Here is a 115,343-nt window from a genome sequence, read left to right on the forward strand (position 1 = left end):
CGCCCAGCCGTCCGCGTCGACCGCGCCCAGCGCCGCCCACAGCTCGGCGTCGTCGGCGCCGGTGCGGGCGAGCAGGAGGTTGTCGCGCAGTGAGCCCACGAAGACGTGATGCTCCTGGTTGACCAGGGCGACGTGCGAGCGGACGCCCTCCGCCGTCATCCGGGACAGCTCCGCGCCGCCCAGGGTGATCCGGCCGTCCCGGGGCGCGTAGATGCCCGCGAGCAGCCGGCCAAGCGTCGACTTGCCCGCACCGGACGGGCCGACCAGCGCCATCCGGGTACCGGGGGCGACCTCCAGGGACACCTTGCGGAGCACGTCCACGCCCTCCAGGTAGCCGAAGTGCACCCGGTCCGCGTGCACATGGCGACCGTCAGGGGCCACCGCGGCGTCACCGGCGTCCGGTTCGACCTCGCGGACGCCGACCAGGCGGGCCAGCGACACCTGGGCGACCTGCAACTCGTCGTACCAGCGCAGGATCAGCCCGACCGGGTCGACGAGCATCTGCGCGATCAGCGCACCGGTCGTCAGCTGGCCGACGTCGATCCAGCCGTGCAGGACGAACACGCCGCCGACCATCAGGACCGAGGCGAGGATCATCACGTGGGTGATGTTGATGAACGGGAACAGCACCGACCGCAGCCAGAGCGTGTACCGCTCCCACGCCGTCCACTCCTTGATCCGCTGCTCCGACAGCTCGACGCGACGCTCCCCGAGGCGGTGCGCCTCGACGGTGCGCCCGGCGTCGACGGTCTCGGCGAGCGCGGCGGCGACGGCGGCGTACCCGGCGGCCTCCGAACGGTAGGCGGACGGCGCCCGCCGGAAGTACCAGCGGCAGCCGATCACCAGCAGCGGCAGGGCGAGCAGTACGGCCGCGGCCAGCGGCGGCGCGGTGACGACGAGCCCGCCGAGCAGCAGCACCACCCACACCACGCCGATCGCGAGCTGCGGCACGGCCTCGCGCATGGCGTTGGCCAGCCGGTCGATGTCGGTGGTGATCCGGGACAGCAGGTCGCCGGTGCCGGCCCGTTCCAGGACGCCCGGCGGCAGACCGACCGAGCGCACGAGGAAGTCCTCGCGCAGGTCGGCCAGCATCCGCTCGCCGAGCATCGCGCCGCGCAGCCGCACCTGCCGTACGAACACGGCCTGGACGACGAGCGCGGCCACGAACAGCCCCGCGGTCAGCTCCAGATGAACCTCCCGGGCCCCTTCCGAGACCCGGTCCACGAGCCCGCCGAGCAGCCACGGCCCCACCATCGACGCCATCACCGACACCGTGTTGACGGTGACGAGGGCGAGAAAGGCACGGCGGTGCCGGCGGAACAGTTCGGCCACATAGGCGCGTACGGTGCCGGGGCCCCCGACGGGCAGGGTGTTCGCCGTCGTCGGGGCCGCCGGGTCGTACGCCGGTGGCGCCACGCCGATCATGCTGTCTCCTCGATCTCTTCCAGCTCTTCGAGCTCTTCCCGTTCGTGCTCGGTCTCGCGGGTGACGACCGCGCGGTACCGGGGTTCCTTGTGCACGAGTTCGCGGTGCACGCCCACGGCCACGACCTCGCCCTCGTGGACCAGGACGACCCGGTCCGCGCGGTCCAGCAGCAGGGGCGAGGACGTGAACACCACGGTGGTGCGGCCCGCCCGCAACTCCCTTACGCCCTCGGCGACACGGGCCTCGGTGTGCGAGTCGACGGCCGAGGTCGGCTCGTCCAGGACGAGCACCTCCGGATCGGTGAACAGCGACCGGGCCAGTGCGAGCCGCTGCCGCTGACCGCCCGACAGGGAACGCCCGCGTTCGGTGATCCGGGCGTCCAGCGGGTCCTCGACGCCGAGCGAGCCCTGCACCAGGGCGGCGAGGACGTCGTCGCACTGCGCGGCCGTCAGCGCCTCGCGGGCGTCGACGTCCCCCGACGCGGGCACGTCGAGCAGCTCGCGCAGCGTGCCGGAGAGCAGCACCGGGTCCTTGTCCTGGACGAGGACGGCGGTGCGCGCGGCGGAGAGCGGCAGCTCGTCCAGCGGCACGCCGCCCAACAGCACCGACGCGTCCTCTTCTGCCGAGGAAGGGTGGCCGCCCAGCCGGTCCGCCAGCAGCCCCGCCGCGTCCGGGTCGCCGCACACCACGGCGGTGAACCGGCCGGAGGGGGCGAGCAGACCGGTCGCCGGGTCGTACAGGTCCCCGGACGGCGACGTGCCGGCCAGCGAGCCCTCGGCGGAGGTGGCCCGCTCCAGCGACAGCACGCGCGCGGCCCGGCGGGCCGACGGGCGCGAGAAGGAGTACGCCATGGCGATCTCCTCGAAGTGCCGCAGCGGATAGCTCATGATCATGACCGAGCTGTAGACGGTGACGAGTTCGCCGACGGTGATCCGGCCCTCGCGGGCCAGGCCGACGCCGTGCCAGACGACGGCGATCAGCAGCAGGCCCGGCAGCAGCACCTGGATCGCGGAGATCAGGGACCACATCCGGGCGCTGCGCACGGCGGCGTGCCGCACCTCCTGGGAGGCGCTGCGGTAGCGGTCGAGGAAGAGCTCCTCGCCGCCGATGCCGCGCAGCACCCGCAGTCCGGCGACGGTGTCCGAGGCCAGCTCGGTGGCGCGGCCCGCCTTCTCGCGCTGGAAGTCGGCCCGCCGGGTCGCCCGGGGCAGCAGCGGCAGCACCGCGAGTGCCAGGACGGGCAGACCGACGGCGACGACCACGCCGAGCGCGGGCTGGTAGACCAGCAGGCCCACACAGACGAGCACGATGGTGAGCGCGGCGGCGGTGAACCGGGAGACGGCCTCCACGAACCAGCCGATCTTCTCCACGTCGCCGGTGGAGACGGCCACGACCTCACCGGCCGCGACCCGCCGCGTCAGCGCCGAACCCAGCGTCGCCGCCTTGCGGGCGAGCAACTGCTGGACGCGGGCGGCGGCCGTGATCCAGTTGGTGATGGCGGTGCGGTGCAGAAAGGTGTCGCCGAGCGCGATGGCGACACCGGCCAGCGCCAGCAGCCCGCCCGCGAGGGCGAGCCGTTCGCCGGAGCGGTCGACGACTGCCTGGACGGCGAGGCCCACGCAGAACGGCAGGGCGGACACGGAGACGAAGTGCAGCAGGCCCCAGGACAGGGATCTGAGCTGGCCGCCCAGTTGATTCCGGAAGAGCCACCACAGGAATCGGGGACCGGAGCGTGCGTCCGGCACACCCGGGTCGGGATAGGGAAGGTCTTGAATCTGCATGACGGATGACGTCCCAGTGGCTCGTGTCAGGGGGGTGGACGGGACCGCGGACGGCGGTAGCAAACCGTGAAAGGTTCGCGTCATTCCGTGGTCGAGGGCAACCGGTTTTCCGCGCGTCCGGGTGCGCCCCGGTGCGACCATGGCGGAGTGTCGATCGATGTACGGCGTGCGATGCTCTGTGGCGCCCTGGTACTGACCCTGGCCGCCTGTGCGGGTTCACCGGACGCCGACCCCCCGACAAAACCCCAGGCCAGGGTTACGACGGCGGCCCCGACCGGCATCCCCGACGTCGGCGACCGCCTCCAGCGCCGCATCCCCGCGGAGGCTCGCCAGGTCGTCGCGGTCTACGGCGACGGCGAGGACTCACCGGATTCCACGGTCGTGCTCTACGTGAAGCGGGGCTCCGCGTGGCACCGCGTCCGCGACTGGCCCGCGCACAACGGCAAGAAGGGCTGGACGACCGATCACCACGAGGGCGACAAGCGCAGCCCCGTGGGCGTGTTCACGCTCACCGACGCGGGCGGCGTCCTGAAGGACCCCGGTTCACGACTCCCGTACACGCGGTCCGCCGCCTTCGTGGCCCCGCGCTGGTGGGCGAAGTCGCACTGGCACGACTTCGACTACGTCATCGCCATCGACTACAACCGCGTCAAGGGCACCCCGCCAAACGACCCGACACGCCCCGAGGGCGAGCACAAGGGCGGCGGCATCTGGCTGCACATGGACCACGGTAGCGGTACGTCGGCCTGCGTCAGCCTGTCCAGGTCCGCGATGGAGTACCTCCTGCGCTCGCTCGACCCGGACCGGCACCCTGTGGTGGTGATGGGGGACAAGGCCGACCTGGCGGGCTAGTACCGGCGCCGGAGGCGTCATTGCGCGGGGTGCCCGACTCGCCGTAGAACACCGGCCATGAAGAGACGGCTCATCATGTCCATGCTCGCCGGAGCGACCCTCCTCGCGAGCACCCTCCTGGGAGCGGCGCCGGTCCAAGCCGCCGACGTGCCCGCCGAGTTCGGCAGCGACTGGCACGACCCGATCACCGCGGCGCCCCCGGTCACCAAGCCCGCCGGCAAGTCCTGCCAAGTCACCCTCGCGGAAGCCCAGTTCCGCGACTTCACCCCGTACAAGGGGAGTTACACACCGCCTGACGGCTGCGGCGACCGCTGGAGCAAGGTGGTCCTGCGGATGGACGGCAAGGTGAAGGGCCGTCAGTACGACCGGCTCGGCCATCTGAGCGTCGGCGGGGTCGAGATCTTCCGTACGTCGACTCCGGAGCCGTCGCCCGACGGGATCGAGTGGTCGGTGGAGAAGGATGTCACGCGCTACGGCGACACCTTCCGCTCCGCCCAGGACGTCGAGATGCTCATCGGCAACGTCGTCGACGACACCTACACCGGTGTCATCGACGTCAAGGTCACGCTGACGTTCTACGTCGGCAGGCCGGACCCGACGAAGACCCCCGACCGGGTCCTTCCCCTCACCGACGGCACCGTCACCACCCCGCGCAACAGCGAACGCATCGTCGCCGAGGTGTACGCCACCGGCTCCGGCGGCGGTTGTGAGGAGTACTGGTATCTGACGGTGCCCGACGAGGCGCCCTACTCCTGCAAGGCGACGGGCGGCCCCTACCGCGAGGTGCAGATCAGGGTCGACGGCCAACTCGCCGGAATCGCCGCCCCGTTCCCGCACGTGTGGACCGGCGGCTGGTCCAACCCCTTCCTCTGGTACGTGATTCCGGGACCGCGCGCCTTCGACGTCAAGCCGATCGAATACGACCTGACGCCGTTCGCCGGCCTTCTCAACGACGGCGAGCCGCACCGCGTGCAGGTGGACGTCGTCGGCGTTCCCGAAGGGCAGAGCGGCTGGAGCGCGCCCGTGAACATCGCCGTCTGGCAGGACGCGAAGAGCGCCCACGTCACCGGCGGGCTCACCACGCACACCGTCGGAGACCTCACCAACTCCTCGGTGTACACGCCGGGTTCGGAGCACCGACTGGACACCGAGGGCGCCCATCGGCTCACCGTCGCCGGATACGTCGACACCTCGCACGGCCGCGTGACCACCACCGTCCGCCGGTCGCTGGCGACCACCTCCACGCACCGCTGGACCGAGGGCGAGAACCTCGACGGACTCGACGCGACCTGGACGGACACCGAGTCGGTCACGGTCGACGGGCGCGGCCCCGCGCACACGACGCGCACGCAGCGGACGTACACCATGGACGGCACCACGACCACGACGATCGGCGCGGACGACCGGCTGCGGACCGTGCTGACGCTCGGGGACCGGGCCTCGGTCCTCACCGACGGACGTCTGCGGCACCGCCTCGACGACACCTACACCGGCGACGCCACCTGGACCCTCAACGTCCCGCGCGACCAGCGGCACGCGGTCGGCACGACGAGCGAGCGCTACCGGCTGTACGGGCCCGGCGGCTGCTACGACCGTTCCCTGACCGCCGTTCAGGGGGTGCTCACCGAGGACCGCGCGGGCTGCTGAGGGGAGTTGTGTGCGATGCGTCACTCACGGCGTGATTTACGCGGCTGAAACGCGGCGGTCTTGTGGGAGATCAACGGCGCGGTCACAGTGATCGACACGGAAGCCGCTTTCCGTATCGCAGAAGTTTCCCCCAGTGGCTTCTGCGTGCCAACGTCCCCAAAAGGAGTGCCCGTGCCGCCGTCCGTCCCGTCCCTGCCGCGACGCGTCGCACGCATACTGCGTAGCTCTCTCTTCGCACAGGTCCTCTGTGCGCTGATCCTTGGCATCGTTGTCGGAAAGCTCTGGCCCGACTTCGCCGCCGACCTCCAGCCGCTCGGTGACGGCTTCACCCGGCTCATCAAGACGATCATCTCCCCGCTCGTGTTCTGCGTGGTCGTCGTCGGGATCGCCAAGGCCGGTGACCTCAAGGCGTTCGGCCGGATCGGGCTCAAGGCCCTGATCTGGTTCGAGGTGGCGAGCACGCTCGCGCTGGTCATCGGCCTGCTCGCCGCCAACGTCGTCCAGCCGGGCTCCGGCATGCACGTCGACCCGTCGACGCTGGACGCCTCGGCGGTCGACGCGAAGACGGGCGGTGGCTCGCTGCCCTCGACGACCGAGTTCATCGTCAACGCGATCCCGACCAGTTTCATCGGCGCGTTCGCCGAGAACGAGCTCCTCCAGGTGCTCATCCTGGCCTGCCTGGTGGGCGCCGCGCTGCTCCACCTCGGCCACACCAAGGTGCCCAAGGTGCTGCCCGCCGTCGAGCAGGCCCAGGAGATCATCTTCGCGGTCGTCGGCTTCATCATGCGGCTCGCCCCGATCGCGGTGTTCGGCGCGATGGCCGTCCTCATCGGCCAGTACGGGCTCGGGGTCATCGAGACCTACGCCAAGCTGATCATCCTGTGCTACGTGGCCGCCGCGCTCTTCATCGCGCTCCTCGCCGTCGCCCTGCGCCTGGTCACCGGGCTCAGCCTCTGGAAGTTCCTGCGCTACATCCGCGCCGAGATGCTGCTCGCGCTCGGCACCGCGTCCACCGAGTCCGTCATGCCGCGTGTGATGCAGAAGCTGCGCAAGGCGGGCGCCCGCGACGACGCCGTGGGCCTGGTACTGCCGACCGGCTACTCCTTCAACCTCGACGGTGCTTCGCTCTACCTCTCCATCGGCACACTCTTCATCGCCCAGGCGGTCGGCGTCGACCTCAGCCTCGGCCAGCAGATCACCGTGGTCCTGGTGCTGATGCTCACCAGCAAGGGCATGGCCGGCATCCCCGGCTCGGCCTTCCTCGCCCTGTCCGCGACCGCGTCCTCGCTGGGCGCGATCCCGGCCGGTGCGGTGGCGCTGCTGCTCGGCGTGGACCGGATCATGGACTCGATGCGCGTCGTGACGAACCTGCTCGGCAACTGCGTCGCCGTCTTCGCGGTGTCCCGGTGGGAGGGGGCGCTGGATCTGGAGAAGGCGAAGAAGGTGCTGGACGGCGAGGTCGAGAAGGTCGACGACGCCGAGGGGATCGAGGGGGCAGACGTTCCCGCCCAGCAGACCAAGGAGACAGTGACCGAGGCCAGTTGACCTCAGTCCCAACTGTCGAAAGGGCCGCGGCGATCAGCCGCGGCCCTTTTCTCATGCCCTCAACAGCGCTTCCCCGCCTCGGGAACGTCCCCGTCGACCAGCGTGTCCAGCAATCCGCCGAGCGTCCGCCGCTGCTCCTTTGTCAGCGGCGCCAGGATCTCCGCCGCCGCCGACCGCCGTGCCCCCCGCAGCTCGCGCAGCGCCTTGCGTCCGTCGTCCGTGAGCTCGATCCGGATGGCCCGCCGGTTCGTCGGATCCGGCACCCGTCGCACCTTTCCGCTCGCCTCCAGCCCGTCGACCAGCGTCGTCACCGCGCGCGGGACGACCTCAAGGTGCTCGGCCAGATCGGCCATGCGCGGCGGCGAGCCGTAGTGCGCGAGAGTGCGCAGCAGCCGCGACTGGGCGGGCGTGACGCCCAGTCCGCTCTGTCCTATGTGCCGCTTCTGGATGCGGTGCACACGCCGCGTGAACCGGAGCAGCTGCTCGGCGAGCAGACTGTCGGGATCGGGGGTGGTCATGCGGGAACAATATCAGGACTATGTGCATTGTGAGTATAGGTAACAATGAGCTACGCTCCGTCAGTCAGTCTTCCCGTGCCTCCCTAGGAGCCCATTGCACCCCGACAACGCACCCAAATGGACGCCGCCCGCTGACTCCGACACCCCGGAGCAGCCCCGGCAGGTCCGCCGCATCCTGAAGCTCTTCCGCCCCTACCGCAGCCGTCTCGCCGTCGTCGGCCTGCTCGTCGGCGCCGCCTCGCTGGTCTCCGTCGCCACCCCCTTCATGCTGAAGGAGACGCTGGACGTCGCGATCCCCGAGGGCCGGACCGGCCTGCTCAGCCTCCTCGCCCTCGGCATGGTCCTCAGCGCCGTGCTGACCAGCGTCTTCGGCGTCCTCCAGACCCTGATCTCCACGACGGTCGGCCAGCGCGTCATGCACGACCTGCGCACCGCCGTCTACGACCGCCTCCAGCGCATGTCGCTGGCGTTCTTCACCCGCACGCGCACCGGCGAGGTCCAGTCCCGCATCGCCAACGACATCGGCGGCATGCAGGCCACCGTCACCTCCACCGCGACCTCCCTGGTCTCCAACGCCACCAGCGTCGTCGCCACGATCGTCGCGATGGTCGCCCTCGACTGGCGCCTCACCGTCGTCTCGCTGCTCCTGCTCCCCGTCTTCGTGTGGATCAGCCGCCGGGTCGGCAATGAACGCAAGAAGATCACCACCCAGCGCCAGAAGCAGATGGCCGCGATGGCCGCCACGGTCACCGAGTCGCTCTCCGTCAGCGGCATCCTCCTGGGTCGCACGATGGGCCGCTCCGACTCGCTCACGCAGTCCTTCGCGGAGGAGTCCGAGCGCCTGGTCGATCTTGAGGTGCGGTCGAACATGGCCGGGCGCTGGCGCATGGCCGTCATCACGATCGTCATGGCGGCCATGCCCGCCGTCATCTACTGGACCGCCGGCCTCGCCCTCCAGATGGGCGGCCCGGACGTCTCGATCGGCACGATCGTCGCCTTCGTCTCGCTCCAGCAGGGCCTGTTCCGCCCGGCGGTCAGCCTGCTCGGCACGGGTGTCCAGATACAGGCCTCGCTCGCCCTGTTCCAGCGCATCTTCGAGTACCTCGACCTGCCGATAGACATCACCGAGCGGGAGAACCCCGTCCACCTGGACACCGTCAAGGGCGAGGTCCGGTTCGAGAACGTCGAGTTCCGGTACGACGGGAAGGGCGCCGCCACGCTCGACGGCGTCGACATCACCGTCCCGGCGGGCAGCAGCCTCGCGGTCGTCGGCCCGACCGGCGCCGGCAAGTCCACGCTGGGCCACCTGGTGCCGCGCCTGTACGACGTGACCGGCGGCCGGGTCACCCTCGACGGCGTCGACGTCCGCGACCTCGACTTCGACACGCTCGCCCGCGCGGTCGGGGTCGTCTCCCAGGAGACGTACCTCTTCCACGCCTCGGTCGCCGACAACCTGCGCTTCGCCAAGCCCGACGCCACCGACGACGAGCTGCACGCGGCGGCGAAGGCGGCCCAGATCCACGACCACATCGCGCACCTGCCCGACGGCTACGACACCGTCGTCGGCGAGCGCGGTCACCGTTTCTCGGGCGGCGAGAAGCAGCGGCTGGCCATCGCCCGGACGATCCTGCGCGATCCGCCCGTCCTGATCCTCGACGAGGCGACCAGCGCGCTGGACAACCGCACCGAGCGGGCCGTCCAGGAAGCCATCGACGCGCTGTCCGCCAACCGCACCACGCTCACCATCGCGCACCGCCTGTCCACCGTCCGGGGCGCCGACCAGATCGTGGTCCTGGACTCCGGCCGCACCGCGGAACGCGGCACGCACGAGGAACTGCTGGAACTGGACGGACGGTACGCCGCCCTCCTACGCCGGGATGCTCAACTGGAACCGACAAGCTGAAGATATGCCGGGTTTGTGGCGATATGACCGCTACCGTGCCCGCATGTACCAGAACACTCCGCCACGGAGCACGATTCGACTGACGCGCCGGGGCCGACTCGCCCTCATCGCGACCGGGGCCGTCGTGGCCGGCACCGCCGTGGCGGTGCCGCTGCTGAGCCTCCAGAGCGACGAGGACGCCAAGCCCACCTCGCTGGTGATCCCGGAGGGCTGGCGCTCCAGCCAGGTGTACGACGCCGTCGACAAGGTCCTCGCCCGCCCGGCCGGCACCACCAGAAAGGCCCTCGCCAAGGCCAGTCTGAAACTTCCGACCGACGCCGAGGGCAACCCGGAGGGCTGGCTCTTCCCGGCGACGTATCCGCTGGACGAGAAGTCCACGCCGGAGTCGCTGCTGTCGTTCATGGTCGACACCGCGAACAAGAAGTTCAACGGCGCGCCCATCGCCGCCGGCGCCCAGCGCAACGCGATGAACGTGTACCAGGCGGTGACCATCGCGAGCATCGTCCAGGCCGAGGCCGCCACCAAGGCCGACATGGGGAAGGTGGCCCGGGTCGTCTTCAACCGGCTGGAGCGCGGGATGCCGCTCCAGATGGACTCCACCATCAACTACGCGCTGAACCGCGCCACGCTGAAGACGTCCGACGCCGACACCCGGATCGACAGCCCCTACAACTCGTACCAGCGCATGGGTCTGCCCCCGACCCCGATCGACAACCCGGGCGAGGACGCGATGCGTGCCGCGATCACGCCGGCTCCGGGCGACTGGCTGTACTTCGTGACGGTCAAGCCGGGGGACACCCGCTTCACGGCCAACTACGCGGAACACCTGCGCAACGTGGCCGAGTTCAATGCGAACCAGAAGAAGAGCGCGCAGCCCGAGAAGTGATGTCCCGGGGTGTCAGGCGGCGACCGGCTCCCCGGTCAGCAGCCGCCTGATGTCCCGCACGGCCGCCCGCCCCGCCCGGTTGGCGCCGATGGTGCTGGCCGAGGGGCCGTAGCCGACCAGGTGGACCCGAGGGTCGGCGACCGCGCGCGTCCCCTCGACCCGGATGCCGCCGCCGGGCTCACGCAGCTTCAGCGGCGCCAGATGGTCGATGGAGGCCCGGAACCCGGTCGCCCACAGGATGACGTCGGCGTCGACGTGCCGCCCGTCGTCCCAGGCCACCCCCTCCGGGGTGATCCGGTCGAACATCGGCTGCCGGTCCAGGACGCCGTCCGCGAGGGCTTGCCGGATCGCGTCGTTCAGCGGCAGTCCGGTCACCGACACCACGCTCTTCGGCGGCAGCCCCTGGCGCACCCGCTCCTCGACCATCGCCACGGCCTCCCGGCCGACGTCCTCGGTGAAGGGGCCCTCGCGGAACACGGGCGGCCGACGGGTCACCCAGGTGGTGCCGGCCGCGTACGGGGCGATCTCCATGAGGTGCTGGGTGCCGGAGGCGCCCCCGCCCACCACCACGACCCGCAGCCCCGCGAACTCCTCGGGCCCCGGGTACTGCGCGGTGTGCAACTGCCGTCCCCGGAAGGTCTCCTGGCCGGGATAGCGCGGCCAGAAGGGCCGGTCCCAGGTGCCGGTCGCGTTGATCAGCGCCCGCGTCGCCCAGGTCCCGGCCGAGGTCTCGACGAGCAGCCGCCCGCCCTCGCCCTCCCGGACCGCGTGCACATCGACAGGGCGGCGCACCCGCAGGTCGAAGGTGCGCTCGTAGCTGTCGAAGTACTCGGCGATCACCTCGGAGGACGGCCGCGCGGGGTCGGCGCCGGTGAGCTCCATCCCCGGCAGCGCGTGCATTCCGTGCACCTTGCCGTACGTCAGTGAGGGCCACCGGAACTGCCAGGCGCCGCCCGGGCCGGGGGAGTGGTCCAGCACGACGAAGTCGCGACCGGGCTCGAAACCGGTTCGGCGCAGGTGATAGGCGCTGGAGAGACCTGCCTGACCAGCGCCTATGACGACGACCTCAGTGTTGTTCACCTTTCTACCAACGGCCCTGGGGGCGTAGATCTTCCCTGGCTATCCCTCGCCGCGCGCCGCCGTGGTGGACGGCGGCAGATCGCCGTTGAAACGCGGGTCCACGAAGTCACCGAAGTCGACCTTGTTCGGGATCAGCTTCAGCTCGGTGAAGGTGTCCGCGATCTCCTGCTCCGAGGCGACCAGCGGCTTGTCGACCGCGACCGAGATGCGGGTGGCGTTCGTCCGCCGCACCGAGGCCAGGGCGACCTCGTAGGGCAGCCCGGTGTCCTTCGCCCAGACCTCGGCCCACTCCTCCTGATGGTCGTACACCCAGGCCGTGGCCCGTCGCAGCCGCTCCAGATAGTCCTTGACGGCGGCGGCCTTCTCCTTGTCCTGGAGCGCGGAGGGCGCCGCCACCTGGAAGGTCAGACCGTTGGTGATCCCGTCGCCGGTGGTCAGGATCCGCCCCTGCTTCGCCTGGAGCACCTGCGAGGTGTACGGGTCCCAGACCGCCCACGCGTCGACCTTGCCGGAGGTGAACGCGGCGAGCGCGTCGGCGGGCTGGAGATACTTCACGTGCACATCGCCGAGGCTCAGCCCGGCCTTCCTCAGCGAGGCGACCAGCTGGTAGTTGGCGGACGAACCCTGCGCCACGGCGATGGACCTGCCCTTCAGCTGCGCGGGCTTGGTCAGCTTCGAGTCGTTCGGTACGAGGATGGCGTCGCCCTTGGACGTGCCGTGGAAGGCGGACACCACCGTGATCTTCGAGCCGGCGCCCGCCGCGAACACCGGTGGGGTGTTGCCGACCCCGCCGATGTCGACGGCCTTGGCGTTGACGGCCTCCAACAGCGGTGGGCCCGAGGTGAAGGTGGACCACTTGATCTTGTAATCGAGGTTCTTGAGCTCTCCGGCGGCCCGCAGGATCGCCTCCGAACCGCCCTTCTGGTCACCGACGTCGAGGGTGAGCGAGCCCTGGCCGTCGGTGTCGGAGCCGGTGCCTGCGGTCGCGCTGCCGCCGCACGCGGTGAGCAGGAGGGCGAGGGGAAGGAGCAGGGCGGCGGGGGCGAGGCGTCGTCGCATGACGGTTCCGTTCATGAGGTGGGGACGGTGGTTCAGGCGGCTTCGGCGGCGGTGTCGACGCCGAGCCGTTCCAGCAGGCCGGCGCGGAGCTCGGCGAAGCGCGGGTCGGTGATGTCGCGGGGACGGGCGAGGTCGATGTGCTGCTCGTGGGCGATGACCCCGCCGTCCATCACCAGGACGCGGTCGGCGAGCAGGACCGCCTCCTCGACGTCGTGCGTCACGAGCAGGACCGCGCAGCCGCGCCGCTGCCACAACTCGCCGACCAGACGCTGGGCCTTGATCCGGGTGAGGGCGTCGAGGGCGCCGAACGGCTCGTCCAGCAGCAGGAGATCGGGCTCGCGCACCAACGCCCGTGCCAGGGAGGCGCGTTGGGCCTCACCGCCGGAGAGGGTCTTGGGCCAGGCGTCCGCCCGATGGCCGAGGCCCACCTCCTCCAGTGCCTGGTCGGCGACACCGCGTCCGGGCTTGCCGGGCAGGCCCAGGACGACGTTGCGCCACACCTTCTTCCACGGCATCAGCCGGGGCGCCTGGAACGCGACCGCCTTGCGGCGCGGCACCAGGACGGTGCCCTCGATGTCCCGGTCGAGACCGGCGAGGATGCGCAGCAGGGTGGACTTGCCGCAGCCGCTGAGGCCGAGCAGGGCCACGAACTCGCCCTGCCGGACGTCGAGTTGGAGGTCGTCGATGACGGCACGGCCGTCGAAGGAGCGGGTCAGCCCCTCGACGCGTACCGCCGACTGCGCGGTCACCGGCCGGTGAATGTCGGTCGCCATTGCAGCAGCAGCCTTTCGAGGGAGCGGACGACGAAGTCGGCCAGCAGGCCGAGGAAGGCGTAGACGATCAGGCAGACCACGATCACGTCGGTCCGCAGGAAGTCCCGTGCCTGCACCATGAGGAACCCGATCCCGGAGTCCGCGTTGACCTGCTCGGCGAAGACCAGCGCCAGCCAGGCGATGCCGAGGGAGTAGCGCAGGCCGGTCAGCGCGCCGGGGAGTGCGCCCGGCAGCACGACATGACGCACAAGGCCCCACCGGGACAGCCCCAACGAATCACCGGCCTCGATGAGTTGGGAGTCCACGCCACGGATGCCGGCGTAGACGTTGAGGTAGAGCGGGAAGGTCACGCCGAGCGTGATGATGGCGACCTTCGGTGCCTCGCCGATACCGAACCAGATGATGAACAGCGGGATCAGACCGACGAACGGCACGGTCCGCAGCATCTGGACGGGGGCGTCCACCAGATCCTCGCCGATCCTGAACAGGCCCGAGACCAGGGCGAGTCCGGTGCCGACGAGGGTGCCGAACAGCAGCCCCGCCGCGACGCGCTGGAGCGAGGTGCCCATGGCGGAGGCCAGCGAACCGTCGGCGATCAGATCGCTGCCGACCTCGGCGATACGGCCCGGCGAGGCCAGCACGTCGGAGGTCAACACGCCGGTGGCGCTGAGGACTTGCCACAGCAGGAGCAGCACCACCGGTCCGGTCGTGCGGCGCAGCCAGCGCGGGACACGGGTGCGGCGGGAGGAGGTGGGGACGAGGGGTTCGAGATCGAGCGGGGCCTTCTTGCCGGTTATACCGGAAATATCCGGCTCGGAAGCGCTGGGTGGGGCATGGCTGATGCTCATGGGTGCTCCACGGAGGGGGAGAGCGGGATGCGCCGGAACGCCGCCGCGTCAGGAACGCGTACGGGCAGGGGGCGGCGCGGGTGGGAGAAGAGGGGAGAAGGGCGTCAGCAGCCGCGGCGACACGCGGCGGAGGCCACCCGCAGCAGGTCGATGTGACCGCGCGTGGTGAGCAGGGCTGAACGCAACATGCGGCCGAACGTAGCCAGATGGCGTGGCCATGGTCAATGGCGTCTCGCGGAATGGACCCGCCGTATCGAAGGGCGGGCGGCAGCTCACCCGCGCGGCCCGTCGCATGGGCGAGGATGGACGCATGTCAGCTGCGTTCACCACCCGAGTTCTGAACATCTCCTCCGGATCGGCCGAGCGCGTCGTCGACCTCACCGGCGACTGCGAGGGCTTCCTGCGCGAGGCCGCCGACGGCCGCGACGGCCTCCTCAACATCTTCGTCCCGCACGCCACCGCGGGCATCGCGATCATCGAGACCGGCGCCGGCAGCGACGACGACCTCCTCGCCGCCCTGCACACGCTCCTGCCCGCCGACGACCGCTGGCAGCACCGCCACGGCAGCCCCGGCCACGGCCGCGACCACGTCCTCCCGGCCTTCGTACCGCCGCACGCGACGCTGCCGGTGATCGACGGACGGCTGGAACTGGGGACCTGGCAGTCGGTGTGCCTGGTCGACACGAACAAGGACAACCCGCAGCGCAAGGTGCGCCTCACCTTCCTCGCGGGAGCGTGACGCGCGTTCACGAAAAAGGCTTTGAGCACGGCGGCGGCACGCTGCTACGTTCACGGTGGACCGTGCAGACGTCATCTGGAGGTGAGCCCCGTGAACACAGTTACCCGTGGGTGCTCCCTCAACCCGTCACGGTCCGGCGGCTGACGTTCGGTGTCGCCAGGAGCGCCTGAGATCGAGGCACTCCTGGAGGGAGACTCCGATGAACACACAACCTTCCGTCCCTGGCCTGCATCAGAACGCGGTGACGGTCACCCGCGTCGCGTACGGCCAGTGGCACGCACTGGACGACGACCTGGTGGTCGGCCGCGGCCACGCCCGACACCGGCCCGACGGACGCCTGTTCGTCAGCATCGACGCCTGGCACGACGCCGCCTTCGACCGGCTCGCCGAGGTGCTCCTGGCGGACCTGCCCGCGCCGCTGCACACGGTCGTGGACGAAGCCGACGTCGAGCTGACGGCAGCCTGGCAGCGGGCCGGGTTCACCGTCCGGCGCCGCGAGTGGGAGTACGCCGTACCGACCGACCCACGGGTCACCGGGCTGGACGCCGTCCTGCCGCCGCCCGGTGTGACGATCGTGCCCGCCGGCCAGGCGGACGAGGGTCTGCTGCGGGCGGTGGACCGGGCGATCCGTGCCGAGGTCGAGGCGAGCGTCGGCTGGCAGTCGATGCCGGCGGAGGTGATCCCGTTCCCCGAAGGGGACACCGTCGTCGACCCTTCGAAGTACGCGGTGGCCGCGACGCCGGAGCGCTATCTGGGGCTGATCCGGGTCGTGGTGCCGATCCGGCCGCGCATCGGACTGCTCGCGGTCCGGGCCGGTGAGCGGCGCCGCGGCATCGCACGGGCGCTGCTGGCCCACGCGCTGGAGACACAGCACCTGGCCGGGCACACCACGGCCTTCACCGAGGTCCAGGAGTCCAACCGGGCGGCCTCGGCACTCTTCGAGGGCGTCGGCGCCCGGCGGCTGAGCAGCAACCTGGAGCTGGTGCGATGACGAAGCACAAGAACGTCATCGAGGTCGAGGGCCGGGTCGTGGAGTGTCTGCGCAGCGCCATGTTCACCGTGGAACTGGAGAACGGCCACCAGGTGCTCGCGCACATCAGCGGGAAGATCCGCAAGAACTACATCAAGATCATGCTGGAGGACCGGGTGCTGGTGGAACTCCCGCCGTACGACCTGACCCGCGGCCGGATCGTGTTCCGCTACCGGAACTAGCGGCACCCGGCACAGGCCGCGTCGGCTGATCCCGGGCCCCGGTCACGGCAGGTCCGTGGCCGGGGCACCCGGAGTGGCGGGTCCTGGCTCAGTAGACGGACAACCCGTAGGCGTTCAGGGCTTCCTGGATCGGCTGGTAGTAGGTGGTCCCGCCCGAGGTGCAATTGCCGGAGCCGCCGGAGAGGATGCCGATGACCTTGTCGCCGGCGTAGAGCGGGCCGCCGCTGTCTCCGGGCTCGGCGCAGATGTTGGTCTGGATCAGACCGTAGACGATCTCACCGCTCCCGTAGTTGACGGTCGCGTTGAGGCCCGTGACCCGGCCGCAGCGGACGCCGGTGGTCGCTCCCCGGCGGCAGACGCTCTGGCCGACGTACGCGGTCGCGGTGCCGGTGATGTCGACGGTACCGATGGTGCCGGGGTGCGGCACGCCCGTGTTGGAGTAGCGGACGGCACCGAAGTCGTCGCCGGGGAAGCTGGTGACGACGGTCGGGCCGACCGGCGTGGTCAGCGCGGAGCTGGTGTACCAGGTGGACGCGCCGTCGGTGCAGTGGCCGGCGGTGATGAAGTAGTACGTGGTGCCGCTCTGGACGTTGACGCCCGCCGAGCAGCGCCACGCGGAGGTGTAGATGCCGTCACCGCCGGACAGGAGCGTGCGCAGTCGGCCGTCGAGCCGTTCGAGGGTGGCGGCGCCGGTGAACCGGCCGGTGGCGGAGCGCAGTCTGGCCAGGTCCGCGTCCGAGACCGTGGAGTCGGCGAGTACCCGCAGCTTCCCGGTGCGCCCGTCCACGGACCAGGACGTCCCGGCGATGTCCAGGGACGCGACGGCCGAGGTCGCGCCGGTCACCGAAGTGGCGGACGGTACGGCGACCGCTGTGGTGGCGGTGCCGGACGCTCCCAGGGCAGCCAGGACCAGCAGGCCCAGCGCCGAGGCGGACAGGCGTGAGCGTCTGAGGGTGGTACGGCGAGCTCTGAACACCGAAGTCTCCCCGGGGACGATGGGGCAGGGTGGGAACAGGTGGGCCGAGGCCCCAGTCTGCCGGGGCTCGCCGGACGGGGGTAGGCCGGCTTCGGCCGAAGGTGAGGTCACGTGCGCCGTCGACCGGTCGACAGCGCCGGACCACAGCACCGCCGCGTCAGGGGACGGCGGGGCCGGTGATGAGCCGGCCCTCGGTGTCGTACGGCCAGACGTTGGGGACACAGCCGTGCATGCCCTTGATCTGCTGCATCATCGCCGGGGCCGGTTCGCCCTTGCCCGGGCAGGTGACATGGCCGTGGTGGAGGAAGTGGCCCACCTCGTGGTTGATGATCAGCGCGCGGTAGGCGGTGACGTCCTTGGCGTAGACGGGGGTTGCCAGGACCCAGCGGTCCAGGTTGACCATGACGACGTCGTTCGCGGAGCAGTTGTAGCGAGCGCCGGTGTCCAGGCCGCTTCGCCCACAGACCGCGTCGACGGTCGCGGGGGTGGCGAGGCGGACGACGAAGTCGGTGGGGCCGTCGGCGACCCGCTGGAACGCCGAGTGCCCGTCGGCCGTCCAGCCGCGGGGGTCGCCGAGGATGCGGTCCACCTCCCGGGCGGTCTCCTCGGCGGACAGGTCGATGTTCTTCTCGACCTCGACCCGGTAGCGAAACGCCGTACCCCTGCCCGACTTCGCGCTCCCGCCGGGTGCGGTGACATAGGTTCCGGGGCCCTGCCGGGGGAGGGTGGCGGACTTCGTGGGGCTCGGGGACGGCGTTCGGGGTGCGGGCGTCTCGCTGGGAGTCCTGGTCGGCGTGGGTGACGGACGTGAGGTCGGTTCCGCCACGGCGCCTTGGGCCGGCTTCCCCTTCTCGTCCGACGGCGGCCAGGCCACCACCGTGCAGCCGACGGCCCCGAGGATGGTCAACGCGGCGAGGCCGACGGTGAGTTTGCCCCTGTCGCGCCGGGGTTCTCGCTTGTGCTTGGTCACGGTCACACACGTTGTGATCGCCATGTGATCAGACCTGGCCCAGATGATAACGAAGGGGTAACTCCCGTGCTGGTGATGCCTCTGTGGATACTGAGCCCATGCCACGTGTGCTGTTGATCGAAGACGACCGTGCCGTCCGTGAGGGCGTCGCCCTGGCGCTGCGTCGCCAGAGCCATGACGTGTCCGCCGCCGCGACGGGGGAGGACGGGCTGGCGCAACTGCGGTCGTTCCGGCCGGACATCGTGGTCCTCGACCTGATGCTGCCCGGCATGCCCGGACTCGACGTCTGCCGTGGCATCCGGGCCGTCGACCAGGCGCTGCCGATCATCATGGCCACGGCCCGCGGCGACGAGGTCGACATCGTCATCGGCCTGGAGGCGGGAGCCGACGACTACGTCGTCAAACCCGTGACCGCCAGGGTCCTCGACGCCCGCATCCGTGCCGTCCTGCGCCGCGCCGGCGGCCCGCCCGCCGGTACGGGACTGCCGAAGATCGACACCTACGGTGAACTGACCGTCGACCGGGCCGGGTTGACCGTCAGCCTCGGTGGCGAATCGATCTCGCTCGCCCCCTCCGAACTGCGGCTGCTGCTCACCCTCTCCGCCTCACCGGGCCAGGTGTTCAGTCGGCAGCAACTGCTGGAGGCGGTCTGGGAGCACGACTTCCACGGTGACGCCCGCCTGGTCGACGCCTGCGTCAAGCGGCTGCGCACGAAGATGGCCGAACCACCCCGCGCCCCCCGGTACATCCACACCGTCCGCGGTTTCGGCTACCGTTTCGCGGCCCCGTGAAGCCCCGCAGGCTCCGCGGGCTGCGCGCCCGTCTCGTCGTCGCCTTCGGGCTCGTCGCCGGTGTCGCCGCCGCCACGACCGGCGCGCTGACCTTCCGGGAGGCCCGGATCGGAGTCCTCCAGCAGAGCCAGGACGCCGTGATCGGCCAGCTGCGGGCACGGTTGAGCGAGCGGGCCCCCGAACTCCCCTACCCTCCGGGCGAGTCGACGCTCCGGCGGTTCGCCACGGACGTCGCGGCGGCCGACACGTCCGGGAGCTGGCGGGTGCTCGTGACCTACCGGGAGCTGAGCGCCTCCTCCGTGCCCGGTGACACCTTCGCCGAGCTGACGCCCGCCGTCCGTACGGCCGTCGCCTCCAGCCGGGCCACCGTCTTCCAGCGGGTGAACGAAGGCGGCCGTACCTCCCTCGTCGTCGGCATGTCGGTCACCTTCGGCGAGCCGGACGGATCCCGGCTGGCCTCCGGCGTCCGGGTGTTCCTGGTCGTCCCGCAGACCACGGAACAGGCCTATGTCGACGCCCTGGTCAGCGCCGTCGAGCGGGCCATGGTGCCGGCCCTGGCCCTCGCCGTGGTGCTCGCGCTGTTCGCCGCCCGCGGCGTGCTCGTGCCGGTGCGGGCGCTGCGGCACGCCACCCGGCGGATGGCCGAGGGCCGCCTCGACACCCGGCTCGACGTCAACGGTTCCGACGAACTCGCCGAGCTCTCCCACGCGTTCAACGAGACGGCCGCCGCGCTGGAGACCTCGGTGGCCGAGCTGCGCGAGATGGAGGCGCGAGCCCGACGCTTCGCCGCGGACGTCTCGCACGAGCTGCGCACCCCGCTCGCCGCCATGTCCGCCGTCACCGACGTCCTGGACGAGGACGCCGCCCGGCTGGACCCGGACACGGCCACCGCCGTCCGGCTGATCAGCGAGGAGACCCTCAAACTCGCCCGGCTCGTCGACGACTTGATGGAGATGTCCCGGTTCGACGCCGGAGCCGCGGTGCTGCACCTGGACGAGATCGACCTCGCCGAGTCCATACGGCGCACGCTCGCCGCCCGCGGCTGGTCGGACACGGTGAACGCGGAGCTGCCGCCACCCGACGCGGCCCGCGGACGGGTGGACCCGCGCCGGCTCGACGTGGTCGTCGCCAACCTGGTCGGCAACGCTCTCCGACACGGCGCCGCACCGGTGGGCGTGCGCCTGGAGGTGCACGGCTCCGACGCGCGCGCGGCCGTCATCGGGGTGCGCGACAGCGGTCCCGGCATCCCGGACGACGTCCTGCCGCATGTCTTCGAGCGGTTCTACAAGTCCGACACCGCCAGAAGCCGCTCCGAGGGCAGCGGCCTCGGCCTGGCGATCACCGCCGAGAACGTCCGCCTCCACGGCGGCACCGTCCGCGCGGCGAACCATCCCGACGGCGGCGCCCTCTTCACCGTGGAACTCCCGTTGCGGCGGGACGAGTCGACCGAGGAGCACCCGTCATGAAGGCCCGACACCGCCTCACGCTGCTCGCGGTGCCGGCGCTGCTCGCGCTCGCCTCCTGCGACATTCCCACGACCGGAGTGGTGGAGGCCGGTGAACCCGCGAGCGGGATCACGCCGGTCACACCGCTCTACTTCGTCCACGACGGCACGCTCGTCGCCGTCCCGCGTACGACCGCGTGGCCCGGGAACCCCGGGGAGGCGGTGCGGCTGCTGCTGCGGGGGCCGACGCCCGGGGAAGCGGGAAAGCGGCTGACCACCGAGATCCGGGGGCGGCCGGCCGAGCCCACGCAGGCACCCTCCGCCGCCGAGCCCGAGAGGCGGACGCCGTCGCCCACCGACCCGCAACAGCAGACACCGACGGGCGCGCCCACCGACCTGCCATGGCAGACGCCGACGGACGTCCCCGGCGCCGATGTGCGCGGCGACCGCATCACCCTGCGACTGCCTCTCGGCACCGGCCCGTTGAACCGCGCCGCGACCAGGCAGGTGATCTGCACGGCCGCGGGCGCCCACCGGGTCACCGCCCCGTCCGCCGCCGCGGTCACCGTCGAGGTGACCGACGGCAGCGGATGGCACGCCGACGGGACCGACGAGGGGTGCCCGGCCCTCCCCGTCGACTGATCTCTCGCTTGGCCCGTCGCTTGGCCTACCGACCGTCGGCCGGGTGCGCGAGGTCGTACGGCCGCGGGTACGGCGCCGGGCGGTAGGTCACAAAGCGGGCCGGGGTCGTCGAATCGGCCGCTGTGGCACGGGAGTTGAGGGACGCGGCGTCCGTGGCGGGCCACTGGCCGGCGCCGATGCGGTCCTCCAGCGTGTGCAGGGCGCCGAGTTGCTCGGCCGGGCTGAACGTGCAGTGCCCGGCGTTGTCCACGTACGCCTGGCGCAGCAGGCGCGGCGCCCCGGCGGCGGTCACCGCGCGCTTGAGGGCGCTCTCGGTCTGGACCGGGACGAGGGCGTCGCCGGTGGTGTGCACCGAGAGCTGCGGCTTGGTGAGGCGGCCGGTGAAGGAACTGGTGGCGGCCATCCAGGCCACGGCGTTCGGGTCGGCGCTGACGCGCGGGGCCCGGTTGAGGGTGGCGAGGTCCGACTTCAGGGACAGCCCGGCCTTCTTGTAGAGCTCGGTGACCTCCTTGCGCACCGACGACCTGCCGAGCAGCCGCGCGTAGTCGACCCCCGTGTTCCAGGACATGTTGCCGCCCGCCCGGGTCTCCGCCTCCTGCCGCCAGTTGAAGGCGGCGGTCTTCAACAGGCCCTTGACCGCCGTGTATTGGTTGGCCTGGCGTGTGTCCCAGTCGCTTTCCGCCGGACGCGGCTGGGTCGGCTGGTTCCAGCCGGGGATGTTGTGCAGGGCCGCGGCGAGGGCGATGCGGGCCCGGCCCTGGGCCGTCGTCTGCGCCGCGTCCACGGCGCCGCTCAGGGCGTTGGCCGCGTTCGTGGCGGTCGCCTGGTCGGGGAGGCCGGCCAGGGGGATGTCGGCGTCCGGCGCGAGCAGGGCCTTGAGGGCGAACACCGGGTCGAGGGTGTTGTTCCAGTTGGCGACCCCGCCGTGGACGAGGCCGCACAGGGAGAGCGAGCCGTCGATGCGGCCGGGGTGCCGTTCCGCGATGGCGGTGGTGACGAGGCCGCCGTACGACTGGCCCCAGGCGATGGTGCGCCGGGCCGCGCCGAAGTGGTCGGTGAAGACGGAGAGCGTGGCCAGTTGGTCGGGCACCGCGTCCGTGACCGCCCAGCCGGTGGTGGCGTAGGAGGAGCCGATGAGGGCGTAGCCCTGGCCGAGCAGGAGGGCCTTGGTGGTGTCGTCGGTCGCGCTGCGGGCGGGGTTGGCGGGGCCAGGGGTGTAGCCGTGGCTGAAGAGCAGGACGGTGCCGTTCCAGGACGCGGGGACGTCCATCATGTACGCGGCGCCTGAGGGGAGTTGACCCTCCAGATGGCTGGTCTCCGGCGTGGCCGCCGCTGCCGTGGCGGGCAGGGCGGCGACGGCGAGCAGGAGTGCGAGCGCGGACGCCGTGCGGGTACGGGTCGTCATGCGGAGATCTCCTCCGTGTGGGGGGTGGTGGGCTGTGCGGTGGGCTCGGTGAGGGTCGTGCGGTGGGTCTCGCGGACGAAGCACACGGTGAGCGCGGTGATCGCGGCGCCGCCGCACAGCAGCAGGGCGACGGGCGTGCTGCTTTCGCTGCCGGCGACCAGGCTTCCGGCGATCATGGGGGAGAAGCCGGCGCCGATGAGGGTGGCGCCCTGGTAGCCGAGCGAGGCGCCGGTGTAGCGGACCTTGGTGCCGAACATCTCGGTGAGCAGGGCGCCGAGCGGGCCGTACATCGTGGACTGGGCGATGCCGTGGCCGAGGACCACGGCCAGGATCAGCAGCCCGGGCGACTTCGAGTCGACCAGCGCCATGACCGGGAAGGCGAGCGCCGCCGAGGTGACGGCGCCGGCGAGGACCACCGGGCGGCGGCCGATCCGGTCGGAGAGCGCGGAGGCGCACGGCAGTACCACGAGGGCGACACAGGCGGAGACCGTGAGGGCGTCCAGCACCTGCGGACGGGCGTACCCGATGCCGGTGGCGTACGCGATCATGTAGCTGGTCAGCAGCGACTGGGCGGTGAAGGCGCCGATGCCGACGCAGCAGGCCAGCAGCACGGGGCGCGGGTTGCGCAGCACGTCGAGGATCGGCAGCGGCGACGCGGCACTGTCCTTCTTCACCTCGGCGAACAGCGGGCTCTCCACCACCTTCAGCCGGACGAACATGCCGACGCCGAGCAGGACGACGCTCAGCAGGAACGGCAGCCGCCAGCCCCAGGCCGCGAACTCGTCCTTCGGCAACGTCACGACGTACGCCACGACGGCCGTCGACAGCAGGGAACCGAGCGGGGCTCCCATCTGCGTGAAGCTGGACCACAGTCCGCGGCGCCGCTCGCCCGCGTGCTCGACGACCATCAGGGTGGCGCCGCCCCACTCGCCGCCGATCGCGATGCCCTGGATCACGCGCAGGGCGATCAGCAGCACCGGTGCCCACACGCCGATGGTCTCGTACGTGGGCAGCAGGCCGATGAGGAAACTGGCGCCGCCCATCAGGCCCATCGTGAGCAGCAGCATGGACTTGCGGCCGAGCCGGTCGCCGAAGTGGCCGAAGAGGACGCCGCCGAGCGGTCGGGCGACATAACCGGCGGCGAAGGTGCCGAAGGCGGCGATCGTGCCTACGGCGGGATCGGCGCCCGGGAAGAACAGTTCGCCGAAGACGAGCGCGGCGACGGTTCCGTAGACGAGGAAGTCGTAGAACTCCACAGCGGTGCCGAGCAGCCCGGAGAGGGCCACTCGGCGCAGCTGGCGGGTCCGTTCGGAGGCCGTGGGCGGTGCGGCGACGGGGGACGAGGGCATCGCGGTCTCCCTTGGGGGCGTCTCTCACAGGAGCGGTCTCCCATGAGGGGGAAGGACACCGCGAAATTAGGCCCTCAGGTTACTGCCGTCAATAAAGTGCACAACATTGAGCCAACGCCCCTTGCCGAGCCCCCTGCCGACGCCCCCCGCCAATCCCTCCGCCGCCGCCTCCGGTGGCCGACGCCGTGGCGATCAGTTCGCCTGGCCCGTCGGCATGACCGTGACCTGCTGGACGTTCACCCGCGGCGGCAGCGAGGCGATGAACCCGACGGTCTCGGCGATGTCCTGCGGGACGAGCCACTCCATCGACTCCCGGGCACCGTCCAGCCAGGCGCGGGCGCCCTCGTCGGTGACATGGCCCTGGAGCTCGGTGCCGACGATGCCGGGCTCCAGCGCCGAGACACGGACGTTCTTCGCGCCCAGTTCCGTCCGCAGATGCCGGGAGAGATGGCTGACGTACGCCTTCGTCGCCGAGTAGACGGCGAAGGTGGGGAAGATGTTCTGGGCCGCGATCGACGAGGTGTTGATCAGGTCGGCCACGCCGCGCTCGGCGGCGGACGCCACCAACTGCGGGGTGAAGGCCGCGATGGCGTTCATCAGCCCGTTGACGTTGAGGTCGATCTGCTGCCGCCACTGGTCCGTGGCCAACTCCTCGACGGGTGCGGGGAGCATGACGCCGGCGTTGTTGAACAGCAGGTCGGCGCCCCCGAGTTCGGCCGCCACGCGGTCGGCCGCCGTCTGGACCGCCGCCGAGTCGGTGACGTCCACCGCGAGGGCGAGGGCCTGGCCGCCGTTCTTCTCGATCCGGGCGACCAGGTCGTCCAGCCGCTCGGATCGACGCGCCAGTACGGCGACCCGGGCGCCCAGCGACGCCAGATGCTCGGCGGAGGCCTCACCGATGCCGCTGGAGGCGCCGGTGACGACCGCGACACGGCCGGAGAGGGGGAGTGCGGAGATGGTCATGATGCATGCCTTCCGGAGCAAGTAGTGAGAAGTGAGGAGTGGTGAAGGGGGCCGGTGCGGCCCTCATCCAGACAACCGCCCGCCGAGCCCCCGCGGGGCGCCGGAAAGTGCCCTGACCGGGCAGGTATCCGCGAGGCAGGTACTGGCAGGACCACCCACGCCGGGACGGGCCCCGTCCGCCTTCGTCAGACTGGAGGGCATGGACGAACGTGGCAGAGAACTCGCCGACTTCCTGCGCTCCCGCAGGGCCCGCCTCACCCCCGACCGGGCCGGGCTGCCCGAGGACGGCCGGGCCCGCCGGGTCCCCGGACTGCGCCGCGACGAGGCGGCCCGCCTGGCCGGGGTGAGCACCGAGTACTACACCCGCCTCGAACAGGGCCGCGCCCAGAACCCCTCACCCGAGGTCGTCGAGGCCCTCGCCCGCGCCCTTCAGCTCGACCTCTCCGAGCGGGAGCACCTCACCGACCTGCTGGCCCGCCCGTCCGCGCCGCGCCGTGCGCCGGTCGCCCCGCAGCGGGTCAGGCCGGGCCTGCACCTGATGCTCCAGACCCTCGACCACGTGCCCGCGTTCGTCCTGGGCCGCCGCACCGACGTCCTGGCCGCCAACCGCCTCGCCCGCGAGGTCCTCACCGACTTCGAGGCGCTCCCCGCGACCCGCCGCAACCTGGCCCGCTACTACCTCCTGGACCCCGAGGCCCGATCGCGCGTCGGCGACTGGGAGCAGATCGCCACCGACACGGTCGCCGTGCTGCGCCTGGAGGCCGGACGGTACCCGCAGGACCGGCAGTTGGCCGACCTCGTCGGGGAACTCACCCTGAAGTGCCCCGAGTTCAGTGGCTGGTGGAACGACCACCGGGTGCTCCACCGCACCCACGGCACCAAGCACTACCACCACCCCCTCGTCGGCGAACTCCACTTCTCCTACGAGTCCTTCGAACCGCCCGGCGACACCGACCAGACCCTGTGCGTCTACAACGTCGAGCCGCATTCGCAGACGGCCTCCTCGCTCCAGCTGCTCAGCGCCATGAGCGTCCGCTGAACGGCCTCGGCGGCTCTCCCGTACCTCTGGACGTCGGATCCCCCCGCCCGGAACGGAGAGGCACGTGCCCCGGTCCCCCTCACCTCTGCTGCGCACGGCGGCAGCCGTCGGATGCCTGGCCCTTTTCCCCCTGACCGCGGGCTGCGGCGGGGGCGAGGAGGACGACGCGCGGAAGGCCGCCGCCGACACCGTCGTGACGGCGGCTCCGTCGGCCGGGGTCGTGGCCCCGGCGAAGGTCGAGGTCATCGCTGGCCTGATCGGCTGCGAGGTCAAGATCCGCACGGAGGCGGAGGAACTGCGCGAAGGGACCTGCCACAGCGCCAAGGGCGACTACCTCATCACGACCTTCCCCGAGGAGCGGCTCAAGCTGACCTGGCTGGACGCGGCCTCCGTGTACGGCGGCACCTACCTCGTCGGCACCCGCTGGGCCGTCAGCGCCAAGGAACCTCTCCTCAAGGAAGCCCGTCCCCGCATCGGCGGAACCGTCCGGCAGCTGCGGGGCACGAGCGGCTAGGCCGGTTCGTACGCCTCGACGACGTACCGGGCCTCGTCGTCCAGGGCGTCGCCGTCCCAGTCCAGGTAGATGCGCTCGGGGTGTCCGTCGGTCGCGTACTCGGCCTCGGCGGTGTCCGCGTCGTCGCGCCGGGCCTGTGCCAGCTCGTCCAACAGGGCGCCCAGAGTGGGCACTTGGTCCGGCGTGCGCGCGACGAACCGGCGCGCGCTGTCGTCGAGGCCGACCGCCTCGGTGACCTTGCCGTCCCGGACCGTGATCCGGAAGGTGCCGATGAGGGACCGTTCACCCTCGCTCGACGTCAGCGTGTAGGTGTAGGCGGCGGGTTCCTCCCAGACCGGCTGCGCCTCGGCGGAGTTCGCGGTGTCCTCCGTGCCGCAGGCGCCCGCCGTGCAGATCAGTCCGGCGGCCAGTGCGGCCGCGGCGAGCAGCCGCGCAGGCGTGCGTACGACAGTCATGCCGGTCCCTTCTTCCGCACACCCCCGCGGGGCATGTCACTCCTGGGACGCCGGCCGGCCCTCGGACGTTCGGGGTGCGAACGCGGGGGCGAGGTCGCCCTGGAGCGGGCGATGATGTTGACTCGTGCACCGGCCACCCTCGAAGGAGCTGCACGTGACGTACGACATCGCCGCCCTCCGCTCCCGGTTCCCCGCCCTCGCGGCTGGAACGGCCCACTTCGACGGCCCCGGCGGCACCCAGACGCCCCGGCCCGTCATCGACGCCATCGCCGACGCCCTGGCCCACCCCCTGTCGAACCGGGGGCACGGCGTGCCGGGGGAGCGGAACGCCGAGACGATCGTCACCGAGACCCGCGCGGCCCTCGCCGACCTGCTGGGCGCCGAGGCGTCCGGGATCGTCTTCGGCCGCAGCGCCACCCAGCTCACCTACGACATGTCCCGCACCCTCGCCAAGACCTGGTCACCCGGCGACGAGGTGGTCGTCACCCGCCTCGACCACGACGCCAACATCCGCCCGTGGACGCAGGCCGCCGAACGGGCCGGAGCGACCGTGCGCTGGGCCGACTTCGACCCCGCCACCGGCGAGCTGACCGTCGACGCCATCCGCGCGGTGCTGTCCGAACGGACCCGTCTGGTCGCCGTCACCGCCGCGTCCAACCTCATCGGCACCCGCCCCGACATCCCCGCGATCTCCCGACTGGCCCACGAGGCGGGTGCGTTGGCCTACGTCGACGGCGTCCATCACGCCGCGCACACGTTGCTCGACCTGGAACGGCTCGGCGCCGACTTCTACATCTGCTCCCCGTACAAGTTCCTCGGCCCGCACCACGGAGTCCTCGCCGCCCGCCCGGAGTTGCTTCGGACGCTGCACCCCGACAAGCTCCTGCCGTCCACCGACGCCGTCCCGGAACGCTTCGAACTGGGCACGCTGCCCTACGAGTTCCTCGCCGGGACCAGGGCGGCGATCGACTTCCTCGCAGGGATGGACGCGCAGGCGACCGGGACACGGCGACAGCGCCTGGCGGCGTCCTACGCGGGACTCGAAGCACACGAGCACGCGCTGCGCACCCAGTTGGACAAGGGCCTCGCCGCACTGGACGGGATCACGATCCACTCCCGCGCGGCGGACCGCACGCCCACCCTGCTGCTGACCTTCGCGGCCCACGGCACGGTGGACGCCTACCGATTCCTCGCCGAGCGCGGCGTCCACGCGCCGTCCGGCTCCTTCTACGCGATCGAGGCCTCCCGCCGACTCGGCCTCGGCGACACCGGCGGCCTGCGCATCGGGCTCGCGCCGTACAACGACGCCGAGGACGTCGACCGGCTCCTGGCAGGCCTGGCCGACTTCCTGGCGCGTTGACGCCGTGCACGCCACGCTCACCGAGCGCCGCCCGCCCTGGGTTGTCATCGTCGGCCGCGACGACCCATGGCCGACGGCCGAAACCGCCGCGCTACGGGCGCGGGGCGGTGAGGTGTTCCGGCTGGACGGGCGTCAACTGTCCGACCCCGCAGCCGTGTTCACCGCCTTCGCGCACGAGCTGTCCTTCCCCGGCTACTTCGGCCGCAACTGGGACGCCCTCGTGGACTGCCTCCACGACCGCCACGACCACGGAGGCGGCGCGCGGGCGACGGCCGTCCTGATCGAGCACGCCGACGCGATGCTGCACGCCGACTTCCTCGGGCTGTTCGTCTCCGTCCTGTGCCAGGCCGCCTGGCAGGCCAACCTGCGGCTCGACGCCGACGGCATGCCGCAGGACCTGCCCGCCTTCGCCCTGCACTTCGTCCTCCTCCTCGACGACACCCCGCCCGCCGCCTTCGCCCCGGCCGTCGCGAGCGGCATGGACGTGTGCGTGACCCTCGACGAGGAACGCCTGACGGCGACGCTCACCGGCGAGGACTGGCCCGTGCCCCCGGACCCGACCGACGCGACCCACTCCGCCCTGGACGCCCCATGCCCCTAGCCACACCGTTCCCCCTCGGCGCCGCCACCACCCTCGCCGAACTCGCCGACAACCCCCACCCCCGCCTCGCCCTGCTCCGCGCTCAGGAGCCCGTGTCCTGGCTGCCCGAACTGAACGGCTGGCTGGTGACCCGGCGGGATCTCGCCGTCGCCGTGATGCGGGACGCCGGGACCTTCACCGTCGACGACCCCCGCTTCTCCACCGCCCAGGTCGTCGGCCCGAGCATGCTGTCCCTCGACGGCCCCGAGCACGTCCGGCACCGCGAGCCCTTCGCCGCGCCCTTCCGGCCACGGCAGACGCACGACCGGTTCGCCGCGTTCATCGAGGAGGAGACCGACCGGCTCGTCACCGGCATCGAACCGGCCGGCGCCGCCGAACTGCGCCGCTCCTTCGCCGGGCCCCTCGCGGTCGCCGTCGTCACCGAGGCGCTCGGTCTCACCGGCGTCGGCACCGACACCGTCCTGGCCTGGTACGAGGCGATCGTGGCGTCGGTCTCCGACATCACCGCCGGGCACCGGCCCAGCCCGCACGGCGCCGCCGCCTACGTGGAGCTGCGGGCGGCCGTCGACGCCACCGTCGCCGCGCACGGCACCTCCTCCCTGCTCGGTGCCGCCGCCGACCGGCTGCCCCTGCCCGAGGTCGCCTCCAACGCCGCGGTCCTGATGTTCGGCGGCATCGAGACCACCGAGGCGATGATCACCAACGCGCTGCTGCATCTGCTCCGTCACCCCGATCAACTCGCCCTGGTCCAGGCCGAACCCGACCTCGTCGACGGCGCGATCGAGGAGTCCCTGCGCCTCGAACCCGGCGCCGCCGTCGTCGACCGCTACGCCACCCGCGACACCGACCTCGGTCCGGCCACGATCCGGCGCGGCGATCTGGTCACCGTCTCCCTCACCGGCGCCAACCGTGATCCGGCGGTCTTCCCCGACCCGGACCGCTTCGACGTCCGCCGCGCGAACGCCCGTCTGCAACTGGCCTTCGCCCACGGCCCCCACCACTGCATCGCCGCGCACCTCGCCCGCCTGGAGACCCGCATCGCCCTGCGGACCCTCCTCGCCCGGCTGCCGGGCCTGTGTCTCGACGAGGAGCGGCCGGCGGCGCCGTACGGTCTGGTCTTCCGGAAGCCGGCCACCCTCCACACCCGATGGGGGCGGAACGGGCAAACGGGTGAAATCTCCGTTTCCGAGTGACCTGCCTCTCATGGCACCCGGCGGCCATAGCCGCGACCATGGTGTCCGTCACCGGCAGGCCGAAGGGATCGGGAATGCTCCGCAAGGTACTGGTAGCCAACCGAGGCGAGATCGCGATTCGCGCCTTCCGCGCCGGTTATGAACTGGGCGCGAGGACCGTCGCCGTCTTCCCCCACGAGGACCGCAACTCACTGCACCGGCTCAAGGCCGACGAGGCGTACGAGATCGGCGAGCCGGGACATCCGGTGCGGGCCTATCTCTCCGTCGAGGAGATCATCCGGGCCGCTCGGCAGGCCGGCGCCGACGCCGTCTACCCGGGCTACGGGTTCCTCTCCGAGAACCCCGAGCTGGCCCGCGCCTGCGAGGAGGCCGGGATCACCTTCGTCGGGCCGAGCGCCGACATCCTCGAACTCACCGGCAACAAGGCGAGGGCGGTGGCCGCCGCCCGCGCGGCCGGAGTGCCTGTCCTCGGTTCCTCCGAGCCCTCCAGCGACGTGGACGAGCTGGTGCGGGCCGCCGAGGACATCGGCTTCCCGGTGTTCGTGAAGGCCGTCGCCGGTGGTGGCGGACGCGGTATGCGGCGCGTCGAGGACCCGGCCCAGCTGCGGGAGTCCATCGAGGCGGCGGCCCGTGAGGCGGCCTCCGCGTTCGGCGACCCGACCGTCTTCCTGGAGAAGGCCGTCGTCGAACCGCGCCACATCGAGGTGCAGATCCTCGCCGACGGCCAGGGCAACGTCATCCACCTCTTCGAGCGCGACTGTTCCGTCCAGCGCCGCCACCAGAAGGTCATCGAGCTGGCCCCGGCACCGAACCTCGACCCGGAGCTCCGCGACCGGATCTGCGCGGACGCCGTGCGCTTCGCCCGCGAGATCGGCTACCGCAACGCCGGTACCGTCGAGTTCCTCCTCGACCCGGCCGGCAACCACGTCTTCATCGAGATGAACCCGCGCATCCAGGTCGAGCACACGGTGACCGAGGAGGTCACCGACGTCGACCTCGTCCAGTCCCAACTGCGCATCGCCGCCGGTGAGTCGCTCGACGACCTGGGGCTGTCCCAGGAGACCGTCACCCTGCACGGCGCCGCCCTCCAGTGCCGGATCACCACCGAGGACCCCGCCAACGGCTTCCGCCCGGACACCGGCCGGATCAGCGCCTACCGCTCGCCCGGCGGCTCCGGCATCCGTCTCGACGGCGGAACCACCCACGCCGGTACGGAGATCAGCGCCCACTTCGACTCGATGCTGGTCAAACTCACCTGCCGGGGCCGGGACTTCGGTACCGCCGTCAGGCGCGCCCGGCGTGCCGTCGCCGAGTTCCGCATCCGCGGCGTGGCCACCAACATCCCCTTCCTTCAGGCCGTGCTGGACGACCCGGACTTCCAGGGGGGCCGCGTCACCACGTCCTTCATCGAGCAGCGCCCGCACCTGCTCACCTCCCGCACCTCCGCGGACCGCGGCACCAAGCTGCTCACCTACCTCGCCGACGTCACCGTCAACAAGCCGCACGGCGAGCGCCCCCAGCTGATCGACCCGGCGACCAAGCTGCCGAGGCCCACCGCCGAGGTGCCGCCCGCCGGTTCGAAGCAGAGGCTCACCGAGCTCGGCCCGGAGGGCTTCGCCCGTTGGCTGCGCGAGTCCCCGACCATCGGGGTCACCGACACCACGTTCCGTGACGCCCACCAGTCCCTGCTCGCGACCCGCGTGCGCACCAAGGACCTGCTCGCCGTCGCCCCGGTCGTCGCCCGCACCCTGCCCGAACTCCTCTCGCTGGAGTGCTGGGGCGGCGCCACCTACGACGTCGCCCTGCGCTTCCTCGCCGAGGACCCGTGGGAACGCCTTGCCGCCCTGCGCGAGGCCGTCCCCAACATCTGCCTCCAGATGCTGCTGCGCGGCCGCAACACCGTCGGCTACACGCCGTACCCGACCGAGGTGACCGACGCCTTCGTGCAGGAGGCCGCCGCCACCGGCATCGACATCTTCCGCGTCTTCGACGCGCTCAACGACGTCGGCCAGATGCGGCCCGCCATCGAGGCCGTACGCGAGACCGGCACCGCGATCGCCGAGGTCGCCCTCTGCTACACCTCCGATCTGTCGAACCCGAACGAGCGGCTCTACACCCTCGACTACTACCTGAGGCTCGCCGAGCAGATCGTCGAGGCGGGCGCGCACATCCTGGCCGTCAAGGACATGGCCGGTCTGCTGCGGGCGCCGGCCGCCGCCACCCTCGTATCGGCGCTGCGGCGGGAGTTCGACCTGCCGGTGCACATCCACACCCACGACACCGCGGGCGGCCAGCTCGGCACCTACCTGGCCGCGATCCAGGCCGGGGCGGACGCCGTGGACGGGGCGGTGGCCTCCATGGCCGGTACGACGTCCCAGCCGTCCCTGTCGGCGATCGTCGCCGCCACCGACCACTCCGCCCGGCCCACCGGCCTCGACCTGCTCGCGGTCGGCGACCTGGAGCCGTACTGGGAGAGCGTCCGCCGGATCTACGCCCCCTTCGAGGCGGGCCTCGCCTCGCCGACCGGGCGGGTCTACGACCACGAGATCCCGGGCGGCCAGCTCTCCAACCTGCGCACCCAGGCCGTCGCCCTCGGTCTCGGCGACCGCTTCGAGGACATCGAGGCGATGTACGCCGCCGCCGACAAGATCCTCGGCCATCTCGTGAAGGTCACCCCGTCGTCCAAGGTGGTCGGCGACCTCGCCCTGCACCTGGTCGGCGCGGGGGTGTCGCCGGAGGAGTTCGAGGCGACGCCGGAGCGGTTCGACATCCCCGACTCGGTCATCGGCTTCCTCCGCGGGGAGCTGGGCACCCCGCCCGGCGGCTGGCCGGAGCCGTTCCGCAGCCGGGCCCTGGAGGGCCGCGCCGCCGCCAAGCCCGCACCGCAGCTGACGGCCGAGGACCGCGACGGGCTGGACAAGGACCGGCGTGCCACGCTCAACCGGCTGCTGTTCCCCGGCCCGACGCGGGAGTTCGAGACGCACCGGCAGACCTACGGCGACACCAGTGTCCTCGACAGCAAGGACTTCTTCTACGGGCTGCGCCCGGGCCAGGAGTACGCCGTCGACCTGGAGCCCGGCGTCCGGCTGTTGATGGGTCTGGAGGCCGTCGGTGAGGCCGACGAGCGCGGGATGCGGACCGTGATGTCCACGCTCAACGGCCAGTTGCGGCCCATCCAGGTCCGGGACGAGGCCGCCGCCTCCGACATCCCCGTTACCGAGAAGGCCGACCGCTCCAACCCCGGCCATGTCGCGGCGCCGTTCGCCGGCGTGGTGACCCTCGCGGTCGCCGAGGGCGACGAGGTCGAGGCCGGCGGCACGGTCGCCACCATCGAGGCGATGAAGATGGAGGCCGCGATCACCGCCCCGAAGGCGGGGAAGGTGTCCCGGCTGGCCATCAACCGGATCCAGCAGGTGGAGGGCGGCGATCTGCTGTTCGTGATCGGCTGAGCCGGCCGCCGGATTTCCCTATCGAGTGGTGACGGGCGTCACACCGGCGTACGGTCGTCTAGTGGACGGCACCGTTCACTGACCCGTGGTGACGGTGCCACTCCCGAGAGTGCGACGCCCATGACCAGCTCCAGTTCCAGTTCCACCGCGAAGACGGCCACCCCCGGCACCGGGGGTGGCGGAAACGCCATGGCGCTGCTGGTCATCGCCTCATGTCAGCTGATGGTGGTCCTCGACATCACCATCGTGAACATCGCCCTGCCGGACATCCAGCGCTCGCTCGACTTCTCCACCACCAGCCTGTCCTGGGTGGTCAACGCCTACACCCTCACCTTCGGCGGTCTGCTGCTGCTCGGCGGGCGCACCGGCGACATCCTCGGGCGACGGCGGATGTTCATCGTGGGCGTGCTGCTCTTCGTGCTGGCGTCCCTGCTCGGCGGGCTCTCCCAGAACGAGGCCCAACTCCTCGCCGCGCGCGCCTTCCAGGGCGTCGGCGGCGCCATCGCCTCCCCGACCTCGCTCGCCCTGATCAGCACCACGTTCCGCGAAGGCCCGGAACGCAACCGGGCGTTCGGGGTGTTCGCCGCGGTCTCGGCGGGCGGCGGCGCGATCGGACTGCTGGCCGGCGGCATCCTCGTCGAGTACCTCAACTGGCGCTGGGTGCTGTTCGTCAACGTCCCCATCGGACTGCTCATCGCGCTCGCCGCGCCCCGCTGGATCAGGGAGTCCGAGCGTCATCCCGGCCACTTCGACATCGCCGGCGCGCTGGCCTCCACCGTCGGCATGGTGCTGCTGGTGTACGGGTTCATCAGGGCCGCCCAGGAGGGCTGGCGGGACCCGTACACCCTGGGCTCGTTCGGCGCGGCGGTCGTCGTCCTCACCGCCTTCGTCCTCATCGAGCGGCGCTCCCGGCAGCCGATCACGCCGCTGCACATGTTCGCCGACCGCAACCGGGCGGGGACCTACGGCATCATGCTCTGCCTCGCGGCGGCGATCTTCGGGATGTTCTTCTTCCTCACGCTCTTCGTGCAGAACGTCCTGGACTTCAGCCCGTTGCAGGCCGGGTTCGCGTTCCTGCCGGTCAGCGTGGTCATCGCGGTCGGTGCCGGGCTGGCCTCGCGGTTCCTGCCCGTCTACGGGCCCAAACCGTTCATGGTGGTGGGCGCGATCCTCGCCGCGGCCGGACTCGCCTGGCTGACGCTGACCGACATCCACTCCACCTACGCGGGCAGCGTCCTCGGCCCGATGCTGGTGTTCAGCCTCGGTATGGGCATGGAGTTCGTGTCGCTGACGCTGATGGCGCTCTCCGACGTGCCCGTACAGGAGACCGGCGCGGCCTCCGGGCTGCTCAACGCGACCCAGCAGGTGGGCGGTTCGCTCGGACTGTCCATCCTGGTCACGACGTTCGGCACGGCCAGCAGCAACGAGACCGAGAAGTTCTTCGCGCAGGCCACCCCGGCCGAGCAGCTCTTCTTCAAGCGCACGGGACAACTGCCCGGGAAGTGGGCCGACCAGGTCCTCACCGCCGGGGTCTCGGCCGCGTTCATCGTCGCGGCGATCTTCACCGCGGTCGCCGCGCTGATCGCCGTACTCGCCATTCAGGTACGGCCGTCCGACCTGGAGCGGCTCCAGGGCAACGGCGGCGGGATGCCCTCACCGCAGTGAGGCGGGCGCCGGCACCAGCCCCAACTGCTGGGCGCGCAGCACGGTTCCGAGCCGGTCGTGGGTGCCGAGCTTGCGGTAGATGTTCGCGACGTGCTTGTGCACCGTCCGCTCCGAGATACCGAGCCTGCGGCCCATGGCGGCGGCGGTCAGCGCGTCGGTGAGCAGGAGGAGCACGGTCGTCTCCCGGGGCGTGAGCCCCGCCTCGGCCGTATCGGCCTGCGGCACGGCGGTGCGCCGCAGCCGTTCCAGGAGCTGCCGCTGCTGCTCGATCCCGGCGAGCAGCGGCTGGAGCAGGCCCGCGACCCGCACCTCGTCCTCGGTGAAGTCCCGGCCCGAGCGGTAGACGAGACAACCGGTGACGGGCGCACCGGACCCCGGCAGCGGTATGCCCAGCACCTGGTCGACGTCCATGAGGTCGTCGAGCAGCCGGGCGGTCCGGCTCGCGCCCCAGGCCCGCCCCGCGGCCGTCCGCGCCGTGACCGGCGTCCGGTCCGGCACGGCCGCGTAGTGCCCCGCGAAGGGGTAGCCCGCGCGTAGCAGCCCCATCGCCTCGTCCCCGAGACCGCCGAACTCCGCGGCGACATCGGAGGCCAGGCCCAGCGTGCCGCCGTCCTCGCTCCAGTCGTCCAGCTTGTAGATCAGCGTCTCGCCGCCGCACAGCTCCGGCAGGGCGGCCGCGACCGACGGCCAGAGCAGGTCGGGATCGCGTTCGTGAAGTGCGGCCACGGCCACCGACAGCATCCGTTCGTAGGCTCCGCCCAGCCCCTGTGCCACGTTCCCTCTCCGCCCGCTCGTCTACGCAGTTGTACCCATACCTGCGTGTCACCCAGCTGTTCCAGAATGCAACAGCTGGGGGGAGAACAGGCCCGGAGGGGGTGCCTGGTTCTCTCCCTCTTCCGTGCGGGCCGCCGGAACGGGGGACCGGCGGCCCGCACGGCGGTCCTACTGCCCGGGCACGTCAAGACCCGGCTCGTAGGCCGGCTCGGGACGGAACACGGGGTGATAGCTCTCGGGCGCGGCCAGGTAACTGACGGGCAGCGCGCCGGTGTCGACCACGATCTGGTCCACGGCGATCGCCGCGTCCACCATGAAGATCCGCAGCACATGTTCACCGGGCTCGGCGACGGTCACGGTGGTGGTCAGTTTCTCCACGCCGTCCTCGACGTTACGGGCCCACGCGTCCCCCCGGTTGCCGGTGGCGACGGATTGCCCGGTGAGCACGGTGGCCGGCTGGTCGTCCAGCGCCACGGCCACCCGGCGATACCCCCGTTCGTCGAGCGAGGGCAGCCGGAACACGGTCACGGGGAAGGAGCCGGTCGACGAGAACCGCACCCGGTACCTCAACTCCGGTGCCCGCGAGGCGAAGTCGCCGGTGACCGAAGACGCCGTCGACGGCACCGCCTCCACGGCTCCGGTACGACGCCCGAGACCCCGTACGACCCGCCAGCGCGCCCCGCCCCGGGCCACCCGCTGCTCGAAGTGCGCCGCGTCGATCGACACGTAGCCGTTGGCCTCGACGAACCCCCGGGCCCGCCGCCGCGCCCGCGCACCCTCGTTGACCACCCGCATCGGCACCTCGACGCTCCGCCCGCCGCCGGTGAGGAGGACCGAGGTGTCGAGGGTGCCCTCCGGCGCCCGCTCCCAGTCGACCTCGACCCACACCCGCGTCTGCTCGGTCAGCGAGCCACCCGACGCACTCAGCCGCACCCAGGAGGCACCCGCCTCCGCCGTCCAGTCCAGCGCCAGGAAACCGGTGTTGAAGACGTCCACGAACCGACGGTCGCGGGTGTAGGACGAGAAGGACAGCGGCCGGGCCGCCCCCGTCTCGTTCCCCTCCGCCGCCACCCCTAGCCCCGACGTCTCCGTCCGGGTGACCCGGGTGACGGTCGGCCGCCCCGGCGCCTTGGGGATCTGGGAGGGGTACGGGTTGATGTAGCCGTCCCATTTCCCACCCGCCACCTGGGTGTTGTACCGCAGCGTGAGCGCCTGCTCGTCCGCGTGCGCGGCCAGGGCCAGGTCCGCGAAACGGTTGGCGCCGGCCCCGCGGCCCTGCCGCACGGCGAGCGCGTTGCGGTCCGCCCAGTAGTACTTGAGGTTCATCAAGTACGCCCCGTGCACCGGGTATTCGACCAGCTCGTAGAAGGCGTCCGCGCACTCCGCGGGCACCTCGGCCGCCACCGCCCGCACCCGCCCGAGCAACGCGTCGTACGCGGCCATCCGCCGCCCCGCCTCGTCGCCGTGATGGATCACCGACAGGATGCCGGGCGCGATGAACTCGGGGCGCAGCTCCGCCGCGAGCCGGTAGTACTCGGTACGGATCGCGGCGATCTCCCCGCCGTACCGGCGCCCGAACTGCCGCCCCTCCCACTCGGAGAGGAAGTCCTCCACCTCGTCCGGACCCCAACGGTCCACGTCCCAGGCCATGTCCATCGAGAAGGACAGGCCGGTCTCGATCGATTTGAGGTCACCCACGTTGAAGATCCACATGCGGTCCACGCCGTGCTCGTACACCCGGCGCAACTCCTGCCAGACCTTGGCCAGTTGGGTGGTGTCCAGCCACAGATAGCTCTTCGGGCGGCCCCAGTAGGACAGGTGGTAGTAGATGCCGTTGCCGCCGGACCGGGCGCGCTCGGTGTCGTTCGGCAGCTGGCGCATGTTGCCGTGGTTGTCGTCCGGCCAGATCAGCGTCACGTCGTCGGGGACCTGGACACCCGCGTTGTACAGCTCCAGGACCTCCTTGTACGGGATGAAGATCTGCGGTTCCACCGAGGCGCCGACCTCTTCGGTGAGGATGCGGCGCTGGTCGGTGATGATGTCGTTCATCACGACGACCTTCTCGGGGATGGTCGTCGCGTACTTCGTCTCCAGCGCGGTGTCGTGCAGCCCGCGCATGCCGAGCGTCCAGCTGCTCTCGTAGGCGGCGTTCTGTCTCGCGCGGGCCCGCCAGTAGTCGGAGATGACGGCCGGGTTCACCGTGTAGTCGTAGACCGGCAGGCTGCCGTCGGCGTTCGGGTGCTCGGCGGCCCACGGCTCCCACTCGTGGACGCCGTTGCGCAGCAGGGCCTCGGGGTGACTCGAACCGACGACTATCCCGTACTCATCGGCCAGTTCGGGGTTCTCGCGGTACTTGTTGAAGAAGTCGGAGTACGGATGCATCGCGGGCCACAGGTAGTTGGCCTTGAGGCGGAGCAGCAGCTCGAAGATCCGTTTGTACGTCTCCGGGCCGATGTTCTTGTCCGGCTCCTGGGTGCGATGGGACCACGTGGTCAGGTTCTGCTCGTCGTTGATGAAGACACCGCGGTAGCGGACGGAGGGCTCACGGCGCAGGAACCTGCCCGCCGGGACCGTCACCGTGTCCCGGCGTTCCACCGGCACGTCCGCCCACCAGTACCAGGGTGAGACACCGATGCGCTCCGAGGTGTCGTAGACGCCGTAGACGGTGCCACGGCGGTCGCTTCCCGCGATCACCAGCGCGCGTTCCACACCCGGCGCGGGGCGCTCGACGACCTGGGTCACGGAGGCTTCCCAGCGTCCGCGCACATGCGCGACGTCGAGGCGGCCGTCGGCGACGAGCTTGTCGATGACGGGACTCGATCCGAGGGTGCCGACGAGGACGAGGCCGGGTGCCTTGTCCGGCAGGGTGTGCAGCAGCCCCGGTCTGACCCCGCCGACCCGTTCGACGTCCGCCCGCAGATCGCCGGCGGCGCGGATCACGGCGGCGTCGTCGGCCGCGTCCACGTAGACGTCGACGGCGGTGCCCGCGTCGACCAGCGGGAAGTCGGGGCGGCTCCCGGACGCGGTGGACGCGGCGTGTGCCGTCGTGGGCGACAGGCCAGGAATCAAGGGGGCCGCTCCCACGGCGGCCATTCCCTTCAGGAACGACTTGCGCGACCAGGACGATGACTCGCGGTGCGGCACGAGATGCTGCCTTTCCGTTGGCATGGCCAGGCTAGAAAGCGCTTTCTCGCGCAGCGTAGGTCAGGGTTTCGCGGGGCGTCCAGAGGGGTGCAGCGGGGGAATGGAGGGGCCTGAGGGGTGAGGGGCGAGCGGTCGGCGGCCCCGCGCGGCTCTGGTCGCGTCGCAACGGTGGAAGCGCGTCGGTGAGCAGGGGCGCGTGGAAGGGCACCCGCAGTGCCGAGCGAATGAGGCCGATCACCAGGGCGAGGATGCCGCGCGGAGAGACGCCGGTGAACGCGAGCGCGATCCCGGCGTACCGGACGAGGAGTCCGGTCATCGCACGCAGCCCCGCCGCTTCACCAGCCGCAGCCGGCGGGCTGTCCCGGATCCGGCTGGGCGGGCGGCTGGATCCCAGGCCTGAAAGGGACCACCGGGCGGGCGGCTGAGTCCGAGTCCTGAGTGGGACCACCGGGCGGCCGGCTGGGCCCCAGCCCTCAAAGGGACCAAGGGCGCGCAGCAAGGAACCAAGTGCTGAAGCGCCCCGAGCCCCCGAGGCGCCCTGTGTCAGGAGCGGTCGGTGCGTGCGGCCTTCTCGGCGTGCAGCTTCTTGACGCGGGCGCCCTCCTTGCGGACCTCGGCCTGCGTGGTGCGCTCCTTGACCAGCCACTCGGGCTGCTCCTGCTTCAGCGTCTCGATCTGCTCCGTGGTGAGCGGCTCGGTCACGCCGGCGCGCGCGAGACCGGCGATGGACACGCCGAGCTTGGCGGCGACCACGGGGCGGGGGTGCGGGCCGTTGGCGCGCAGGTCCTGGAGCCACTGGGGCGGATTGGTCTGGAGCTCGTTGAGCTGGGCCCGCGAGACGACACCCTCACGGAACTCGGCGGGGGTGGCCTCAAGGTACACACCCAGCTTCTTCGCCGCGGTCGCGGGCTTCATCGTCTGGGGGCTCTGGTGCTGCGTCATGGTGTCCAGGGTATCGACTGGGTGAACCTCCGCCGACCACGGCGGGTAACCTGGCCAGGTGACAGGCGTGGAAGAACCCCCGATGACCGGCCCGGACGAAGCCACGGCGTTCCGGCTCGCCTACGTCCCGGGAGCGACCCCCGCGAAGTGGGTGCGGATCTGGCACGAGCGGCTGCCGGACGTTCAGCTGACCCTCCTCCAGCTCTCCGGCACGGAGGCGGTCGACGCCCTGCGGGACGGCTCCGCGGACGCCGGTCTCGTACGGCTGCCGGTCGACCGTACGTTCTTCAGCGCCATCCCCCTCTACACCGAGACCACGGTCGTCGTCGTCCCCAAGGACCACGTCATCGCCGCCGTCGACCAGGTGACCCTCGACGATCTGGCCGACGAGACCGTGCTGCACCCCTTCGACGACGTCTTCGACTGGGAGCAGCCGCCGGGGGAGCCGGCCTTCGAGCGGCCCGCGACCACGGAGGATGCGATCGACCTGGTCGCGGCCGGTATCGGGGTGCTCGTCGTCCCGCAGTCGCTGGCGCGGCTGTACCACCGCAAGGACCTGACCTACCGGCCGGTCACGGACGCCCCTGAGTCCTCCGTCGCCCTGGCGTGGCCGGAGGAGGCGACCACGGACATGGTCGAGGACTTCATCGGCATCGTCCGCGGCCGTACGGTCAACAGCACGCGGGGCCGCTCCACGACCCCGGGCAAGGCCGACGACAAGGCCAAGGCGAAGGCCGAGCAGAAGAAGCAGCCCCGGCGTCCCGACGCGGCCGGCGGGCGACGCAAGCCGCCCGCCGCCAAGAAGGCCCAGAGCGCCAAGCGCGGAAAGCCCCGCCGCCGCTCGTAGGACCGCTGTCCGCGCGTTTCAGGACACGTAGGTCGCCTGCCCCGCCGTGTTGATCACCGTCTGCCCGTTGGCCTGGGAGAGCAGCCCGGCGGACACCCACGCGTTCACGGTGCTCGTCACCTTGGCCACCAGCGCGCTCTTGCTCGCGAAGGGCGCCCCCGCCCAGATCTCGTCGAGCAGCGTGGTGCCGTCCGACTTCGCGGGGTTGGCGATCCCGGAGTCGAGCGTGCCGAAGACGACCTTGGGTTCCGCGCGCCGGAAGTAGGCGTGCGTGGGGTTCTCCGTCCCCTCCATGAAGGGCGCGAACTCGGTGCCGTTGAGGGTGTAGTGGAGGGGCGTGCCGCTCACCGGGGTGAGGGTGGGCAGCAGGTCTCCGGAGAGGGCCGCGTTGGCGTACAGCCCGAACGACAGATAGCTGGTGGCGGAGTTGCGGGCGACCAGGTTGACGGGGCCGTAGAAGAGGGTCTGCAACGACGGGTCGTCCAGGGCCTTTTCGACCCGCAGCCGGAAGGGGACGGTGACACGGACGACATCGCCCGCCTTCCAGGTCCGCGACACCGTGAAGTAGCTCCCGGCGGCCGGAGTGCCGCTCACCGCGGCGCCGTTGACGGTCACCTGGAACCCGGCCGTCGCCCACGACGGCACCCGCAGCTTCAGGGCGAAGGCCGCGCTGCTGCCGCCGAAGGTGAGGGTCGTGCCCTGCTCGCGCGGGTAGCTGGTGGTCTGAGTGACCGTCACCCCCTTCTGCGCCCAGGTCAGTTGGGAGGGGCTGTAGAGGTTGACGTACAGCGCGCTGCCGTCGGCGGCCTTGAAGTACACCGAGTCCTGGTACTTGGTGGCGCTCTCCATGCCCGTGCCCTCGCAGCAGGTGGTGCCCTGCTTGGGCGTGTAGTCCCGGACATGACCGGGCGTCAGCCCGATGAAGTACGTGACGAGCGGCTTCTCCGCGTCGGCCTTGTCCTGCTTGGAGCCGAGGACCTGGTTGTAGAGGGCCCGCTCGTAGTAGTCCATGTACTTCGGGGTCTGCTCGTGGAAGAACAGGGTCCGGCTGAGCTTGAGCAGGTTGTACGCGCAGCACGTCTCGGCGTCGGTGTCGCTGATCGTGCCCGCGATCAGCCCGGACGCCTTCCAGAACTCGCCGGTGCTGGTGCCGCCGATGCCGTACATACGGTTCGGTACGACCATGCCCCAGAAGTTCTTCGCGGCGGTGAGGTAACGCGTCTCGCCCGTCGCGTCGTACAGCCGCAGCAGCCCCGTGAAGATCGGTATGTGCTGGTTGGCGTGCAGGCCGTTCAGGGTGTCCGTGTTCGCGGCGCAGGCGTCGATGAGCGAGTCGAGGTCGAACAGCTTGGCCAGCGCGAGGTGTTCGGTCTTCCCGGTGGCGGCGTACAGGTCGACGATCGCCTCGACGATGCCGCCGAACTCCCCGCTGGAGAACAGGCCCCACATCCGCTGGAGTGTCGCCTCGGGCAGCACCGACAGCCGGGAGTGCATCCAGTCGCCCATGCCGGAGGCGAGGTCGAGGGCGCGGGCGTCACCGGTGGCGGTGTACGCGTCCAGCAGACCGCGCAGGATCTTGTGCGCGGTGTAGTACGGCGCCCACACCTTGGTGTAGTCGCTCGCGGTCATCGACTCCAGGGTGATGAACTGCGTCTCCGGGTAGGCCGCCAGGAACCCGGGGTGGCTCGGCCCGCCCCAGGTGCGGCGCAGGGTCGCGGTCAGGCCGCGGCCGGACGCGTCGGCGAAGGTCCCGCCGCTCGTGGCCTGGAAGTAGTACGAGGCGAGGTTGCCCAGTCCCGCGGTGGAGAGCTTGGCCTCCTTGGTCTGAAGTGAGGTGATCTCGGCCTGGGTCAGGGCCCGTGACCAGACGTTGAACTCGTCGAAGCCGCCCGCGTAGACGGGGTCGCCCGCGTAGTTCGAGCGGCCGAGCCAGTTGTTGGTGAGGGTGCCGAGCGTCGCCGGGTTGAGCGTCATCGCGGTGTTCGTGGCGACGGCGGTTCCGTTGACGTACAGGGTCCCGGTGCTGCCGGAGATCGTGACCGCGAGGTGGCTCCACTGGTTCAGTGGCAGCGCGGCCGTACCGTTGAGGCCCTGTTCGCCGCCGGCCCCGCTGGTGGTGATGGCGAACCGGGGCACACCGCTCGCGTTGCGGCCGGCCAGGTACATGTACCGGGTGGTGTTGTTGCCGAAGTCGAAGATCCGCTGCCAGTTGGCGTCGTGCGTGGGCTTCACCCACACCGACAGCGTGATCGCGGAGGCCCCACCGAGCACCGCGGCGGGCAGGTCGACGTACTGGTAGGAGCCGCGCACGTTCTCCAGCGCGCCGCCCCATTTCCCGGTGACGGACAGCATCTTGGGGTCGGTGCGCAGGGCGGCGCGGGCGTCGGTGAGCGCGCCGACGATCGTGGCGATCTTGTCGGCGAAGACCTGCTCGCCGGTGCTCGCGTACGCCTGCGACAGCATGGTCAGGAAGTGCCCGGTGTAGTGCCCGCGCAGATTGCCGTTGGCCTCGCCGTCCAGCCCCTCCCAGCCGCCGGGCGCGACCGCGCCGCCGGTGGAGAGCCCGGCGTTGGCGCGGAAGACCTGGACGAGCCGGTTCACGTCGTAGCCGCGCGCGTGGTCGAGCATCAACTGCCGTTTGTCGGTGAACACACCTGCCTTCAGGGCCACTTCGTCCAGGGAGAAGGGCTGGACGGACCAGGCGGCGGGTGCGGCGGAGGTCGCGGCGACGGCCCTGCCGCTCGCGACGTACGAGAGCGCGGGCGCGGCGGCGGTGAAGACGGCGGCCTGGAGGAGGTGTCGTCTGGAGAGGGGCGGTGCCATGTGTGCTCCTCGTGATGCGGCGCGATCGAGGCTGTTCGTAATTACGAACGCCATTCGAATAGTCGACCAGACGATAGGGAGGGGGTGGGTGAGCGTCAACGGGTCTGGAGCGTTCAGTTCCGGCCGTTCGTCATGGCGTCGTCGAGCAGTCGAGGATGCGACCGTCGACGGTGCCGATCAACAGCCGGTCGGAGGCGGTGAGTTCGAGGGACAGCGGCGCGACGGACAGGCCGTCGATCTTCAGCCGGTGCCGCCAACGTACGCTTCCGTCCTCGGCATTGAGGGCGATGAGCTCGCCGGAGTTGAAGGCGACGTAGACCGTGCCGGCGTCGCCGTCCAGTGCGGTGATGCCGCGGTCGGCGGCGAACTCCCAGCGGATCGCGCCGTCCGTCGGACTCCGCCGTACGACGAAGGCGCTGACGAGCGCGGGACCGCTCGTGTCGTGCGCCACTCCCGCGTACACCAGGTCCGTGCCGATCTCGACGCCAGGGCCGCCGGACAGCTGCCGGGCCGGTGACCGCCAGTCGAGAGGGAAGAGCGGCCGGGGTGCCGAGGGTTCGTCCGGGTCGACCTCGACCACCCGTTGGCGCAGGTGCGGCGCCCGCTCGTCGCCCTGGAGGAACAGCAGCCGACTGCTGCGGCGTACGGGGAAGGAGTGCTCGACGGCGTCGAGTCCGCCCAGCTCCACGGTCCTGCTCGGTGTTTCCCCGGCGGGCGTGATCAGGGCGACCGGTCGAGGACGGGGCCTGAAGCTCGTGTCGGAGCCTGTCGAGCAGAGGGCCAGCCAACCGTCCCGACGCTGCGTGAACCGGACGGGGAACCCCAGACCCAGGGTGCCGATCGTCTTCCCGTCCGCCAGGGACACCCGGGCGACGAGCGGCGGCTCGACCACCCTCTCCCGGCCCACCCAACGCTCACGCCACCGCTCCACATTGACCCAGGCGTCCGCGTCCCGGACCGCGAGCTGACGTCCGCCCTCCTCGTCCCCGACGCACCAGTCCAACCGTCCGTCCGGCAGCCAGGCCTCGGCCAGCACCTCGTCGAGGCAGGCCAGCACCCGCCCGTCCGGCAGCCCGCGCACGTCCCAGACCTGGCGGCGCGGCTCCCACCACGGCTCCCCGACCAGCTCGGCCAGCCGCTCGACGGCATCACCCGTCGGCTCCTCGCGCTCCACCCACTGACCGGCGAGCTCCTTCTGCTGCACCGAACCCCGGGGCGCGGCAGCCCAGTCGGGCCGCTCGACGAGGACGTCGTACGCATGCGTGTGGGCCTCCTCGCACTCGTTGTCGTCGTCCCTCGGCGCCACCAGGAGCCGCAGCTCCCGCGCGCTCTCCCAGCCCACCTTCAGGATCTCGCGCGGGCTGCGCATCATCGAACGGCACCGGCCCGACTCCAGGTCGACCAGCAGCAGTTCGCCCTCGAAGGCGTACCCCCCGTCGTACGCCCCTGTGCCGACGGCCAGGAGTGGAAGCGTCGGATGGAGGGCTAGGGAATGGACGGGCCAGCGGGACTCGACCAGACGGCGACAGCGTAGGTCGTCCGCGCCGTAGACCGCGATCCGGTGCGCCCGCCACCCGTACCCGCCGCCGCGGCCGCCGGACCACCGCAGCGCCCCGAGATCTCCGCCCACGACCACGACCCCCCGCTCCTCGCCCACGGCGACGGCCGAGGGCACGCCGATCTCGGCGAAGGGGTGGTCTCCGAGGACGCGGTGGATGATCAGCGGTGCGGACATACAGGCATGATCCCTGATCAGATCCCCCGGACGACAAGCCGCCGGGCGCTGCCGCCTAGGGTGCGGACATGACCAAGCAGCCGTATCTCTCCGCACTGTTCTCCCTGGAAGGCCGGGTCGCCCTCGTCACCGGCGGCAGCTCCGGCATCGGCCGGGCCGTCGCCGGTGCGCTCGCCCGTGCCGGAGCGAGCGTCGTGGTGGTGGCTCGCAAGGAGGCGGAGCTGGCGGCGACCGTGGACGAGCTGACGGGCGACGGCTGTCGGGCGGCCTGGGTCAGTGCCGACCTCGGTGCGCGTGACGGTGTGCGCGCGGCTGCCGACGAGGCGGTGCGGGCCTTCGGGGAGCCCGACATCCTCGTCAACTCCGCCGGAGTCAACCTGCGGCCCCCGATGGGCGAGCTGGCCGAGGACGTGTGGGACACCACCATGGCCGTCAACCTGGAGGCGCCCTTCCTGCTCGGGCAGCGGTTCGGCCCCGGCATGGCCGAGCGCGGCTTCGGGCGGATCATCCACATCACCTCCCAGCAGGCCCACCGCGCCTTCGTGCAGAGCGGCGCCTACGGCGTCTCCAAGGGCGGCCTGGAATCCCTCGCCCGCTCACAGGCGGAGGCATGGTCGCCGTACGGCGTCACCTGCAACACCCTCGTGCCGGGCTTCGTGATGACCCCGCTCAACGCCCGCCTCGCGAACGACCCCGAGAAGGTCGAGGCGCTGGCCGCCCGGACCATGGTCGGGCGGAACGGGCTGGCCGAGGACTTCGAAGGCGCCGCGGTCTTCCTCGCGAGCCGTGCCTCCGCCTATGTCACCGGCCAGTCGATCTTCGTCGACGGCGGGCTCTCGGTGCACTAGCGTCGTGGCGCGGACCAGGAAGGGAAGATCGTCAGCATGCAGAGCCACCCCGTCGACCACGAACTCGTCGAGGCCGCCGCGCAGGTCGCCCGCACCCGCTGCCGGGGCGACCAGCACACCATGGCGGCGGCGGCCCGCGCCCGGGACGGCCGGATCGTCACCGCGGTGAACGCCTACCACTTCACCGGAGGACCCTGCGCCGAACTGGTCCTCATCGGCACGGCGGCCGCCCAGGGCACCTACGAGCTGGACACGATCGTCGCCGTGGGCGACCGCGACCGGGGCGTCGTCCCGCCGTGCGGCCGATGCCGGCAGGTCCTTCTCGACTACTTCCCCGCCATCGAGGTCATCGTCGGGCACGGCGACCTCGTCCGCGCCGTTCCCGTCGCCGACCTGCTGCCGGAGACCTATGTCTGGGCCGATCACCAGCTCGACGCCCAGTAGGGCGGGTTGAACCGGACGTCCGCGTCCGCGTCCGTGTCCGCGTGGAACTTCCTGGATTTCTCTGCGTTCTGGAACATGCGACTCACTCGTCCCGGCGGATACGGCGGGGTGCCCTGTCTCGCACGGTAGGCACCCTCATCTACGGGCGGAAGGCGCACCGCCGATGGCAGAATCGGCCCCGTGGATCGGTGGATCCTCGAACGCGAGCGCGAGTTGACGCGACTGGCCGCGGCCGCCCGGGAGGCGGCAGCCGGTGCCGGTTCGGTGGCGCTCGTCTTCGGTGAGGCGGGCATCGGCAAGTCGAGCCTGGTGAAGGCCATGCCGGAGCGGCTGCCCGGCCACGCCCGGGTGCTCGTCGGCCAGTGCGACGACCTCGCTACCCGGCGCCCCCTCGGACCGTTCCGCGACCTCGTCGGCAGCGTCGGCGCCGACCTCGCCCGCGCCGTCATGGAGGGCGGCGACCGCCACCGCGTCTACGAGGCCCTGCACGCCGAACTCGCCGGCACCCCGCACCCCGCGGTCCTCGTCGTCGAGGACGTCCACTGGGCTGACGAGGCCTCCCTGGACGCCCTGCGCTTCCTGGTCAGACGTATGGAGGCGCTGCCCGCGCTGCTCGTCCTCACCTACCGCGACGACGAGTTGAGCCGCGAACACCCCCTGCGTCACCTCCTCGGCCAGGTCTCCCGCACGTCCCGGGTGCACCGGCTGCCCCTCGCCCGGCTCTCCCTCGACGCGGTGCGCGCGCTGAGCGCCGCCCGCAGACTCGACGCCGCCCAGGTGTACGAGGTGACGTCCGGCAACCCCTTCTTCGTCGCCGAGATCGTGGCCGCCGGCGGCGCCGGGGGAGTGCCCCCGACGGTCGTCGACGCCGTCATGGCCCGGCTGCGGGGCCTGGACCCGGTGACGGTGGACGCGCTGGAGCAGCTCGCGGTCGTACCCTCCGCGGTCGAACGGCCGTTGGTCGACGCCCTGTTCACGGACGGAGTGGCCGTCCTCGCCGCCGCCGAGCAGCGCGGACTGCTCACCGTCGTGCCGGAACGGGTCGCGTTCCGGCACGAGCTGATCCGGCGGGCCGTCCTCGACTCCCTGCCCGCCGCCCGCCGCATCGACCTCAACCGCGGTGTCCTCGCCGCGCTCGTCGCCCGGCCCGGCACCGACGCCGCCCGGATCGTCCACCACGCCGACCAGGCCGGCGACCAGGACGCCATCGCCCGCTACGGCCCCGATGCCGCCAAGGACGCCGCGTGCGCCGGCGCCCACCGCGAGGCCGCCGCCCAACTCCGGCTCGTCCTGCGCCAACGCCACCGCTACGGCCCGGCCGACCTCGCCGACCTGCTGGAACGCTACGCCGTGGAGAGCTACACCATCGCCGACTCCGCCGCCGCGGTCACCGCCCAGCACGAGGCCGTCGCCCTGCGCCGCGCCCTCGGCGACACCCTCGGGCTCGGCGCCGACCTGCGCTGGCTGTCCCGCATCCACTGGTGGGCCGGCGACGCCGACCAGGCCCAGGACGCCGCCCGCGAGGCCGTCGCCGTCCTGGAACACGCCGGCGACGACCGGCTCCTCGCCCTCGCCGTCAGCAACACCGCCCAACTGCGCATGCTCTCCGACCGCTACACCGAGGCCGTCGAACACGGCGAACGCGCCATCGCCCTGGCCCGCAAGGCCGACGACGCGGCGATCCTCTCCCACGCCCTGAACAACGTCGGTACGGCCCGCTGGCGCGGCGGCGACCCCGGCGGGCGGCGCCAGCTGGAGGAGAGCCTGGAGGTGGCGCTCGCCGCGGGCGAGGTCGAACACGCCTGCCGCTCCTACGCCAACCTCATCTGGACCCTCCTCGACAACCTCCAGTACGACGAGGCCGACCTCTTCCTGCCCCCGGCGATGGACCTCGCCGACCGCGCCGAACACCTCGGCTTCCTCAACTACCTCCACGTCGAGCTGGCCGTACGGCGCCTGGCCGCCGCCGACTGGGAGGACGCCGAGAAACACGCCGAGTACGGCATGCACGACTTCGTGCCCGCCCGCTGCCCCGCCCTCACCGTCCTCGCCCGGGTCCGGATCCGCTGCGGCCGGCCCGGCGCCGCCGAACTCCTCGCCGAGGCCCGCGAGATCGCCGTACGCACCAGGGAACTCCAGCGCACCGGGCCGGTCGCGGCGGCCCTCGCCGAAGCGGCCTGGCTGCGCGGCGACCTCGCCGCCGTCACCGCCGCCGCGGGGCCCGTCCACGCCCTGGCCGACCGGCTGCCCGGCGTCCCCTACCGCGCCGAGCTCGGCTACTGGCTCACCAAGGCCGGCCACGCCGTCCGCCTCGACGACTCGGAGCATCCGTTCGCGCTCCAGGCCCGCGGCCTCTGGCGCCCGGCCGCCACCCGCTGGCTGGAAGCGGGCTGCCCCTACGAACACGCCGTCGCCCTCGCGGAGAGCCCCGACCCCGCCGACAAACTCACCGCACTCACCACCCTCGACGCCCTCGGCGCCGAACCGCGCGCCCGGCTGCTCCGCACCGAACTGCGCCGGATCGGCGTACGGCACATCCCGCGCGGCCCGCTCGCCGCGACCCGGGAGAACCCGGCGGGCCTCACCCGGCGCCAGCTCCAGGTCATGCGGCTGCTCGCGGACGGACTGACCAACGCCGAGATCGCGGCCCGGCTCGTGGTGTCGGTGCGGACGGTCGACAACCATGTCCGGGCCGTCCTCGACAAACTCGACGCCCCCACGCGCCGCCACGCGGCCGACCGCGCGGCCCGGCTCGGACTGCTGGCGGACGGCGAAGGAGCACGACCGGAGTCCGAGGGACCGCTTCCGCTCGCCGAAACGTAGGTATCCGGCGGCGCCGAGCTGGGTGATGCACACGGATGTCCGTTCGGTGATGACGCGAGTAGAACGGGCGAATCGACCGGAAATTCCGAAACGGGGGATCGTATGACCAGCAGCATCGCCCGCGCGGCACGCAGTGAACTCACCAGTTTCACCGGAGAGTTGATCGGCCCCGACGACGCCGCCTTCGAGGAGGCCCGCAGCGTCTACAACGCGATGATCGACCGGCGTCCCGCCCTGGTCGCCCGCTGTGCCGACGCGGACGCCGTCGCCCGCGTGATCGGCTTCGCCCGCGCCCACGACCTGCCGCTCGCCGTGCGGGGCGGCGGCCACCACGGCGCCGGCCTCGGCACCGTCGACGGCGGAGTGGTCGCCGACCTGTCACCGCTGAAGCACATCGAGGTCGACGCCGAGTCGCGCAACGTCCGGGTCGGCGGCGGCTGCGTCTGGGGCGAGGTCGACCGCGCCACCAACGCCCACGGCCTCGCCACCCCCAGCGGCATCATCTCCACCACCGGCGTCGGCGGTCTCGCCACCGGCGGTGGCCTCGGCCACCTCACCCGCAGGTGCGGGCTGACCATCGACAACCTGCTGGAGGCCGAGGTCGTCCTCGCCGACGGGCAGAAGGTGGTCGCCAGCGGCTACGAGAACAGCGACCTGTTCTGGGCGATCCGGGGCGGCGGCGGCAACTTCGGCGTCGTCACCTCGTTCCTGTTCCGGCTGCACGAGATCAGCACGGTCGTCGCCGGACCCACCTTCTGGGCCGTGGAGGACAGTGCCGAAGTCCTCGCCGCCTACCGGGACTTCCTGCCGAACGCGCCGCGCGAACTGAACGGCTTCTTCCTGCACGGCACGGTCCCGCCCGCCCCGCCGTTCCCCGAGGAGATCCAGCTCCGCAAGATCGCCGGCATCGTCTGGTGCTACACCGGCGCCGACCCCGAGGCCGCCGCCCGCGAGATGGCCCCGCTGCTCGACGCGCTGCCCGCGCCGCTGCTGCACGCCCCCATGGTGCTGCAACACCCCGAACTCCAGGCGATGTTCGACGGGCTCTATCCGCCCGGCGACCAGTGGTACTGGCGTGCCGACTTCGTCGAGTCCGTCCCGGACGACGCCGTCGCGCTCCACGCCAAGTTCGGCGCCGAGCTGCCCACCATGCAGTCGACCATGCACCTCTACCCGATCGACGGCGCCGCCCACGACGTCGGCCAGGACGAGACCCCCTGGGCCTACCGGCACGCCAACTGGGCGTCCGTGTACGCCGGTGTCGACCCCGACCCGGCCAACGCCGAGCTGATCAAACGCTGGACGGTCGACTACTTCGACGCCCTGCACCCGTACTCGGCGGGCGGCGCCTACGTGAACATGATGATGGACGAGGGCCAGGAGCGCGTCCGGGCCAGCTACCGCGGCAACTACGACCGGCTGGCCCGCATCAAGGCCGACCGCGACCCGGACAACGTCTTCCGCCTCAACCAGAACATCCAGCCGGCCGTGAAGCCGACGCACGAGGCGCGGCCGTAGTCCGCGCGTCAGAGGGGGCACTCACCAGGTGTCCACGTACGAGCGGTGCCCCGGCTGCGGGGCGGGGCACCGCTCCAGGGCCGCCAGGATCCAGGCCCGTGACCCGGCCGGGTCGATCACCGCGTCGATCTCCAGCGCCGCCGCCGCGTTGACCGCCTTCCCGTGTGCGTACAACTCGGCGACCCGCGCCTCGAAGGCGCGCGCACGCTCGGCCGGGTCCGCGATCGACGCCAGCTCCTTGCGGTAGCCGAGCCGGACCGCGCCCTCCAGACCCATCCCGCCGAACTCCCCGCTGGGCCAGGCGGCGGTGGCCAGCGGAGCGCGGGTCGAGCCGCCCATCATCGCCATCGCGCCGAGCCCGTACGCCTTGCGCAGCACCAGACTCACCAACGGCACCCGCAGATTGGCGCCCGTGACGAACAGCCGCGCGAAGTGCCGTACCGTGGCGGTCCTTTCGGCGTCCGGTCCGACCATGAACCCCGGGGTGTCGCACAGCGAGACCACCGGTAGCCCGAACGCGTCGCACAACTGGAGGAAACGGGCCGTCTTGTCGGCCGCGTCCCGGTCGATCGCCCCGCCCAGATGCGCCGGGTTGTTCGCGATGATCCCCAACGGCCGCCCCTCGACCCGCGCCAGACAGGTCAGCACCCCCACCCCGAACTCCGCGCGCAGCTCCAGTACGGACCCGACGTCCGCCAGGCCGCGCACGACCGCCCGAACGTCGTACGCCCGCCGCCGGTTCTCCGGCACCGCGTGCCGCAGCAGCCGCTGGTCCGGCGCCTCCCAACTCCCCTGCGCACCTTGGAAGTACGTCAGGTACTGCCGGGCCACCCGCACGGCCTCCGCCTCGTCGGCGACAGCGATGTCGACGACCCCGTTGGGCACCTGCACCGACAGCGGCCCGACCTCCTCCGGCCGGTACACGCCGAGCCCGCCGCCTTCGATCATCGCGGGCCCACCCATCCCGATGCTCGCCTCGGGCGTGGCGATCACCACGTCACAGCAACCGAGCAGGGCCGCGTTCCCGGCGAAGCACCGCCCCGAGGCGATGCCGACCAGCGGTACGAGCCCGCTCAGCCGCGCCATCCGCTGGAAGGTGGTCACGTCGAGGCCCGCCACCGCGGTCGTGTCGGTCTCCCCGGGCCGGCCCCCGCCGCCCTCCGCGAACAGCACGACCGGCAGCCGCCGTTGCCCGGCGATCTCCAGCATCCGGTCGGTCTTGCGATGGTTCTGCACGCCCTGGGTCCCGGCCAGGACGGTGTAGTCGTACGACATCGCCACGCACGGCTCGCCATTGACCCGCCCGGTGCCGCTGACCAGGCCGTCCGCCGGCGTCGACCGGATCAGGTCGTCCAGCGAACGCCGCCGGCGCTGGGCGGCGACGGCGAGGGCGCCGAACTCCGTGAACGTGCCGTCGTCGCACAGGTCGTCGATGTTCTCGCGGGCCGTACGGCGGCCGAGCGCACGCCGTTTCGCGACCGCGTCGGGCCGGTTCCCGTCCAGCCCGAACGAGTGCCGGTGCCGGACTTCGGCCAGGTCCGCCCGGACTGCGTCCAAGTCGGCGGCCTCGTACCCGAGTTCCTCCGCCGGGCCGCCGTCCAGCTCCGCCAGCTCGATCAGCGACTGCCCCTCGCCCACCGACGCGCCCACCCGCGTGTGCACGGCCCGCACCACACCCGCACCGGGTGCGCGCACCACGTGCTCCATCTTCATGGCCTCGACCACCGCCAACCGCTGTCCCGCACGCACCGGTTCACCGGGTGAGACATCCACGGAGACGACGGTCCCGCCCATCGGGGCGGTGGCCGATCCGTCGACCGGAGTGGCATCGGGGACCACCACGGAGTGCTCCCAGAACCCCGGCCGCGCCAGCACCTCGCGCAGCAGCGGGATGCCGGTCCGCACCCCCTCGACGGTGAACTCGCCGAGCGCCCGCCGCACCCGCGCGCAGGCCGCGTCCACACCGCCGCCTGGCACATGCCCGACGACCTTCGCGAGCAACGGGTCGTACCGCGCACCCACCTCGACCCCCGCCCGCACCGCGGTGTCGACCCGCACCCCGGGCCCGGTCGGCACGTCGAACCGCGTGATCCGCCCCATCGACTCGGCGCTCACCCGCGCCTGCACGGCGAACCCGCGCGGCGGCGCGGGCGGCCCGGACAGCCCCAGCCCGGCGAGCGTCTCCCCGGCCGCGAGACGCAGTTGTACGGCGACCAGATCGAGCCCCGTCACCTCCTCGGTGACCGTGTGTTCCACCTGGAGGCGCGGGTTGGCCTCGATGAAGTGGAACCGGTCGGCCAGGACGAGGAACTCGAAGGTCACCAGGCTCGAACAGCGGGCGGCGGCCGCCATCCGCAGCGCGCTGTCGAGGATCTTCTCCCGTACCGCGTCCGGGAGTCCGGGCGCGGGCGCGATCTCGATCAGCTTCTGATGACGCCGCTGGACGCTACAGTCCCGGTCCCACAGATGTGTGACGGCGCCGGTCGCGTCCCCGGCCACCTGCACCTCGATGTGCCGGGCGCCCTCCAGCAGCCGCTCCACGTACAACTCGCCGCGCCCGAAGCCCTGCACGGCCTCCGAACGGCACCGCTCCCACGCCTCGTCCAGCTCCTCGCCCCGCCGCACCACTCGCAGACCACGTCCGCCGCCCCCGCCGACGGCCTTGACCATGACCGGCCCGTCCGCGAGGAAGGCCCGGGCCTCCTCAAGGCCGCCGTCGCTCGCCGGGAGGACCGGAACCCCTGTCCGGACGGCGAGTTCACGCGCGCGCACCTTGTCCCCGAAGACCTCCAGCACCTCGGGCGCGGGCCCGACGAAGACGACGCCCGCCTCGGCGCAGCGCCGGGCGAGGTCGGCGCTCTCGCTCAGGAACCCGTAACCGGGGTGCAGGAAACCGCAGTCGGCCCGTGTCGCGGCGTCGACCAGGGCGTCCGCGTCCAGATAGTCGCCCAACGGCACGGCCTCGTCGGCCAGTCGGACATGCGCGTCGTCGCCCTCGGCGTACACCGCGACCGTGCGCAGCCCGCACTCGGCCGCGGACCGCAGCACCCGAACCGCGATCTCCCCGCGGTTGGCGACCAGTACGGCACCCATGCGTGAGCCCTCCAGGACGTCGGCGACCAGCCACGCCATGCTGGTCGACGTCGGCGGGAAGGTCCAGGGCGCCCAGAGGTCAGGAGGAAAGCGCCGAACGCGCCAGCCACTCGTACGCGGCCCGCGCCGTGAACTCCTCCTGGCCGCCGCGCAGCAGGAGCGAGGCGGTGGCGAACTCCGGGGCGTCGGCCTGCGCGGCGACGTACGGGATCGCGATGCAGCGCATCCCGGCCGCGTGCGCGGCCGCGGCGCCCGGCGCCGCGTCCTCCAGGACCACGCAGTCGGCCGGAGCCGCGCCGAGCCGGCGGGCCGCCTCCAGGAAGACGTCCGGGGCGGGCTTGCCGCGCTCGACCTCGTCGGCGGAGACGACGGTGGGCAGGAAGGCGTCCAGGCCGGTGCCCGCCAGGATCGCCTCGATGGCCTCCGGGGAGGACCCCGAGGCCACGGCCATCGGCACGTCCTCGGTCGCCAGCAGCTCCACGAACTTGCGCATCTCGGGGTAGGCGGGCGTGTCCACCCGGGCCAGCTCCAGATAGCGCCGGTTGAGCTCGCCGAGCAGCTCGGCGCGCGGCACGGTGAGCCCGTACCGCTCCCGCCACAGCCCGAGCGTCTCCCAGGTGCTGATGCCCACGTAGCGGGAGTTGTCCTCCCAGGTGAAGTCCCGGATCCCATGGTCGGCGAGCAGGGCGCGCGATGCCTCGTAGTAGTTCGGTTCGCTGTCCACGAGCGTTCCGTCGAGATCGAAGATGACCGAGGTGGGCCCGAGAGTGCTCATGTCGCCAGGATGTCAAAGATCAGTTCCGGGCCGCGCGGCCGATCGACTCCACCAGCGGCAACAGCCGGTGCGGCACGCGCTCGCGCAGCGCCACCTCGGTGCGGGTGCGGACCACACCCGGCAGGCTGATCACCTTCTGGATCACGTCCTCCAGATGCGCGTTGTCCCGCGCCACCACCCGCGTCAGCAGATCACCGCCGCCCGCGATCGAGAAGGCCTCGACGATCTCCGGCACGGCGGCCAGCGCCTCGCCCACGTCGTCGAGGCGGCCCTGGGTGACCTCGATGTGCACGAACGCCAGCACCGGGTGACCCAGGGCGGCGGGGGAGAGCGACGGACCGGTGCCGGTGATCACACCGTCCCGCTCCAGCCGGTCCAGTCGGGCTTGCAGCGTGCCGCGCGCGACCCCGAGGACGCGGGCGTACTCGCGCACGCTCGTGCGGGGCTGCTCAAGCAGCAGCCGCAGGATGCGGGTGTCGAGCTCGTCGACGGCCATGGTGCCCGGCCTCCTTGAGTGTGGTCCGTTGGCTCGCCGATGGACGACCTCGGTCCCATTTGTCTGTGCCAATGGCCCAGCATATTCGACGCCACTTGAGCCAGGCGCGACACCGATGCTGCAATGAGGCTGTCGATGGCGCTGCGGACCCCGCGGCGCCTTTTGCATGTCGGGACACAGCAGGGGCGGTCGGTAGTGCTGAAGAGGGTGTTCGTGGCTCCGGACCCGGGGCGGACGCGGCTGCGTTTCGCGGCCCGGGCCGTCCTCGGTATCGGGCTCGCGGTGGTCGTGTGCGGTCTCGCCGGGCACTCTCTCGTCGGCGCCGTCACCGGCGGGCTCGCCGCGCTGCTCGCCCTGTTCACCGTCACCGACGCCACCGTGCGCGGACAGGCGGTCACCACCGCGCTGCTGCCCGCCGTGGGCCTGCCCGTGCTGGCCGCGGCGGCCGAACTGCACGACCACCCCGTCGCCCGCGACCTCACCTTCCTCGCCGTGATCGGCGCGGGCGTGTACGCGCGCCGCTGGGGCCCGCGCGGGCACAGCCTCGGCGTGTTCGCGTTCATGACCTTCTTCGTCGCGCAGTTCCTGCACGCCACCACCGACCGGCTGCCCGAGCTGTACGCCGCCGTCCTGCTCTCCGTGGCCACCGCCGCGGCCGTGCGCTTCGGCCTGTGGTGCTACGAACGCAGGCTGCCCCCGGCCCCGGTCGCCGCCCCGCCCGCCGGCACCGGACTCGCCCGGGTGACCACCCGGCAGGCCGTCCAGGCGACCGTCGGCGCGGCCTTCGCGCTCGTCGTGGGCCAGCTGGTGTCCGGCGAGCGCTGGTACTGGGCCGTCGGCGCCACCTGGTGGGTCTTCGTCAACACCGCCTCGCGCGGCGAGACCCTCGTCCGCGGCTTCCGTCGCGTCCTCGGCACCGTCATCGGCATCGGCCTCGGCCTGCTCGTCGCCGTACCGCTGGACGGCGCCGGGCTCCCCACGGCTGTGCTCCTCGCCGCCTGCGTCTTCGGGATCTTCTACACGGCCGCGATCTCGTACACCTGGATGATGCTCTGCGTCACCGTCCTCGCCGAACTGCTCTACGGCCTCCTCGGCGTCCTCACCCCGGGCCTGCTCGCGCTGCGCCTGGCGGAGACCGGCATCGGGGCGCTCGGCGCGGCCCTCGCCGTGCTGTTCGTGCTGCCCGTGACCACTCACACCACCACCGACGCCTGGATCCAGCGCGCCCTGCGCTGTGTCCACGCCTGCACCGCCGAGGCCGCCGCCCGCCTCGCCGGCACCCCGGACGCCGACCCGGCCCCGCGCGTGGCCGAACTGGAGCAGCTGCTGGCCAGGGTCCGGCTCTCCGTCGCCCCGCTGGTGCACCCACTGAACCCGATGCTCGGCCGCAAGCGGCGCGCCCGCCGGGTGCTCGCCCTGCTCGACGACTGCGCCCGCGAGATCCGCGGCCTGGTCGCCGTCGCCGCCGACCCCGAGGCCTCGCACGACGCCCGCCTGGCCGCCGCCTGCTGGCGGGTGGAGACCGCGGTCGAGGCGCTGACGGGCGGAAAGCACCTGGCACTCCCGGACCAGCCGGCCGCCGAGGAGCCCGCCCTGGCCCATCTGCACGGCCTGGAACGCGCACTCGCCGACCTGGCGGCCCCGCTACGGGCCCCGTCCGGCTCGCCACTGGTAGGGGCCTGACGGCTCCGCGGGTCCACGAAAGGCCGGCCCGCGGGCAGACCACAGGCAGAGCACGGGCAGACCGAAGGCAGACCGCGGGGCAGGTTGTTCCGGTGATCTGCGCGGTGGATGAAATCCTCGTCGTATGGTCCGCATGGTCTAGACCGCTGCTACCGTCAGCCCCCATGGCACAGGACCGAGAGGGGACAGCGGTGGCAGACGGCGGCGGGTGGCAGCGGAGGGCCTTCATCGGCTCGTTCACGGCGGCCGGAGGCCCCGGCATCGTGGCAGCGGCCGTGGCTCCGGACACCGGCGCGCTCACGCTCCTGGGCAGCCTCGACGGCCTGTCCGACCCCTCGTACCTGGCCCTGGCGCCGGACGGGGACACGCTCTACGCGGTCAGCGAGACCGCCGAGGGCACGGTGGCCGCCTACCGGGTCACCGGCGACCGGCCCGAACCCGTCGGCCGTCCGGTGCGGGTCGGCGGCGGGCCCACCCACCTCGGCCTGTACGACGGCCACGTCCTGACCGCCGACTACGGCTCCGGCAGCGTCACCGCCGTGCCGCTCCGCCCCGACGGCGGCCTCGCGGGCCCCGCCTCCGGCGCACTGCGCCACACCGGCGCGGGCCCGCACACCCGGCGCCAGCAGAGCCCGCACGCCCACCAGGTGCAGGCCGACCCGAGCGGGCGGTGGATCGTCAGCGTCGACCTCGGCACCGACTCCGTCCGCGTGTGCACGCTGGCCGACGGGACCCCGGACCTGCACCGCGAGATCGCGCTGCGCCCCGGTTCAGGCCCGCGGCACCTCGCCTTCCACCCGGACGGCGCCCACGCCTACGTCGTGAACGAACTCGCCCCGACCGTCACCGTCTGCCGCTGGGACGTCTCCGACGGCCTGCTGAAGCCGCTGACGGAGGTGCAGGTGCTGGCGGACGCCCCGGCCGGCGACGCCTACCCCTCAGGCATCGTCGTCTCGCCCGACGGCCGCTTCGTGTGGACCGCCACCCGCGGCGAGGACGTCCTGTCCACGTTCGCCGTCGACGGCGACGAGCTGCGCCTCCTCGCCACCGTGCCGTGCGGCGGCCACTGGCCGCGGGCCATCGCCGAGTCGGGCGGGTATCTGTACGTCGCCAACGAGCGCTCCGGCGACGTGACCTGGTTCGCCCTCGACCCGGAGACGGGGCTGCCACGCCGGGGCACCGCGGGGTCGGGCCCGGCTTCGGTGAAGGTGCCGGCGGCGTCCTGCGTGGTGCTCGGCTGACTCCTGAGCGCGGTGTCGGATGCTTTGGCTGACTCCTGAGCGCGGTGCCGGATGCCTTGGCTGAATCCCGAGTGTGCCGCCGGATGCCTTGGCTGGTCCCGAGCACGGGTGCCTTATGCCGAAGGGCCCGCCTCCCGTACTGGGAGCGGGCCCTTCGGCGGTGCGTGCGGTCGTGCGGCGGTGCGGCGGTGCCTGCGGTCGTGCCTGCCTCAGCGCGTCGGGGCGCCCTGAGGCTGCTGCGGCGCGATGCCCAGCGCCGTCGTGTACTTCGCCAGCGCGAGCTTGCCGATCGCCGGGTAGGGGCCGAGCGCCTCGGCGGCGGAGCAGCCCGCCTCCTTGGCCGCCTCCTCGATCAGACCCGGGTCGATCTCCGGCCCTATCAGGTAGGGCGCCAGCGCCAGCTGCTGCGAACCCGAGGCGCGCAGCTGCTCGGCCACGGAGGAGATCGAGCCCTCCTGGTCGAGGGCGGCCGCCATCACCGGCACGGCGAGGCGCGCGGCGAGCAGCATGCCGGTGATCCCGGCCGCCTGCACGGCCTCGTCACCGCCCACGGAGGCCAGGATGATGCCGTCCGCGGCGGTCGCCACGGTGAACAGCCGGGCGCGGTCGGCGCGGGCCAGACCGGCCTCGGACAGCCGCACGTGCAGCGCCTCGGCGAGCAGCGGGTGCGGGCCGAGCACATCGGTGAGGTCGGCCGCGACACGGCTGTCCATCACGGCCTGGCGGACCACCCGCAGCAGCGCGCTGTCCGGACCGGCCAGCAGCGGCACGACGACGGCGACGGGACCCTCGGGCTCCTTGACGTCGAGTCCCGCGGCCCTGGCCTGCTCGAACCGGGCCGTGCGCTCCTCGGCGGCGTGCGCGAGCACGGACTGGAGCGTGGGGAACTCCGCGTCGTCCCCGTCGAGGTAGCCGATCCGCGCGTCGAGGCCGGGGAGCTCGGAGCGGGCGATGCTCACGACCTCCTCGGCGAGGCTGCGCGTGGCAGCGCTCGGCGTGCCCGGCACCGCGAGGACAAGCGCGGGCGCGCCCTCGGGAGCCGCCAGCGGCTCGGGACGGCGGTGCCGTCCGGGCTGGCGGGGGCGCGGCATTCGTACTGGCAGGCCGGCGGGCCCAGTGGGGGAGCTCATGGCGCCGCATGTTACTGGCTTACTGGGCTTCCCTGTTCGGGGAGGGTGCAGGTGAGCGGTATCCGTCCGGTTTTGTCTGATGAGTTACGTACGGATCGGAAGCGGGCGCCCTGTCGGGATCAGTCGCCCGTTCCGGTCATCACGTGCACCATCGACGCATCACTCGGCAGAGTGAGCGCCCCGGTCGCCAGGTCGGTCGCGATCCGCACGGCCCCGTGCAACGGATCCCCGGCGGCGGCGACCCGGCGCGCGTGCGGCAGCCTCTTCGCCAACTCCTCCTCCAGGGGTACGAGGAGCGGGGCGCCCATCCTGAACAGCCCGCCGGTGACGGCCACGTGGGGTTCTCCGGCGGGCGGACAGACCGCCGCCGCCGACTCGGCCATGTGCCGGGCCGCCTCGCGCAGGATGCCGGCGGCCACCGGGTCGTCGTCCGCGCAGGCGGCGACCTGTGGCGCGAAGGAGGCGAGGACGGCGGGCCGGTCCGGTCGCGGATAGAGCCGCCCCGGCAGCCCGGCCATCGGGCCGAACTCGCCCTCGGCGCGGGCCAGCAGCCCGGCGGAACCCCCCGGCCGCCCGTCGTACGCCCGCAGGGCCGCCTCCAGCCCCGCCCGGCCGATCCAGGCGCCGCTGCCGCAGTCGCCGAGGAGATGCCCCCAGCCGTCGGCACGACGCCAGCCGGTCAGATCCGTGCCGATGGCGATGAGCCCCGTACCGCCCGCGACCACGGCACCCGGCGTCGGCCCGAGGGCACCCACATAGGCGGTGACGGCGTCGGCGACGAGCGCGATCGGCCCGATCCCGAACTCCCGCCGCAGGGCACCCGGGAGCTCGGCGCGCAGGGCTTCGCCCAGCGTGGTCAGCCCGGCGGCCCCGACAACCGCCGCCCGCAACCGAGTCACCTGGGCCTCTGCGGCCAACTCCCGGACCATCGGCACCAGTTGTTCCATCAGGTGCACCGGGTCGATACCCCGCGCGCCCGTACGCACCGGCACGCGCGACTCCCGCAGGCCCAACGCGCCGCGCTCCGCCGTACCGACGGCGACGCGGAGACCGGAGCCACCGGAGTCGACCGCGAGGATGCCCGGGTCGGCCGGGTCCGGGACACGTCTGTCACCACCCGGGTCGGCCGGGTCCGGGAGACCCCTGGCGTCGCCCGGGTGGGCCGGGTCCGGGAGGCCCCCGTCGTCACCCGGGTCGGCCGGGATCGGGAGGTCCCTGTCACCACCCATGCCGGTCGCAAGTCCCCCGTCGCCGGCTCCCGTTGCGGTCACGGCAGACGCCAGTCCACCGGTTGCCCTCCCTGACGGACCAGCAGGTCGTTGGCCCGGCTGAACGGTCGGGAACCGAAGAAGCCGCGGTCCGCCGACATGGGGGAGGGGTGGGCCGACTCCACGGACGGCAGATCACCGAGGAGCGGTCGCAGATTGCGGGCGTCGCGGCCCCACAGGATCGACACCAGCGGCTTGCCGCGTGCGGCCAGCGCCCGTATCGCCTGCTCGGTGACCTCCTCCCAGCCCTTGCCGCGGTGCGCGGCCGGCTGACGCGGGGCCGTGGTGAGCGCCCTGTTGAGCAGCAGCACGCCCTGCTGGGTCCACGGCGTCAGATCGCCGTTGGAAGGCTGCGGCAGCCCCAGGTCGGTGTTGAGCTCGCGGTAGATGTTGATCAGGCTGCCGGGCAGCGGACGCACCTCCGGCGCGACCGAGAACGACAGGCCCACCGCGTGCCCGGGCGTCGGGTACGGGTCCTGTCCGACGATCAGGACGCGGACCTCGTCGAAGGGTTGCTGGAAAGCCCGTAGGACGTTGGATCCGGCCGGGAGATAGGTGCGTCCCGCGGCGATCTCCGTCCGCAGGAAGTCGCCCATCTCGGCGATCCGTCCGGCGACGGGTTCCAGGGCCTTCGCCCAGCCCGGTTCGACGATTTCATGCAAGGGTCGTGGTGCCACGGGCGTCACCCTACTGCCGTACGGGCAGCGGCGATCAACCGGTGGCCAAGGCCCGGTGGTTCCCCCTCGTGGCTCATCCCACCACCGCGGCCCGCACGCACAGCACGTCCGGCAGATGCGAGGCGAGCTGCTGCCAGTTGTCGCCGTCGTCGGCCGAGGCGAACACCTCGCCGTTGCGGTTGCCGAAGTACACCCCGGCCGGATCCGCGTCGTCGGTGCAGAGCGCGTCCCGCAGCACCGTGCCGTAGTGGTCGCCCTGCGGCAGCCCCGCGGACAGCGGCTCCCAGCTCTTGCCCGCGTCCGTCGTACGGAAGACCCGGCAGCGGTGGTCGGCGGGGACACGGTCCGCGTCGGCGTTGATCGGGAACACGTACGCCGTGTCACCGCGGCGCGGGTGGACGGCCATCGCGAAGCCGAAGGTGGACGGCAGCCCCTCGCCGATGTCGGTCCAGTGCGCTCCCGCGTCGTCACTGCGGTAGACGCCCCAGTGGTTCTGGAGGTACAGCCGGTCCGGGGTCACCGGGTCCTGGGCGACCTTGTGCACGCACTGCCCGAACTCCGGGTCGGGATCGGGCAGGAACACCGCGGAGACACCGGAGTTGGAGGGCGCCCAGCTCGCGCCGCCGTCGGACGTCCTGAACACCCCGGCCGTCGACACGGCGACCGTCACCGCCTGTGGATCGCGCTTGTCCGTCACGACCGTGTGCAGCCCTTCGCCGCCGCCGCCCGGGACCCACTTCGACCGGGTCGGGTGCTCCCACAGCGGGCGGACCAGTGTGAACGTCTCCCCGCGGTCCTCGGAGCGGTACAGCGCGGCCGGTTCCGTGCCCGCGTAGACCACGTCCGGCTCCGCCGCCGCCGGATGCAGTTGCCACACGCGCTCCAGCGAGGCGCCCGTGTCCTTCGGGAACTTGACGGCGGGCTGGGCCGGTTCGGTCCAGGTCCGGCCGAGGTCGTCGGAGTGGAACACCGACGGCCCCCAGTGCGCGCTGTCGCCGCCCGCCAGCAGGCGTGGCCGCTCACCCCGGGTGTCGATCGCGACCGAATACACGGCCTGCGCGTTGAAATACGGACTCTCGTCGAACTCCCAGGTCCCACCCCGCCTGCGCCCGATGAACAGGCCCTTGCGGGTCCCTACGGCGAGCAGTACCTCGGTCATGCCGATCACCTCCGCGACGTCCTTGTCTCAGATATCGGCCAGTCTGCACCCAGCCACTGACAGTCACCCCTGGAAAGGGCTCCGTCGCAGGTCAGGGCGGTGATGGTAGCTCGTGTCGGCGATCTGTGGGCGGCTTTCGCGAAGACCGGGCGGGGGTGCGGGGCCTGTGCGACGGTCGAGGCGTGGGGACTCGCCGTGAGCACCTCGGCGACGTCCCCCGTATGGAAGGGCGGCCCGGCATGTTCATGCGCTCATGAGGAGGAAGCCTTCGATGGCGTTCCGTGGTTCGAAGGTGTGGTTGTGGCGCTGGCGGCGCAATCCGCTCAGGCGGCGCGCCGACAAGGTGGAGGCCTGGGTCGTCCTCGGCGCGTGGCTGCTCACCGTCCTCGCGGGGGTGTTCGCCGGTCTGGCGGCGAGCGGGTCGGTGGAGGGCACCCTCGCCCGGGAGCGTGTCGAGTGGCGGCAGGTCGAGGCCCGGCTCGTGGCGAAGGCACCCGGCACCTTCGCCGGGCAGACCGGGACGACCAGCGGCGACCAGGTGTGGGCGGAGGTCCGCTGGGCGGCACCCGACGGCTCCTCGCACACCGGCCAGGTCCGGGTCCGTCCCGGCAGCGCCGGCGGCACCCCCGTCTCCGTCTGGACCGACCGGGAGGGCCGCCTGGTCACCCGCCCCGCCACCCCCGCGCAGGCCCACCTCCGCGCCGCCCTGATCGGTGCCCTCCTGGGCGTGAGCGCGGCGATCGTGCCGTTCGTCACCGGGCGCATGCTGTGCGGTCGCCTGGAACGCCGGCGGATCGACCAGTGGGACGCGGAGTGGGCACGCTTCGGCCAGCAACGGGGGCGGACGGCGGGCTGAGGGAGGGATCCGGGGCAACCTCGGCAGCCCTGGGCCCCGCCCTCCCCGCGAGGGCGACTCTCACCCCACCCCGAGTGCCGACCGGCAGATCTCCAGCAAAAGCTCGTCGGAGAGAACCGCCAGCGGCGCGTATCCCCCACAAGGGGCGATGTACCGCTGCGGGGCAGCCAGTTCTGCCCGGAGCAGGTCGTGCAAGGGGGCTCCGGCCGGGCCCATGGCCGCGATGCACTCGGCGATGGGCCGCCGCAGCTCCGGCGTCTGCGCCCACGTGCCGCGCAGCACCGGCAGCACCAGGTCGGATTCCGCTGCGCCGCCGATCCGCCACAGCGCACACGCCGCCGGCGTTCGCACCCACACGTGCGGGGCCTCGGCCTCTCGCCGGAGCCCGTTCACCGCGGGCGCGGCCTCCGGCCCCAGACGGCCCAGGACCTCGGTCGCGCCCCGGTGCGCGACGACCTCACCGCCAGGTGTCAGCAGTACCGACAGTACGGATGCGGCGTCCCCTGTCAGCGTCCAGAGCGCGTCCGCCGCCTCGATCGCGTTCTCCCCGTCCAAGAGCCCCCGCACCACCGGTATCGCCTCGCGTGCCGCCACACCGAGCGACCCGAGGGTGCGCAGGGCCGCGCCGACGACGACGGACCGCATCCTGTGGTCCGGCAGACCGGTCAGCAGCCGCAGGATCAGCGGCACGCTCTCCGTGTCGTTCAGCTCGCCGAGCCCCGAGAGCAGGGCCACCGCGCGGTTGTGGACGTCGGGGTCGTCGAGGGGCAGGCCCGCGAGGGCGGCCCGCAGCGCGGGTGCGAGAGGGGCGGCGGCCGGGCCGAGGTGGGCGACGACCTGCCCCAGGTCGTAGGGCGCGTCGGGGGCGGCGAGGAGTTGTCCCAGCACCGGCACCGCGCGTGGGTCCCCGCTCCTGGCCAGCGCCCTGAGCGGCTCGCCCAGCGTCGGCGCGCCGTGTTCCCAGTGCCGCACCCACAGCTCGGGGCGTGAGGTCACCAGGGCGTGCAGGTCGTCGGCGGCGGGCGCGGCCAGCTGGTAGAGGTCCTCTAGGACGGACGTCGCGGCGTCGCGCAACTGGTCCTGATCGGCGCCCAGTTGGGCGCCGATCAGGGCGACCGGTGTGCTGTAGTCGGCGCGCCAGTCGCGGAACAGCCCGGAGGACATCCACATCGCGTTGCACCGGTCGGTCGGATCCGGGCTCGTCAACTGCCCGTTCAGCAGGGCGATCCGGTCGGCCACCCGGCCGTCGAGCGCGGTGTGCAGGGTCCGCAGCAGCTGGGAGCCCTCCTCGTCCGAGGGGCGCAGCCGCCGCAACCGGCCGACCAGCGTGTTCGTGTCCGGACGGTCAGGTTCGCAGGACGGGTCCCGGCGTTGCCCGGAACGCTCCCGGAGCAGTCCGACGACCGTGGGCACCAGGTCGGCGGGGAGCCGGTCGGGTGCGCTGCCCGCCAACTGCCCGAGCGCGGCCAGTCGTTGACCGGGGCCGTAGGGCGCCATGCTCAGGGCGGTGAGGAGCTCCACGATCTCCGCCGCGTGCGCCCGATGCCGGTGGGCCAGGAAGCCGAGCCCCTCGGTCAGCGCGAGCAGGACCCGGCCGTCCCGCTCCACCGTGATCCGCTCGCGCAGCAGGCCCAGCACCCGCTCCGGTCGGTCCAGGAACCGCACGACGGCAGTCGCGGCCGTCCGGCGCACCCCCGCGTCCGGGTCCCCGGCCAGCCGGGCGAAGACCTCGGCGCCGGCCCGGACCGCCGCGTGCGCCATGACGTACCCCGCGTCCGCGCCCTCCGGCACCTCCCCGTCGCCGCCGATGCTGACCAGGAGCTCCACGATCCCGCCCCGGTCCTGCACCTCCTCGCGCGCGGCGAGCGTGAACAGGTACGGAACGCAGGCGAGCGTCGAGTCGTACACGTCTCCCTGGTGGTGCACCGCGCCGTACATCCCGTCGAGCGCGATCTCCCGCTCGGCGGGGTCCGCGGAGGCCAGCCCCCGCAGTAGGCCGGGTACGTCCTCCGCACTCCCGTACGCATGCCGCATCGAAGCCCAGTCGACCTCGTCGATCCCCGTGAACACGCTGCCCTCCCCAGGCGTAGTGCAAGTGATCCCGAGTCTGCACCACGGCACTGACAACCAAGCGGAATCACGGGGTGACGGTCTGTCGGCCAAACCGTCGCGGCTCACCGCGGCCTGGAGCGCCCGATCACGGCGTCACCCGGAGGGCGTCTCCCGATGGCCGGTTTCCGGCGGCAGGCCTCGATCAGCCGCGTCCCGGCAATGCCCGCCCCAGAATCGCGCCCGCGTCGGCCGCTTCCCGGCAATGCCCGTCCCGGAGTCGCGCCCATGTCGGCCGCTTCCCGGCAACGTCCGCCCCGGAGTCGTGCCCGCGTCGGCCGCTTCCCGGCAACGCCCGCCCCAGAATCGTGCCCGCGTCGGCCGCTTCCCGGCAACGTCCGTCCCGGAGTCGCGCCCATGTCGGCCGCTTTCCGGCAACACCCGCCCGGGAGTCGTGCCCGCGTCGGCCGCTTTCCGGCAACGTCCGTCCCGGAGTCGTGCCCATGTCGGCCGCTTCCCGGCAACGCCCGCCCCAGAATCGCGCCCGCGTCGGCCGCTTCCCGGCAACGTCCGTCCCGGAGTCGCGCCCATGTCGGCCGCTTCCCGGCAACGCCCGCCCCAGAATCGCGCCCGCGTCGGCCGCTTCCCGGCAACGTCCGTCCCGGAGTCGCGCCCATGTCGGCCGCTTCCCGGCAACGTCCGCCCCGGAGTCGCGCCCGCGTCGGCCGCTTCCCGGCAACGCCCGCCCCAGAATCGTGCCCGCGTCGGCCGCTTCCCGGCAACGTCCGTCCCGGAGTCGCGCCCATGTCGGCCGCTTTCCGGCAACACCCGCCCGGGAGTCGTGCCCGCGTCGGCCGCTTTCCGGCAACGTCCGTCCCGGAGTCGTGCCCATGTCGGCCGCTTCCCGGCAACGCCCGCCCCAGAATCGCGCCCGCGTCGGCCGCTTCCCGGCAACGTCCGTCCCGGAGTCGCGCCCATGTCAGCCGCTTCCCGGCAACGTCCGTCCCGGAGTCGCGCCCATGTCAGCCGCTTCCCGGCAGCGCCCGCCCCAGAATCGCGCCCACGTCGGCCGAGTCCGGCAGCGTACCGAAGGCGTACCCCCAGTCGCCGCCGAGCCGGGTCGCGCAGAAGGCGTCAGCGACCGCGGACGGGGCGTGCCGGATCAGGAGGGAGGCCTGGAGGGTGAGGGCCATCTGCTCCACCAGGCGCCGCGCCCCGGCCTCGGAGCCGCTGCTCAGGAGGCCCTTCAGCCGGCTCACCGCGGCGTCCAGACGATGGTCCGCCCCTCGCGCCAGGGCCAGTTCGTCGAACAGGGCCTGCGCGGTCCCCGGCTCCCGCGTCAACGCCCGCAGCACATCGAGGGCGTTGACGTTCCCCGAGCCCTCCCAGATCGAGAGCAGGGGAGCCTCACGGTAGTGGCGGGGCATGCCCGAGTCCTCCACGTAGCCGTTGCCGCCGAGGCACTCCAGGGCCTCCGCGGTGAAGGCCGGGCCCCGCTTGGTGACCCAGTACTTGCCGACGGCGGTGGCGATCCGCCGGAACGCCTGCTCCCCGGCGTCACCGCGCACCGCCCGGTCGGCCGCGCCCGCCAGCCGCAGGGTGAGGGTCGTGGCCGCCTCGGACTCCAGGGCGAGGTCGGCGAGAACGTTGCGCATCAGCGGCTGGTCGGCCAGCCGGGCGCCGAACGCGCTGCGGTGCCGGGCGTGATGGCCCGCCTCGACGAGCGTCTTGCGCATCAGCGTGGCCGACATCATCACGCAGTCGAGCCGGGTGCAGTTGACCATCTCGATGATGGTCTTCACACCGCGTCCCTCGGGCCCGACGAGCCAGGCCAGGGTGCCGTCGAACTCCGGCTCGGAGGACGCGTTCGAGCGGTTGCCGAGCTTGTCCTTGAGCCGCTGGATGCGGAAGGTGTTGCGGCTGCCGTCGGGCAGGACGCGCGGCACCAGGAAGCAGGACAGCCCCTCCGGCGCCTGCGCCAGCACCAGGAACACGTCGCACATCGGCGCCGACGTGAACCACTTGTGGCCGCGCAGGGTGTACACGCCAGGCTCCGAAGTCGGCGTCGCCGCCGTCGAGTTCGTCCGGACGTCGGACCCGCCCTGCTTCTCGGTCATCCCCATGCCCGCCAGCAGACCGCGCTTGTCCGTCGGCACGCGCAGCCCCGGCTCGTACTCCCTGCTGGTCAACAGGGGTTCGTAGACCTTCGCGAGGTCCGGCTGCTGACGCAGCGCGGGGACGGCGGCGTACGTCATCGAGGTCGGGCAGCCGTGCCCGGCGTCGGTGTGCCCCCAGGCCAACCCGCCCGCCGTGCGCGCCACATGGGCGCCGGACCGGTCGTCCGCCCAGGGCGATCCGGCCAGCCCCTCGGTGACCGCGGCCCGCATCAGGTGGTGCCAGCTCGGATGGAACTCGACCTCGTCGACCCGGTGGCCGTACCGGTCGTGCGTGCGCAGCTCGGGCTCGTGCCGGTTGGCGAGTTCGGCCCACTCCTGCGCCTCCGCGCTGCCCGCGAGCCGGCCGATCCGCCGTACGTCGTCCTCGGCCCAGCCCGCGCCCTCCCGGCGCAGCCCCTCCAGCAGGGCCACGTCCTCGGACGCGTCGTAGGGGGCCAGGGGAGGGGGCTGGTTGGTGACGTCATGCGTCGCGCTGCCCTCGTGCGCCGGTGAGAAGACCATACGGCGAGTGTTGCACTTTTGCTGCGACTGTAGCAATGATGCAATACCACCTACAGTACGTGACCATGCGGACGAACCCGGCCGACCGGCCCGATGAGCCAAAGGAGCCCGGCCGGCCCGAGCGGCCCGACGCGCCCGGCCGGTCAAGCCGGCTGGAACTGCGTCCTCTGTCCGCGCGCTCGGTCGTCCTGAGCCTGCTCCTGGGCGCGCATCCGCCCGAGCTGCCGGTGAAGGAGCTGGTGCGCCAGGTGGAGGCCTTCGGCGTCGGCGGCTCCACCGCGCGGGCCGCGCTCAGCCGCATGGTCGCGGCCGGGGACCTGCGCCGCACCGACACCGTCCACCGGCTGAGCGACCGGCTCCTGGAACGGCAGCGCCGTCAGGACGACGCCGTGCATCCCCGCACGCGCGCGTGGGACGGCGACTGGGAGATGCTCGTGGTCACGGCGACGGGCCGGGGCCCCGCCGAACGGGCCGACCTGCGCACCCGGCTGACCGCGCTGCGGCTGGCCGAACTGCGGGAGGGCGTCTGGCTGCGCCCCGCCAACCTGAGCCGCCCGCTGCCGGCCGACCTCGCCCAGGTGGGGGAGCGGTGCACGGCCCGTCCCGACCGCCCCGCGGCCGAACTGGCCGCGGTTCTCTGGCCGTTGGGCGCCTGGGCCGCCAAGGGCCGGGCCCTGCTCGCCCACACCGCGCGCGTGGACGGCCCCGCCGACCGCTTCACCGCCTACGCGGCGGTCGTACGTCATTTGCTCGCGGACCCGGTCCTGCCCACCGGACTCCTGCCCGCCGACTGGCCGGGAACCGCCCTGCGCACCGCCTACGCCGACTACCGACGGGAGCTCGGCACACAGTGAAGGCGCAAGGCGAAGGCGCAAGGCGAAGGCGCACTGTGAAGGCGCGCGGTGAAGGCACACGGCGAAGGCGCGTGGCGCGGGCACGGCGAGGGCACGATGCGGCGCACATGATGCGGCGGCCGTACGAAGCGCCGTGCGGGGACGCTTCGGACGGCCGCCCTCACCGTGGGGGGACTGCCCTGCTGACTGCGGCGCCTACTTGTACGTGATGTCCGAGGTCGCGTACTTGCAGTAAGTACTGTCAGGGCCCGAGCCGTTGGTGGTCGGCTCCTTGCCGCTGTTGTTGCCGATGTACTTCTGGCAGGGGATGATCTTCTTGCTGGAGTCCCCGACGATCGTGATGCCCCTCAGGGTCGCGCTGTCGCCGTAGTTGGTGTTGATGCCGACGAGCTTGCTGCCCTTGTAGGTCGCCTCGATGGTGTTGAGGTTGATCGTGCGCTTGTACTGCGTCGAGCAGTTGCCGCACGAGCGGACGAACGTGCCGAAGTTCTTCACGGCGAAGTTGGAGATGTTGAGCGTCCCGGCGCCGTTGAACTGGAACACCTTGTCGCTGGCTTCCTTCGCGCCGCCACCGGAGATGGTGTACACGTTCGACGACGAGGAGCCGCGGAACGTGGCAGCGTCCTCGCCGACGTCCTCCCACCAGACGTTCTGTAGCGTGCAGCTGCCCTCGCAGTGGATGCCGTCCGCCGCGGGCGCGCCGATGATGACGTTCTTCAGGACCGTGCCGGCGGCCAGCTCCAGGATCGGGCCCTGGTCCTCGTCCTGGCTGTCGCTGCCCAGGTCACCGGAGCCGTACAGGCGCTGCATCCCGTAGTCCTTGGTGCCGGACAGGGAGATGGTGGAGCTGACCGCCTTGCTGCTGGTGGGGGTGGGCCAGGTGGCGGCACTCGCCGACGGCGTGTTGATTGCCATGATCATGCCAACGGAGAGACCGAGGGCGGCGACCGCGCCGGTCACTGCGCGGCGGTGTGTGCGGGGAGGTGGTGAAGAAGTCATGTCCCGAATCCTTCTTCCTTGTTGGGGGGTGGTCGCGCACATGTACATGAACGACGTCCGTCATTCAGAACCGAATGTGCGAGCATCGTGACCTTTTGCGCGGATGGCCATGCCGCTGGGTCACGCTGCTGAACGGAACGTAGGGGGCAAGCGCTTTCTAGTCAACGCTTTGCGCAGAAGACGTCCGAACGCTCCTGGTCGCGGCGCCGGTCGTCCCGCGAAAAGCGTGGGAGCGCTTCCATGGCGGCCATGTGCATGTCACCATTCCTGTTGCTCCCCTCAGCGATGCCCCCACGAGCCGCCATCACGAAGGGACCCACCGTGTCCGCCACTGTCGGCACCATCGCGAGGAGACCGCTGCGCGCGGTCCTTGTCGCGCTCCACGCACTGCTGGTGGCGTTACTCGCCGCCGCCCTGCTCACCGCACCCCCGGCCGCCGCCGAGGAGGCCGCCCCGAGCGCCACCCTCACCGAGATCACGAACTTCGGCGCGAACCCCAGCAACCTACAGATGTACCTGTACGTCCCCGAGACCGTCACCGCCCACCCGGCGATCCTGGTGGCCGTCCACTACTGCACCGGCTCCGGTCCGGCGATGTACTCGGGCACCGAGTACGCCTCGCTCGCCGACCAGTACGGGTTCATCGTCGTGTACCCGTCGGTCACCCGCTCCAGCAAGTGCTTCGACGTCTCCTCGCCGCAGGCCCTCAAGCGCGGCGGCGGCAGCGACCCGGTCGGCATCAAGTCGATGGTCGACTGGACGGTCGACGCCTACGACGCCGACACCAGCCGGATCTTCGCCACCGGCATCTCTTCCGGCGCCATGATGACCAACGTCCTGCTCGGCGACTATCCGGACGTCTTCGCCGCGGGCGCGGCCTTCTCGGGCGTGCCGTTCGGCTGCTTCGCGACCACCGACGGCTCGGAGTGGAACAGCGCGTGCGCGCAGGGCACGATCACCCACACCGCGCAGGAGTGGGGCGACATCGCCCGCGCCGCCTACCCCGGATACTCCGGCCCCCGTCCGCGGATGCAGCTGTGGCACGGCACGGAGGACGACGTGCTGCGTTACCCCAACTTCGGGGAGGAGATCAAGCAGTGGACGAACGTCCAGGGCGTGAGCCAGACCCCGGCCGCCACCGACTCGCCCCAGTCCGGCTGGACCCGCACCCGCTACGGCGGCACCGGTGACCGCGCCCAGGTCGAGGCGATCAGCCTCCAGGGCGTCGGCCACAACCTGTACGCCTGGGGGATGGCCGCCCGCGTGCTCACGTTCTTCGGCCTCGACAGCGGCGGCACCGTGCCCCAACCCCCGGCCGGGCCCTGCAAGGTGACGGTGACCACCAATGCCTGGAACACCGGTCTGACCGCGTCGGTGACCCTCACCAACACCGGCACGAGCACGGTCAACGGCTGGCAGCTCGCCTTCACGCTGCCCGGCGGGCAGACCATCACCAACGGCTGGAACGCCACGTACGCGCCGAGTTCCGGCGCGGTGACGGCGACGAACGCCTCGTACAACGCGACGCTCGCGCCGAACGCGAGCGTCAGTATCGGCTACCAGGCGACGCACACCGGGAACAGTGCGGCGCCGGGCGCCTTCAGTCTCAACGGAACGGCCTGCACGGTGGGTTGACGGATCCGGCCGCGGGCGCCGTCAGTACGGCAGCAGTCGCCCCGACGGTGTCCTGCGGTCGATCGTCTCGTCCCGGCGCGGGGCGGGTCGGCGGATGACTCGGATGCGGGTCTGACCGTTCATGACGCCCTCCTCATGCTGATACCAACAGCCTCGCTGTCGCGGGCGCCTGGCACATCGTGCCTGGGGAGGCATTACCCCTGACCTGGGGGGAGCAACCGCCGGGGCCGCCCTACTTCTGCGGGAGGACCGGGACCTACTTCTCAGGTCCCGGTCCTCCCGCGGTGCGGTCCGTGGGCTCAGACCGACCGGTGGTACTGGTCCGGCACATGCACGTCCCCGCCCAGCTCCCGCGCGGCCTGGCGCGCCCAGGACGGGTTGCGCAGCAGCTCACGGCCGAGGAGCACGGCGTCCGCCTCGCCGTTGACCAGGATCTTCTCGGCCTGCCAGGGCTCGGTGATCAGGCCGACCGCAGCGACCGGGAGCCTGGTCTCGGCCTTGACCCGGGCCGCGAACGGCACCTGGTAACCGGGGCCGATCGGCATCCGGACGCCGGAGGCGTTGCCGCCGGTGGAGACGTCCAGGAGGTCGATGCCGTGGGCCTGGAGATCGGCGGCGAAGCGGACGGTGTCGTCCGGTGTCCAGCCACCCTCCTCCAGCCAGTCCGTGGCCGAGATACGGAAGAACAGCGGCTTGTCGTCCGGCCACACCTCCCGTACGGCGTCCACGACTTCGAGCGCGAAGCGGGTGCGGTTCTCGTACGAGCCGCCGTAGGCGTCGGTGCGATGGTTGGAGTGCGGGGAGAGGAAGTTGCCGATCAAATAGCCGTGGGCGCCATGGATTTCGGCGATCTCGAAGCCGGCGGCGAGGGCGCGGCGGGCCGCGTCCGCGAACTGGCCGACCACCTCCCGGATCTGGGCGGCTGTCAGCTCGGCCGGTGCCGGGTGCCGCTCGTCGAACGCCACCGGGCTCGGCCCGAGCGGCTGCCAGCCGCCGCCCTCGGTGCCGATCGGCGCGCCGCCCTTCCAGGGCCGCTCCGTCGAGGCCTTGCGTCCGGCGTGTGCGAGCTGGATGCCCGGGACCGTGCCCTGGCTCACCAGGAAGCGGGTGATCCGGCGGAAGGCCTCGACCTGGGTGTCGTTCCAGATGCCGAGGTCGTACGGCGAGATCCGGCCCTCGGGGCTCACACCCGTGGCCTCGACGATGACCAGGCCCGTACCGCCGGCCGCGCGCGCCGCGTAGTGCGCGAAGTGCCAGTCGTTGGGCGCCCCGGCCTCAGGGCCCTCGGGTGCCGCGGAGTACTGGCACATCGGCGGCATCCACACCCGGTTCGGGATCGTCACGTCGCGCAGGGTGTAGGGCTCGAAGAGTGCACTCACGGCGGGCTCCATTCGTCACGGGACCGGTGGTCGACTCGTACGATAGGCATCGTAGTACGGTGGATGTCAAACTACGAAGGGTTTCGTACAATGGGCGTCCCGAAGACTTCCCGAAGCCTTCCTCAAGAGGTGGAGCCGCCGTGACCTCGCCCGCTGTGAGCAGCCGTGACCTCCCGCATCCGGCCCGGGACGACATCCGGCTGGAGCCGATCCTGCACGCGCTCTCCGACCCGATGCGCCTCGCCATCGTGTGTGAGCTCGCCACCGTCGGTGACGAGCTCACGTGTTCGCAGTTCGCGCTGCCCGTCACCAAGTCCACCACCACGCACCACTTCCGGGTGCTGCGCGAGGCGGGCGTGATCCGGCAGATCTACCGGGGCACGGCCAAGATGAACGGCCTGCGCCGGGACGACCTAGACGACCTCTTCCCGGGGCTGCTCGACGTCCTTCTCGGCGCCGCCGACCGCCAGGCCGTCCGCCTCGGCTGAACCCGCCTTCGAGGGGAGGTGGTTGAAGAGCAGGTTCAGCACGATCGCCGTCAGACAGCCCGCGCTGATGCCGCTGTTCATCACCGTCTGGAACCAGTCCGGGAACTTCTCGTACACCGTCGGCACCCCGACCGGCAGCATGCCCATCGCCACCGAGACGGCCACCACCGTCAGGTTGTTGTTGCCCTTGAAGTCGACGGTCGCGAGAGTCCTGAGGCCGCTCGCGGCCACCGTCCCGAACATCACCAGCCCCGCACCACCGAGCACCGGCGCCGGTATCGCCGCGACCACCGCGCCCAGCTTGGGCAGCAGACCCAGCAGTACGAGGATGCCGCCCGCCGCGGCCACGACCCAGCGGCTGCGGACGCGGGTCATGCCGACGAGGCCGACGTTCTGGGCGTACGCCGTGTAGGGGAAGGTGTTGAAGACGCCGCCGAGGACGGTCGACAGGCCGTCGGCGCGCAGGCCGTCCGCGAGGGTGCGCGGCTCTACCTTGCGGTCGGTCATCTCGCCGACCGCGATCAGGTCACCGGTCGTCTCGGTCATCGTCACCAGTGCCACCACCAGCATCGACGCGATCGCCGAGGCCTCGAAGGTGGGCGCTCCGAAGTGGAACGGCGTACTGATCCCGAGCCAGTCCGCGCCGCCGACACCGTCGAAGTCCGTGAACCCGAACGGCACGGCCACCGCCAGTCCCACGACGATGCCGATCAGTACGGCGATCCGGCTCAGGAACGCGGGCGCGAACCGCTGCACACCCAGCACCACGAGGAGCACGAAGAGGGCCAGTCCCAGGTTCTTCGGCTCTCCGAAGTCCGTCGAACCGGCCCCGCCCGCGGCCCAGTTGCCCGCGACCGGCAGCAGCGACAGGCCGATGATCAGGATCACGGTGCCCGTGACGAGCGGCGGGAAGAACCGGAGGAGCCTGCCGAAGACCGGCGCGAGCAGCATGATGGCGAGCCCCGCGACGATGACGGAACCGTAGATCGCGGGGAGGCCGCCGCCGGTCGTGCCGATCAGCACCATCGGGGAGACGGCGGCGAACGTACAGCCCTGCATGATCGGCAGGCGCACGCCGAAGCGCCAGAAGCCGACGCACTGGATCAGGGTGGCGATACCGCAGACCAGGAGGTCGGCGGTGATCAGGTAGGCAAGATCCGCGGGCGACAGTTTCATCGCGCTGCCGACGATCAGGGGGACGGCCACGGCGCCGGCGTACATGGCGAGTACGTGTTGGAGGCCGAAGGCGAGGAGGTGGCGGGCGGGTGGGACTTCGTCGACAGGGTGCGCGGGTGCGGTTTGCGTCATGGCCGAGAACCGTAGGCTCCTTGAACAGATTGTTGATTTCGGGGGTGTTGCCGGTTCGTTTCTCGGTGCGGGTTGTGTGTGGTTGCTCGCGCGGTTCCCCGCGCCCCTAAGAGCCTTGGCCGCGTGCGGCGCTCATCAGTGAACCCCAGTCGGGGAGTTTCACCACTGCCCGTCCCAGCGATGCCCCGAGTGCCGCCTCCGCCTGTTCGATGGCGCACCAACCCGACCATTCGACCGGCTTGATCCCGTCCGCCCGCAATGCCGCGAGGGGATCACCCGGGCGCTCTTCCCGTACGAGCCTGTCGGCGTCCTCCAGCAGCGACGTCACCGTCTCCTTCGCGCACGGCCGGTTCGTGCCGATGACTCCCGTCGGGCCCCGCTTGATCCAGCCGGCCACGTACTCGCCCGGCGCCACCACGCCCCCGCGCAGGACGCGGCCGGCGAGATGGGGGACCGTGCCGTTCTGCGCGTCGAACGGCAGGCCCTCCAGGGGGATTCCGCGGTAACCCACCGAGCGCAGCACCAACTGGGCCTCGATGTCCTCGTATTGACCGGTGCCGGTAACCCCGCCCCGGCCGTCCGGCAGCGTCCGCTCGAAGCGCACCGCGCCCACGCGCCCCGCCTCGGATAGGAGTTCGACCGGGCGGAGGAAGAAGCGCACGTGGATGCGGCGCGGACTCCCTGTCGGCGGCGACTGGGCCCAACTCCGCAACACCTCCACGTTGCGGCGCTGGGCGGCGGGCAGGGCCGCGGGGTCCAGGTAGGCCGGATCGAGGGCCAACTCCTGCGCATCCACGGTGACGTCCGCCTCCGGGAGGCTGCCCAGCTCGCGCAGCTCCTTGGTGGTGAAGCGGGCCTGGGACGGGCCTCGGCGGCCCACCATGTGGACGTCCGTCACCCGGCTCGCGGCCAGCGCCGTGAGCGCCGGCTGGGGCATGTCCGTGGGGCTCAGCTCTGCGGCGCCGCGAGCCAGCATCCGTGCCACGTCGACCGCGACGTTCCCGACGCCGATCACCACCGCCGAGCGGGCCGCGCGGACGAAGTCGTCGTCCACGGCGTCCGGATGGGCGCTGTACCAGGACACGAACTGGGTGGCCGAGAAGCTCCCCGGCAGCTCCTCGCCGGGGATGCCGAGGTGCCGGTCGGTGGCGGCGCCCACGCAGTACACGACGGCGTGGTAGAGCTCCCGCAGGCGGGCGGTCGGCACTCCGTCGGCGCCGATCCGGACACCGCCGAGGAAGCGCACCCGCTCGTGCTCCAGGACCGTGCGCAGATTGTTCTGGAGGGACTTGATCTTCTCGTGGTCGGGTGCCACGCCGTAGCGGACGAGCCCGTACGGGCACGGCAGACGGTCCAGGACGTCGACATGGACCGAGGGGTGCAGTTGGACGAGGCTCTGGGCGGTGTAGCACCCGCTCGGCCCGGAGCCGACGACGGCGACACGAAGCACGGCGGTACTCCTTACCCGTGGGGTCAGAGCAGATCGCTGATGTCTCCAGCATCGCACCGTCGCTGCTGCGCTGACAGGGTGCTGTACGGACCGGGGGACGCGTGTCCGTTGGTATGGAAAGTGATCATGCGGTTACGTTGCGTGTGTGCTGGAAGCATCGTTTCTTAATCTTTCTGATCGTTGTCCGACGGACGGTGCGGTGTCCGTGTGGCCCGCGTGGGAAGTGCGGGAGGACGAGGGCGCGACCTCGTGGTTCCACGTCCGGCTGGCGTTCGCCGACGGCGCCCGGGTCGACCTGCTGGCCGTGGTGTCCGAAGGATGCGTCTCCCTGGAGGACGTGCGGGCCCAGCCGGCGCTCTCCCTCGACGACCTCGGGGTCCTCGCCGACTGGATCGAGGGCCCGCTCTTCGAGGCGTGCGGCCTCGGACAGGTGCCGGAGGAGGGCGAGCCGGGCGTATCACGGCGGGCCCGGCCGGCGTGGCCGCGGGGCATCGAGGGGCGCCGGCTCGTCGCGCAGGAGTACCGCGCCGCCCAGGAGGAGGGCGTGGACCCGGTGCTCGCGGTGATGTGCGCGACCGGGCACAGCCGTCGCAAGTCGCTCAGGATGATCGCGCAGGCGCGTGACGCGGGGTACCTGACACCGCGTCATGCGCGCCGCTGAGCAAGGTTGTTACAGCATGTCCCGCATCCGGGAGATCTCGCTCGTCTGCTGGGCGACCACGTCGTCGGCCATCTCCTCGATGCGGATGTTGTTGCCCTGCCCCTTCACGTCCGTGGCCATGGTGAGCGCCCCTTCGTGATGCGTGATCATCAGAGTGAGGAAGAGCTGGTCGAAGGCCTTCCCCTTGGCCGCCCTGAGCTTCTTCAGCTGTGCCTCGGTGGCCATGCCCGGCATCGCGGCGTGTTCGTGCGTCGCGTCCTTCGTGTCCTTGTCGTACGAGGTCAGCCAGCTCTCCATGGCGTCGATCTCCGGCCCCTGGGCCGCCGCGATGCGCTCGGCGAGCTTCTTGACCTTCGTCGACTCGGCGCGGTCCGGGGCGAGTTCGGTCATCTCCAGGGCCTGGGTGTGGTGCACGATCATCATCCGGGCGTACGAGACGTCCGCCGTGTTGGGGGAGTCGTCCTCGGCGCGCTGATCCGCGGCCTCCTCGGCGGACAGGGTCCGGTTCGCCTCGCCGGGAGCGCCGGGTGCGATCACCGAAGGGCCGGTCGCCGCGGCTGACTTGGGGTCCGCGCCGGAGTCGCAGCCCCCGAGGCCGAGCATCACCAGAACGGTCACCGTGGCGAGGGACGCGCGACGGACGGGCACAACGACCTCCTGTGGCAGGCGTGGCGAGGGGCACCTCGTGAGTGCCGTGACTGTCCTAGCACGCTTCCGCGGTTTGTCGAGCAGAAAACTTCATTGCGATTCTGTTGCCCCCTGTTGGTGTGTGCATGGTCAAGACCATACTTCGGTGGTGTGTGAACCGTTCCGAGGCGAACGGAACCAGGGAGGAAGCAGTGATCCTGAAAGATCCCCGAACCCGACACAGACGTCTGGGAGTTGTCGCCGCCGCGGCCGGACTCCTCGCCGCCCTGCTGACGGCCGTACCGGCCGCAGCGACCCCCGACCCCGGGGACGGCACGGCGGCGTCCGGCACGGAGGTGTCCCGGAGCACCGAGGCCCAGGTGCGGGCCGCGATGGCCGACGGCGAGATACCCGGCCAGAACGAGGTCGTCCACTCCGACAACATCGAGCACCTGACCAACATCCCCAAGGACGCGCTGCCCGGCACCAATTCGGACCTCGCCTTCCAGGGCAGATACGCCTTCGCCGGCAACTACGACGGCTTCCGCATCCTCGACATCAGCAACCCGAAGGCGCCGAGGACGGTCGCCCAGGTGCTGTGCCCCGGCTCGCAGAACGACATCTCCGTCTCCGGCGACCTGCTCTTCCTCTCCACCGACTCCTCGCGCAGCGACAGCAGTTGCAACAGCACCACGCAGCCCGCGACCGAGAAGTCCTCCTGGGAGGGCATGAAGGTCTTCGACATCAGCGACAAGACCAACCCCAAGTACGTCGCCGCCGTCGAGACCGCCTGCGGCTCGCACACCCACACGCTGGTGCCCGAGCGCAAGAACGTCTACATCTACGTCTCCTCGTACTCACCGAACGCCTCCTACCCCGACTGCCAGCCCCCGCACGACGGCATCTCCGTCATCAAGGTGCCGCGGAGCGCGCCCGAGAAGGCGGCGGTCGTCGGCTTCCCGGTGCTGTTCCCCGGTGAGGGGCCGGACGGCGGCGGCAACCCGGGCGCGCCCACCAACCCGGGCGTCTCCAAGACCACCGGCTGCCACGACATCACGGTCCTGCCCTCGAAGGACCTGGCCGCGGGCGCCTGCATGGGTGACGGCATCCTGTTCTCCATCGCGGACCCGGAGCACCCGAAGGTCATCGACCAGGTGCAGGACAACGTGAACTTCGCGTTCTGGCACTCGGCGACCTTCAACCAGAAGGCCAACAAGGTCGTCTTCACCGACGAGTTGGGCGGCGGCGGCGCCGCCACCTGCAATGCGACGGTCGGTGCGAACCGCGGCGCCGACGGCATCTACGACATCGTCGGCAAGGGTGACAAGCGTCAGCTCGTCTTCCGCAGCTACTTCAAGATCCCGCGCCACCAGGCCGACACCGAGAACTGCGTCGCCCACAACGGCTCGCTCATCCCGGTCAAGGGCAAGGACATCATGGTCCAGGCCTGGTACCAGGGCGGCGTCTCCGTCTGGGAGTTCACCGACTCCTCCAAGCCCAGGGAGATCGGTTACTTCGAGCGCGGCCCGCTGACCACCGACACGCTCACCGTCGGCGGTGCCTGGTCGGCGTACTACTACAACGGCTACATCTACTCCAACGACATCGCCAAGGGCTTCGACGTCCTGAAGCTGAGCGACCGGCGCACCGACCCCGCCCAGTGGGTCCGGCTGAAGGAGCTCAACACCCAGACGCAGCCCGACTACTTCGACTGACCGTCGCCGCCGTGGTCCTCCACGGCCCCGGTCGCGAAGAAGCGTGACAGATCAGCGTCACCCGTTCCGCCGGACGCCGTCTCGGTGTCCGGCGGAACGCCCAACTCCCAGTCCAGCCGGTAGCGTTTGAACAATTCGGCGCGGAGCACCGGCAGCGGCATCGGCACGCCCGGCACCAGCGCGGCGTACACCGAGCCCATCAACAGGGCCCGCAGCATGGGGTAGTCGGCGTCGGGATCCGGCGAGCCGTGGCGTGCGACGGTGTCCCGCAGAAGTTCGGCCAGGCGCCGCTGTTCCGGGCACGGCATGAATCCCTCGGCCTGTAGCAGCCCCGCCATGTGCTGGCGCATCAGTACGGGCCGGTCCCGGGCCAGGCCCAGGATCGCGTCGATGGCCCGCGCCATCCGCTCCCGGCCGTCCTCGGTGCGCGGCTCCCGCTCCAGCGCCTCCTCCAGCGTGCGGTGCATCAGCCGGTGCACCGCGGACTGCACCAGCTGGCGTTTTCCGGGGAAGTAGTAGGACACCAGCCCCCGTGCCGAACCGGCCCGGTCGGTGATGTCGCCGAGGGTCGTCGCCTCGTATCCGTGCTCGCTGACCACCTCGACCGCCGCCTGCAACAGCCGCTCGCGGGATCGCCGCCGCAATTCTTCATTGACCGAGGCGCTGCGCGGGGACATGCTTGACTCCTGCGTTGACTGGCTGCCAGCCAACTATACTCAACGCGTCCGCATCGGCCGGTGAAACGGCTGGTCAGGGCTGCCGTCCGTCTCGGGCGACGCGGGGGATCGTCCGAGACGGACGGTTCTTCTCACCCCATTAGTGGCCTGAGGCTACTTACTGGCCCGCCGTTCAGCCGGCCGCGGGAGCCGTTCCGGCCCCGTCCACCAGCTCCAGCACCGGCAGCAGCCCGTCCGGTCGCTCGCTGACCGGCAGATGGTCCACGAAGTGCACCGCGCACCCCAGTGCGGCGGCCCCGCCGTCGGCCCGCCGGTCGTCTCCGACCATGAGCGTGCGGCGCGGGTCGGACCCGAGGTGGGCGCAGGCGGCGGCGAAGAGCCTGGTGTCCGGCTTCTGGACGCCGTGCTCGTACGACAGGACATACGCGTCGATATACGGATCCAGGCCGTGCTCGCGGAACACCGGCCGCAGATCCCAGCCGATGTTGCTGACGACCCCGATGGCGATCCCGCGCTCGCGCAGCGCCCGCAGCACCTTTCCCGCGTCGGGGTAGGGCTGCCAGGCGGCCGGGGACATGTGCCGCTCGTAGAGCCGGTCGTGCAGCGCCGGATCCGGCAGCGTGACGTGCCGCGACAGCCCGGTGTACGCCGCCCGGTGCAGCTCGGCACTCTCGTCCCGCACCTCCCACACCCCGGCCACGTCCTCGGGCAACCGCACCGGCGCCGCCCCACCGGGCAACGCTCCCGCCACCTCCAGCGCCCGAGCCGTCCCGACGACCTCCCGCTCGTCCAGCACGATCCCGGCCTCGGCGAGCCCGCCCCGCAGCCATGATTCGGTGGACTCGATACGGAAGAGGGTCCCGGAGAAGTCGAACAGCACGGCGATCATGCGGAGATCCTACGAGTCGACGTCCCGGTTGGGGTTGCAGTCGAGGGGGAGATCGCTCCCGCGGAACACGCGGACGAACTCGGCCTCACGCACCACTGGTTGCTGACTTCGTGGGCCGTCCAGCGCCCCGCGACGCGGCTGAACGCCATTTCGCGGCGCGAACACACGGGCGTCGCGGTTCGCGGCGGACCGGACCACGCGGCCCTCGGAGCCCGCCCGTGTCGACGCCCTGATCTCGGGCGGCCCCACGTAGTGCTACGTCATGCCTGTCGGCGCGCGTGGACCAGTACCGCCAGCGTCACGATCAGCGCGCCCAGCAGCCAGCCGCCGAGGACGTCCGAGGTCCAGTGGACGCCGAGCCAGACGCGGGTGAGGCCGACGCCGAGGACGGAGACGACGGAGACGGCGAGGGCGGTGTGCCGCAGGGCGCGGCCGGCGCCGTAGTGGTGCAGGAGCCACAGGAGGAGGCCCAGGACGACCGTGGCCGTCAGGACGTGGCCCGACGGGTAGGCCGCGTAACGGGCCGTGTCGACCGGGTCCGGCCAGACCGGCCGGGGGCGGTCCACCGCTGCCTTGAGGGACTGCTGGACGGCCGTGCCGAGCGCGCACGTGACCGCCAGCCACCCCGCCGTCCACCACGCCGCCCGCCGCCACACCAGCCACACCACGACCACCGCGCACAGCAACCGCATCGTCCACGGGTCCCACACCCAGTCCGTGAAGATCCGGAACACGTGAGTCAGCCCGGGTTCGTCGACCGCCCACCGATGGGTCGTGTCCGCGATGTCGCCGTCGAGGCTCATCAGCGGGTGCCAGCGGACCGCGACCAGCGTGATCAGCAGCACGGAGCACACGGCGAGGACGAGGGCCGCGCGGACGGCGAGGCGATGGTCCGGCGGGCTGGGCGGGGCGTCGACGGGCGGGGTGTGCATCCTTCGATCCTCGCCGACCAGTGGGGTCGGAGGCCAATCCCGGCGCGGATCGCAGGCCGGGGGAGGCGCGCCTCGGGGTCCGTCCGGCTCAGCCGCCCCAGCCCAGCGCGCGCAACCCCGGTACGAACGCCACCAACAGCGGCACCATCGGCACCAGCGCCGCCGTGGCCGTCAGCCCCAGGCGGCGGGTGACCGTGAGCCGGTCCCGGGGAGTGAGGAGGCGGTGGACCCGCTGCGGGACATGGGCCTGCGGGGTCGGTGCGGGGCCGAACACGCCCCGGTCCTCGTTGAGTTCCACCAGGGCGAGCGCCGTGGTCAGCCGTCCGAAGCGGCGGGAGGCCATGTCGTCCGCGGCGAGTTCGACGAGCCGGTGCATCTCGGCCCGGAACGCGGCGAACACCGGCACCTGCGGAAACCCGCCCGCGAGCGCCGACGAACAGTGCAGCAGCCAGTCGTGCCGGGCCTGCGCGTGCCCTTCCTCATGGGCCAGCAGGGCATCCAGCTGCCGACCCTTCAGTCGCCGCAACGCGGCTGTGGTGACGACCAGTTGAGGCGCCGCACCGGGCAGCCACCAGGCGTCGGGGCGCTCGCCCTCAAGGACCACGAGACGTCCGGTGCTTCCCTCCTCTCCGGGCAACAGCGGGGCGCGTACCAGGAGTTCGGTCCTGCGCAGCCGCCGCCGCGCCCGCGCCCGTACGACCTCCCGCACCAGCATCGCCGCGGTCCACACCCCGCCCAGTGCCAGCGTCACCGCGAGGGTCGCCGCCCAAGCGCCACCGGCACCGAGCGCGTAGGCCTCCACCACCGAGTGCGGCGCGGGCGCGAAGACCTGACCGCGCACCGCCTGCCAGGCGGCCGCCGCGCTCAGCGTCATCGACAGGGCGCAGCACAGGAGTACGGCCGCCACCACGCACTGCCACACCCACAACGCGACCACCGGTTCACGGTCCGGCCAGCCGGCCCGGGCGAGCAGCCGGGGAGCGGCCACGGCGGCCAGGGCGCCGAGCAGCAACAGTGCCGCGGGGACCATCATGGGAGCACCCTATGAGCGGCGTACGGCCCACCGGTACGGCATCCCACGCCGAAGTGACGCAGGACACGGCAGACACCGAGCGGCGCGGACCGGTCACAGCGTCGCCAGCATCGCCACCATCGCGATCCCCATCGACAGTCGGCACGCCCGCGCCACCTCCGGCCGGTCGCCCCAGCCCAGCGCCCCGCCCCCGGCCGTGACCGGCACCAGCCGGACGCCGGAGAGCAGCACATAGCCCACGAAGTACAGGAGCAGCACGCCCGTCAGCACGGGGATCCCGGAACCGCCGCCGTGATGTGCGGGGGACGCCGCCATCACGACCGCCATGTAGACCATCGCCGAGGCCCCCACCAGGTGATGCAGATGATGGGCGCTGGTCCGTGCCGCCCACAGGGCGCGCAGGGCCGCCGCCCCGAACACGGCCGCGTACCCCGTCCACGCCCAGGACGGCGGGGTGAACACCGCGGCGGGGACGGCCATCGCGGCCATACCGAAGCCCATGAGCGCCTCACCGCCCGCCGCGCGGCGCTGCTCCTCGACATCGCTGCGCATCCGCAGCAGGCAGTAGGCCCCGGTCGCCGCACACAGCGCGACCAGGAGCCAGCCGGGCGAAGCCGGTCCGTGCACACGCGCCTCCCCGCTCGACGGTCGGACGGGGAGGGGATGCCCCGGCCACGCGGCGCGCACGCGAGCGCAAGGGTGTACACGGGGAGCATGCGAGGGAGCACGGCAGGTCACCGATCAGACGATGGATATCTTTTACAGGTAAAACACCCGCTAAGGTTATGGGTATGAACCACATGAACCGCCTCCCTCTCGCCGGTGTGCTCCGTCTCGGGCGGCCCTCGGACATCTGGTTCAAGCCCGCCCTGAGCGTGGTCGCCGCGGTAGCCCCGCCGAACCTCACCCTGCTCGCGCTCGGCCGCCTCGACCTGGCGATGTACACGATGGCCGGGTCCCTGTGCGCGCTGTACGCCCACAACCGCCCCTACGCCGCCCGGGCCCGCACCCTGGCCTGGGTCGTGCTCGGCATGGTCGGCGGCCTCGCCGTCTCCCTGGTCACCGCCTCGCTCACCGGCAGCGCCCTCCTCCTGGTCGCCGTCGGCGCGCTGCTGGCCGCCGTGCAGAAGGCGCTGTGCGACGCGACCCGGGTCGGCCCGCCCGGCAACGTGGTCCTCACCTTCATCACCTCGGCCTCCCTGTTCGCACCGCAGACCCTCGCCCAGGTCCCCGCCCACCTGGCCCTCGCGTTCGCGGCGGGCGCCTGGGCCTGGGCCGTCGGCATGGCGCCGGGCCTGGTCCGGCCGCACGGCCCGGAGCGGCGGGCCACCGCGCACGCCCTGACCGCCGCGGCGGTGTACGTCGAGCAGGACGACCCCCGGAGCAGGGCCGCCGCGGCCGCGGCGATCCAGGCCGCCTGGCAGTCCCTGCTGTCCGCCGGCGCCCGCACCCCGACCCGCCGCGCCCTGGACCGGCTAGTCGTCCGCGCCGAGGTCGCCCTCGCCGCCCCCGCCGACACCGACCCGCGACGACTGCGCGCCTGGGCCCGCGACCTGCGCGGCAACGGCCCCGTACCGCACACCGAGGACCACGGCGAACTCCTCGGCATCGACGCCGAACTCGCCGTCCCCGCAACCCCGTTGTGGCGCCGTCTCGGACCGCTCACCCCGCTCGCCGTGCGCACCGCAACCGGCTGCGCCCTCGCCGGATACGCCTCCCTCGCACTCGGCGTCGGCCGCCCCTACTGGGCCCTGGTCACCGCCGCCTCGCTCTACCAGGCCAACCTCACCCTCACCTGGAGCCGGGGCGTCCAGCGCGTCGTCGGCAACCTCGCCGGAGTGCTCCTGTTCGCCGCCGTGGTCCCGCTCGCCCACCTCGGCCCGGCCGCCCTCGTCCTGGTCTGCCTCGCCTTCAACTTCGGCGCCGAGGCGCTCATCGGCCGCAACTACTGGCTCGGCAGCGTCTGCGTCACCCCGATGGCACTGCTCATCACCGAGTTCACCGGCTTCCAGGAGCCCGGGCGGCTGATCACCGAGCGGGTCGTGGACACCCTCGTCGGCGCCCTGGTCGGCTTCGTCGCCGCGATCGCCGTCACCAACCGCCGCGCCGGCCACCGCATCGAACAGACGCTGACCGCCGTGGAGCGCGCCCGCGAACACACCGCCCGCCTGCTCGCGGAACCGCACCCCGACCCGCGCGCCCTGGACTCCGCCCACCGCTCCCTCGCCGCCCACCTCGTGGAGCTGCGCGCCGCCGTGGACGCCGCGTCCGGCGAGTGGTGGCAGCGCGCCCTGCCCCAGGAGCGGGTCGTGCGCGCCGAGCAGGCCGGACACCGTACGCTCGCGGCGACGGTACGGCACCAGGAGGTGCACCGGAGCGCGACGGCGGAGGGCATACGGCCATGACGGCACCGAACGGACGGCAGGCGGGCGCGAGCGGGGGCGACACCGTCTCCGCGGTCGTCCGGCAGTGGCAGGCCGTCCACCCCGGTCTCGACACCGGCCCGATGGAGATCATCGGACGCGTCAACCGCTGCGCCGCCCTCCTCCAGCAGGCCGAGGACGCCCCGCTGCGCCGGGCCGGGCTCAGCCGCCCCGAGTTCGACCTGCTCGGCGCGCTGCGCCGCACCGGCCACGAGCTGACGCCGGGCGACCTGGCCCGGGAGACCTTCTCCTCGGGCGCCGCGGTCACCAAGCGCCTCAAGCAGCTGACCGAGCGCGGCCTCGTCGAACGCCGCGGGGACACCCGCGACCGCCGCGTCGCCCACGTCCGTCTGACGGACGCGGGCCGCGAGATCGTCGACGGCATCCTGCCCGAGCAGCTCGCGTACGAGACCGCCGTGCTGTCCGTCCTCGACGCGCAGCGGCAGGGTGAACTGGCGGGGCTGCTCGGCGAGTTGCTGGGCCGGCTGGAAGGGCGGCCGGGGATCCTGCGCGCCTGATCCCCTTGAGGGGCGTGCCCGAGGGCGGCGTCCCGTTGACGTGATCCACGTCTTGTCTCTACCGTCGGTTCGATTTACCGACTGATGTTCGCCATGCCGAACAAACTGCCGGTCCAGACGAAAGAGGGATGCCGTGGCAGCCGAAACGCTCACCGTCGATCTCGGCACCGAGACAGGCCCCTTCCACGGCGGCGCCAGCGGCACGCTCTACGGCCTGTACGGCGACGGCGTCCCCAGCCGCGCGGCGGTCGAGGGCATGTATGTCCGCACGGTCGCGACCAAGGCCCAGGACGGCGTCCAGCACCCCGGCGCGGACGGCCTGGAGATCCTCCCCGCCTTCGTCGCGGCGGGCGGGCGGGACGTCTACCTCTACATGCCCGACATCCTGCGCGGCTTCCCCTACCAATGGCCCGGCGCGACCGGGGAGGAGCGGCTTGCGGGCTTTGTCGACAGCATCCGCAAGCAGGTCGAACAGGTCCTGACCATGGGCGAGTTGGCCTCCCGCATCGTCTACGTGCCGTTCAACGAACCCGAGGGCAACATGTTCGGCGAGGGGGAGTGGAGCTACGACCGCACCTCCTGGCACACCGACCCCCGGCACTACTTCGCCGCCTGGCGGGACGTGTACCGCATGATCAAGGACCTCCACCCGGGCGCCCGGATCGCCGGCCCCAACACCTGCGTCCTCTACCCCGAGGTCAAGGGCTTCCTGCGGTTCGCCCGGGACAACGACGTTCTCCCCGACGTCATCACCTGGCACGAGCTGTCCTCACCCGCCGAGGTGCGCACGAACGTCGCCGTGTACCGGGCCTGGGAAAGGGAGTTGGGCATCGGTCCGCTCCCCGTCAACCTCAACGAGTACGCGCACAACTACCACCTCTCCGTCCCGGGCCAGATGATCCAGTGGATCTCCGCGATCGAGGAGTCCAAGGTCGACGCCGACATGGCGTACTGGAACATCGCCGGCAACCTCAACGACTCGGTGGTGGAGGCCAACAAGGCCAACGGCCAGTGGTGGCTGTTCAACGCCTACGGCCAGTTGACGGGGAACACGGTCGCGGTCACCGCCCCCCACCCGAACGTCCAGTACACCCTCCAGGGCGTCGCCACGCTCGACCGGGACAAACGGCAGGCGCGGGTGCTGTTCGGCGGGTCCGCAGGCGCCGCCGAGATCGTCGTCGAGCACCTCGACCCGGAGATCTTCGGCACGACCGTCCACGTACGACTCCAGGAGATCCCGTGGACGGGACAACTCGGTGCGTCAGGCAGTCCGTTGACGCTACGGGAGGACGAACTCCCGGTAGTGGACGGCCGACTGGCCCTGCCCCTCGCCGACCTCGACGAGATGTCCGCCTACCAGCTGTTCCTGTCGCCCGCCGGAGCTCCCGTGTCGTCCCTGGCAGGCCCTCGACGCACGTACGAGGCAGAGGACGCCGCGTACACCGGCAGCGGTTACGCGAAGAACGGCCCCGAAGGGTCCCCGACGGACGTCGACAGGTTCGCCACCTCCGGCGGCCATCACGTCGGCGGTCTGCGCACCGGTTCCGACCTCGTCCTCGCCTTCGACGTCGAGGTCCCGCGGGACGGGACGTACGACCTCCGTGTGTACGCCAACTCCCACAACCAGGCCGACCTCGTGCGCGAACACGGCCCCACCAACGTCTTCCTGCGCGTCGACGGCGAAGACCCGCGCGAACTGCTCGTGCCCCTCGGCTACAAGTGGGCCGTATGGGGCCACACCGACACCACGGTCCACCTCACCGCGGGACCGCACCGCATCACCCTCGCCGCCCAGGACCCCGAGCTCGGCGCGACCCGGGGCGACGCGGTCGTCGACCGGATCGAACTCGCCCCGCGCGACACGGAATCCCTCGTGACCTACGACGCCGTGTACGCGGCCCTCGGCGACGGCGCACGCGTCCACGGCTCGGCGGCCCTGCTCCCGCGCGGCGGCACCGTGACGTTCTGGGTGCACGCGGAGGACGACGGGGAGGCCGCGGTGACCCTCGCGGGGGAGGGCGAGGGTGTGCTGACCGTCAACGGCGAGGAGATCGACGCCGATCCGCACACGGAGGTCCCGCTCTTCCTCGCCGCAGGCGTCAACAAGGTGGCGGTGACGGCGACTTCGGACCGGCTCGTCGTGGACCGGCTGAGCGTGGGGCCCTCGCGGGGCCTGCTGCCGACCAGGACCTACCGGGCCGGGGACGGCGAACTGACCGGCACCGCGAGGGTGGGCGCCTTCTCGTACGCCACCGGCGGCAAGGCCGTCGACGGCGTGGGCCGCGGCCCCGGCAACGCGCTCACCCTGACCGTGACGGCGGACCGCCCCGGACGCCACGCCCTGACGATCCGCTACGCCAACGGCGAGCAGCCGCCCGGCACCCACTACAACCCCGACCCGGTCTGCCGCCACGCCGACATCACCGTCAACGGCGACAGCACCCGGCGCGTGCTGTTCCCCACGACCTTCCACTTCAACAACTTCTGGCAGCTCGCCGTCCCCGTCACACTCCGACAGGGCGTCAACACCGTCACGTTCACCGCCGACGAACTCCCCGACTTCGACGGCGCCACGAAGAACACCCACGGCCGGCGCTCCGCGCACGCCCCGGTCATCGACACGGTGACGGTGACACCACTCGCCCCACGGCCCTAGAGGACGTCCGTCGCCGTCCGCCGGTAGCCCGAGCGGCGGTCGTCGATGTCCTCCCAACGGTCGCCGTAGATGTTCCGTACGACGGCGGGCTCCCGTACGAAGTCGTGCGGGAAGCCCAGTTCCACCGCGCTCACCTCGTCGAGGCGGGCGACCGCGTCGGCGTCGAGGCGGACCTCGCCACAGCCGAGGTTGTCGGCGAGCTGGTGCTCCTTGGTGGCCGCGATGATCGGCACGACGTTCCCGGGGCGCCCGAGGAGCCAGGCCAGGGCCACCTGTGCCGGGCTCCAGCCACCCTGCTCGGCGATCTCCAGGACGGCGGTGATGACCTCCTCCTGCCGCGGGTTCGGCCCATCGCCCCACGCGTCGAGCCGGCCCGTCTCGCCCCGCCGGTACTTGCCGGTGAGCTTCCCGGCCGCCAGCGGCGCCCACGCGAACACCGCCTGGCCGAACGCCCGTGCCTGCGGCAGGAGTTCGCGCTCCGGCGTCCGCTCCAGCAGGTTGTAGCGCAGCTGCGAACCGGCGAAGGCGGTCCAACCCCGCAGCTCCGCGAGCGTGTTGGCCTGCGAGATCTCCCACGCCGGCCAGTCCGAGACGCCGACGTACAGCACCTTGCCCGTCCGTACGAGATCGTCCAGCGCCCGCATCACCTCGTCGACCGGGGTGAAGTTGTCCCGCGCGTGCACCCACAGCACGTCCAGCCGGTCGGTGCGCAGCCGCTCCAGACTCGCCTCCACCGACTGCACCAGGTTCTTGCGGTGGTTGCCGGCCGCGTTGACGTCCCCCGGGCGGGTCCCGCACGTGTACTTGCTCGCCAGGACGAACTCCTCGCGCCGGCCTGCCAGGAGCTCGCCGAGAATCCGCTCCGAGTCACCGCCCGCGTAGATGTCCGCGGTGTCGAGGAAGTTGCCGCCCGCGTCGGCGTAGGCGTCCAGAAGCCGGGCGCTGGTGTCCTTGTCGGAGCCGTAGGCGGGGTCGTCGCCCATGACCATGGTGCCGAGTGCGAGTTCGCTCACGCGCAGGCCGGTCTTGCCGAACAGTGTGTAACGCACGATCAGTTCCCCTTCGAGCAGGTCGTCGTGCGTCCGACGCTACGAGGTGGAGCGCGCTCCAGGGCAAGCCGTACCGCTCAGCCCTCCGCGCCGGCCGGATACACCCCGAACATCGCCCCACCGGAATCCCGCAGCACCGCGATCCGGGGGCCGTCGGGCACCGACGTGGGCTCCATGAGGACGGTGCCGCCCGCCTCGGTCGCCGCGGCCGCGGTGGCGTCGACGTCCTCCACCGCGAAGTACGGCAGCCAGTGCGGCGGTACCTCGGGCGGGAACTTGTCGTCCATCCTGACCATGCCGCCGAAGTCGGCGCCGTCGAGACCCCACTGCGTGTAGCGCTCGGAGGCGTTGACGCTCCAGCCGAACACCGCGGTGTAGAACTCCACGGCCCGCTCCGGCGCCCGGCACAGCAGCTCCACCCAGCCCAGCGAACCGGGGGCGTTGATCAGTCCGGCTCCCTCGAACCCCTGGGCCTGCCACAGCTGGAAGCCGGCGCCCTGGGTGTCGGTCGCGGACGCGAAGCGCCCCATGCCGGGAACGTCGGCCGGTTCCGCCGGCACGGTCCCGCCGGCCGACCTGATCTTCGCCACGGCGTCGTCGAGGTCCGTCACCGCGAACGTCACGAACCACGAGCACGGCCGCCCCTCCGCGCCGAGCGGCACCATCCCCGCGACCGGGAGATGGCCGACGTACGCCATCGTGTACCCGTCCATCCCCTCCTGCGCGTCGGTCTCCGTCCGCCAGCCGAAGAGTTCGCCGTAGAACCGCCTGCCCGCCTCCAGATCCGGTGTTCCCACCTCGGCCCAGCAGGGCCCACCGGCCACCGGCTTGTCGAGCCTCATGCCGCCACGACCCTTCTGCCGACGCGAGTACCCCTCTCGCACGCTAGCCCCGGCGGTGTGCGGCTGCCATTCGGTGGGGTGCCGAGGAGGCCGCGGTCCCGGTGCATCACCGCCCGAACCACCACCCGACACCTCCCGAGCCGACCAGAGCTCCGAGGAGCATCAGCAGCCCGGCAGGCACGCGCTCGACCGTGATGCGCGTGCCTCCGATCCGAAGGTCGAGGAAGCGACGCGAGTCCGCCCGCTTCACAGGGACAGGGGTGCGCTCGGGCATGGCTCATCAGTTCCGTTCACGGGTGGGAGTTCGAGGGCGCCGGATCGCGCCGACCACAGAGTGGCATGCGGAGCAGGGCGTCTTCCGGAAATCCACCAGGATATGCATATAACCGTCGCTCGATGGGGTCAACTTCCCGACAGCAGAACGGATTTGGGCCCGGGCGAGAAGAGGGAGCGGCACCTCGGCCCTGCGGGGGAGAGGTCTTCAGATGCCCGGCCGGTACCGGATCGGATGGTCCGCCGGTACCTCCACCAGCACGATCCGTGTCCCGTCCGGATCGGCGATCCACATCTCGATCAGCCCCCAGGGCTCCTTCACCGGTGGCCGTGCGATCTCGACGCCCTTCGCCAGCAGCTCCTGGTGCGCCGCGGTCACGTCCTCGACCTGCATCCACAGCTGTACCGCCGGGGACGGCGGGGTGTCGGAGCGGCCGGAGAGCTCCAGGAAGCCGCCGCCGAGGAAGTAGACGGTGCCGCGGTCCGGTCCCGTGCCGAACTCGCGGTAGACGGCGAGGCCGAGCTGTTCGCCGTAGAAGACACGGGATCGTTCGGGGTCGACGGGGTGGATGAGGGTCCGGCCGCTCAGTACATGCACCATGCGGCGGAGCCTAGTGGGGGCGTTACGCTCGACCGTGCCTGTGCCGCACCCGAGAGTGGAGAGACGCCCCATGACCGCTGGACTGACCTTCCGCGACGCCACCGACGCCGACGTGGACGCGCTGGTCGCGCTGATCGAGTCGGCGTACCGCGGGGACTCCAGCCGGACCGGGTGGACCACCGAGGCGGACATCCTGGAGGGGCAGCGGACCGACCCGGAGGGCGTGCTCCAGGTCATCAAGTCGCCCGACAGCCGGCTGCTCACCGTCGAGCGCGAGGGCGAGGTCGTCGCCTGCTGCCAGCTCGAACACCGCGGCGACCACGCCTACTTCGGCATGTTCGCGGTCAGCCCCCGGCTCCAGGGCGGCGGCCTCGGCAAGGTGATCATCGCGGAGGCGGAGCGGACGGCGCGTGAGACCTGGGGTGTCACGGAGATGCACATGACGGTGATCTCCGTACGGAACGACCTCATCGCCTGGTACGAGCGCCGCGGCTACCGCCGTACGGGCCGGATGACCCCGTTCCCGTACGGCGACGAGCGCTTCGGCATCCCGCAGCGCGAGGACCTGAAGTTCGAGCTGCTGGTCAAGCCGCTCGCGTAATGGTCACGCCGTGAAGCGGGCGGTGCGTTTGATCTCCGAGTAGTCGGTGGTCGCACCGTCCAGTTGCAGCGCCCGCACGAGACGCAGATGGTCCTGTGTGTTCACCACCCAGCCGATGATCCTCAGGTCCGCCTTGCGGGCGTGCTCGACGATCTCCAGGGTGATCCGGCGGATGTTGAGGCAGACGGTCGCCGCCCCGGCCTCCACGGCGCGCTCCACGATGTCGGTGCCGTACCGGCTGCCGATCAGCGCGGTCCGCACGCCCGGCACCAGACGGGAGACCTCGGCGATCGCCTCGTCATGGAACGAGGACACCTCGACCCGGCCCACCAGGTCCCGCCTGAGCATGACCTCGGCCAGCGCCCGCGCTGCCGCGAGGTCCTTGATCTCGGCCTGGAGCGGTGCTTGTACCGCCTCCAGGACCTCCTCGAAGACGGGGACGCGTTCGCCGCGGCCCGCGTCCAGGGTGCGCAGTTCGGCGAGGGTCTTCTCGGCGATCGGACCGGTCCCGTCGGTCGTGCGGTCCACGTCCGTGTCGTGCATGACGACGAGGGCCCCGTCCTTGCTGAGGTGCAGGTCGAGTTCGATGGCGTCGAAGCCGGCCTGCTGGGCGGCCACGAAGGAACGGAGAGTGTTCTCGGGTTCGAGACCCATGACTCCGCGATGACCGATGGTAAGGAAGTTCAAGGTTCAACTCGCTTCCGTCGACGGCGGCTCGGCTTCCGCAGCCTAATGGCCTCGGCCGGTGATGAACCCCTGCGTACACGGGGGATCGGGTGACACGAGGGGCGGACCTGGCCGGGACTGTTCTGGCTGGTCACCCTGGGGTGGGCGAGTCCTGCGGGCATTGACCGCCGATGCCGCCGGAGGCCCCCAAGAGGATCACGTATACCCACCGGGAGCGCCGTCATGGCATCCAACAGGAAAAAGTTCCGTGACCATGCGAGTGCGCAGGATAATTTACGGGGCCCCCACTTGCTGGCAGGAACCTCATATGCATACGGTGTCCTTACGTGAGGTTCTCCCGTGGAGGATGGGACATGACGGAAATTCTTGTGCAGGCGGCTACGGAGGAGCAGGTTCCTCCCGCGACCAGGGTGGTGGACCACCCTGCGTGGCCCGTGCTCAAGGGTGCCGTGGAGCGGATCAGGCCCTGGCAGTCCAAGGACGGGTCGATCGACCTCACGGCCGAGGGTGCCCCGGACCGTGCCACCGCCGCGGCCGCCGTACGCGAGGTCACCGGCGCTGTCGAGGAGCTGTCCCCGCTGCTGCCCCACGACCGCGCCTACCACGAGGCCCTGGTCAAGGACCTGACGCGCTGGGCCGAGGGCGGCTTCGAGGTGCCCGACTTCCTCGACTCGCTGCTGGCCTTCCAGCCCGCCAAGGGCCGCGCGGACGGCCTTCAGCACCTGGTCGTCTTCCCGATGTACACGCAGAACGGCAACCCCGACCGCAACCTCGAGGCGGTCGTCCTGCGCATGGTGTGGCCCGACTGGCTGGCCGAGCTGGAGCGCACCCGCTACGACAACCCGTTGTTCTGCGGCATCAAGTTCGAGGACTTCACGGCCGGTTACGACACCAACTCCGCCGTGCTCTTCCCCGAGACGATCGCCGTGCGCGAGGCGCCGGAACGATTCTCCTGGGGTGGCATCTTCTGCGACCGCGAGGCCGCCCGCTTCCGCGCCGTCACCGACGCCGCCGTCGACATCCTGGGCCTCGACCTGCCCGAGGACATCGCCGCGCTGGTCCACGACCAGAAGCGCTGCGAGGAGGCGTTCGTCCTGTGGGACATGGTCCACGACCGCACCCACAGCCATGGCGACCTGCCCTTCGACCCCTTCATGATCAAGCAGCGCCAGCCGTTCTGGATGTACGGCCTCGAAGAGCTGCGCTGCGACCTCACCGCCTTCAAGGAGGCCGTGAAGCTGGAGGCCGACGGCGTCCCGCAGGCCCGTGACGTGCAGTACACGGTGCTCTTCGACCGCATGTTCCGTTTCCCGGTCACCGGCGAGCGGGTGCGCAACTACGACGGCCTCGGCGGCCAGCTGCTCTTCGCCTACCTGCACAAGCACGACGTCGTCCGCTGGACCGACAACAAGCTGCACATCGACTGGCAGCGCGCCCCGCAGGTCACCAACCAGCTGTGCGCCGAGATCGAGGACCTCTACCGGGCGGGCATCGACCGTCCGAAGCTTGTCCACTGGTTCGCCGCGTACGACCTGGTCTCGCAGTACCTCGCCCCGCACCCGGGATCCCGCTGGGCCAAGGGCCCGGACGCCCTGGACCTGACGCAGCCGCCGCGCAAGCTCGTCGATGACGTGCTTCCGGACGAGTTTCCGCTCAGCATGTTCTATGAGGCACTCTCCAAGAAGCTCAAGAACGTGATCGCCGGCACCAAGGGCATCCGTGCGGAGAGCGCCGAGCAGGTCGCCGCGTGAACGACCGCGGTACCGAGAACACTGCACGGCAAGCTCAGGAGGCGAAGAACATGGTGGGGAACGGAGCTCTCAGCGGTGCGGTGATCGCGGTGGCGGGCGCGGGTGGACCCGCCGGGCGCGCGACCCTGCTGCGCCTGGCCGAGGCCGGTGCGACCGTCGTAGGCGCGGACAACGACCCCGAGCGCCTCGCGGAGGCCGTGGACGCCGCCCGCTACAGCGCCGGGGGCGCCACGGTCACCGGGGAACCGGTCGACCTGCTGGACCTGGACTCCACGCGCGACTGGGCCACCCGTATCGAGAAGGACTTCGGCCGGGTCGACGGCGTCGTCCACCTCGTCGGCGGCTGGCGCGGCAGCGAGACCTTCATCAAGACCAGCCTCGACGACTGGGACTTCCTGGAGCTGCTGCTCATCCGCACAGTGCAGCACACCTCCCTGGCCTTCTCCGAGGCGCTCCAGCGCAGCGACCGCGGCCGCTACGTCCTGATCAGCGCGGCCGGCGCGAGCAACCCCACCGCGGGCAACGCCGCGTACGCCGCCGCCAAGGCCGCCGCCGAGGCGTGGACGCTCGCCATGGCAGACTTCTTCCGCAAGGCCGGGGCCGGCGAGGAGCTCACCTCCGCCGCCACGATCCTGGTGGTCAAGGCCCTGGTGCACGACGCGATGCGCGCCGAGCGACCCAACGCCAAGTTCGCGGGCTTCACGGACGTCAAGGATCTGGCCGGAGCCATCGCCGAGGTCTGGGACAAGCCCGCCGGAGAAGTGAACGGAAACCGTCTGTGGCTCACCGAGAAGCCGTGAACCCTCCCCGGACCGACGCCCGACGTCACCACGACCCGGACAGCAGGGGCTTCGCGAGCGACAACTACGCCGGCGCCCACCCGGAGGTGCTCGCCGCCCTGGCCCTGGCCAACGGCGGGCACCAGGTCGCCTACGGCGAGGACGACTACACCGAGAACCTCCAGGCGATCATCCGCAGCCACTTCGGGCCCACGGCGGAGGCCTTCCCGGTCTTCAACGGGACCGGCGCCAACGTCGTCGCGCTCCAGGCTGTCACCGACCGCTGGGGCGCGGTGATCTGCGCCGAGAGCGCCCACATCAACGTCGACGAGGGCGGGGCGCCGGAGCGGATGGGCGGCCTGAAGCTGCTGACCGTCCCCACCCCCGACGGCAAGCTCACCCCCGAGCTGATCGACCGGCAGGCGTACGGCTGGGACGACGAGCACCGCGCGATGCCGCAGGTCGTCTCGATCACCCAGAGCACGGAGCTCGGCACCCTCTACACACCGGACGAGATCCGCGCGATCTGCGACCACGCCCACGCGCACGGCATGAAGGTGCACCTCGACGGCTCCCGCATAGCCAACGCGGCCGCGTCCCTCGACGTCCCCATGCGGACGTTCACCAACGCGGTCGGGGTCGACATCCTCTCCCTCGGCGGGACGAAGAACGGCGCACTGTTCGGCGAGGCGGTCGTGGTGATCAACCAGGACGCGGTCTCCCACATGAAGCACCTGCGCAAGCTGTCCATGCAGCTCGCCTCCAAGATGCGCTTCGTGTCGGTGCAGTTGGAGGCCCTGCTCGCCAAGGACCTGTGGCTGCGCAACGCCCGACACGCCAACGAGATGGCCCAGCGGCTGGCCGAGGGCGTCCGCGCCGTGCACGGCGTCGAGATCCTCTACCCGGTCCAGGCCAACGGCGTCTTCGCCCGGCTCCCGCACGACGTGAGCCTCCGCCTCCAGAAGCGCTTCCGCTTCTACTTCTGGGACGAGAACGCGGGCGTTGTCCGCTGGATGTGCGCCTTCGACACGACCGAGGACGACGTGGACGCCTTCGTGGCGGCTCTCAAGGAGGAGATGGCGCACTAGGGGCGCGGCAGGACAAGTCATGGATGCATAGGTATGCGGTCACCCGGAAAAGAATTGACTATCGGGTGATCGTCTTCCTATGCTCTGCGGGCATGGAGCTGATCCAGAACACCCCTGACCTGTCCGCGTATCTCGCCGCCGACGAGGTCATCGACCATGACCACCCGCTGGTGCGGGAGACCGCCGCGCGCCTCGCCCGGCAAGCCGAGGACTCGTATGCCTATGCACGGCTGGCCTTCGAGTTCGTGCGCGACACGATTCCCCACTCCGCCGACAGCTCAGACATGCGCGTCACCTGGCGGGCCTCCGACGTCCTGGAGCAGGGCACCGGCATCTGCTACGCCAAGTCCCACGCGCTGGCGGCGCTGCTGCGCGCCGAGGACATTCCGACGGCCCTCTGTTATCAGCGGCTGGCGCATGACGACGGCAGCGGGCATGCCGTGCACGGGCTGATCGCGGTGCGGTTCAACGGAGCCTGGCATCGACAGGATCCGCGCGGGAACAAGGCGGGCGTGGACGCGCGGTTCTCCCTCGACGGGGAGCGGCTGGCCTGGGTGCCCGACCCCGAGTCCAATGAGGTGGACTATCCAGTCCTGTACGCTGAACCTCACCCGGTCGTCCTGAGCGTCCTCAAGGCCGCCACCGACCGGCCCCACCTGTGGAAGACGCTCCCCACCGAACTCTGAGGCAGGCGATGACCTTCTCCCTCACTGTGTCCGACGAGGTCCGCGCCCTCGCGCCCGGCTTCACCCACGTCGCCATCGAGGCGTACGGCCTGGTCAACGGGCCGAGCACCGACGCCAGTTCGGCGCTCCTCGACGACGCGGCCCGCAGGCTGGCCGTACGCCTGGACGGGCGCGCCCCGCACGAGGACCCGCACATGGCGGCGTGGCGCGAGGTGTACACGGCGTTCGGGTCGAAGCCGTCGCGGACCCGCAACTCGGCGGAGGCGCTGGCGAAGAGGGCGTCGGCGGACGGCGGACTGCCCCGGATCAACCTCCTCGTCGACCTCTACAACGCCATCAGCGTCGCCCATCTCATCCCGGTCGGCGGCGAGGACATCGACCGCATCCAGGGTGGGATGCGGCTCGTACGGGCGGGCGGTGACGAGGACTTCGTGACCGTCGCCGGAGGCGAGGAGCTCGTCGAGCACCCCGACGCCGGTGAGGTGGTGTGGCGCGACGAGCTGGGGGTGACCTGCCGCCGCTGGAACTGGCGCCAGGGTCCGCGCACCCGGCTCACCGAGGAGACCGTCTCGGGCATCTTCCTCCTGGAGAGCCTCGCCCCGATGCCGGTCGTCGAGGTCGAGCAGGCCGGCGCCGAACTCGCCGAGCTGCTGGAGAAGTTCAGTCCCGGGGCGCGCATCGAGGTGCACGCGGCCGACCCGGTGCGCGGCTGAGCCGTCGCGGTCGTTAATCTCCCGGGTATGCATGACGGGGGAACAGAAGAGAACACCACCAGTACCGAAGAGCGGCCCGAGCGACCCCTCGCCCGGCTGAGGAAGCACTGGCTGCTGACCTCGGCCGTGGCGCTGGCCCTCCTGACGACCGCCACGGCCGTGCCGATCGTCCTCGCGGACTCCGGCGACGACGCTCCCTGCCAGGAGATCCCCACCTCGACCCGCGCCCTCGCGAAGAGCCCGGCCGCCGCCACCCGCGCGCTCGACCCCGGCGACAACATGTCCCGTTACGACGCCGTGCGTGAGCTGCTGATCCACGAGAACCCGTGCGGCGACGGCGGCGAGGTGCTCGGGCAGGTCGTCGACGCCGCCACCCGGGCCACGGCCGAGGGCAGGCCGCACACCCTCGCCCAGGCCCGTGCCGCGTACGCCGTGATCGCCGCGTTCGACGACGAGCCCGTGCCCGACGGGGCGGCACCCGGCGTGGCCCGCGTCCTCGCCGAGTACGTGGTGGACGCCAACCGCTTCCTGAGCCCCGACCGTGACGCGTACAGCCCGGCCGTGGACGCCGTGGCGGCCGCACCGGACGAGACCGGCTGGACGTCCTACGGCCGCTTCCTGGCCCCGGACGAGGCGCACGCCGACTTCGAGCACACCGAGCCCTCCTCGGACGTACGGGCGGACCCGGAGTACCTGGTCGGTGAACTGGCCAAGGATCCCGAGGCGTTCGCGATCCTCTACGACGCCGAACGCGCGTACTTCGCCTACTACCTCGAACGCCTCACCCGCGAGGGCGGCGACCCCGACTACCGCCCGGGCAAGGAGAAGGACGGCAGCACGACGTCGACGACGACCTGGGCCGACATCGACCTGGAACACCTCACCGACCGCATCGGCAGCCTCATGAACCACCGGGCGCGGTACGTCAGGGACGGCACGATCCCCGACCTCGCGGCCTTCGACAAGGCCGTAAGGCAGCACACGCGCGGCGCCTACCGGGCGGCCACCCGGCAGGTGAGCAGCCGGCCGGTCATGGGGGACATCGCCGAGCGGCCGGTCTCCGGACCCCTGAACGGGGACCTGACGGACGGTCGGCACCAGCTGTTCACCGTCCTCGAAGCCTGGGTAAAGGCGCGCAAGGTGCCGACGGAACGCGCGGCACAGCTACGGCAGTTGATCGACGACCGGTACGTCAGGGCGCTCTGGCTGACGTCACACTGAACCGGGGGCGGCTCCGGTTCAGCCGCCGAGGCTCAGCTCCGTGCAGCCCCGCTGCCCGGCCTGGGCCTTGGCGAAGGCCGCCAACAGCTTCCGCTTCTCCTTCTCCCCGACGCCGGGGACGTTCTTGTCGGCGCTGAGCGCGAAGTTGGCGGCCTCGCCGTCGCAACGGGCGGTCGCCGTACGGGCATCGGGTTCGCGCCGCTGCTGCTCGGCGAGCAGACGGTTGCTCCAGTCGCCGTACCAGGCGGCGAACCACATACGGGGCTCCCACTCGCCGGAGTCGGCGTCCCGCGCGTACAGATCGCAACGGCCCACCGGGCCCGCGTCGTTCATGAGCACCGCCACCCGCCACTGTGAGGTCTTGAACTCTCCCGCCTTCAGCGCCCAGCCGCACGCGGTGTCGCCCGCGTCGGCGAGCGGCACCGTCCTGGGGTCCTCCTGCGGATCCGTCGGCGCGGCGTCCCCGCCGGGCGCCTTGAGCGGTGCGGCGCCGCAACCGAGGCGGTCGGACGCGGAGTTGGTGAGCGCCACCGCCGTCTCGTAGGCGGCGGGCGTGCCGCGCAGGGCGTCCCGGCCGAGCCAGGTGCGGACCAGCAGCTTGCGTTGCCGTCCCTCGTCGTCCTTCCCCAACTCGGGACAGGGGACGAGGAACTGGAGGGCGCCGTACTTGTCGACGTAGCCGGGCAGCCCGTCGGCCATCGGTCCCACGCGGTCGAACCCGGACTCGGAGAGGACCGTCATGAACTCCCGGTCCACGTCGTCCCGCCGGGTGTACGCCTCCGTCTCCAGCAGCCGGTCGTCGCGCACGTCGTCGCCGTCGAAGCCGACGGAGCAGCCGTAGTCGCCCAGTTCCTCGTGGGTCGCGGACGTGGCGTCCTTGAAGTGGTCGCCGTCGCGCCCGAGTTCACGCACCGCGTCGACGGGCAGCGCCCCGTCGCAGGCCGTACGCAGCAGCCACCAGTCCTGCGCGTAAGGAGTGGCGATCCAGCCGCCCACCCCCAGCACGACCGCAGCCGACACCGACACCTTGACCCAGCGCCGCATTCCTTGCCCCCGTTGTACGTCCACCCTTTTACGGGCGGGACCCTATCGGTCGGGCGGTGGAGCGGGTGGCGCGGGTCCGTGCTGGTCCGGGGGTCAGCGGGCCTCGGCGGCCTTGACCTCTTCCGGGGTGGGGGCCGTACCGCCGAGGTGGGCCGGCATCCACCAGGTGTCGTTGGCGTCCTTGGGGCGGACCGGGTAGGCGCGCTGGGCGGCCTCCAGCAACTCCTGGACGCGCTCGCGCAGTTGGCGGGTGATCGCGCCCGCGTACTTGTCCTTGGGAGCTTCGAGCGGCTCGCCGACCCGGATCGTGATCGGGGTGTGGCTGCGCTTGAAGTTGCGCGGGTGCCCCTTGGTCCACAGCCGCTGAGTGCCCCACAGCGCCATCGGGATCAGCGGCACGCCCGCCTCCTGCGCCAGGCGCGCGGCACCCGACTTGAAGGACTTGAGCGTGAACGACTGCGAGATCGTGGCCTCCGGGAAGACGCCGACGATCTCACCGGAGCGCAGCGACTCCAGCGCGTGCTGGTAGGCCGCCTCACCCTGCTTGCGGTCCACGGGGATGTGCTTCATCCCGCGCATCAGCGGACCGGAGACCTTGTGCCGGAACACCGACTCCTTCGCCATGAACCGCACGAGACGCTTCTGCGGGAGCGCCGCCAGCCCGTCGAAAATGAAGTCCAGGTAGCTGATGTGATTGCTCACCAGCACGGCGCCGCCAGAGAGCGGGATGTTCTCCGAACCCTTGCAGTCGATCTTCAGGTCCCACGCCTTGAACAGCGTGCGGGCGAGGCCGACGACAGGTCGGTAGACAAGCTCTGCCATGGACGGGGTGGACCCTTCCTTCTCTGCCTGGGAAAGGGGGTTCCCGGCGGGAAAGTTACGACACCGTAGGTTTACGGCATCTCGCAGATCGTGCCCCAAGAACGGGCGGGGGGCCAGCCCTGGTGCCCGTGAAGGGCGAGATCCTTGTCACGTCTGCTGCTTGATCCACCTCGGGCTTTTACGCCGCCTTTACTGCGCGCGTACGGTCACGCGCCGTACGAGCAGGTACATCTCGCACCCCAGGCAGTACCCGAACGCGGAGTTCAGGAAGGCCGCCGCGAGCGCCGCCCCGGTCGCCGCGAGTCCCAGCCAGGACGGTCCGACGCCGTACCCGACCAGACCGACGACCGCGAAGGCCAGGCCCACCGCCTGCGCGAACCGCGGCGGTTCGGGCGCCTCGAACTCCGTCGGCGGACCGATGCGGGGACGCACGACCTTCTTGAACACCCAGCCGTACGGCGAACGCCCCACCCCGCCCGCCGCGCCCAGCGCGAACGCCAGGGTCTGCCAGGCCAGGAGCCACACGCTGCCGGTGATCAGCACGACCGCCAGTACTAGGGTCGTCACGGCCGCCCCGAAGCGCGGTCCCCTCACATCGATGTCCATGAATCAAGCATTCCGCATGGAACGCTGTGCGTGGAGTCGGGAATCTTTGCAGTCTCGTGAACGCTGGAGCTGGGTGATGGCCGGAGTCGTGGTGTGTGTGCTGGTGCTCGCCGCGGCGAGCGTCTACGGAGTGCTGCACAGGCAGCGGAGCGGGAGAGTACGGGTGCGCGGGCGCGACGACGACAAGCGGCTCGGCGCCGCCGAACTGGGCACGGAGTTGGGCGAGCGGGCCACCCTCGTCCAGTTCTCCAGTGCCTTCTGCGCGCCCTGCCGGGCCACCCGCAGGGTCCTCGGCGAGGTGGTCGACCTGGTCCCCGGCGTCGCCCACGTCGAGATCGACGCCGAGGCCCACCTGGATCTCGTCCGCGCCCTGGACATCCTCAAGACGCCGACCGTGCTGGTCCTCGACGCCGACGGCCGCGTGGTGCGGCGGGCCACCGGGCAGCCGCGCAAGGCGGATGTCATCGCGGCCCTCGGCGAGGCCGTGTGACGGTGAGGCAGCTCCCATATGTCGGGACGTACTTGACTGGGCGCACCACCTATCGTCAGCCTGACCGTATGCCTTCGGAACTCCTTCTCTTCGGGCGGGTCCACGTCGACCTGGCCCGCACCGCGAGCGCGCGCTGTCCGGGCTGTTGAGCAGCCACGGACCAGCTCGCCCCGCCTCGCAGAAGGACGACCCCATGACGGCCACGCCGGACCTCCGCACCCCTCAGCTCGCCTCCCCCGACCTGCTGCGCTCCGTCTTCCGGCGGCACGCGGCGGGCGTCGCCGTGATCACCGCGCGTGGTGACGGCGGCCCGGTCGGCTTCACCGCCACCTCGCTCACCTCGGTCTCCGCCGAGCCGCCGATGCTGTCCTTCGGCATCGGTACCGGTGCCTCCAGCTGGCCCGCGGTCTCCGGGGCCGAGCACGTCGGCGTCCACATACTCGGCGAGCACCAGCAGGAGCTGGCCGCCACCTTCGCCCGCAGCGGCGCCGACCGTTTCGGGGCGCCCACCGGCTGGCGCGAGGGGCCCGAGGGTGTTCCCGTCCTCGACGACGTCCTGGCCTGGCTGGTGTGCCGCGTCGTCGCGCGCGTGCCCGCCGGAGACCACCGGATCGTCCTCGCCGAGGTGCTCCTCGGCGACCCCGCAGGGCCTGGCCGTCCCCTCCTGTACCACCAGGGCGCGTTCAGCGGGCTGCGCGACTGACGGCCGGCGCCGCATACCGACCCTCCTGCTGCGGGACCGTCGAGTTCCGATTACGCTGCGTTGCGAAGGTCACAGTTCAAAGCGCTTGCTTAGCGGGAACGAACTGGGTGTACTGACGAGTAATATTTCGTTCGGAGCGCGGGCCGCCCCGATCGGGATCGGCCGCTTGGGGCGCCTATGCTGCCTGCAAGTAGGCAGCACACAAATGTCGACGCAGCAGTAGGAGAGCCGGCGTGAGCTTGAGGATCGTTGTCACCGTGAAGTACGTGCCCGACGCCACTGGCGACCGGCACTTCGCCGATGACCTGACCGTCGACCGTGAGGACGTGGACGGTCTGCTCTCCGAGCTGGACGAGTACGCGGTCGAGCAGGCGCTCCAGATCTCGGAGAACTCCGACGACGACGTGGAGATCACCGTTCTGACGGTGGGTCCGGAGGACGCCAAGGACGCGCTGCGCAAGGCGCTGTCCATGGGCGCGGACAAGGCGATCCACGTCGAGGACGACGACCTCCACGGCACCGACGCGATCGGCACCTCGCTGGTGCTCGCGAAGGCGATCGAGAAGGCCGGCTACGACCTGGTCATCTCCGGCATGGCCTCCACCGACGGCACCGCCGGCATCGTCCCGGCGCTGGTCGCCGAGCGCCTGGGCGTCCCGCAGGTGACCCTGCTCTCCGAGGTCTCCGTCGAGGACGGCACGGTCAAGGGCCGCCGTGACGGCGACGCCGCGAGCGAGCAGCTGGAGGCGTCCCTGCCGGCCGTCGTGTCCGTCACCGACCAGTCGGGCGAGGCGCGTTACCCGTCCTTCAAGGGCATCATGGCGGCCAAGAAGAAGCCGGTTCAGTCCTGGGACCTGGAGGACCTGGAGATCGACGCCGAAGAGGTCGGTCTCGAGGGTGCCTGGACCAAGGTCGAGGACGCGGCGGCGCGTCCGGCTCGCACCGCCGGCACGATCGTCAAGGACGAGGGCGAGGGCGGCAAGCAGCTCGCTGAGTTCCTCGCGGGCCAGAAGTTCATCTGAGCCCGATTTCGCCGACCGCCCCTCATCTGATCCAAGCAGGAGAGCATTCCCATGGCTGAAGTTCTCGTCTACGTCGACCACGTGGACGGTGCCGTCCGCAAGCCCACCCTGGAGCTGCTGACCCTGGCCCGCCGCCTCGGCGAGCCGGTCGCCGTCGCGCTGGGCAACGGCGCCGCCGACACCGCCGCCGCCCTCGCCGAGCACGGCGCGGTCAAGGTCCTCACCCACGAGGCCGCCGAGTACGCCGACTACCTGGTCGTCCCGAAGGTCGACGCCCTCCAGGCCGCCGTCGAGGCCGTCTCCCCGGCCGCGGTGCTGGTGCCGTCCTCCGCCGAGGGCAAGGAGATCGCCGCCCGTCTGGCGCTGCGCATCGGTTCCGGCATCATCACCGACGCCGTCGACCTGGAGGCCGGCGACGAGGGTCCGGTGGCCACCCAGTCGGTGTTCGCCGCGTCCTTTACCACCAAGACCCGTGTCTCCAAGGGCACTCCGGTCATCACGGTCAAGCCGAACTCGGCCGCCGTGGAGGCCGCCCCGGCCGCCGGTGCGGTCGAGGCGCTGGCCGTGTCCTTCTCCGCCGCCGCGATCGGCACCAAGGTCACCGCGCGCACCCCGCGCGAGTCGACGGGCCGCCCGGAGCTGACCGAGGCCGCGATCGTGGTCTCCGGCGGCCGTGGCGTCAACGGCGCCGAGAACTTCGCGATCATCGAGGCGCTCGCCGACTCCCTCGGCGCCGCTGTCGGTGCCTCGCGTGCCGCGGTGGACGCCGGCTGGTACCCGCACACCAACCAGGTCGGCCAGACCGGCAAGTCGGTCTCCCCGCAGCTGTACATCGCCTCCGGCATCTCCGGCGCGATCCAGCACCGCGCGGGCATGCAGACCTCGAAGACGATCGTGGCGATCAACAAGGACGCCGAGGCCCCGATCTTCGACCTGGTCGACTACGGCGTGGTCGGCGACCTCTTCGACGTCGTCCCCGCCCTCACCGAGGAGATCAAGGCCCGCAAGGGCTGATCCCTAAGGCGCCTGGACGAGGCCCCCGCGACCGCTTTCCCGGCGGTCGCGGGGGCCTCGGCTCATCCCAGGGTCAGGGACGCCTGGACCGGCAGATGGTCGCTCGGGAACTGCCCGGCGACGGCGAAGGTGTTGGTCGAGGCCCGGTGGACCCGCACCCCCGGGGTGGCCAGGATCCAGTCGATGCGCTCGCCGTCGGGCGTGAGCGGCTGGTAGCCGTGGAACGTCCCGTAGGCGTCACCGCGCTCGGCGGCAGCGTCCCAGGTGTCCACGAGTCCGGACTCGACGAGGTTGTCGTAGGCCTGGTTGTTGTGGGCCGCCGCGTTGAAGTCGCCGGTGACGACGACCGGTAAGGAACGGTCGAACGCGGCGATCCCCTCGGCGATGAGCAGCGCGGCGCGCTCGCGCGCGTACTGGCTCACATGGTCGAGGTGGGTGTTGAGGACGTAGAACTCCCGCCCGTCGTCGGCGCGGTCGCGGAAGCGGACCCAGGTGACGATCCGGGGGAGCGCGGCGCCCCAGGTGTTCGAGCCGATGGTTCGGGGAGTGTCGGAGAGCCAGTAGGTGTCGTGTTCGAGCGGGGCCAGGCGTCGGGTGTCGTAGAAGACCGCGGTGGACTCGTCGTGGCTGCCGCCCTCGCGGCCGGTGCCGATCCAGTCGTAGTGCGGACCGAGGTCGGCGTCGATGTCGAGCAGCTGCTGGTAGAGGCCCTCCTGGGTGCCGATGAACGTCGGGGCCTCGCGGCGCAGAAGGGCGCGCATCACCGGGCGGCGGACGGCCCAGCTGTTGGGTTCGACCGCGCCGGCGAAGCGCAGATTGAAGGTCATGGCGTCGAGCCGGCGGCCCACCGGGCGGGCGGCGGAGGCGGGCATCGTGGCCATCAGGGGCAAGGTGAGCGCGGTGGCCACCAGGGTTCTCAGTCCCATGCGACGCGTCATCCTGTCGGTGTCCGGCATGTGAATCCCCTCCCGACGGATCAGGATGAAGGGGGGAACCGGTGTGCGAAAGAGGGCGTGGTGAGGCCGGGGTGCCGGAAGGGGCGCGGCGGCTCACGCTGTGGACGGGGTGTTGACCTGCGGGAAGATCCACGGATAACTTCGCTCTACGGATTGTTGATTCCGTAGTGCGGAAAACAGGAGGGTGTGGCATGGGTCAGCAGGAGCAGGTGGCGACGAGCCTCGCGGGCGCCGTCAGCGAGGAGATCAGCGCCTCCCTCGCGCCGGTCGACGCCGAGCTGGAGCGCCGCTACCCCGGTGACCCGGGCACCCGCCAGCCCGTCCACACCGTCTACGTCCCCGGCAACCTCTTCGCCGCCGACACCCTCCGCTCCTGGGGCGACCAGGCCCTCGCGGCCCTCGATGAACACGCCCCGGACGCCGCGTCCTTCGCCGCCGTGCTCGGGCTGCCCGACGACCTCGCCGAGCCGGTCCACGCGCGCGTGCGCGCCAAACTGGAGCGCGAGCCGATCGAGGACCTGCGGGTCGACTTCGAGGACGGCTACAAGGGTTCCGACGAGGACCAGGACGCCGCCCGCGCGGCCCGTCTCGTCGCGGACGCGTACAAGAACGGCACGGCCGCCCCCTACATGGGCATCCGCATGAAGTGCATGGAGTCCCCGGTCCGCGACCGCGGCATCCGCACCCTCGACATCTTCCTCACCGGCCTGATGGAGGCCGGCGGCCTGCCCGACGGGCTGGTCCTCACGCTGCCCAAGGTGACCTATCCCGAGCAGGTCACCGCGATGGTCCGGCTCCTGGAGCAGTTCGAGAAGGCCCGCGGGCTCACCTCCGGCCGGATCGGCTTCGAGATCCAGATCGAGACCAGCCAGTCCATCCTCGCCGCCGACGGCACCGCCACCGTCGCCCGCATGATCGACGCCGCCGAGGGCCGCGCGACCGGCCTGCACTACGGCACCTTCGACTACAGCGCCTGCCTCGGCGTCTCCGCCGCCTACCAGGCCAGCGACCACCCGGCCGCCGACCACGCCAAGGCGATCATGCAGGTCGCCGCCGCGGGCACCGGCGTACGGGTCTCGGACGGCTCCACCAACGTCCTGCCGGTCGGCACCACCGAGAACGTCCACGAGGCCTGGAAGCTGCACTACGGCCTCACCCGCCGCGCCCTGGCCCGCGCCTACTATCAGGGCTGGGACATGCACCCCGGGCACCTCCCCACCCGGTACGCGGCCGTGTTCGCCTTCTACCGCGAGGGCTTCGAGGCCGCCGCCAAGCGCCTCGCCGCCTACGCCAACCACGTCGACGGCGCTGTCATGGACGAGCCCGCCACCGCCAAGGCCCTCGCCGGGTACCTCCTGCGCGGCCTGGACTGCGGCGCCCTCGACTCCGGCGAGGTCGGCCGCCTCACCGGGCTGACCCTGGCGCGCCTCCAGTCGTACGCCGGCCCGCGCCGCGCGGACCTGACGGCCTCGGCCAAGTAGCACCCCGGCGACCTCGACGAGGGCTGTCACAGCCGCCCCGTACCCTGGACGCGACTTGCACATGCGCACGGAGGAACGGGGCGGCGGTGTCTTCGGGGGACGACGGACAGACGGAGGAGACCGGCAGGCTGCTGGCCGGGCGCTATCGCGTCGTGGCGCAGCTCGGGCGCGGCGGCATGGGCGTGGTCTGGCGGGCGGTGGACGAGGTCCTCGGCCGTGAGGTCGCCGTCAAGGAACTGCGCACCTACACCGATGCCGACGGGCCGGAACTGGCCGATCTGCGGCTGCGCATGCAGCGCGAGGCCCGCGCGGCGGCCCGGGTGCGCCATCCCGGGGTGATCGCCGTGCACGACGTGGCGGAGGTCGACGGACGCCCCCTGATCGTCATGGAGCTGGTCGACGGGCCGTCCCTGGACGACGTCCTGCGCGACCGCGGCACCCTCGATGCCCGCGAGGCCGCCGGCATCGGCGCCAAGGTCATGGACGCCCTCGCCGCCGCCCACCGCGCGGGTGTCCTGCACCGGGACGTGAAGCCCGGCAACATCCTGCTCGACCGCTCGGGCCGCGTGGTCCTCACCGACTTCGGCATCGCCACGATGGACGACCCGGGTGACGGCTCGGCCACGCATCTGACCCGCAGCGGCGAACTCGTCGGCTCCCTGGACTACTTGGCACCCGAACGCGCCCAGGGCGCCGATCCCGGCCCCGCCTCGGACGTCTGGGCCCTGGGCGCCACCTTGTACGCGGCCGTGGAGGGCTCCTCGCCCTTCCGGCGTACGTCGACTTTCTCCACCCTCACCGCCATCGTCACCGAGCCCCTGCCGGACCCCACGCGCGCGGGGGCGCTCGGGCCGGTGCTCCAGCGGCTCCTGGACAAGCGCCCGCAGGGGCGCCCGGAGGCGGAGGAGGGGCGGGAACTGCTCCAGGCGGTCGCGGACTCCCCGGCAGGCGATTCCCCCACGACCAGGCTGCGGGGTACGGCGGTGGCGGCGCCCGTGGCGACGGAGCACAGCGTGCCTTCGGTACCGCCGGGGTTCGGCCCGCCTCCGGCACCGGAGGCACCGGTGGTCACCGGCCCCGTGGACGTCCCCCGCCCCGCCCGCGGCAGGCGCCGCGTCCTGCTCGTCGCCGCGGCCGTCACCGTCGTACTCGCGTCGGCCGGGGTGACGGTGGCGCTCCTGAACGACTCGGGTGACACGGACACCGACGCGCGATCCGCGTCCTCCGCCACCGACGCCGAGGCCACGTCGGCGGCGCGCGGTCGTGGGGACGCCGTACGCACCGACGAGCCCACCCCCACCGGGAAGGGTGACCGGAAGACCCCGACGGCGACCCCGTCGCCGAGCCGGACGGCCGCCGACGGCAAGCCCACCGAGCGGGCCACCACGCCTGCCCCGACCAGGACTTCGGGCGGCGGTGCCCCCACCTCCGGCGGCGGTTCCGGCGACGGCGGCACCGGCTCCGGTTCCGGTTCCGGTTCCGGTTCCGGCGAGACGACCCCCGCCGCGTCCTGCGTCTCCACAGGCGGCGGCAAGTACAACTGCCAGGTCTGGAAGACCGCCGACTCCTACACCGCCTCCGGCACCAAGGCCGGCATCCTCAACGCGGGCACCAACTACTTCTACTGCCAGCAGAATCTGGGCCGCCGCGAGACCTACGGCGAGTGGACCAACGTCTGGTGGGCGAAGACGGACGACGACAGCGGCAATGCCGGCGTCTTCGTCAGCGACGTCTACCTCAGGGGCGGCGACAACGACGAGCCGGTGCCGGGGCTGCCCGTCTGCTGATCCTCGGTGTACCGCTCCAGGCCGGAGTCGGTCACCAGCTTCTCCCTCCTGAAGAGCCGCGTGCCCGCCTGGCACAGGTCCCGGTCGGCGCGCGCCCGGGCGCAGAACTCCTCGGGCGTGACACCGAAAAGTTCCCTCAACCGGGCCGACCCGACGAGGAGTTCGGTGAGCAGCGGCCGCTGGCCCGGATGGCCGCGCGGGGCGCCGGTGCCGTCGTGCAGGACGCCGTGCGTGTTGACGTACACATACGCGCCCGCGAGCGTGGTGCCGTCCGCGAGTTCGTACCGCACCTCGGGGGCGGGCAGCCAGGCCCGCCGGTAGTTGCCGGCCGCCAGATGCGCTCCCTCGCTCGCGTCGACGACCGCCAGCTGCTCGGCGTCGAGCCAGGTGACGAACAACTCCCGTACCGTTCCCGGCGCTTCGACCGGGGAGGCGGACACATAGCCCAGGCGGCTGACGTGCGCGGAGACGCCGATGTCGATGCCCGTGACGCGGGTGCGCACCATCGGGATCGGGGAGAGGATCCCGTACTCGGCCATCTTGTGCCGCAGTTGGGCCGGGCTGGCGTTGGAGCCGACGGCGAGGACGGGGACGCGGTCGTTGTGCACCAGGCGGTCGAGGGGCAACAGCCGGTCACCGTCGAGGAGTCCGGAGTCCGAGGGCCACGCGCCCGGGTAGAGCAGCGGGTGGTCGCGCGGCGCCTCGGCCAGCCCCAGTGCCTCCAACGTGCGGTCGCTCAAGGGCACTGCCTTCCTGTTCGCCGGTCCGGTCTCTCAGTCCGCCGGCGGCAGCTCGCCCGAGCCGCGGGTGATCAGCCGGGTCGGCAGCTCGATCCGCTCGGGGGTGATCAGCGTGCCGTCCAGCTGCCGGAACAGCCGCTCCGCGGCGGTCCGGCCGAGGGCGGCGGCGTCCTGGGCGACGACGGTGACGCCCGGCTGGAGGAGATCGGCGAGCTCGATGTCGTCGAAGCCGACCAGGGCGACCCGGCGCGACTGCTCGGCGAGCACCCTGACCACGGTCACCGTCACCCGGTTGTTGCCCGCGAAGACCGCGGTCACCGGATCAGGACCGGACAGCATCTCCTCGGCGGCCCGGCGCACCCGCACCGGGTCGGTGACCCCGAGGGACATCCACTTCTCCTCGACCGGTATCCCGGCGTCCTCCATGGCCGCCCGGTAGCCGCGCAGACGCTCGGCGGCGGTGTGGATGCGGGGCATGTCGCCGATGAAGCCGATCCGTCGGTGGCCGTGCGCGATGAGGTGGGCGACTCCGTCGCGAGCCCCGCCGAAGTTGTCGGACAGGACCACGTCGGCGTCGATCTGGCCGGCTGGACGGTCCACGAACACCGTGGCCACGCCCGCCTTCAACTCCGGCTCCAGATAGCGGTGGTCGTCGCCGGCCGGGATGACCACCAGGCCGTCCACCCGGCGGGCGCAGAGCGCCAGTACCAACTCCTGCTCGCGGTCCGGGTCCTCCGCGCTGGAGCCGTTGATCAGCAGGGCGCCGTTGGCGCGGGCCACCTCCTCGACCGCGCGGCTGAGCGGGCCGTAGAACGGGTCCGCGAGATCTTCAAGTACCAGACCGATGCTGGCGGTTCGGCCCTTGCGCAGCACGCGCGCGCTGTCGTTGCGCCGGAAGCCGAGCGCGTCGATGGCCTCCTGGACCCGGCGCTCGGTCTCCGGGGTGACCCCGGGCTCGCTGTTGACCACGCGCGACACCGTCTTGAGGCCCACTCCGGCACGTGCGGCCACGTCCTTCATCGTCGGACGGTTGCCGTAACGCGTGGCGGCGACTCGGTCTGCACGGCGGGTGGTCTCGGGCACGATGGGGCGTCCTGTCCTGTCGTCCACGGGGAGGGGTGCGGCGTCCATGATTTTGTATGAGGATGTGGCGTCGAGCATAGAGCCTGGACAACGTTGTCAGATGCGGGGGACACTGTCCACCACAATTGCCGTCTCCGTGCCCCCACCCCGGAACGGCCCGACCTTTCTCATGGTTGACGGGGAGATCTGACACTGATGCACACCGACCTCGTGGCAGCGCTCGACATCGGCGGCACCAAGATCGCCGGCGCGCTGGTCGACGACCGCGGCCACATCCTGGTCCGCGCGCAGCGCGCCACGCCCGCCCGGGAGGACGGGGAGACCGTCATGCGGGCCGTCGAGGAGGTGCTCGGCGAACTCACCGTGTCGCCGCTGTGGGGACGCGCCTTTGCTCTCGGTATCGGCAGCGCGGGCCCCGTGGACGCCTCCGCGGGCACCGTGAGCCCGGTGAACGTGCCCGGCTGGCGCGACTATCCGCTGGTCCGGCGGGTCCGGGAGGCGACGGGCGGACTGCCGGTCGAACTGATCGGCGACGGCGTGGCCATCACGGCGGCCGAGCACTGGCAGGGCGCCGCGCGCGGACACGACAACGCGCTGTGCATGGTGGTGTCGACGGGCGTCGGCGGCGGCCTGGTCCTGGGCGGCCGGCTGCACCCGGGCCCCACCGGAAACGCGGGCCACATCGGCCACATCAGCGTGGACATGGACGGCGACCCCTGCGCGTGCGGCTCGCGCGGCTGTGTGGAGCGCATCGCCAGCGGTCCCAACATCGCGCGCCGGGCATACGAGAACGGCTGGCGGCCCGGACCGGACGGTGACACCTCCGCCGCCGCGGTGGCCGCCGCGGCGGGGACCGGCGATCCGATCGCCGTGGCCTCCTTCGAGCGGGCCGCACAGGCACTTGCCGCCGGGATCGCCGCCACGGCCACCCTCGTCGAGATCGACATCGCCGTGATCGGCGGCGGCGTGGGCAAGGCGGGCGAGGTGCTCCTCACCCCGCTCCGCAAGGCCCTGACCGACTACGCCACCCTCTCCTTCGTCCAGCGCCTGGCGGTCGTGCCGGCCCAGATGGGCACGGACGCGGGGCTGGTGGGGGCGGCCGCGGCGGCGCTCGCGAAGAGGGCGGACAAGGCGACGGACAAGGCGGCGGTCTGAGACGGTCCCGCAGGAACGTTCACGCTGGAGGCGGCCGGGCCCGCCGGCCGGCGCACCCGGCCGCCGGCGGACTTCAGCAGCTCAACCGCGCGTCCGCCCAGTCCGCGTGGTCCGAGTCGAGGCCGTCGCCGCCGTCGGTGACGACGAGCCGGACCACCTGGGCGCCGGTGACGTCCGCGGTGAGCGGCTGGGCCGGCATCGCGTTGGTGAGGACCCCGGTCGAGGCGACCTTGGTGCCGTCCGCCCAGATCTCGAAGGCGACCGTCCCGGCGGCGCCCTTCTCGTCGTCGACGCCGACGTCCGCGGTGACCGTCTCGCATGCCTTGCCCGTGTAGTACTCGACGATGCTCTGGGCGTGCACACCGAGGCCCTTGGCGTACACCACGCCGCCGATGGTGATCGGATGCCCGTCGCCCGCGGCGTTCTCCCCGTTGCTGGTGTTGCGCTCCACCGGCCCCCATCCGCTGAGGGCCGACAGCCACGGAAGGTCACCGAGTTCGGAGGTCCCCGAGGGCGGCGGCACCACCACGGAGATCCCCACGGTCAGGGCCGTGGCGACGCGGACGCCGGCCGGTGAGCGGTAACTCACCTTGAGCGTCAGGTCGTACGACCCCGCAGGCGTTCCGGCCGGGGCGGTCACCGTCCATCCGGTGCGCAGGGAACGGCTCGTCGGCAGGACGGCCGCCGTGGTCGCCGAGGTGGCGCGCGCGGACCAGCCCGCGGGGCCGGTGAGCGCGACGGAGACCTGCCGGGCCGGGGTGCGGCCCAGGTCGGTGACCGTGCTCGTCAGCGTGGCCGGGGCGCCGGCCTCGATCAACTGGCTGCCCTCCAGACCGAGTTCCACGGCCGGCGGGTGCTTGGACCACGCGGAGTCGGCGGAGACCCGTACGAGGACCGTGCCGTGTGCCGGGACGGTCGCCGCGATGGTGCCGGCGGTGTTGTAACTCCGGTGCTGCCACAGATCGCGCAGCGTGTAGGCGTCGGCGGTGGGCAGGCCGACGGCGGCGGCGGTCGTGGCGACGCGCTGTGCGGTGTTGGACTCGTTGAACAGGGCCACCGCGCGGCTGCCGTCCCGCAGTTGCTTGGCGACGACCCACCGGCCGCCCTCCGAGGTGACGACGGTGCCCTGCTTGCCGAGCGGGTCCTGGTCGACCGCGACGACCTCCTTGTTGCCGAGGATCTCGTAGGTCGCGTCGCTCGCGTGGCGCAGGTCGGAGCCGATGAGGAGCGGCGCGGCCATGATCGACCACAGGGAGAAGTGGGAGCGGTACTCGGTGTCCGTCATGCCGCCGTTGCCGACCTCCAGCATGTCCGGGTCGTTCCAGTGCCCGGGGCCGGCGTGTGCGGCGAGCGGCAGGTTCTGCCTCAGGATCGAGAGCATCGAGCCCCAGTTGTCGCTGATGTCGCCGGTCGTGCGCCACAGGTGGCCCACGTCGGACGCCCACTCCCAGGGTTTGTTCTCGCCCCACTCGCAGATGCTGTAGACGATGGACCGGCCGGTTGCTCGCAGGGCGTCGCGCATGGTCGTGTAACGCGTCTTTGCGTCCACGCCCTGGTTGTTGCAGTTGTCGTACTTGAGATAGTCCACACCCCAGTCCGCGAACTGTTGGGCGTCGCTGTACTCATGGCCCAGCGCCCCGGGAAATCCCGCGGTGTTGCACGTCTTGGTGCCCGCGCTCGTGTAGATGCCGAACTTCAGGCCCTTGGAGTGGACGTAGTCCGCGACCGCCTTGATCCCGTTCGGGAAGCGGACGGGGTCCGGCACGAGCTTGCCGTCCGCGTCCCGGTCGGGCAGGGCCCAGCAGTCGTCGAGGTTGACGTACTGATACCCGACGTCCTTGAGGCCCTTGTCCACGAAGATGTCCGCGATCGACTTGACCATGGCCTCGTTGAACTCGGCACGGCAGTGCGTGGAGTTCCAGTTGTTGAAGCCCATGGGCGGGGTGAGGGCGAGACCGTCGTCCAGGGCGGGCGCGGCGGCCCGCGCCGTGGGTGCGGCGAGCCCTGCGGCGGCGAGCAGTGCGGCGGTGAGTGCTCCAACCACTTGGCTACGGATTGTGCGGGTGTGAAGGTGACGCATCGTTACGTTCCTCCGTACCGGCGAAAGATGGGATGACTACATGTACGCGCCACAGTGTGATCTCGGTAGACCCCCTGTCACGCCGGACTGCCGAAGTCTGGATTTTGAACGTGTTCAACTCTGTGCGTTAGGCTCCCCCATAAGAAGGGGGAGTCTGATGAAGTTCGTGATCCCCGGGGGAACCGGGCAGGTGGGAACCGTCCTCGGCCGTGCTCTGCGCGCGTCGGGGCATGACGTGGTCGTGCTGACCAGGCGGCCGACCCAGGACCATGAGGTGCACTGGGACGGGGAGTCACTGGGGCCCTGGGCCCGGACGATCGACGGCAGCGACGTGGTGATCAATCTGGCCGGGCGCAGCGTCAACTGTCGCTACACCCCGGCCAACCTGAGGGCCATGATGGACTCGCGCGTCGACTCCGCCAGAGTCGTCGGAGAGGCGATCGCGTCCGCCGTACGGCCGCCGCGCGTCTGGCTGCAGATGAGCACGGCCACCGTCTACGCCCATCGTTTCGACGCGCCCCACGACGAGGCGACCGGAGTGATCGGCGGTTCCGAGCCCGACGTGCCGGACTACTGGGCCTACAGCGTCGAGATCGCGAAGCGGTGGGAGCAGGCCCAGGACGAGGCCGACACTCCGCGGACCCGGAAGGTCGCCCTGCGCTCCGCCATGGTGATGAGCCCGGACCGCGGCGGGGTCTTCGACGTGCTGCTCAGGATGGTGCGGCTCGGCCTCGGCGGCCCCGTGGCGGGCGGCGCGCAATACGTCTCCTGGATCCACGAGCACGACTTCGTCCAGGCGATCGAGTTCCTGACCGCCCGCGACGACATCGCCGGACCCGTGAACCTCGCCGCCCCCGGGCCGCTGCCGCACCGCGCGTTCATGCGGGAGTTGCGGGCCGCCTGGGGCATGCCCGTCGGGCTGCCCGCCGCCAAGTGGATGGCCGAGATCGGTGCGTTCGTGCTGCGCTCGGACACCGAACTGCTGCTGAAGAGCCGCCGGGTGGTACCGGGCCGCCTGCTGGAGGCGGGGTTCGCCTTCGATCACCCGCAATGGTCCGACGCCGCCCGTGACCTGGTGCGGCGCGCCCGTGCCGGAGCCGGCCGGGTGCCCACGCGGGCGCGGGCGTGACCCTCGTGCCGTTTCGCAGTTGAACCGGGCATGAAGAAGCGCACCATGGCTGCCATCGCCTCCCTGGCCACCGGTTTCGTCGTCGCCGCGATCACCCCGTCCCACGCCGTCGGCGAGAACCTCACCGACCTCGACGTCGACAAGACCCTCAGCACCCTCGACCACACCATCGCCAGCGACAGCCTGGCCGTCGACAAGAACGCCCTCGGCCAGAACGACTGACAAGAGCTGACGAGAGCTGGACCACGGTGCCGGTGCCCCTCGCCGCAGGGGGGCGCCGGCACCGTCGTACGTGGGCCCTCAACTGGGGCTGGTTTCCGTGGCAGGGTGGAGCGGGCAAGCCTCAGGGGGCCAACAGAAGAGGGGGAACCGTGACCGTCGTTTGGATCAACGGCGCGTTCGGTGCGGGGAAGACCACCGCCGCACGGGAACTGATCGAACTGCTCCCGAACAGCACACTCTTCGACCCCGAGGTCATCGGCGGAGCGCTCCCGCACCTGCTCCCGCCCAAACACCTCGCCGAGGTCGGCGACTTCCAGGACCTGCCGATCTGGCGCCGCCTCGTGATCGACACGGCGGCAGCCATGCTCGCCGAGCTCGGCGGGACCC

The 115,343-nt window shown here is 71.7% G+C and carries 100 protein-coding genes (2 of these 100 running past the window's edge); 51 read left to right on the forward strand and 49 right to left on the reverse strand.

The genetic code is table 11. From position 1 onward, the window contains the following. Positions 1-1,425: the 5' portion of an ABC transporter ATP-binding protein gene (locus tag OG866_RS38120; RefSeq protein WP_329341901.1), read on the reverse strand. Its footprint begins 357 nt before the window's first position; only the first 1,425 of its 1,782 coding nucleotides appear in the window; it begins with the start codon at positions 1,423-1,425; the stop codon falls past the left edge of the window. After that, positions 1,422-3,206 carry an ABC transporter ATP-binding protein gene (locus tag OG866_RS38125; RefSeq protein WP_329341902.1) on the reverse strand — a complete coding sequence of 595 codons (1,785 nt, stop codon included), beginning with the start codon at positions 3,204-3,206 and terminating at the stop codon, positions 1,422-1,424. The genes OG866_RS38120 and OG866_RS38125 overlap by 4 nt, the downstream gene beginning before the upstream one ends. A 171-nt stretch (positions 3,207-3,377) precedes the next feature. Here OG866_RS38125 and OG866_RS38130 point away from each other — a divergent pair, with 171 nt between their 5' ends. The 3 genes from OG866_RS38130 (at position 3,378) to OG866_RS38140 (ending at position 7,250) form a co-directional block, all read left to right on the forward strand. After that, complete coding sequence (locus tag OG866_RS38130) at positions 3,378-4,058, forward strand: hypothetical protein (protein ID WP_329344489.1); 681 nt, start codon at positions 3,378-3,380, stop codon at positions 4,056-4,058. Between the two features lie 57 nt (positions 4,059-4,115). Beyond that, positions 4,116-5,705: a peptide-N4-asparagine amidase gene (locus tag OG866_RS38135; protein WP_329341904.1), complete on the forward strand. Its 1,590-nt coding sequence runs from the start codon at positions 4,116-4,118 to the stop codon at positions 5,703-5,705. 171 nt (positions 5,706-5,876) lie between these two features. Further along, positions 5,877-7,250, forward strand: a complete 1,374-nt coding sequence (locus tag OG866_RS38140; protein ID WP_329341905.1) for a cation:dicarboxylate symporter family transporter — start codon at positions 5,877-5,879, stop codon at positions 7,248-7,250. Positions 7,251-7,309: 59 nt separating this feature from the next. On the opposite strand, the gene OG866_RS38145 is transcribed toward OG866_RS38140, so the two are convergent. Then, positions 7,310-7,768: a MarR family winged helix-turn-helix transcriptional regulator gene (locus OG866_RS38145; protein ID WP_329341906.1), complete on the reverse strand. Its 459-nt coding sequence runs from the start codon at positions 7,766-7,768 to the stop codon at positions 7,310-7,312. A gap of 94 nt (positions 7,769-7,862) precedes the next feature. Here OG866_RS38145 and OG866_RS38150 point away from each other — a divergent pair, with 94 nt between their 5' ends. Continuing rightward, a complete protein-coding gene (locus tag OG866_RS38150) occupies positions 7,863-9,671 on the forward strand; it encodes an ABC transporter ATP-binding protein (protein WP_329341908.1) in 1,809 nt (602 codons plus the stop codon). 43 nt (positions 9,672-9,714) lie between these two features. After that, complete coding sequence (mltG, locus tag OG866_RS38155) at positions 9,715-10,557, forward strand: endolytic transglycosylase MltG (protein ID WP_329341909.1); 843 nt, start codon at positions 9,715-9,717, stop codon at positions 10,555-10,557. Positions 10,558-10,569: 12 nt separating this feature from the next. Here mltG and OG866_RS38160 read toward each other — a convergent pair whose 3' ends face one another. From OG866_RS38160 to OG866_RS45305, 5 genes are all read right to left on the reverse strand, one after another. Further along, a complete protein-coding gene (locus OG866_RS38160) occupies positions 10,570-11,637 on the reverse strand; it encodes an NAD(P)-binding domain-containing protein (protein WP_329341910.1) in 1,068 nt (355 codons plus the stop codon). Between the two features lie 39 nt (positions 11,638-11,676). Beyond that, complete coding sequence (locus OG866_RS38165; protein WP_329344490.1) at positions 11,677-12,696, reverse strand: ABC transporter substrate-binding protein; 1,020 nt, start codon at positions 12,694-12,696, stop codon at positions 11,677-11,679. 32 nt (positions 12,697-12,728) lie between these two features. Beyond that, positions 12,729-13,469, reverse strand: coding sequence for an ABC transporter ATP-binding protein (locus OG866_RS38170; RefSeq protein WP_329341912.1), 741 nt, complete (start codon positions 13,467-13,469; stop codon positions 12,729-12,731). Continuing rightward, the gene (locus OG866_RS38175) at positions 13,442-14,317 is read right to left on the reverse strand and encodes an ABC transporter permease (RefSeq protein ID WP_329341913.1); all 876 of its coding nucleotides are present in this window, start codon (positions 14,315-14,317) and stop codon (positions 13,442-13,444) included. Before OG866_RS38175 ends, OG866_RS38170 begins: the two co-directional genes overlap by 28 nt. Before the next feature lie 104 nt (positions 14,318-14,421). After that, on the reverse strand, positions 14,422-14,505 hold the full coding sequence (locus OG866_RS45305) for a putative leader peptide (protein ID WP_349817350.1): 84 nt from the start codon (positions 14,503-14,505) through the stop codon (positions 14,422-14,424). 122 nt (positions 14,506-14,627) lie between these two features. Here OG866_RS45305 and OG866_RS38180 point away from each other — a divergent pair, with 122 nt between their 5' ends. The 3 genes from OG866_RS38180 to infA all read left to right on the forward strand — a co-directional run bounded on the left by OG866_RS38180 (position 14,628) and on the right by infA (position 16,268). Continuing rightward, positions 14,628-15,056 carry a YjbQ family protein gene (locus OG866_RS38180; RefSeq protein ID WP_329341915.1) on the forward strand — a complete coding sequence of 143 codons (429 nt, stop codon included), beginning with the start codon at positions 14,628-14,630 and terminating at the stop codon, positions 15,054-15,056. A gap of 199 nt (positions 15,057-15,255) precedes the next feature. Next, positions 15,256-16,047 carry a GNAT family N-acetyltransferase gene (locus OG866_RS38185; RefSeq protein WP_329341916.1) on the forward strand — a complete coding sequence of 264 codons (792 nt, stop codon included), beginning with the start codon at positions 15,256-15,258 and terminating at the stop codon, positions 16,045-16,047. Continuing rightward, positions 16,044-16,268: a translation initiation factor IF-1 gene (gene infA, locus OG866_RS38190; protein ID WP_123758744.1), complete on the forward strand. Its 225-nt coding sequence runs from the start codon at positions 16,044-16,046 to the stop codon at positions 16,266-16,268. The genes OG866_RS38185 and infA overlap by 4 nt, the downstream gene beginning before the upstream one ends. A gap of 88 nt (positions 16,269-16,356) precedes the next feature. On the opposite strand, the gene OG866_RS38195 is transcribed toward infA, so the two are convergent. Both OG866_RS38195 and OG866_RS38200 read right to left on the reverse strand, forming a co-directional pair. Beyond that, on the reverse strand, positions 16,357-17,244 hold the full coding sequence (locus tag OG866_RS38195; protein WP_329341917.1) for a S1 family peptidase: 888 nt from the start codon (positions 17,242-17,244) through the stop codon (positions 16,357-16,359). A 157-nt stretch (positions 17,245-17,401) separates the two neighbouring features. Further along, on the reverse strand, positions 17,402-18,214 hold the full coding sequence (locus OG866_RS38200) for a DUF3152 domain-containing protein (protein WP_329341918.1): 813 nt from the start codon (positions 18,212-18,214) through the stop codon (positions 17,402-17,404). Between the two features lie 98 nt (positions 18,215-18,312). On the opposite strand from OG866_RS38200, the gene OG866_RS38205 reads away from it, so the two are divergent. Genes OG866_RS38205 through OG866_RS38215 form a run of 3 tightly spaced genes read left to right on the forward strand, consistent with a single transcriptional unit; the run spans position 18,313 to position 21,091 of the window. Continuing rightward, entirely contained in the window at positions 18,313-19,005 is a 693-nt protein-coding gene (locus tag OG866_RS38205; RefSeq protein ID WP_329341919.1) for a response regulator transcription factor, read from the forward strand. Beyond that, complete coding sequence (locus OG866_RS38210; protein ID WP_329341921.1) at positions 19,002-20,471, forward strand: sensor histidine kinase; 1,470 nt, start codon at positions 19,002-19,004, stop codon at positions 20,469-20,471. Before OG866_RS38205 ends, OG866_RS38210 begins: the two co-directional genes overlap by 4 nt. Then, entirely contained in the window at positions 20,468-21,091 is a 624-nt protein-coding gene (locus OG866_RS38215; RefSeq protein WP_329341923.1) for a hypothetical protein, read from the forward strand. The genes OG866_RS38210 and OG866_RS38215 overlap by 4 nt, the downstream gene beginning before the upstream one ends. Before the next feature lie 25 nt (positions 21,092-21,116). Here the strand turns inward: OG866_RS38215 and OG866_RS38220 are convergent, their stop codons facing one another. From OG866_RS38220 to OG866_RS38230, 3 genes are all read right to left on the reverse strand, one after another. Continuing rightward, positions 21,117-22,496 carry an alpha/beta hydrolase family protein gene (locus OG866_RS38220; RefSeq protein ID WP_329341924.1) on the reverse strand — a complete coding sequence of 460 codons (1,380 nt, stop codon included), beginning with the start codon at positions 22,494-22,496 and terminating at the stop codon, positions 21,117-21,119. Then, on the reverse strand, positions 22,493-23,845 hold the full coding sequence (locus tag OG866_RS38225) for an MFS transporter (RefSeq protein WP_329341926.1): 1,353 nt from the start codon (positions 23,843-23,845) through the stop codon (positions 22,493-22,495). Before OG866_RS38225 ends, OG866_RS38220 begins: the two co-directional genes overlap by 4 nt. A 192-nt stretch (positions 23,846-24,037) precedes the next feature. Further along, complete coding sequence (locus OG866_RS38230) at positions 24,038-24,808, reverse strand: SDR family oxidoreductase (protein ID WP_329341928.1); 771 nt, start codon at positions 24,806-24,808, stop codon at positions 24,038-24,040. Positions 24,809-25,007: 199 nt separating this feature from the next. Here OG866_RS38230 and OG866_RS38235 point away from each other — a divergent pair, with 199 nt between their 5' ends. Then, positions 25,008-25,847: a helix-turn-helix transcriptional regulator gene (locus tag OG866_RS38235; RefSeq protein WP_329341929.1), complete on the forward strand. Its 840-nt coding sequence runs from the start codon at positions 25,008-25,010 to the stop codon at positions 25,845-25,847. Positions 25,848-25,911: 64 nt separating this feature from the next. After that, positions 25,912-26,361 carry a hypothetical protein gene (locus OG866_RS38240; RefSeq protein ID WP_329341931.1) on the forward strand — a complete coding sequence of 150 codons (450 nt, stop codon included), beginning with the start codon at positions 25,912-25,914 and terminating at the stop codon, positions 26,359-26,361. On the opposite strand, the gene OG866_RS38245 is transcribed toward OG866_RS38240, so the two are convergent. Next, a complete protein-coding gene (locus OG866_RS38245; RefSeq protein WP_329341932.1) occupies positions 26,358-26,816 on the reverse strand; it encodes a DUF6174 domain-containing protein in 459 nt (152 codons plus the stop codon). The genes OG866_RS38240 and OG866_RS38245 overlap by 4 nt on opposite strands. Before the next feature lie 154 nt (positions 26,817-26,970). Here OG866_RS38245 and OG866_RS38250 point away from each other — a divergent pair, with 154 nt between their 5' ends. From OG866_RS38250 to OG866_RS38270, 5 genes are all read left to right on the forward strand, one after another. Further along, on the forward strand, positions 26,971-28,176 hold the full coding sequence (locus tag OG866_RS38250) for a cysteine desulfurase-like protein (RefSeq protein WP_329341933.1): 1,206 nt from the start codon (positions 26,971-26,973) through the stop codon (positions 28,174-28,176). 4 nt (positions 28,177-28,180) lie between these two features. Continuing rightward, on the forward strand, positions 28,181-28,777 hold the full coding sequence (locus OG866_RS38255) for a barstar family protein (protein ID WP_329341934.1): 597 nt from the start codon (positions 28,181-28,183) through the stop codon (positions 28,775-28,777). Next, on the forward strand, positions 28,768-29,970 hold the full coding sequence (locus tag OG866_RS38260) for a cytochrome P450 (RefSeq protein WP_329341936.1): 1,203 nt from the start codon (positions 28,768-28,770) through the stop codon (positions 29,968-29,970). Before OG866_RS38255 ends, OG866_RS38260 begins: the two co-directional genes overlap by 10 nt. A gap of 74 nt (positions 29,971-30,044) precedes the next feature. Further along, entirely contained in the window at positions 30,045-33,419 is a 3,375-nt protein-coding gene (locus OG866_RS38265) for a pyruvate carboxylase (protein WP_329341938.1), read from the forward strand. Positions 33,420-33,608: 189 nt separating this feature from the next. Next, positions 33,609-35,084 carry an MFS transporter gene (locus tag OG866_RS38270; protein WP_443063674.1) on the forward strand — a complete coding sequence of 492 codons (1,476 nt, stop codon included), beginning with the start codon at positions 33,609-33,611 and terminating at the stop codon, positions 35,082-35,084. Here OG866_RS38270 and OG866_RS38275 read toward each other — a convergent pair. The 3 genes from OG866_RS38275 to OG866_RS38285 form a co-directional block, all read right to left on the reverse strand. Next, positions 35,073-35,825 carry a helix-turn-helix transcriptional regulator gene (locus OG866_RS38275; protein ID WP_329344491.1) on the reverse strand — a complete coding sequence of 251 codons (753 nt, stop codon included), beginning with the start codon at positions 35,823-35,825 and terminating at the stop codon, positions 35,073-35,075. The two genes, OG866_RS38270 and OG866_RS38275, sit on opposite strands and share 12 nt — an antisense overlap. 201 nt (positions 35,826-36,026) lie before the next feature. Next, the gene (locus OG866_RS38280) at positions 36,027-38,951 is read right to left on the reverse strand and encodes a glycosyl hydrolase 115 family protein (RefSeq protein WP_329344493.1); all 2,925 of its coding nucleotides are present in this window, start codon (positions 38,949-38,951) and stop codon (positions 36,027-36,029) included. A gap of 594 nt (positions 38,952-39,545) precedes the next feature. Then, positions 39,546-39,944: a DUF5997 family protein gene (locus tag OG866_RS38285; RefSeq protein ID WP_329341941.1), complete on the reverse strand. Its 399-nt coding sequence runs from the start codon at positions 39,942-39,944 to the stop codon at positions 39,546-39,548. 82 nt (positions 39,945-40,026) lie between these two features. Between OG866_RS38285 and OG866_RS38290 the strand changes: the two genes are divergently transcribed. Next, complete coding sequence (locus OG866_RS38290; RefSeq protein WP_329344494.1) at positions 40,027-40,791, forward strand: LysR family substrate-binding domain-containing protein; 765 nt, start codon at positions 40,027-40,029, stop codon at positions 40,789-40,791. An 18-nt stretch (positions 40,792-40,809) separates the two neighbouring features. On the opposite strand, the gene OG866_RS38295 is transcribed toward OG866_RS38290, so the two are convergent. Together OG866_RS38295 and OG866_RS38300 are read right to left on the reverse strand one after the other, a co-directional pair. Continuing rightward, entirely contained in the window at positions 40,810-43,614 is a 2,805-nt protein-coding gene (locus OG866_RS38295; protein WP_329341942.1) for a beta-L-arabinofuranosidase domain-containing protein, read from the reverse strand. 130 nt (positions 43,615-43,744) lie between these two features. Beyond that, on the reverse strand, positions 43,745-45,349 hold the full coding sequence (locus OG866_RS38300) for an outer membrane protein assembly factor BamB family protein (RefSeq protein WP_329341943.1): 1,605 nt from the start codon (positions 45,347-45,349) through the stop codon (positions 43,745-43,747). A 68-nt stretch (positions 45,350-45,417) separates the two neighbouring features. Here OG866_RS38300 and OG866_RS38305 point away from each other — a divergent pair, with 68 nt between their 5' ends. From OG866_RS38305 to OG866_RS38320, 4 genes are all read left to right on the forward strand, one after another. Beyond that, a complete protein-coding gene (locus OG866_RS38305) occupies positions 45,418-46,197 on the forward strand; it encodes an SDR family NAD(P)-dependent oxidoreductase (protein ID WP_329341945.1) in 780 nt (259 codons plus the stop codon). Between the two features lie 36 nt (positions 46,198-46,233). Beyond that, entirely contained in the window at positions 46,234-46,641 is a 408-nt protein-coding gene (locus OG866_RS38310) for a cytidine deaminase (protein ID WP_329341947.1), read from the forward strand. Positions 46,642-46,821: 180 nt separating this feature from the next. Then, the gene (locus tag OG866_RS38315; protein WP_329341948.1) at positions 46,822-49,464 is read left to right on the forward strand and encodes an ATP-binding protein; all 2,643 of its coding nucleotides are present in this window, start codon (positions 46,822-46,824) and stop codon (positions 49,462-49,464) included. Positions 49,465-49,566: 102 nt separating this feature from the next. Then, positions 49,567-50,982, forward strand: coding sequence for an FAD-binding oxidoreductase (locus OG866_RS38320; protein WP_329341950.1), 1,416 nt, complete (start codon positions 49,567-49,569; stop codon positions 50,980-50,982). A gap of 21 nt (positions 50,983-51,003) precedes the next feature. Here OG866_RS38320 and OG866_RS38325 read toward each other — a convergent pair whose 3' ends face one another. Genes OG866_RS38325 through OG866_RS38335 form a run of 3 tightly spaced genes read right to left on the reverse strand, consistent with a single transcriptional unit; the run spans position 51,004 to position 55,346 of the window. Next, positions 51,004-54,114, reverse strand: coding sequence for a carboxyl transferase domain-containing protein (locus tag OG866_RS38325; RefSeq protein ID WP_329341952.1), 3,111 nt, complete (start codon positions 54,112-54,114; stop codon positions 51,004-51,006). A gap of 40 nt (positions 54,115-54,154) precedes the next feature. Then, on the reverse strand, positions 54,155-54,850 hold the full coding sequence (locus OG866_RS38330; protein ID WP_329341953.1) for an HAD family hydrolase: 696 nt from the start codon (positions 54,848-54,850) through the stop codon (positions 54,155-54,157). Between the two features lie 19 nt (positions 54,851-54,869). After that, positions 54,870-55,346, reverse strand: a complete 477-nt coding sequence (locus tag OG866_RS38335) for an Lrp/AsnC family transcriptional regulator (protein ID WP_329341955.1) — start codon at positions 55,344-55,346, stop codon at positions 54,870-54,872. Between the two features lie 195 nt (positions 55,347-55,541). Here OG866_RS38335 and OG866_RS38340 point away from each other — a divergent pair, with 195 nt between their 5' ends. Together OG866_RS38340 and OG866_RS38345 are read left to right on the forward strand one after the other, a co-directional pair. Beyond that, complete coding sequence (locus tag OG866_RS38340; protein WP_329341957.1) at positions 55,542-57,029, forward strand: FUSC family protein; 1,488 nt, start codon at positions 55,542-55,544, stop codon at positions 57,027-57,029. 191 nt (positions 57,030-57,220) lie between these two features. After that, entirely contained in the window at positions 57,221-58,270 is a 1,050-nt protein-coding gene (locus OG866_RS38345; RefSeq protein ID WP_329344496.1) for a lactonase family protein, read from the forward strand. Positions 58,271-58,479: 209 nt separating this feature from the next. On the opposite strand, the gene OG866_RS38350 is transcribed toward OG866_RS38345, so the two are convergent. From OG866_RS38350 to OG866_RS38365, 4 genes are all read right to left on the reverse strand, one after another. Beyond that, a complete protein-coding gene (locus tag OG866_RS38350) occupies positions 58,480-59,400 on the reverse strand; it encodes a sirohydrochlorin chelatase (RefSeq protein ID WP_329341959.1) in 921 nt (306 codons plus the stop codon). Positions 59,401-59,519: 119 nt separating this feature from the next. Continuing rightward, positions 59,520-60,629, reverse strand: a complete 1,110-nt coding sequence (locus OG866_RS38355; protein ID WP_329341960.1) for an N-acetylglucosamine kinase — start codon at positions 60,627-60,629, stop codon at positions 59,520-59,522. 38 nt (positions 60,630-60,667) lie between these two features. Beyond that, the gene (locus OG866_RS38360; RefSeq protein WP_329341961.1) at positions 60,668-61,345 is read right to left on the reverse strand and encodes a uracil-DNA glycosylase; all 678 of its coding nucleotides are present in this window, start codon (positions 61,343-61,345) and stop codon (positions 60,668-60,670) included. 73 nt (positions 61,346-61,418) lie between these two features. Next, the gene (locus tag OG866_RS38365) at positions 61,419-62,504 is read right to left on the reverse strand and encodes a WD40/YVTN/BNR-like repeat-containing protein (protein ID WP_329341962.1); all 1,086 of its coding nucleotides are present in this window, start codon (positions 62,502-62,504) and stop codon (positions 61,419-61,421) included. A gap of 271 nt (positions 62,505-62,775) precedes the next feature. On the opposite strand from OG866_RS38365, the gene OG866_RS38370 reads away from it, so the two are divergent. Next, on the forward strand, positions 62,776-63,360 hold the full coding sequence (locus OG866_RS38370; protein WP_329341964.1) for an Rv1733c family protein: 585 nt from the start codon (positions 62,776-62,778) through the stop codon (positions 63,358-63,360). 60 nt (positions 63,361-63,420) lie between these two features. On the opposite strand, the gene OG866_RS38375 is transcribed toward OG866_RS38370, so the two are convergent. Both OG866_RS38375 and OG866_RS38380 read right to left on the reverse strand, forming a co-directional pair. Continuing rightward, a complete protein-coding gene (locus OG866_RS38375; protein ID WP_329341966.1) occupies positions 63,421-65,430 on the reverse strand; it encodes a HEAT repeat domain-containing protein in 2,010 nt (669 codons plus the stop codon). A gap of 1,001 nt (positions 65,431-66,431) precedes the next feature. Further along, entirely contained in the window at positions 66,432-68,087 is a 1,656-nt protein-coding gene (locus OG866_RS38380; RefSeq protein WP_329341968.1) for a DNA alkylation response protein, read from the reverse strand. A 65-nt stretch (positions 68,088-68,152) separates the two neighbouring features. Here OG866_RS38380 and OG866_RS38385 point away from each other — a divergent pair, with 65 nt between their 5' ends. Further along, positions 68,153-68,941, forward strand: coding sequence for a PaaX family transcriptional regulator C-terminal domain-containing protein (locus tag OG866_RS38385; RefSeq protein ID WP_329341970.1), 789 nt, complete (start codon positions 68,153-68,155; stop codon positions 68,939-68,941). A gap of 195 nt (positions 68,942-69,136) precedes the next feature. On the opposite strand, the gene OG866_RS38390 is transcribed toward OG866_RS38385, so the two are convergent. Beyond that, a complete protein-coding gene (locus tag OG866_RS38390; RefSeq protein ID WP_329341971.1) occupies positions 69,137-69,940 on the reverse strand; it encodes a pectate lyase in 804 nt (267 codons plus the stop codon). Positions 69,941-70,225: 285 nt separating this feature from the next. On the opposite strand from OG866_RS38390, the gene OG866_RS38395 reads away from it, so the two are divergent. Then, entirely contained in the window at positions 70,226-71,575 is a 1,350-nt protein-coding gene (locus OG866_RS38395) for an extracellular catalytic domain type 1 short-chain-length polyhydroxyalkanoate depolymerase (RefSeq protein WP_443063604.1), read from the forward strand. A gap of 299 nt (positions 71,576-71,874) precedes the next feature. Here OG866_RS38395 and OG866_RS38400 read toward each other — a convergent pair whose 3' ends face one another. After that, positions 71,875-72,954: an NADH:flavin oxidoreductase/NADH oxidase gene (locus OG866_RS38400; RefSeq protein WP_329341975.1), complete on the reverse strand. Its 1,080-nt coding sequence runs from the start codon at positions 72,952-72,954 to the stop codon at positions 71,875-71,877. Between the two features lie 140 nt (positions 72,955-73,094). On the opposite strand from OG866_RS38400, the gene OG866_RS38405 reads away from it, so the two are divergent. Next, positions 73,095-73,442, forward strand: a complete 348-nt coding sequence (locus tag OG866_RS38405) for an ArsR/SmtB family transcription factor (protein ID WP_329341976.1) — start codon at positions 73,095-73,097, stop codon at positions 73,440-73,442. On the opposite strand, the gene OG866_RS38410 is transcribed toward OG866_RS38405, so the two are convergent. Together OG866_RS38410 and OG866_RS38415 are read right to left on the reverse strand one after the other, a co-directional pair. Further along, positions 73,368-74,750: a nucleobase:cation symporter-2 family protein gene (locus tag OG866_RS38410; RefSeq protein ID WP_329341978.1), complete on the reverse strand. Its 1,383-nt coding sequence runs from the start codon at positions 74,748-74,750 to the stop codon at positions 73,368-73,370. The genes OG866_RS38405 and OG866_RS38410 overlap by 75 nt on opposite strands. Before the next feature lie 106 nt (positions 74,751-74,856). Beyond that, positions 74,857-76,200 (reverse strand): FAD-dependent oxidoreductase, encoded by a 1,344-nt coding sequence (locus OG866_RS38415; protein WP_329341980.1) that lies wholly within the window; start codon positions 76,198-76,200, stop codon positions 74,857-74,859. Between the two features lie 199 nt (positions 76,201-76,399). Here OG866_RS38415 and OG866_RS38420 point away from each other — a divergent pair, with 199 nt between their 5' ends. Next, complete coding sequence (locus OG866_RS38420; RefSeq protein ID WP_329341981.1) at positions 76,400-76,861, forward strand: DUF6214 family protein; 462 nt, start codon at positions 76,400-76,402, stop codon at positions 76,859-76,861. Positions 76,862-76,870: 9 nt separating this feature from the next. Here the strand turns inward: OG866_RS38420 and OG866_RS38425 are convergent, their stop codons facing one another. After that, positions 76,871-77,464, reverse strand: a complete 594-nt coding sequence (locus OG866_RS38425) for a DUF305 domain-containing protein (RefSeq protein ID WP_329344498.1) — start codon at positions 77,462-77,464, stop codon at positions 76,871-76,873. Between the two features lie 236 nt (positions 77,465-77,700). On the opposite strand from OG866_RS38425, the gene OG866_RS38430 reads away from it, so the two are divergent. After that, a complete protein-coding gene (locus OG866_RS38430; protein ID WP_443063605.1) occupies positions 77,701-79,203 on the forward strand; it encodes an LVIVD repeat-containing protein in 1,503 nt (500 codons plus the stop codon). Here OG866_RS38430 and OG866_RS38435 read toward each other — a convergent pair. The 5 genes from OG866_RS38435 to OG866_RS38455 all read right to left on the reverse strand — a co-directional run bounded on the left by OG866_RS38435 (position 79,191) and on the right by OG866_RS38455 (position 83,361). Then, complete coding sequence (locus OG866_RS38435; protein WP_329341982.1) at positions 79,191-79,880, reverse strand: TetR/AcrR family transcriptional regulator; 690 nt, start codon at positions 79,878-79,880, stop codon at positions 79,191-79,193. The genes OG866_RS38430 and OG866_RS38435 overlap by 13 nt on opposite strands. A 172-nt stretch (positions 79,881-80,052) precedes the next feature. After that, complete coding sequence (locus OG866_RS38440; protein WP_329341984.1) at positions 80,053-80,769, reverse strand: HAD family hydrolase; 717 nt, start codon at positions 80,767-80,769, stop codon at positions 80,053-80,055. A 260-nt stretch (positions 80,770-81,029) separates the two neighbouring features. Beyond that, complete coding sequence (locus OG866_RS38445; protein ID WP_329341985.1) at positions 81,030-81,701, reverse strand: phosphatase PAP2 family protein; 672 nt, start codon at positions 81,699-81,701, stop codon at positions 81,030-81,032. Positions 81,702-81,789: 88 nt separating this feature from the next. Beyond that, a complete protein-coding gene (locus OG866_RS38450; RefSeq protein WP_329341987.1) occupies positions 81,790-82,734 on the reverse strand; it encodes a M56 family metallopeptidase in 945 nt (314 codons plus the stop codon). Between the two features lie 93 nt (positions 82,735-82,827). Beyond that, entirely contained in the window at positions 82,828-83,361 is a 534-nt protein-coding gene (locus OG866_RS38455) for a DUF5134 domain-containing protein (RefSeq protein WP_329341989.1), read from the reverse strand. A 164-nt stretch (positions 83,362-83,525) separates the two neighbouring features. On the opposite strand from OG866_RS38455, the gene OG866_RS38460 reads away from it, so the two are divergent. The 3 genes from OG866_RS38460 (at position 83,526) to OG866_RS38470 (ending at position 88,331) form a co-directional block, all read left to right on the forward strand. Next, positions 83,526-85,139, forward strand: a complete 1,614-nt coding sequence (locus tag OG866_RS38460; RefSeq protein WP_443063606.1) for an FUSC family protein — start codon at positions 83,526-83,528, stop codon at positions 85,137-85,139. Further along, the gene (locus tag OG866_RS38465) at positions 85,136-85,675 is read left to right on the forward strand and encodes a MarR family winged helix-turn-helix transcriptional regulator (protein ID WP_329341990.1); all 540 of its coding nucleotides are present in this window, start codon (positions 85,136-85,138) and stop codon (positions 85,673-85,675) included. The genes OG866_RS38460 and OG866_RS38465 overlap by 4 nt, the downstream gene beginning before the upstream one ends. 133 nt (positions 85,676-85,808) lie before the next feature. After that, positions 85,809-88,331 (forward strand): cellulosome protein, encoded by a 2,523-nt coding sequence (locus OG866_RS38470; RefSeq protein ID WP_329341992.1) that lies wholly within the window; start codon positions 85,809-85,811, stop codon positions 88,329-88,331. On the opposite strand, the gene OG866_RS38475 is transcribed toward OG866_RS38470, so the two are convergent. The 3 genes from OG866_RS38475 to OG866_RS38485 form a co-directional block, all read right to left on the reverse strand. Then, positions 88,328-89,380: an aldo/keto reductase gene (locus tag OG866_RS38475; RefSeq protein ID WP_329341994.1), complete on the reverse strand. Its 1,053-nt coding sequence runs from the start codon at positions 89,378-89,380 to the stop codon at positions 88,328-88,330. The two genes, OG866_RS38470 and OG866_RS38475, sit on opposite strands and share 4 nt — an antisense overlap. Before the next feature lie 77 nt (positions 89,381-89,457). Continuing rightward, entirely contained in the window at positions 89,458-90,222 is a 765-nt protein-coding gene (locus OG866_RS38480) for a VOC family protein (protein WP_329341996.1), read from the reverse strand. A gap of 481 nt (positions 90,223-90,703) precedes the next feature. Continuing rightward, positions 90,704-91,096 (reverse strand): VOC family protein, encoded by a 393-nt coding sequence (locus OG866_RS38485; protein ID WP_329341998.1) that lies wholly within the window; start codon positions 91,094-91,096, stop codon positions 90,704-90,706. Positions 91,097-91,166: 70 nt separating this feature from the next. On the opposite strand from OG866_RS38485, the gene OG866_RS38490 reads away from it, so the two are divergent. Beyond that, entirely contained in the window at positions 91,167-91,697 is a 531-nt protein-coding gene (locus OG866_RS38490; protein WP_329342000.1) for a GNAT family N-acetyltransferase, read from the forward strand. Between the two features lie 3 nt (positions 91,698-91,700). Here OG866_RS38490 and OG866_RS38495 read toward each other — a convergent pair whose 3' ends face one another. Next, the gene (locus OG866_RS38495; RefSeq protein WP_329342002.1) at positions 91,701-92,384 is read right to left on the reverse strand and encodes a glycerophosphodiester phosphodiesterase; all 684 of its coding nucleotides are present in this window, start codon (positions 92,382-92,384) and stop codon (positions 91,701-91,703) included. A 353-nt stretch (positions 92,385-92,737) separates the two neighbouring features. On the opposite strand from OG866_RS38495, the gene OG866_RS38500 reads away from it, so the two are divergent. The 6 genes from OG866_RS38500 (at position 92,738) to OG866_RS38525 (ending at position 98,622) form a co-directional block, all read left to right on the forward strand. Further along, positions 92,738-94,135, forward strand: coding sequence for a DUF6421 family protein (locus OG866_RS38500; protein ID WP_329342004.1), 1,398 nt, complete (start codon positions 92,738-92,740; stop codon positions 94,133-94,135). Positions 94,136-94,185: 50 nt separating this feature from the next. After that, positions 94,186-94,935 carry an SDR family oxidoreductase gene (locus tag OG866_RS38505; protein ID WP_329342006.1) on the forward strand — a complete coding sequence of 250 codons (750 nt, stop codon included), beginning with the start codon at positions 94,186-94,188 and terminating at the stop codon, positions 94,933-94,935. Further along, positions 94,932-96,002, forward strand: coding sequence for a threonine aldolase family protein (locus OG866_RS38510; RefSeq protein WP_329342007.1), 1,071 nt, complete (start codon positions 94,932-94,934; stop codon positions 96,000-96,002). The genes OG866_RS38505 and OG866_RS38510 overlap by 4 nt, the downstream gene beginning before the upstream one ends. Before the next feature lie 92 nt (positions 96,003-96,094). Next, positions 96,095-96,688 (forward strand): transglutaminase-like domain-containing protein, encoded by a 594-nt coding sequence (locus tag OG866_RS38515; protein WP_329342008.1) that lies wholly within the window; start codon positions 96,095-96,097, stop codon positions 96,686-96,688. Positions 96,689-96,696: 8 nt separating this feature from the next. Next, complete coding sequence (locus OG866_RS38520; RefSeq protein WP_329342010.1) at positions 96,697-97,401, forward strand: B3/B4 domain-containing protein; 705 nt, start codon at positions 96,697-96,699, stop codon at positions 97,399-97,401. Between the two features lie 27 nt (positions 97,402-97,428). Then, entirely contained in the window at positions 97,429-98,622 is a 1,194-nt protein-coding gene (locus tag OG866_RS38525) for a hypothetical protein (protein ID WP_329342011.1), read from the forward strand. 18 nt (positions 98,623-98,640) lie between these two features. On the opposite strand, the gene OG866_RS38530 is transcribed toward OG866_RS38525, so the two are convergent. The 3 genes from OG866_RS38530 to OG866_RS38540 form a co-directional block, all read right to left on the reverse strand. Continuing rightward, on the reverse strand, positions 98,641-99,666 hold the full coding sequence (locus tag OG866_RS38530; RefSeq protein ID WP_329342013.1) for a hypothetical protein: 1,026 nt from the start codon (positions 99,664-99,666) through the stop codon (positions 98,641-98,643). A gap of 93 nt (positions 99,667-99,759) precedes the next feature. Next, the gene (locus tag OG866_RS38535) at positions 99,760-100,488 is read right to left on the reverse strand and encodes a lysophospholipid acyltransferase family protein (RefSeq protein WP_329342015.1); all 729 of its coding nucleotides are present in this window, start codon (positions 100,486-100,488) and stop codon (positions 99,760-99,762) included. A gap of 189 nt (positions 100,489-100,677) precedes the next feature. Next, a complete protein-coding gene (locus tag OG866_RS38540; RefSeq protein WP_329342017.1) occupies positions 100,678-101,094 on the reverse strand; it encodes a DUF4395 domain-containing protein in 417 nt (138 codons plus the stop codon). Positions 101,095-101,170: 76 nt separating this feature from the next. On the opposite strand from OG866_RS38540, the gene OG866_RS38545 reads away from it, so the two are divergent. The 4 genes from OG866_RS38545 to OG866_RS38560 all read left to right on the forward strand — a co-directional run bounded on the left by OG866_RS38545 (position 101,171) and on the right by OG866_RS38560 (position 104,323). Then, positions 101,171-101,584, forward strand: coding sequence for a TlpA family protein disulfide reductase (locus OG866_RS38545; protein ID WP_329342018.1), 414 nt, complete (start codon positions 101,171-101,173; stop codon positions 101,582-101,584). Positions 101,585-101,777: 193 nt separating this feature from the next. Beyond that, positions 101,778-102,287 (forward strand): flavin reductase family protein, encoded by a 510-nt coding sequence (locus tag OG866_RS38550; protein WP_329342020.1) that lies wholly within the window; start codon positions 101,778-101,780, stop codon positions 102,285-102,287. A gap of 233 nt (positions 102,288-102,520) precedes the next feature. Next, positions 102,521-103,309, forward strand: a complete 789-nt coding sequence (locus OG866_RS38555) for an electron transfer flavoprotein subunit beta/FixA family protein (protein WP_329342022.1) — start codon at positions 102,521-102,523, stop codon at positions 103,307-103,309. 51 nt (positions 103,310-103,360) lie between these two features. Continuing rightward, positions 103,361-104,323, forward strand: a complete 963-nt coding sequence (locus tag OG866_RS38560; protein ID WP_329342024.1) for an electron transfer flavoprotein subunit alpha/FixB family protein — start codon at positions 103,361-103,363, stop codon at positions 104,321-104,323. 62 nt (positions 104,324-104,385) lie between these two features. Here OG866_RS38560 and OG866_RS38565 read toward each other — a convergent pair whose 3' ends face one another. Beyond that, positions 104,386-105,279: an endonuclease/exonuclease/phosphatase family protein gene (locus OG866_RS38565; RefSeq protein WP_329342025.1), complete on the reverse strand. Its 894-nt coding sequence runs from the start codon at positions 105,277-105,279 to the stop codon at positions 104,386-104,388. 191 nt (positions 105,280-105,470) lie between these two features. On the opposite strand from OG866_RS38565, the gene OG866_RS38570 reads away from it, so the two are divergent. Both OG866_RS38570 and OG866_RS38575 read left to right on the forward strand, forming a co-directional pair. Further along, positions 105,471-106,760 (forward strand): DUF6986 family protein, encoded by a 1,290-nt coding sequence (locus OG866_RS38570; protein WP_329342026.1) that lies wholly within the window; start codon positions 105,471-105,473, stop codon positions 106,758-106,760. A gap of 86 nt (positions 106,761-106,846) precedes the next feature. Beyond that, positions 106,847-108,547, forward strand: coding sequence for a serine/threonine-protein kinase (locus OG866_RS38575; protein ID WP_329342027.1), 1,701 nt, complete (start codon positions 106,847-106,849; stop codon positions 108,545-108,547). On the opposite strand, the gene OG866_RS38580 is transcribed toward OG866_RS38575, so the two are convergent. Beyond that, positions 108,493-109,287, reverse strand: coding sequence for a hypothetical protein (locus tag OG866_RS38580; RefSeq protein WP_329342029.1), 795 nt, complete (start codon positions 109,285-109,287; stop codon positions 108,493-108,495). The genes OG866_RS38575 and OG866_RS38580 overlap by 55 nt on opposite strands. A gap of 33 nt (positions 109,288-109,320) precedes the next feature. Then, a complete protein-coding gene (locus OG866_RS38585) occupies positions 109,321-110,370 on the reverse strand; it encodes a LacI family DNA-binding transcriptional regulator (RefSeq protein WP_329342030.1) in 1,050 nt (349 codons plus the stop codon). A gap of 195 nt (positions 110,371-110,565) precedes the next feature. On the opposite strand from OG866_RS38585, the gene OG866_RS38590 reads away from it, so the two are divergent. Beyond that, on the forward strand, positions 110,566-111,525 hold the full coding sequence (locus OG866_RS38590; protein ID WP_329342031.1) for an ROK family protein: 960 nt from the start codon (positions 110,566-110,568) through the stop codon (positions 111,523-111,525). Positions 111,526-111,598: 73 nt separating this feature from the next. Here OG866_RS38590 and OG866_RS38595 read toward each other — a convergent pair whose 3' ends face one another. Continuing rightward, a complete protein-coding gene (locus OG866_RS38595; protein WP_329342032.1) occupies positions 111,599-113,605 on the reverse strand; it encodes an NPCBM/NEW2 domain-containing protein in 2,007 nt (668 codons plus the stop codon). Positions 113,606-113,762: 157 nt separating this feature from the next. Between OG866_RS38595 and OG866_RS38600 the strand changes: the two genes are divergently transcribed. The 3 genes from OG866_RS38600 to OG866_RS38610 all read left to right on the forward strand — a co-directional run. Continuing rightward, complete coding sequence (locus OG866_RS38600) at positions 113,763-114,734, forward strand: TIGR01777 family oxidoreductase (RefSeq protein ID WP_329342033.1); 972 nt, start codon at positions 113,763-113,765, stop codon at positions 114,732-114,734. 30 nt (positions 114,735-114,764) lie between these two features. Continuing rightward, positions 114,765-114,956, forward strand: a complete 192-nt coding sequence (locus OG866_RS38605) for a hypothetical protein (protein WP_329342035.1) — start codon at positions 114,765-114,767, stop codon at positions 114,954-114,956. 149 nt (positions 114,957-115,105) lie between these two features. Continuing rightward, a protein-coding gene (locus tag OG866_RS38610) for an NUDIX hydrolase (protein ID WP_329342037.1) crosses the window boundary here: on the forward strand, positions 115,106-115,343 show its beginning. It continues 806 nt past the right edge of the window; 238 of the gene's 1,044 nt are visible here — the first part of the coding sequence; the start codon lies at positions 115,106-115,108; the stop codon falls past the right edge of the window.

It is taken from the genome of Streptomyces sp. NBC_00663, assembly GCF_036226885.1.
Classification (GTDB): domain Bacteria; phylum Actinomycetota; class Actinomycetes; order Streptomycetales; family Streptomycetaceae; genus Streptomyces.

Coding starts and splice junctions, on each gene's coding strand:
- OG866_RS38125 (WP_329341902.1), bottom strand. CDS start 3,206: ATGCAGATTCAAGACCTTCCCTATCCCGACCCGGGTGTGCCGGACGCA.
- OG866_RS38130 (WP_329344489.1), top strand. CDS start 3,378: ATGCTCTGTGGCGCCCTGGTACTGACCCTGGCCGCCTGTGCGGGTTCA.
- OG866_RS38135 (WP_329341904.1), top strand. CDS start 4,116: ATGAAGAGACGGCTCATCATGTCCATGCTCGCCGGAGCGACCCTCCTC.
- OG866_RS38145 (WP_329341906.1), bottom strand. CDS start 7,768: ATGACCACCCCCGATCCCGACAGTCTGCTCGCCGAGCAGCTGCTCCGG.
- mltG (WP_329341909.1), top strand. CDS start 9,715: ATGTACCAGAACACTCCGCCACGGAGCACGATTCGACTGACGCGCCGG.
- OG866_RS38165 (WP_329344490.1), bottom strand. CDS start 12,696: ATGCGACGACGCCTCGCCCCCGCCGCCCTGCTCCTTCCCCTCGCCCTC.
- OG866_RS38170 (WP_329341912.1), bottom strand. CDS start 13,469: ATGGCGACCGACATTCACCGGCCGGTGACCGCGCAGTCGGCGGTACGC.
- OG866_RS38175 (WP_329341913.1), bottom strand. CDS start 14,317: ATGAGCATCAGCCATGCCCCACCCAGCGCTTCCGAGCCGGATATTTCC.
- OG866_RS45305 (WP_349817350.1), bottom strand. CDS start 14,505: ATGTTGCGTTCAGCCCTGCTCACCACGCGCGGTCACATCGACCTGCTG.
- OG866_RS38180 (WP_329341915.1), top strand. CDS start 14,628: ATGTCAGCTGCGTTCACCACCCGAGTTCTGAACATCTCCTCCGGATCG.
- OG866_RS38185 (WP_329341916.1), top strand. CDS start 15,256: ATGAACACACAACCTTCCGTCCCTGGCCTGCATCAGAACGCGGTGACG.
- infA (WP_123758744.1), top strand. CDS start 16,044: ATGACGAAGCACAAGAACGTCATCGAGGTCGAGGGCCGGGTCGTGGAG.
- OG866_RS38205 (WP_329341919.1), top strand. CDS start 18,313: ATGCCACGTGTGCTGTTGATCGAAGACGACCGTGCCGTCCGTGAGGGC.
- OG866_RS38215 (WP_329341923.1), top strand. CDS start 20,468: ATGAAGGCCCGACACCGCCTCACGCTGCTCGCGGTGCCGGCGCTGCTC.
- OG866_RS38220 (WP_329341924.1), bottom strand. CDS start 22,496: ATGACGACCCGTACCCGCACGGCGTCCGCGCTCGCACTCCTGCTCGCC.
- OG866_RS38225 (WP_329341926.1), bottom strand. CDS start 23,845: ATGCCCTCGTCCCCCGTCGCCGCACCGCCCACGGCCTCCGAACGGACC.
- OG866_RS38230 (WP_329341928.1), bottom strand. CDS start 24,808: ATGACCATCTCCGCACTCCCCCTCTCCGGCCGTGTCGCGGTCGTCACC.
- OG866_RS38235 (WP_329341929.1), top strand. CDS start 25,008: ATGGACGAACGTGGCAGAGAACTCGCCGACTTCCTGCGCTCCCGCAGG.
- OG866_RS38245 (WP_329341932.1), bottom strand. CDS start 26,816: ATGACTGTCGTACGCACGCCTGCGCGGCTGCTCGCCGCGGCCGCACTG.
- OG866_RS38260 (WP_329341936.1), top strand. CDS start 28,768: ATGCCCCTAGCCACACCGTTCCCCCTCGGCGCCGCCACCACCCTCGCC.
- OG866_RS38265 (WP_329341938.1), top strand. CDS start 30,045: ATGCTCCGCAAGGTACTGGTAGCCAACCGAGGCGAGATCGCGATTCGC.
- OG866_RS38270 (WP_443063674.1), top strand. CDS start 33,609: ATGGCGCTGCTGGTCATCGCCTCATGTCAGCTGATGGTGGTCCTCGAC.
- OG866_RS38275 (WP_329344491.1), bottom strand. CDS start 35,825: ATGCTGTCGGTGGCCGTGGCCGCACTTCACGAACGCGATCCCGACCTG.
- OG866_RS38280 (WP_329344493.1), bottom strand. CDS start 38,951: ATGGCCGCCGTGGGAGCGGCCCCCTTGATTCCTGGCCTGTCGCCCACG.
- OG866_RS38285 (WP_329341941.1), bottom strand. CDS start 39,944: ATGACGCAGCACCAGAGCCCCCAGACGATGAAGCCCGCGACCGCGGCG.
- OG866_RS38290 (WP_329344494.1), top strand. CDS start 40,027: ATGACCGGCCCGGACGAAGCCACGGCGTTCCGGCTCGCCTACGTCCCG.
- OG866_RS38295 (WP_329341942.1), bottom strand. CDS start 43,614: ATGGCACCGCCCCTCTCCAGACGACACCTCCTCCAGGCCGCCGTCTTC.
- OG866_RS38300 (WP_329341943.1), bottom strand. CDS start 45,349: ATGTCCGCACCGCTGATCATCCACCGCGTCCTCGGAGACCACCCCTTC.
- OG866_RS38305 (WP_329341945.1), top strand. CDS start 45,418: ATGACCAAGCAGCCGTATCTCTCCGCACTGTTCTCCCTGGAAGGCCGG.
- OG866_RS38310 (WP_329341947.1), top strand. CDS start 46,234: ATGCAGAGCCACCCCGTCGACCACGAACTCGTCGAGGCCGCCGCGCAG.
- OG866_RS38320 (WP_329341950.1), top strand. CDS start 49,567: ATGACCAGCAGCATCGCCCGCGCGGCACGCAGTGAACTCACCAGTTTC.
- OG866_RS38325 (WP_329341952.1), bottom strand. CDS start 54,114: ATGGCGTGGCTGGTCGCCGACGTCCTGGAGGGCTCACGCATGGGTGCC.
- OG866_RS38330 (WP_329341953.1), bottom strand. CDS start 54,850: ATGAGCACTCTCGGGCCCACCTCGGTCATCTTCGATCTCGACGGAACG.
- OG866_RS38335 (WP_329341955.1), bottom strand. CDS start 55,346: ATGGCCGTCGACGAGCTCGACACCCGCATCCTGCGGCTGCTGCTTGAG.
- OG866_RS38350 (WP_329341959.1), bottom strand. CDS start 59,400: ATGAGCTCCCCCACTGGGCCCGCCGGCCTGCCAGTACGAATGCCGCGC.
- OG866_RS38355 (WP_329341960.1), bottom strand. CDS start 60,629: ATGGGTGGTGACAGGGACCTCCCGATCCCGGCCGACCCGGGTGACGAC.
- OG866_RS38365 (WP_329341962.1), bottom strand. CDS start 62,504: ATGACCGAGGTACTGCTCGCCGTAGGGACCCGCAAGGGCCTGTTCATC.
- OG866_RS38370 (WP_329341964.1), top strand. CDS start 62,776: ATGGCGTTCCGTGGTTCGAAGGTGTGGTTGTGGCGCTGGCGGCGCAAT.
- OG866_RS38380 (WP_329341968.1), bottom strand. CDS start 68,087: ATGGTCTTCTCACCGGCGCACGAGGGCAGCGCGACGCATGACGTCACC.
- OG866_RS38385 (WP_329341970.1), top strand. CDS start 68,153: ATGCGGACGAACCCGGCCGACCGGCCCGATGAGCCAAAGGAGCCCGGC.
- OG866_RS38390 (WP_329341971.1), bottom strand. CDS start 69,940: ATGACTTCTTCACCACCTCCCCGCACACACCGCCGCGCAGTGACCGGC.
- OG866_RS38395 (WP_443063604.1), top strand. CDS start 70,226: ATGCCCCCACGAGCCGCCATCACGAAGGGACCCACCGTGTCCGCCACT.
- OG866_RS38410 (WP_329341978.1), bottom strand. CDS start 74,750: ATGACGCAAACCGCACCCGCGCACCCTGTCGACGAAGTCCCACCCGCC.
- OG866_RS38425 (WP_329344498.1), bottom strand. CDS start 77,464: ATGCTCGGCCTCGGGGGCTGCGACTCCGGCGCGGACCCCAAGTCAGCC.
- OG866_RS38435 (WP_329341982.1), bottom strand. CDS start 79,880: ATGTCCCCGCGCAGCGCCTCGGTCAATGAAGAATTGCGGCGGCGATCC.
- OG866_RS38440 (WP_329341984.1), bottom strand. CDS start 80,769: ATGATCGCCGTGCTGTTCGACTTCTCCGGGACCCTCTTCCGTATCGAG.
- OG866_RS38445 (WP_329341985.1), bottom strand. CDS start 81,701: ATGCACACCCCGCCCGTCGACGCCCCGCCCAGCCCGCCGGACCATCGC.
- OG866_RS38450 (WP_329341987.1), bottom strand. CDS start 82,734: ATGATGGTCCCCGCGGCACTGTTGCTGCTCGGCGCCCTGGCCGCCGTG.
- OG866_RS38460 (WP_443063606.1), top strand. CDS start 83,526: ATGAACCACATGAACCGCCTCCCTCTCGCCGGTGTGCTCCGTCTCGGG.
- OG866_RS38465 (WP_329341990.1), top strand. CDS start 85,136: ATGACGGCACCGAACGGACGGCAGGCGGGCGCGAGCGGGGGCGACACC.
- OG866_RS38480 (WP_329341996.1), bottom strand. CDS start 90,222: ATGAGGCTCGACAAGCCGGTGGCCGGTGGGCCCTGCTGGGCCGAGGTG.
- OG866_RS38485 (WP_329341998.1), bottom strand. CDS start 91,096: ATGGTGCATGTACTGAGCGGCCGGACCCTCATCCACCCCGTCGACCCC.
- OG866_RS38490 (WP_329342000.1), top strand. CDS start 91,167: ATGACCGCTGGACTGACCTTCCGCGACGCCACCGACGCCGACGTGGAC.
- OG866_RS38500 (WP_329342004.1), top strand. CDS start 92,738: ATGACGGAAATTCTTGTGCAGGCGGCTACGGAGGAGCAGGTTCCTCCC.
- OG866_RS38505 (WP_329342006.1), top strand. CDS start 94,186: ATGGTGGGGAACGGAGCTCTCAGCGGTGCGGTGATCGCGGTGGCGGGC.
- OG866_RS38515 (WP_329342008.1), top strand. CDS start 96,095: ATGGAGCTGATCCAGAACACCCCTGACCTGTCCGCGTATCTCGCCGCC.
- OG866_RS38520 (WP_329342010.1), top strand. CDS start 96,697: ATGACCTTCTCCCTCACTGTGTCCGACGAGGTCCGCGCCCTCGCGCCC.
- OG866_RS38525 (WP_329342011.1), top strand. CDS start 97,429: ATGCATGACGGGGGAACAGAAGAGAACACCACCAGTACCGAAGAGCGG.
- OG866_RS38530 (WP_329342013.1), bottom strand. CDS start 99,666: ATGCGGCGCTGGGTCAAGGTGTCGGTGTCGGCTGCGGTCGTGCTGGGG.
- OG866_RS38535 (WP_329342015.1), bottom strand. CDS start 100,488: ATGGCAGAGCTTGTCTACCGACCTGTCGTCGGCCTCGCCCGCACGCTG.
- OG866_RS38540 (WP_329342017.1), bottom strand. CDS start 101,094: ATGGACATCGATGTGAGGGGACCGCGCTTCGGGGCGGCCGTGACGACC.
- OG866_RS38545 (WP_329342018.1), top strand. CDS start 101,171: ATGGCCGGAGTCGTGGTGTGTGTGCTGGTGCTCGCCGCGGCGAGCGTC.
- OG866_RS38550 (WP_329342020.1), top strand. CDS start 101,778: ATGACGGCCACGCCGGACCTCCGCACCCCTCAGCTCGCCTCCCCCGAC.
- OG866_RS38560 (WP_329342024.1), top strand. CDS start 103,361: ATGGCTGAAGTTCTCGTCTACGTCGACCACGTGGACGGTGCCGTCCGC.
- OG866_RS38565 (WP_329342025.1), bottom strand. CDS start 105,279: ATGCCGGACACCGACAGGATGACGCGTCGCATGGGACTGAGAACCCTG.
- OG866_RS38570 (WP_329342026.1), top strand. CDS start 105,471: ATGGGTCAGCAGGAGCAGGTGGCGACGAGCCTCGCGGGCGCCGTCAGC.
- OG866_RS38590 (WP_329342031.1), top strand. CDS start 110,566: ATGCACACCGACCTCGTGGCAGCGCTCGACATCGGCGGCACCAAGATC.
- OG866_RS38595 (WP_329342032.1), bottom strand. CDS start 113,605: ATGCGTCACCTTCACACCCGCACAATCCGTAGCCAAGTGGTTGGAGCA.
- OG866_RS38600 (WP_329342033.1), top strand. CDS start 113,763: ATGAAGTTCGTGATCCCCGGGGGAACCGGGCAGGTGGGAACCGTCCTC.
- OG866_RS38605 (WP_329342035.1), top strand. CDS start 114,765: ATGAAGAAGCGCACCATGGCTGCCATCGCCTCCCTGGCCACCGGTTTC.